Source organism: Chryseobacterium sp. 1B4, from assembly GCF_036631475.1.
Classification (GTDB): Bacteria; Bacteroidota; Bacteroidia; order Flavobacteriales; family Weeksellaceae; genus Chryseobacterium.
Map to the genome: position 1 here is coordinate 115,220 of NZ_JAPNUF010000009.1, position 115,343 is coordinate 230,562.

A 115,343-nucleotide genomic window follows, 5' to 3' on the forward strand; every position below is an offset into this window, starting at 1 on the left:
ACATAAAAGTTATTCGCCTGCCCCAGTTCATCCAACGCAATGTTTGTCAATGCAATATCTTCTTCTAAGTAAGGTCCTTCACCACACCATGCAGACAGGCGCTGTCCCATAATGAAACTGTCGTCTGCTAGTTTTAATAAATAATTATATAATGGGTTCATTGTTTAGTAGATTTCAGATTTCAGACACAAGATTTCAGATTGACAAAAAAGTCTAGCATCTGATCTCACATCTTACAATCTTTATTGATTACATATTTTTTACATCGTTAGGAATCTCGTAGAAAGTCGGATGACGATATAGTTTGTCATCAGCCGGATCAAAGAAAGCTTCTTTATCCACTCCTTCCGAAGTCACAATATATTTGCTTGGAACAACCCAAACAGAAGTTCCTTCTTTTCTTCTTGTATAAACGTCTCTTGCGTTCTGCAAAGCCATTTCTGCTGTTGGTGCCTGTACAATTCCAACGTGTTTGTGAGATAATCCCGGTTTAGTCTGAATAAACACTTCCCACATATCTAAATTTGCCATAGTCAAATTATTTAACAATGTATCAATGTACCAGTTTAACTATGAGATGCTTCGACGAGCTTAGCATGACAATGATTGTTACATTTCTACATTGGTATATTGTTACATTATTATATTACTTCTTTTTGTTGTTTCTCAGCAAAAGCTACTGCTGCTTCTTTTACCCAAGCATTCTCTCTCTGAGCTTTTCTCTTGGTCTCGATACGCTTCTTGTTACAAGGTCCGTTTCCTTTCAGAATTTCCATGAATTCATCCCAAGGGAGTTCCCCGAAATCGTAATGCTGTCTTTCCTCATTCCATTTCAGATCTTTATCAGGAATAGTTAATCCTAAAAATTCAGCCTGAGGAACGGTAACGTCAATAAATCTCTGACGAAGGCTGTCATTACTTTCTCTTTTCACTCTGTAATTCATAGAAATTTTAGAGTTTGGCGAGCTGTCATCATTAGGTCCGAACATCATTAAAGCCGGCCACCAGAAACGGTTTAGCGAAGCCTGAGCCATTTCTTTCTGCTGTTTGGTACCACGGCAAAGCGCCATCAGGATCTCATATCCCTGTCTTTGGTGGAAAGATTCCTCTTTACAGATTTTCACCATCGCTCTTGAATAAGGACCATAGGAATTTCCCATCAGCATTACCTGGTTCATAATGGCAGCTCCGTCTACCAGCCATCCGATTGCTCCGATATCTGCCCAGCTCAGGGTAGGATAATTGAAAATACTTGAGTATTTTGCTTTTCCTTGCAGCATATCATCGTAAGTAGCATCTCTGTCTGCTCTGATGCTTCCATCTCCTAAAGTTTCGGTAGCAGAGTAAAGGTATAAGCCATGACCTGCCTCATCCTGAACTTTCGCCAAAAGAGCCATTTTTCTTCTCAATGAAGGGGCTCTGGAGATCCAGTTGGCTTCCGGCAACATTCCAACAATTTCAGAATGCGCGTGCTGTGAAATCTGACGAACCAATAATTTCCTGTAATCATCAGGCATTACATCTTTTGGCTCTACTTTATTTTCTTCGTGAACGTATTGAACAAATTTTTCTAAGTCCATTTCTTTTGCTTTTTGTACTAAAGTAAAATGTAGGCTGTACAATGTATTTCCGATGTACTTTTTACATTATACACTTTACATTTTACAAAAAATTAAACATCATAATTAAGCATCACCACATTCGTTGTCGGGTGACATTGGCAGGTAAGAACATAGCCTCGGGCTACTTCTTCTTCGGTAAGTGCGTAGTTTTTCTCCATGAAAACTTCTCCTTCCAGAACTTCCGCTTTACACGTACAGCAAACTCCTCCTTTACATGCAAAAGGCACAGGAAGATTGTCTTTCAATGCTTTATCTAAGATACTCTCTTTTTTGGAGTTAAGGTGGAACGAATATTCATCATCATCAATGATTACCGTTACCATACTTTCAATATTGGCAATAGCCTTGAATTCATCACTCATTTCCTCCGTATTTTCCTCATCAGGAGGAGTGAAATATTCAAACAATACCTGGATAGCCGGAACTTTTTTATCTTTTTTCAGATAATCTGCAATTCCTTTGATCATTTCTGAAGGTCCGCAGATGAAATAAGTTGCTTCTCTTACATCAATATCTGCGTATCTTTCAAATAACTGCTCCAGTTTTTCAGCAGAAATTCTTCCTTCAAAAACAGGATCTTCGTGCTTTTCACGGCTTACCAGATAAACCACTTTAAGCCTTCCGTTGAACTGTTCTACCAGCTTATCAATTTCAGCTCTTCTTAAAACATGATTCATACTTCTGTTGCTGTAGAACAGATAAGCATTACTTTTAGGTTCCTGATAAAGACTTTCTTTAATATTGGATAAAACAGGAGTAATTCCGCTTCCTGCTGCCAATCCAACATAGGTTTTCACATTTGTCGGATGATAAGATGTGTTGAAACCACCCATCGGAGGCATTACTTCCAATACTTCATCCATATGAAGATGTTCATTGAAATAGCCTGATACTTTTCCACCTTCAAGCAATTTCACCAATACCTCCAGTGTATTGCTTTTTTCACTGGGAGCATTACAGATAGAGTAAGAACGTCTTTCCTCATTCCCGTTGATCATCATCCGGAAATTCAGATACTGTCCCTGTTTGAACCTGAACTTATCTTTAAGCTCTTCAGGAATTTCCACCGCTACATTTACTGCATCGGGAGTGTCTTTCTGAACCTTAACTGTTTTAAGTTTATAAAATGAATTCATTATTTTTTAAGTATTCTGTTAATTTTTCCACCTTCGCATTTTGGCAGGCTGTCCTGGGCATGAACCTTCACTTTTGTAGTGATGCCTACCCGTTTTTTATTTCGTTTTCTATGTTTTTTCCAAAGTTTCCGACAAAATTAAAATAATCATCGGTATTGGCTTCTATTTTCTGAGATTTCACGAGGTCATCATCTATTTCAACATCAATATCCAAAGCGATGCACATGTGCTCTTTCTCAACAGGCGTCAGGTAATAGTTAGGAACCACTCCTTTTACATATGAGAAAGCATCTTCAATCTGGCTTGGATAAACATTTACTCCTCTTACAATCAGCATATCGTCTGCCCTTCCAACAATGGGTTTCATTTTCACCATCGTCCTTTTGGCATTTTCATCGTAGTAAAGGCTTGTAATATCATTCGTCCAGTAACGTAAAAGCGGCATTGCTTTTTTCGTTAATGTTGTAATCACCAACACGCCTTCTTCCCCGAAAGGAACCGGCTGCTTTGTGATCGGGTCTAGAATTTCGGGATAGAAATGATCTTCCCAGATATATGCCCCTCCTTTTCCTCAAAATCCTCCATGGAAACTCCCGGTCCGATAATTTCACTTAATCCGTAGATATTGGTAGCATGAACTCCTAATCTTTCTTCAATGTGCTCCCTGATAATTTCAGTCCATGGCTCTGAACCTAAAACCGCATATTGAAGACTGATTTCATCTGCTGATATTCCTCTTTTTGCAAATTCATCCGCAATCGTTAAAGCATATGATGGGGAGCAGCAGATTACTTCCGGCTTAAAATCCACAATCAGATCCACCTGTCTTGCCGTCATTCCCCCGGAAATAGGAAGAACACTCATCCCAAGCATTTCTGCGCCATAATGAAGCCCTAATCCACCGGTAAAAATCCCGTAACCGTAAGCATTATGTAACTGCATTCCCGATCTGGCACCTGCAGCATATAAAGATCTTGCCACTACTTCACTGAAAAGGTCTACATCTTCCTTTGTATATCCTACCACAGTCGGTTTCCCTGTAGTACCGCTTGAGCAGTGAATACGCTGAAGCTCGCTTTTAGGGACTGTAAATAATCCGAACGGATAGTTATCTCTTAAATCCTGTTTGTAAGTAATGGGAAGTTTCGTGATATCCTCAATCGACCTTATATCCTGTGGAGATATTTGCAGTTCATCAAATTTCTTTTTATAAAATTCCGACTTCTCCTCCAAATAGCTGATCAGGGTGATCAACCGGCCGGATTGAAGCTGTCTCAACTGATCCAGCTCCAGATATTCAACTGAAAAATCCATAAAACTAACTAACATTTGTTAGGTGTAAATTTAAAAAGATTTTGCAAGCTGGCAAAATTATTATGACTTTTGTCATATTTTGAACGATTCTAAATAACAGAATAAAAGCTCAATGCTTTTCTTGTAAAAAGTATAATGTAAAATGTATTAATGATTCTCTTGCCAAAGGCTTATGAATGTTGGTTTCCTAACAAACCGAAAAGAATTTTCTCTCTGATTTCTTCAGTAATTTCATCTGTGGAATCACTGCTTCTTTTGAACCAGAAATAGGAATTATTTAAGGTATGAAGAATAAATCTCGTCGTAAACGAAGGTGATTTCAGTTCCCAGTTTTCAGCTTTGTAGATCTCAGAAATCAGTTCTTCCACTTCCTGCTGATAGTTTTTCTCAATGCAACAAATTCGGGAAGCCTTTCTTCTAGGTGTTTCCATTCATTGGAATAGATATGGGTAACATCACGGTTTTTAAGAACAACGGAAAGGTGCTTATCCAATAACAGATTCAGTTTTTCCTTCGGAGCAATATCTGTATTTTTTACCTCTTGAAGCTCATCGAAAAACTCCTGGGCAATACCAAAACAAATCCATTCCAAAATTTCTTCCTTTGAACGGATATGCGCATACAGTGATGCTGCTTTGATATTGAGTTTAGTAGCCAGATCTCTTACCGAGCTTCCCATATAACCTTTTTCTTTGAAAAGCTCTACTGCTACATCTAGTATTTTTCTCTGTTTTTCTTTTAGTTCCATCTGGTAAAATGCAAAAGTAATTATTCTGAATTAAACTGCTCGTTTTTTTGATCATAAAAGATAATCATCCGAACCAATTCAACCTGTGTATTGTATCCTCTGTTATTAAGCTGTTATAATCATGATATGACTATTTGTTCATAGATTTTAAATAAATAATTACGAAATCGGAAATTTTGTCAAGTTAAATTTCCGTTAAAAATGCAAAATCCGGAAATTTTGTCTATATTTTTTATAAATTTAATAATTGAACAGTTTTTGCGATACAGTCATCGATTAAATGATTAAATAATTGATTGGCATTAAGAAACTGAGCCTCAGAATTTGGTTTCTTGATGTTTTTTAAAACTAAACTTTGAACGAATCCTTACCAAAAATATATACAATATGAACTTAAACCAATATACTGTAAAATCACAGGAAGCCATCCAGGCAGCACAACAGGTTGCGATGGAATTTGGCAACCAAAGTATTGAACCCCAACATCTCCTTGAAGGGATTTTTCAGGTAGATGAAAATATTTCGCCTTTCTTATTAAAAAGTCTGAAGCAGATGCTGCATTAGTAAGAGAGCGCAACCGTGAAAATTTAGAAAAGCTTCCTAAAGTGCAGGGAGGAAATATTTATCTTTCACAATCAGCCAACAAAGTATTGCTGGACGCACCCAATATTGCCAAGAAAATGGGTGATGAATATGTAACGATTGAGCATTTATGGCTGTCACTTTTGGAAACCACTTCTGAAGTATCGAAGATGCTGAAAGATATGGGTGTAACCAAAAACCTGTTGGAAGGTGCTATCAAAGAATTAAGAAAAGGAAGTAAAGCAACTTCTGCAAGTTCAGAAGAAACCTATCAATCCTTAAACAAATATGCTAAAAACTTTAATGAATTAGCAGCAGAAGGTAAACTGGACCCTGTAATCGGGCGTGATGAAGAAATCAGAAGGGTCTTACAGATCCTTTCCAGAAGAACCAAAAACAACCCGATACTTATCGGGGAACCGGGTGTAGGTAAAACAGCGATTGCAGAAGGAATTGCCCATAGAATTATCAGCGGTGACGTTCCTGAAAACCTTATGGATAAAACATTATATTCACTGGATATGGGAGCTTTAATCGCCGGAGCTAAATACAAAGGTGAATTTGAAGAGCGTTTGAAATCAGTTGTCAACGAGGTAATCAAATCGGATGGTCAGATTATTCTTTTCATTGACGAGATCCACACATTGGTTGGTGCCGGAGGTGGTGAAGGAGCCATGGATGCAGCCAATATCTTAAAACCTGCTCTGGCAAGAGGAGAATTAAGAGCAATTGGTGCTACCACCCTGAATGAATACCAAAAGTATTTTGAAAAAGACAAAGCGTTGGAAAGACGTTTCCAGAAAGTAATGGTGGAAGAACCGGATACTGAATCTGCTATTTCTATCCTTCGTGGTATTAAAGACAAATATGAGGCTCACCACAAAGTAAGAATCAAAGACGAGGCAATTATCGCAGCCGTGGAAATGTCTCAAAGATATATTTCAGACCGTTTTTTACCGGATAAAGCCATTGACCTTATTGATGAAGCTTCTGCAAAACTGAGAATGGAGATCAATTCCAAACCGGAAGAACTGGACGTGCTGGACAGAAAACTCATGCAGATGGAAATTGAGCTGGCCGCTATTTCAAGAGAAGGCAACCAAACCAAGATTGATCACCTTAAAGAAGATATTGCAAAAATATCCGAGCAGAGAAATGAGATCAATGCGAAATGGCTGAAAGAAAAACAGAAAAGTGAAGATCTTACACAGATCAAAAAAGATATTGAGTCTCTGAAACTTGAAGCAGAAAGAGCTTCCAGAGCCGGAGATTATGCCAAAGTAGCAGAGATCCAGTACGGAAAACTTCGTGAGAAGGAAGAAGAGCTCAGCAAAGTTGAGCTTGAAATGCAGAACCATCAGAATGAACTGATCAAAGAAGAGGTCACCGCAGAAAATATTTCTGAAGTAATTGCTAAATGGACAGGTATTCCTGTAACCAAGTTACTTCAGTCTGAAAGGGATAAATTATTAAATCTGGAAACTGAACTGCACCACAGAGTTGTTGGACAGGATGAAGCGATTCAGGCAGTTGCAGATGCGATCAGAAGAAACAGAGCCGGATTAAGTGATGATAAAAACCTATCGGTTCTTTCCTTTTCCTTGGGACAACCGGGGTGGGTAAAACCGAGCTTGCGAAAGCACTGGCAGAATTTCTATTCGACGATGAAAACAACATGACCAGAATTGATATGAGTGAATATCAGGAACGTCACAGTGTTTCAAGATTGGTAGGAGCGCCTCCGGGATATGTAGGATATGATGAAGGCGGGCAATTGACTGAAGCGGTAAGAAGAAGGCCTTACTCAGTGGTATTGCTGGATGAGATTGAAAAAGCACACCCGGATGTTTTCAACACTTTGCTTCAGGTTCTTGATGACGGGCGTCTGACTGACAACAAAGGACGTGTAGTCAATTTCAAAAATTCAATCATTATTATGACCTCGAATTTAGGTTCACACCTGATTCAGGAGAATTTTGAAAATCTTACGGAGGAAAATCAGGATGAAATTGTGGATAAAACCAAAGAAGAAGTTTTTGACCTTTTAAAACAAACCCTTCGTCCGGAATTCCTGAACAGAATTGATGAAATTGTACTGTTCCAGCCTTTAAGAAAAAAGAAATCGGAAAAATCGTTCAGTATCAGTTGAGAGGATTTAATGAAATGCTGTCTAAAAGAAACATCATTATGACTTTCACTCAGGATGCAGTGGATTATCTGATGGACAAAGGCTACGATCCTGCTTTCGGGGCAAGACCATTGAAAAGAGTGATCCAGCAGGAAGTATTAAATAAACTTTCAAAAGAGATTCTTGCAGGAAATGTGAATGATGGAGACAGAATCACTCTAGATTATTTTGAAGAAACAGGTTTGGTTTTCAGACCTACCGAACAATAAAATAGTTTTTTTCATATACATTATTTTTGTGAATAAGTGCTGTAGATTACTCTGCAGCACTTATTTTATATATTTTTCCTTATTACGTGAAATATTATTATATTTATTAAGCCAATAACAAAACAGAATCAGTATGAAAAAGCTTAAAAGAAATGATCTAAAGAAAATTGATGGCGGACTTATTGCCCCAATCATTATGTGCGATGAAAACATGAACTGCCCGCCTAACCTTTGCTGCACATCAGGATATATCTGCAGAGACTGGAGAAAATACCCCTGCATTTAGACAAGAACGGAGAAAAAACATATTTCTCCGTTTTTTATAATATAAATTCACGATTAATATAAATATCAGTTACTTTCATTATTACAATCCGTAAAAACACGGTAAAAATAACAGTATAAATCCCTATTCGTAAGTGTATTTTCTACCATATTTTTTCCGAGATTTGCATTTTAATTAAGTTTATCTGCAAAACACTAAGCTATGAATACAGAATCCAACAATCCGCTGCAACCTGGAACAATGTCAAACAGTCTCATCCAGGCTCTGATCAACAATTACCGCCAAAATCACCTGAATGCTATTAATACTGCTTTAGGAATAGAAGATGCACATTCCATCTGGTTTGACCTTCCGAAATTGAAAAATTTCATTGCAAATATTGAAGCAGAGGCAGCCAAAGCCAATCCAGCTGCATCTACAGAAGATTTAGGGGTAAGATTTTATTATTCTGCTTATCCGAAGGAAGAAAACTGGTCTATTATGGAGTCTCACCCGGTTCCGATTGAATATGCAGGAAGACATACTATAGTAATGGTCCCAACATTAAAAAAAGCCAATGAAACAGGAGAGCTTATTGATTATGATTTTAATCCTTTCCAAAGTGCTGAAGGAAAATCTATAGCATTAAACAACCTGAAAACCAATGATTTTTCTAAAAACACGGGAGAAGATGATGATACAAGCCTTGGGGAAAATAATGGAATCCTTGTACCTCCAAAAGCTCCTTTAGGCCAGTCTTTTTAATTGTAAATATATTATACTTAACACTGTATGACAGAATTCCAGGAGTTTGCACAAAAAAGTCTGCTTTGGGCTGAAGGACTTGCTGCAGTTATAGCACTTTTCCATTATAACCGTTTAAAAGAACAATATTGGAAGCTTTTTGTGTTTTATCTGGTATTTATTTTTCTTGGGGAAGCTTATGGCAAATGGGGAAGCTTTGCTAATTTTACCAAAGCTCAATACTATAACTACCTTTTAATGCCAATCCAGTTCATATTTTTTTACTGGTTGTATGCTGCAAAGTCTTTAGGAAAACCAAAATTATTTTGGATAATATCCATTTTATACCTGCTTTCCTTTATTCCCAATGAATTGTATTTTTCTAAAAGTAAAATTGTATTTGCTTTCAACTACACATTTGGCTGCCTTATATTGATGCTTTTGGTAATATTAGAGTATTATAAACAAATTACTTCACAGGAGATTCTCAATTTCTATAAAAACAAAATGTTTTATATTAATCTTGGGATTACACTATCATATATAGGAACATTACCTTTCATGGCATTTTTATCACTCCTGGTAAAATACAAGGAAATTTGGGACATTTATTTTAGTTATTTTCTGATTTCAGTTTCAGTGATGTATATTTTATTTGCAAGTTCATTTATATGGGGAAAACAGAGCTCTTAATCGTTATCATTCTATTTAACATACTTTTTGTAATGTTTGTAACAGCAGTATTAGTCTATATACGAAGCTACAGGCAGCGTAAAAAAGAATACCTGAATGAGATCGAGATGAAAAATGAAATTCATCAGCGAGAGCTTCTGGCCACTCAACTAGAAATACAGCAGGCCACCATGCAGCAGATCGGAAGAGAATTGCATGATAACATCGGTCAGAAACTTACCCTGGTAAGTCTCTATGTTCAGCAGATGCTTTATGAAAACAAAGTTCCGGAGGCAAGTGAAAGAATAGATCAGGTTTCACAAATTATCAATCAATCTTTACAAGACCTGAGGAGCCTGTCAAAAACATTAACGGATGACAATATCAACCAAAAGGAAATTGTAACTTTGATCCAGGAGGAAGTAGACAATACCAATTCTTTTAAAAAGTGTAAAGTCAGTTTTGAGCATAATTTTAAACAGCTGGATTTGGGTTTTGTTCATAAAAATATGCTGTTAAGAATTACGCAGGAATTCATTCAGAACAGTATAAAACATTCCCGCTGTAAAAATATTTTTATCACTCTGAATACTTCTGAAGACATACTTTGGGAACTTGACATCCGTGATGACGGAATCGGGTTTGATACTTCACAGATCAAATCTAACGGGATTGGTCTTACCAATATGAAAAACAGAGCTGAAATCATAGGAGCCAGCTTTCGTATGGAAAGTAAGGAAAATGAGGGGACCCAACTTAATATCATCTTAAAAAAACAATCATGAAAAAAAGCATCGTAATCGTTGACGACCATATACTTATTGCAAAAGCCCTGGAAGGCATTATCGGTAATTTCAATGAATTTGAAGTCATCTATGTCTGTGAGAATGGCAAAGACCTCATTCAAAAATTTGAAGAAGGGAATGCTATTCCGGATATTATTCTTCTGGATATCAGCATGCCGATCATGGATGGTTTTGAAACAGCAGTATGGCTTACAAAAAACCATCCTAACATTAAAATCATGGCTCTGAGCATGCAGGGAGATGACAACAGCGTGATTAAGATGATTAAAAGCGGAGCAAAAGGCTATCTTTTAAAAAACACCCATCCAAGAGATCTGGAAACCGCTCTTACCCGGCTGAATACTGACGGCTTCTTTTATCCGGACTGGGCTTCCAAAATTATATTTACCAATCTTAACAAAGAAACGGAATCTGAAATCGCGGTAAAAATTTCCGACAGGGAAAAAGAATTCCTGAAATACACTGTGACCGAACTCAGTTATAAGGAAATTGCAGACAGAATGTGCTGCAGCCCAAGAACCGTAGAGAGCTACCGTGACCAGCTATGTGAAAAACTGGATCTGAAAACCCGTGTAGGACTGGCAGTTTTTGCTATTAAAAACGGTTTTGCAAATTAAGATCCACCGTGAAAATTTTATTTAATAAATTAAATTTAAGCGAAAAGAATTCACTTAAAATCATAAAAAAAACAAAAACATATAAACATAATCTCAAATTGATTAAAATTCAAAACTTATTAAATAAAATTAAAATTAATTCAACTAAATGATAAAATTTTTAACAAAATACTAAATATTTAAGAAAAATACTTGCATATCAATTTCAAATAATATAATTTCACAACCTCAACCTAAATGATTTTGATATGAAAAAACTATTATTTGGAGCTTTTATGCTCACTGTAATGGCTGCATGTAACAATGACAGCATTAACAATCAAAACGAAAATCCAACTGACGAACCGGTAACTTCTGCAGGATTAGTTCAAAGAGGCTGTGCTTCCGAGGAAATCAGACAGGAGGCATTGAAAAAAAACCCTGAACTTCAGCAAAGATTTGCGGCATTGGAAACCAATACAGAAAAATTTGCCAACGATCTTAAAGTGGGAAAAGTTCTTGCTGATGGTACTGTGGAAATTCCGGTGATAGTTAATGTTATTTACAAAACTACAGCTGAAAATGTTTCTGATGCAAGAATTGCTGAGCAGATTGCCGTATTGAATGCTGATTATTCAGGCACCAACAGTGATGTTAACAAAATTCCAACTGAATTCCAATCGGTAAGTTCCGGTGATACAAAAGTAAAATTCAGACTGGTAAATACCGTTAGAAAATCCACAACAAAAACAAGCTGGGCAACTAATGATGATATGAAAAAAGCATCTAAAGGAGGAATTGATGCAACTAATCCAACTAACTATTTAAATTTATGGGTTGTTGGTAAAATGACCAGCCAGGGACGCACAATTCTTGGATATGCAACTTTCCCTGAATCTGCAGGTTTATGGAATGACGGTGTTGTAATTGCTGCTCCGTTTTTCGGTAAAACAGGAGCTTCTTCGCCTTTCAACCTGGGAAGAACAGCTACGCATGAAGTAGGCCACTACTTAAACTTAAGACACATCTGGGGAGATGCCAATTGCGGAAATGACCTGGTAAGCGATACTCCTACACAAACTACTGCTAATTACGGAAAACCTTCCTATCCGTTATACAACACCTGCAGCGGTGTACAAAGATCTGTAATGTTCATGAACTATATGGACTATGTAGATGATGCGGCTATGTTTATGTTCTCTGCAGGACAGAAAACAAGAATGCAGTCTGTAGTAGCTTCTTCTGGTGCAAGATCCGGATTAAGAGTGTATTAAAAGATATTTTAAAGTATAATCTAAAAATCTATCCTAATCCTTAGGGTAGATTTTTTATACTCGTATTGTGTCATCAGCCACCTAAATCACCGTAAAAAATATTCTATAATTCTCAACAAAAACATAAAATTATTTACATTAAAATACACTTAAGCGTGAAATATAAAACAATTAAAGCAGTTTAACTAAAATTCAATCAAAATACGTTTAAATTACAATATAAGTAAATAAATTACTATTTAAATATAAATTATTTAAATATTTTTCAAAATAATTTGCATATCAATTTCAAATACTATAATTTCACGCCCACAACCAAATTGTATTATAACGATATGAAAAAATTCTTAATCGGAGCCCTGATCCTGGGCTTTATGTCAGCATGTAACACTGACAGCCTAACCAATCAAAACGAAACACTTCCGGATCAGGAGACTTCAGCTCCCAGCGCTCTTAAAAGAAGCTGTCCATCAGAAGAAATCAGACAGGCAATGCTCATGAAAAACCCTGCACTTAAACAGAAAATAGCCGATATTGAATTCGGGACTGAAAAATTTGCTGAAAATCTTAAACTGGGAAAAGTTCTTGCAGATGGAACGGTTGAAATTCCGGTAGTTTTTAATGTAATTTATAATACTTCCACTCAAAATATCTCTGATGCAAGAATTGCAGAACAGATTGCAGTACTTAATGCTGATTATGGCGGCACCAATTCTGATATTACTAAAATCCCGGCCGCATTTCAACCTGTAGCAGCAGGTGATGTAAAAATCCGTTTCAAGCTGGTAGCTACCAACCGCAAACAAAGTACAAAAACAGGATGGAGATCTGATCTTGAAGAGATGAAAAAGCCAGTACCGGTGGTATTGATGCTACTGACGTGACTAAAAATATGAACATCTGGGTCGTGAACTCAATTCTTGATGAGAATGGCCAGCCCGGAACTTTAGGCTACGCTTATTACCCGGAACATGCAGGACAATGGTATGACGGTCTTGTCATCGGTTATCAGTATATAGGGAAAACCGGTGCTTCAGCGCCTTTCAATTTAGGAAGAACTGTAACGCATGAGGTAGGACACTATTTAAACCTGCCACACCTTTGGGGGTCATCTGATGCCGGATGCCAGACAGATTATTCTAATGACACTCCTACATCTCCCGGCCCTAACTATGGAAATGCTTTTTTTGTTCAGTTTCCGGTCTATCTGAAGGCTTACAGAATTATTGATGGATCTTGAGCGATGATCATTAATTGTAGTATAGCTGGATTCTACAATATCCTGTTCATTATAAATCAAAGTTGGAACATTGTAGATCCCGAAGGATTTTGGAGAAAAATACCCTGAGTAGTTGAGGCTTATATTGGTCAGGCTGTCCAATTCATATTCCGCATTAAAATTCAGGGTATTCTGATTATTGTTTTTATCCTTCCTGTTCATTGTACTGATCCATCGGGTTTGGCTTTCCGGATACCTCACATAGTCTGTTCCTTCCCGGTAGTAAGTCCCTAATCCTTTATAATAGTTTCCCATAAGGGAGAGTTTATCCTTTTTATAATATTGGGAAAGCCCAAAAACACCTTTCGCATATTGTGTCTGCACATATTTGGAGGAGAGAATTCCCCGGTAGCCTTCAATTTTATTTTTCTTCAGAACAATATTCAGAACAGCACTTCCTGAAGCTTCATATTTTGCAGGCGGATTGGTAATCACTTCTATTGACTTCACCTCATCTCCCTGTGTATTTTCCAGAAGATTTTTGAGTTCATCCCCTGCCAGCATTACTTTTTTGTCATTAATCGTCACGAGAATTCCCGTGCTTCCCTTTACACTCAATACACTATTGTTGATGGTAACACTGGGGGTATTTTTTAGGATTTCCCAGGCATTGAGTGATGAAATATTACTGTTTTCCACATTAAATTCCAGCCGGTCAACTTTTCTTTTTACCAGGGGTTTACGCCCGGTCATTACAACTCCTTCAATTTCCCGGGCCTCCTTTTGGAGAATAACATTCAGCGGTTCAGGTTCATTCAGATCGAGCTTTCTCTCAAATAAAGAATAACCCGGATTTTTAATCACCAGTTTTACATTCCGTTCTGTAATACCTTCCAAAACAAATTCTCCGTTTTCATTTGTTTTTACTTCTTTGATTAATTTATTCTGAACATCATACACTTCCAGCTTTACTGATGGCAGCTTTTCGTTTTCAGTGTTTACAACTGTTCCTCCAGGCAATTGTTTCTGGGCAAGAATCAAAACCGGAAAACACAAAAGAAAAAGAATTTTATACATAGTTATTTTTTATCCTCCAACAAAGACTGTTATTGCGTTCTATGGGTACAAAATTCTGCATTGAACAGGAGATTTTCAGTTAACGATGGGTTAATGATAGGTTAATCTCTTTTCTTCAAAAATAATAAACCTGAATCCGGAAATTCAGGTTTTAAAATCAATGGAATATGTTTTTATGGATAAGGGATTATCTTATCCGGTACTATAGGATTATAAATATCTTTTTATAAGAATGAATACTTTTTTCATTACATCCAGATTTAATTTTCTAAAATCATCAAAAAAAACACTAATCATCAGGTTAATAAAAGGTTAATGATAAAAATACGATTTCATTAAAATGTTAAAGCTTTATCTTTGTTTCGATGATAGCCAAGAGTAAAATTCTGATTCCGGTTTTTGCCGCCCTGTTCCTTCTTTTGCTGGGAATACAGGTTTACTTTATGTATAAAACCTATCAGGTAAAAGAGAGAGAAATCTACAGGGCAATACAGTCTCCTCTCAGAGATTACACTGATGAAGTGGAAGATAACGGCGGTGCAAAAAAACTGACGATGATTCTTTACAATCTTTTTTCATCCGCTACAACAATAAGGAAATCAGTAAAAAGATTTTCTGAATTTTTTCGAAGAAAACAGAAAGCAGACGATGGAAATATTCAGTAATCATGTTGACAGTATGTTTAGAAAAGAAGGATACAGAATTGCTGTAAAAATAGAATACCTGTCTATTTCTTTCATGCCGGATAATATCAATCTTCTGGACAAACCCATTGTACTGTATGAAACGAAAAACAAAATAATAAATCCCGAAATTTTAAGCCGGGGAAAATGGGAAACAACTTCAACTTCAAAAATCAATCGTAAGACCAGAAAAAATAATGTTTTCCTGGTAAGAAGCAGAACCAGTATTGAAATATTAAATATTAAAAGTATTGTTTTCAAAGAACAGGCATTGCTCTTTCTGTCTTGTATTGCGATTTTATCCTTTGTTCTGATGCTGTATATTTTTACAGTTAAAAATCTGGCTGCCCAGCAAAAACAGGTGGAAGTTCTCCACAACATTGTGGATAATATTTCACATGAGTTTAAAACTCCGATTGCTACTTTAAAAATAGCATCAAAAGCGTTAAAAAAAGAATGGAATCCGGAAACGCTTCCTCTTATTGACCGCCAGGTTTCCCGTCTTGAAAGCCTGATGTTTCAGCTTCATAAGGACGAAATACCTGACGAAATAGTCGAAATCCAACCTAAAGACTGGGATTTTTCATTCAGGATCTTGCGGTTACCTATCCTGCTGCAGATTTTAAATTTGAAAACACCATCTTACAAAAGCTACCTTTTGATAAAAACCTGATGGAAACTGTTATTAAAAATCTTTGTGAAAACAGCGTAAAATATGGAGCATCTGTTATTACAATAAATCTAACCTCCCGTTCTCAGCATCTGGAAATTGAAATTTCTGACAACGGACAAGGTATGGAAACGAAGGAGCTGAATACTATTTTTGAAAAATTTTACAGAATACAGAACAAAAATATTCACAATAGCAAAGGGCTTGGACTGGGGCTTTATTTTGTAAAAAAATCATTGACAAGTATGGTGGAAAAATAGAGGTTTCGAGCCAGCTTCATACAGGCAGCACTTTTAAAATATCAATTCCTTATGAAAACTAAAATCCTTCTTACAGAGGATGATCCGGATTTCGGAATGATCCTGAAGCAGTATCTTGAATTGGAAGATTTTGAAGTCGGCTGGTTTCAGAATCCCGAAGAAGTTTTACCCTTACTTTCTGCTGATTTTCCTTATCAGATAGGAATTCTGGATGTGATGATGCCTAATATAGACGGATTCTCACTGGCAAAAATGATTTTGAAAGAAAAAAGTAATTTCCCATTATTGTTTTTAACAGCCAAAAACCAGAAAATCGACCGTCTGACCGGGTTGAAAATAGGTGCTGATGATTATATTGCCAAACCCTGCGATCCTGAAGAGCTTGTGTTACGAATCAAAAATATTCTGAAGAGAAGTCTTCCTGCTGTTATGGCTTCCCAAATAAAAATAGGAGAATTCTCACTGGACACCAACAAGCTTCTGTTGTCACATCCTAACGGAAATAACCGGCTGACCATACGGGAACAGGAATTACTGCTGTATCTTCTGAAACACAACCGATCTATTATTACAAGGGATAATATCCTGGACAATCTTTGGGAAACCAATGATTATTTTACAGGAAGAAGTCTTGATGTGTTCATCAGCAGGCTCCGCAAATATTTCAACAGTGATCCTCAAATAAAAATCCAATCCCTTAGAGGAATTGGATTTGAAGTTGATTTTCCAACCAATGATTTTTTATAGTGACAGATGTACAATCACAGGAAAATGGTCTGACGGGTACAAAAGATTTTCTCTTCTGTCATTGATGTGCCGGTGAGATCTTATTTTAAAGCCTTGTGTAAAAATATAATCGATTCTGTCTTTCGGAACTGTATTGACATCAAAAGCTGTGAAAGTTCCTACCGGGCCATAATGTTTGGTTTCAGAATGGTAGAAAGTATCTTTCATATTCTGGGAAAGAATCTTAATAGGTTCCGAATCATCTGTCAGGTTAAAATCTCCGCTCAGCGTTACCGGAAGGTTCTTGGGATTGAGTTCTTTGATCTTTTTAAGAATCAGTTCAGAAGATTTCACTCTTGCCACATTTCCAATATGATCGAAATGAAGATTCATTGCGAGGAATTCTCTCTTCGATTTTTTATCTTTAAATACCGCATAGGTACAGATTCTGTTCAGTGCAGCATCCCAGCCTTTTGAAGGTTTTTCCGGAGTTTCAGATAACCAGAATGTACCTGATTTTACAACATCAAGCCTGTTGGTATCATAAAAGATGGCTGAAAATTCCCCTTTTTCTTTGCCGTCATCTCTTCCTACTCCTATGTAGTCATAATTCTTTAATCCTGTCTTAATATCTTTCATCTGCTCAGGAAGTGCTTCCTGTACTCCGAAATAATCAGGATGGTAATAGGTAAGTAAATCTGCAACGTCCTGCTTTCTCTTCGGCCAGGCATTGTCTTTATCTGACTCTACGTTCAGTCTGATATTAAAACTCATTACGGTAAGGTCCTGTGAAAATCCCAATGCAAAAAGCATCAGAAACACCATTGAAAATCTGAAATTCATATGCTATGTTATCAATAAGAAAACAAAAATAAAACTTCTCTTTGACAGAGAAGCCTGATTTATATGATTATATTGTTAAATTATCTTTTTCTTCTTCTACGGATAAAAAATATTCCTGAAATTCAGTTTCAGAAACCGGCAATGTACTTTCGAGTTTCACAACGCCAATGGTTTTATAATAGGCCGCAAGCTTAATCTCTTTACTTTTAAGAAGCGTTTCAAGCTTTTTAAAATTGATATCTTTTTTTAAAACTGCCAGATAAGTTTTCATAAGTATACCTGTATTAAACCATTTCCTATATCTCTGTATTTTATGCCTTCAACCGGCCTTGCTTTATGTTCAATAAGCTCCCAGATTTCTTTGGCTGATTGATCAGGAAACTGCTCCATATATAAGGCGGCAAGCCCTGAAACATGCGGTGCTGCCATACTGGTCCCGCTCATTGTATAATAAAAGTTATTTTTATTCTTTGCATTTTTAGGGTAGGCGCTTACAATATCCACTCCGGGAGCACAGACATTGATACTTCCTCCGGTAGACGGATTAAGGCCCGCATTTGAAAATCTTGCGATCTTCATCTGGCTGTCAATAGCTCCTACAGCCATAATCGATTTTGAATTCGCAGGCATAGAAACAGGCTGTGGAATCTGTGGTCTGTTGCTGTCATTTCCCGCTGCCGCTATAATAAGGCAGTTATTTTCCAATGCCCTTTCTCCAATGGTTTCAAAAAGAACAGAAGGCTGGTCGTCAAGCTTCACCGGACATGCCAGCGATAGTGACAGTATCCTGAACTTCTTCGTAATCGCCCAGTCTATTGCATCAATCACACTGCTGGTAGTACCTCTCCCGTTATCAGCCAATACTTTTGCTATTTTCAGATTGGAATCCTTAGCTATTCCATAACGTTTTCCGGTATCACTTCTTACGTTTCCGGTGGCAATTCCCGCACAGTGTGTACCGTGGCCGTTGGGATCCCTGTTCCAGTCTTCACCATCTATGAAAGATTTACCTTCAATTTCTTCAGATGAAAAATCGGGATGGGAAGTCTCAAGGCCTGTATCAAGAATACAGATATCAACTCCTTTTCCTGTATAATGGGTATTTCCCAAACCAATTGCCTGTAATCCCCATTCCATCTCAGAGAATGATTTTTGGGGTAAAGGTTTGCTGGTAATGTACTTTTCAAGCTCTGAAATTTTTTCTGCGAGCCCTGCAGACTGTTTTTTAAGTTCGTTGATCAGCTGCAGCTCATCTGCCGGAAAAACTCACGTTCTTTTTCATAGTAAACTATAGAATTGGATTCATCTTTAACGGCGCTCTTCAGTTGTGCTTCATCCATATGATCCACCACAAGAACTCCAAGGTTTTTGTAAAGGACACCGTTATCCTGATCGATGACTTTATAGGAACGGTTTTCTTTGGAAAGAAATTCTGAAGAAGTAATGCTCACTTCCAGATCTTTCTCTATTTTTCTGAGCGATGTCTTCTGCTGATCTTTCAACAGGACAATATATCTTCCGGTTTCCATAACGTTCTTTTTTAAATTAACTTCAGAAATACTTTTTCCAGAATAAGAAAAATATCCTCTGGAATAATGGTCAGTCTGAGCTTCTTGTTAATTCCGGATATGGCTGTATTCTGCTCAGACAGAGAAGTCCAGAAACGTTCAATTGCAGGAACAGAATTCATTTCTTTTAATTTCTCATCATCAAGAATCCCGTTCTGATACAAGGATACAATGATTCCCGAAATAAGTTCTTCCGCTTCTTCAAGTTTTTTATTTTCCCTGCTATATATTTCCATCAGAATTCCATGAATACTTTCCATTCCGTTGAATGAAAATCCTCCGAGCATTTCACGTCTTCCAGTCAGTATTTTCTCCATTTTTATAGGATTAAAACCTCTTTTAACGGTTGCAATCATATTCATAATTTTCAGAACTTCAGATTCGTGGCTCGTGTTTCCTTTTGCACGGAAATACTCCAATACTTCGTTGAGAAAGACATCGAAACGGGCATCAAAGTCAAATGATTTCGTCAGATACAGCGTCTGAATTTCATTGAAATGCTCTAGAAGTTCTTTAATTTTCTGTACCGTAAAGTGAATAAGTTCCTGCATTACTCAAAAGTTATCTGTTCTATTTCATTACCGTCTTTATCTTTGTAGGAGACAATCCTGATTCCTTCTTCTTCCATTTCCACATGAAGATTGATAAACAGCTTATCTTTATCTTCTGCAGCGCTGGTATTGGGATCTATGTAAATATTATTCAGCTTCGCATTCACCAGTGTATATGTATTCAGGAGAACCTTTGAAAAATCTCTTTCAGCTCGTCGGTTTCTTCTGTAGTTCCTTCCTGAGACCTGAAGATTCCGGAATTAAGAAGCTGGACTTTTTTTCTGAGATCCAGCTTAAGGACTTCGACAGAAGGAAGCTTACCGAATTTCTGATCATTTTTTTCCAGTGTGCTGAACAGCATTTTGAACTCCTCGGTCTGGAGCTGTCTTTTGCTGATTTCAGGAATATTCAGGTTTTCTCTTTATTTACCAGACGGATTCTCTCATTTATTTCGGTAACGAACTGATCCTGGTTCAGCTTAAAATTGTATTTGGAATCTGAATCGATATCCGTAATTTTTATGGGAATATCCATCTTTACACTGGGCAGTGCGTATCTCGGCACCTTAAAATACTTAAGGTATTCATGGCGGGCATATTCTTTGGCAATAAGAACGGCATTCTCGTCAGCTTTTTTACGAGCCTGAATTATCTCGTTGTTGAGATAATCCAGGTAATCTGATAATTTTATCATTTTTCGTAAAATGTATTATTGTGAAAGAAGTCCGAGTACTTTTTCAAGTCCCGCAGGCATTTCATCATTGGTTGCACGTACCTTTACCCCAAGAGAATATTCTTTCTCCACTTTGATCCCTGTGCTGGAAGTTCTTTTATAGGAGACATCCACTTTGAATTTTACAGGGCCCCATCCACCGGATACTCCGGCATTGATACCGAACTCGTCACTTACATCTTTGGTGTATGTAGAATTAAGTTTCACATTAAAGTCTACTTCGCAGGTTTCAATTCTGAAACTTGGAACATTTAGCAATGCAATAAACGGTACTGAGATTTCTACATCATTAGGAATTGTTTTAGGATTGGTAGCACTGACAGGCTCGTCTTCTTTAAAATCCGGATTCGGAATATTTTTTGTATTTGAATTCTGCCATTCTCAGTTTTTTAGCACTGGCTGCATTGGCAGGATCTGTAAGCTCAAAACCGACTTCGTTGATGAAATTGACGGTGGCTATAGAAGCATTGGACTGTGCTTTTACACAGGCATCAAAGGTCCGCCAATAATGGTGGCAAAGTCAATGCTTCCCAATTCTGCCGCAAAATCTGCGCTGGCTGCATCTGAAGTTCTGAAGATCTCGTCATCGGCAGCCATTCTACCTGCAATCAGTTTCATAATCTCTGAAGAGGCACCGGAAAAAGATTTTTCCCACTTTTCATCATAATTCTTTTTGAATTCGTCTACAATCGCTAACAATTCCTTATTGGTTAATGAACTCAATTCTGAAGTTTCGATTCCTGATACTTTTTCATAGACCGCAGGGGTTAGTACTTTTTCTACTCCTGACAAGAGATCAATTAACTCATTTTTTGTTTTTTTGGCGTGGCTTGCTTCAAGCACTGATTTTAATGTTTCCATGTTTTTTGTTTTTGATTAATATTGTGGGACAAAATTATACCACCGGCCTTCAAAACATTTCAGGAGAACACCTCCACTTGTTCAGGAAAAACACCTAAAAAATATAAAGCCTGAACTTACGGTGGTAAGTTCAGGCTTTATAATAAAATATCTTGCGTTATTTATCTTTCATAAACGCAAAGATGATCTTCTTCTTATTTTAAAGTAAGCTAAGAAAACAGCAAAGTTGCTGATGAAACTGCATTAATATGCTTACGCTTAAAAATCAAACATCAGATATCAGATCTTTGCGTTAAATTAAAACAGATCCACTATTTCTATGCCGGCTTTTTACTGTTGTTTTCCAGATTCACATCAGGAACTACTGAGTCCGGATCAAGCTTTACCTCATCTATTTCCTTGGTAGAATCAACTTTGAAGGTCCATTCCGTATTTCTCTTCCAGACCTCAACAGGAATTTTTACCGTTTGTGCCGTTCCGTCTTTGAATCTGATCTGTACTGTTGACGGCATGGGCAACTGGCCAATATTTTCAACCGTAATCTGAACTCCATTCTTAAAGTCCCCGTTGACATACTGTACATTTTTAACCGCCTGGTCAATTTTCCATTTATTAAAGAACCATCCTCTCCAGAACCAGTTCAGCTCTTCTCCGGATACATTTTCCATTGTATGGAAGAAATCCCATGGTGTAGGATGCTTAAAAGCCCAACGATCTATATAGGTTCTGAATGCTTTGTCAAATTTTTCAGGTCCAAGAATGGCTTCTCTTAAAACCTCTAATCCTGTTCCCGGTTTGAAATAAGCTAAAGCACCGATGCTTCTTTCTTTCATATTATCAGGTCCTACCATTATAGGTTCCAGATTGTCATTCAGAAGGTAAACTCCCGATCTTGCCAGATTCGGTTTACGGTAATATTCCCCTTTATTGAAGGCTTCGGTGGAAAGTCCGTTAATAAAAGTATTAAACCCTTCATCCATCCAGGCAAACAGTCTTTCATTAGATCCGACAATCATAGGAAACCAGTTGTGCCCGAACTCATGATCCGTAACCCCCCAAAGATCTTCCCCTTTGGAATCCATATGGCAGAAAACGATCCCGGGATATTCCATTCCGCCTTCGTTTCCTGCAACATTGGTGGCTGCAGGATAAGTATATTCATACCATTTTTTGAATAATGTTCTATAGCTGCCTTTGTATATTCTGTAGATCTTCCCCAGGCTTTATCACCGGCACTTTCTACAGGGTAAGCTGAAATAGCCAAAGATTTTTTCCACTTGGTAAATTGATTTTTGCAGCATCTAAAATAAATCCGGCAGATGATGCCCATGCAAAATCTCTTGTCTGATTAATCTTAAATTTCCAGGTCTTTGTACCGGATGCTTTATTTTTACCGATTTCAGATTCAGGACGGATCATTACCGTTTTATCACTGTTTCTTGCCTCATTCCATCTGCTGATTTCTTCTTTGCTGTAAACCTCTTTCTCATTCAGAAGCTCTCCGGATGCCACTACATAATGATTGGCAGGAACGGTAATATTGGCTGTGATATTTCCGTATTCCAGATAAAACTCCGAAGCTCCAAGGTAAGGAAGTGTATTCCAGCCCATTACATCATCATACACGCACATTCTCGGATACCATTGTGCGATGGTAAAAATCTTACCATTTTTGGTCTCCTGAACACCCATCCTGTCTGAACCGTAATCCGGAGAAACAAAAGAGTATTCAATTTCTATTTTGCCAACTCCACCGTTGGCTTTCAGTTCTTTTGGAAGATCAATCTGCATTCTTGTATCAGTAATGGTATATTTTACTTCTTTACCATCAAGCCTGACTGATTTAATCGTATATCCACCGTTAAATTCTTCTCCATGCGCACCATTTCTGCTTCCTGAAAGCGGAACTACGCCATTTCCTCTTGAATCTTTTGCAAACAGATTCTGATCCAGTTGCAGCCAGAGAAAGCCTAATTTATCCGGACTGTTGTTGGTATAGGTAATCTGCGCTGTACCGGTAATCTCTTTTTGTCTTCATTCAGGCTTACATTCAAATGGTAATCTGCTGAATTCTGCCAGTAAGCATGTCCCGGCTGCCCGCTTGCAGAACGTGTGGCTGTACCTGTCTGCGGGTAGAAGAACGGCTTAAATGCTTCTACGTAATCGTATTTCGGAGTCTGCTGTGCATATACCGATCCTGAGAAGAGGACCACTGCAAGCGTCGAAACAAGGGTTGGAAGTTTAAAATTCATTTTGTAAAAGTATTATTTACTGTATAGGTAAAAAAACTCCCGGAATTGTTACACATCCGGGAGTTTTTTTAATATAAGTTTAATTTAATTAGATTTTTTAGCTTTAATCATGGCTTCCAAAGCATCCCACATTTCACGGGGAATTGCTTCAAGCATATTGAATTCTCCGGCGCCCTGAAGCCATTCTCCTCCATCAATGGTTACCACTTCACCATTCATATATGCTGAATAATCAGAAACCAGATAAGCAGCAAGGTTGGCCAGCTCCTGATGCTCTCCTACTCTTCTCAACGGAACTTTCTTTTTCATATCAAATTTTTCCTGAAGGTCTCCCGGAAGAAGTCTGTCCCAGGCTCCTTTTGTAGGGAAAGGTCCCGGAGCAATGGCATTGAAACGGATTCCGTATTTTGCCCATTCTACAGCGAGTGATCTGGTCATCGCCAGAACTCCCGCTTTTGCACAGGCTGACGGTACTACATAGGCAGAACCCGTCCATGCATATGTTGTTACAATATTCAGTACAGTTCCCGGAGTTTTGGAATCTATCCAGTGTTTTCCTACAGAAAGTGTACAGTTTTTCGTTCCTTTTAAAACAATATCAAGGATAGAGTCAAAAGCAGAATGAGTGAGTTTTTCCGTTGGAGAGATGAAGTTTCCGGCAGCATTATTCAATAAAATATCAATCTTTCCGAATTCTTTCAATGCAGCTTCTCTCATGGTTTCCACCTCATCCCAGTTCCTCACATCACAAGCCACACAAAGAACTTTACCTCCTGTTTCGTCTTCCAGTTCCTTAGCTGTAGCCTGCAGTTTTTCCAGGTTTCTGGAGGTAATTACTACTTTGGCACCCAGTTCAAGAAAGTATTTGGTCATCGCTTTTCCAAGACCGCTTCCGCCTCCTGTTACAATTGCTACTTTATCTTTCAGTGCACCTTCGCGCAGCATGGGTTGTGTATATAGACTCATAAAATATTTTTTCTTAAAAATAATAAATATTGAAATGCGATCCCTTAAAACAGGTTGATAAATAATGCTACAAATAGTTATTCTTTACATTATACATCAAATAAGTCACTTTGTTTAAAAAAATAGCCTGATAATTTCTACCAGGCTATTTTTATTTTCTAAAACAATATATTAAGATGCTGTAACCACTCCTTTGAACGAAAGTGTTTTAGGAGTTTTGCTGTCACTGGTCGTAACGTTTACAGTTTTCATAAACGGACCTGCCGCTGCTGCGTTGTAACTGGCTTCTACAAACCCTTTTTTCCTGGCTGGATAGGCGTTTTTGTGTAATCCGCCGTTGTACAACCGCATGAAGGAGCTACATTTTGTATAATGATCGGCTTTGAACTTGTGTTGGTGAATTCAAATCTGATCAGTTTTGGTTTTCCCTGAGGGATATTTCCCACATCAATAGATTCTGATTTCCACTTAATAGCATCAGCTACCATTTTTACAATGGAAGGTGCATCTGTAGTGAGAACATTCGCATAAAACGGAGAGAATGCCAACACTGCTAAAAGAGCTGTAATTTTTAATTTTTTCATGAGTATAAATTTTAATATTTGAAACTGATTGTTTTTTTTGGTATCACAAATGTAAAGCAGACCGTAATTACAACTTGTTAACCGCTGTCAAACATTTGTTAACAAGTTGTTAATGATAAAAGATAAATAGATAATTTTGGATAATATTGTTTCAGGAAATGAAAATAAAAAGACTCAATATTATCATAACGCTGGGATTTGTTGCTATTATCGGAATTTTAATAGCACAGCTGATGTGGACGATACAGGCTTATAATCTTGAAGATAAAAAATTTAATCAGAAGGTCAATATCGCTTTAATGGAAGTTGCAGAAAAGCTATCCGGCGGGAAGACCTCCTATACTGAAAACCCTGTACAAAACATAGCCAATGATTATTATGTAGTTAATATCAACAACGAGTTTCATCCCGTAGTTCTGGAATATTACCTGAAGACAGAATTCACCCGCTTCCAGATCAATACAGATTATGTGTATGCGTTATACAACTGTCACAGTGATAAGATGGTGTACGGAAAATATATGACATCCCATCAGGAAAACCCTGGCAACAAAGCGATCAATTTCCCGAAGCATAAAAACCTGATCTATTACTTTTCCATACGCTTTCCTGATAAAACGACTTATCTGATCAGCTCATTAAGATTCTGGTATCTTCTTACATTTGCCCTTATTATCATTCTTCTGGTGTATGTATATTCTATCTATACCATTATTCAGCAAAAGAAATTTTCTGAATTGCAGCGCGATTTTATCAACAATATGACTCATGAGTTTAAAACGCCTTTATCCTCGATACTTTTAGCGTCAGAAGCACTCAACAAGCAGGAACTGGTACAGGATAATTCCAAACTGCAGACTTATACTTCCATTATTATCAACCAAAGCCATAAACTTAATAATCACATTGAAAAAATATTGAATATTGCTAAGAACGATGCCGCCGGATTATCATTAAAGCCTCAGAAAATTCTGTTGCTTCCCTTTATTCAGGAAATTGCTGATAATATTCAGCACAAGAATAAAGGTCTCAGCATTGAGATTGATATTGAAAACAGCACTTCGGTAATGGCTGACGAATTTCACTTTACCAATATTATTTACAACCTTTTGGATAACTCTGTCAAGTATTGTGAAACAAAACCTGTTATTAAAATTTCAGCTTATAAAGATTCAAAAGGATTATATTTAAAGTTTAAAGACAACGGAATGGGAATTCCTGCTAAAAATATTCCTCATATTTTTGATAAATTTTATCGGGTACATACCAAAAGGAGTGAAGAGGTGACCGGTTTTGGATTAGGATTATTTTATGTGAAAAAGTTGTGCAGCAGCATCACTGGAAAATTTCTGTGGAGAATAATGAAGATAAAGGAATAACCATTACACTCTTCTTCCCGTTTTCAAATAATCATGTGTAAGTATGGAGAAATCTAAAATTTTATATGCAGAAGATGATAAAACAATAGCATTCCTGGTTGAGGACAGCCTGGAAAGTTATTATGACATCAGCTGTTACTCTGACGGTGAATCTGCCTTGGAAGCATTTAACAGCCAGAATTTCGATATCTGCCTGCTGGATATTATGATGCCCGGCATGAACGGATTTGAAGTGGCACAACAGATCCGCAGTAAGAATTCTGAAATACCCATTATTTTTATTTCTGCAAAAGCATTAAAAGAAGACAGAATCAAAGGACTGAAAATAGGTGCTGATGATTATCTGGTAAAACCATTCAGTATTGAGGAGCTGATGCTGAAAATTGAAGTCTTTCTCAAACGTACAAAAAAAACAGATGCAGCACCTGTAAAATATAAAGTCGGAAAATATGATTTTGATCCAAACAATTACACGTTGAAAGGTGTGGAAAACAACATTACTCTTACCCAAAGGGAGTCTGATCTTCTTTTATATTTTATCCGCCATAAAAACCTGGTCGTCAAAAGACAGGATATCCTGAAAGCAATATGGGGTGATGACGATTATTTTATGGGGAGAAGCCTTGACGTATTTATTTCCAGGTTGCGAAAAGTGCTCGCGGAAGAGCAGGATGTATTGATTGAAAATCTTCACGGAATAGGTTTCCGTTTTTCTGAGAAAAAGTAATATTAAGCGAATTCATAAAATAAAAACAGCAAATGATGATTTTAATTAATTTTAAACTTTGAAAATTTGTCATTAATGAAAAATCACACACCTACTGTTTTTCTATTCCTTTTATTTTTAAGTGTATCTTTTAAGGCTCAAAAATCTGAGAAATTAATTCAATATGTCAATCCATTAATCGGGACCGAAAAGATGGGACATACTTATCCCGGAGCTACTGTTCCTTTTGGTGCAGTACAGCTAAGCCCCGAGACGGACACCATTTCTTATGAGCTTAACGGGAAATACAATGGTGAGGTTTATAAATACTGTGCCGGCTACCGTTATGAAGACAAAACCATTGCAGGCTTCAGCTCTACACACTTCAGCGGAACAGGACATTCTGACCTCGGAGATTTTCTGATAATGCCTACGGTAGGAAAACTCCAACTGAATCCGGGAACTGCTTCCCGTCCTGAAAGCGGCTACAGAAGCAGATTTTCGCATCAGAACGAAACTGCAGAAGCCGGCTATTACAAAGTAAAACTGGATGACTACAATATTCTGGCAGAGCTGACAGCAACTCCAAGAGTGGGAATTCACCGCTATACCTTTCCAAAATCTGACCAGGCCCACATTATTCTGGATCTGATGGCTGGTATTTATAATTATGACGGAAAAAATGTATGGACCTACGTTCGTGTGGAAAATGGAAATACCATCACAGGTTACAGACAGACCAATGGCTGGGCAAGAACCAGAACGGTTTATTTTGCCATGAAATTTTCAAAACCTTTTAAATCTTATGGTCAGCAAAACTATGATGAAAAGCAGGTTTACAAAGGATTCTGGAGAAAATTCGATCAAAATAAGAACTTCCCTGAAATTGCAGGTAAGAACCTGAAAATGTATTTTGATTTTGACACCAATGAAAATGAAGCCATAGAAGTAAAACTTGCTATTTCTCCGGTAAGCCAGATCAATGCTTTAGAAAACCTGGAAAAGGAAGCGGGAAATATGACGTTCGATCAGGCTAAAGCTCAAGCGCAGAACAGCTGGAATAAGGAATTAAATAAAATTGTTATCAAAGGTTCTGATACAGAAAAGACAAATTTTTATACAGCCATGTATCATACCTTTATTAATCCTACGACTTATATGGATGTCAATGGAGAATATAAAGGACTGGATCAGAATATTCATAAAGCAGATGGTTTTACCAATTATACAACCTTCTCTCTGTGGGATACGTACCGTACGCTGCATCCTTTCTTTAATATCATCCAGCTCAAACGAAATGGAGACATGGTAAAATCCATGATGGCTCATTATAATCAATTCTCAATGAAAATGCTGCCTATCTGGTCACATTATGCAAACGACAACTGGTGTATGAGCGGCTACCACAGTGTAAGCGTTGTAGCTGATGCTATTATTAAAGGGAATTATGACGGTGATCCTGAAGAGGCATTAAAAGCCTGTATAGAAACAGCCAACAAAAGAAATTACGAAGGCATCGGACTGTATATTGATCTTGGATATATTCCGGCGGAGAAAAACGGAACTTCTGTTTCCAATACATTAGAATATGCCTACGATGACTGGGCAATTGCCCAACTGGCAAAGCATTTAAACAAAACAGAAATCTACAATCAGTTTATCAAACGATCTGAAAACTGGAAAAATAATTTTGACAAAACCATCGGCTTTATGCGCCCGCGTCTGGCAGACGGAAGTTTTAAGAAAGATTTTGATGTCTTAAGTACCCATGGGCAAGGCTTTATTGAAGGAAATTCTTGGAACTACAGTTTCTTTGTTCCGCAAAATCCGGATGAGCTGATCACGATGATGGGCGGAAAGAAGAAATTTGCATCCAAACTGGACGAACTATTCACGATGCATTTACCTGATGAATTCTTTGCCGACACTGAAGATATTACCCGTGAAGGAATTATTGGTGGATATGTACACGGAAATGAACCGGCCCATCATGTTGTCTATTTCTATAACTGGGCCGGACAGCCATGGAAAGCACAGGCACAGATCCGCCGTATTCTGGAAATGCAGTATAAGGCAACACCGGATGGCCTGGGCGGCAATGATGATGCCGGACAAATGAGCGCCTGGTATATTCTGAGTTCTTTGGGTTTCTATCCTGTGGCTCCGGGATCAGAAGATTATTCTATCGGAAGTCCTGCGATTGATCATGCTGTATTACATCTGGAAAACGGAAAAACTTTTGAAATTGAAGCCATCAATCAAAGCCCAAAAAATGTGTATGTTCAGAAAGTTCTTCTGAATGGAAAAGAAATAAAGAATTTTACACTGAAGCATTCTGAGATTATGAATGGTGGGAAACTTACGTTTTATATGGGAAGTAAGGCAAAAAAGTAAAAAGGCAAAATTGCGAAAAGGCGGAAAATGGGTGCTGTTGAAGTACTATGTTTTTGTCAGTTATAAAGCTTATTACCTCATACATCTACTGTCCATGAACCACAATCAGTAATTTACATACAACAACCATGGTTTTGCATACATCCGGATTTTAATTTCTGCTGAATTTTGTATCAATAAAATCAACAATATGAAATTGAATCAGGTAAAATTAGGAAGCCAGGGGTTAATAGTTCCGAATATTGGTCTGGGATGTATGGGAATGACGGGCTTTGGTGATGCAGATATGTACGGTAAAACCGATGAAAAAGAGGCTATTGCAACCATTCACCGTTCTCTGGAATTAGGTGGAAATTTTCTCGACACCGCAGATTTGTATGGCCCTTTCAAAAATGAACAATTGATTGCGAAAGCCATTGAGAATAATCGTGACCGGTATATTATTGCTACAAAATTCGGATGGGAAATTGATGATAACGACCAGGTAACCTGGAGAATCAACGGAACCAAAGAGTATGTAAAAAAGTCTGTGGAACGTTCTCTGAAAAATCTGAAAACAGATTACATTGACCTTTATTATATGCACCGTCTTGATAAAAATACACCTGTTGAAGAAACTGTTGGGGCAATGGGTGATTTGGTGAAGGAAGGGAAAATCGGTTATATAGGACTGTCCGAAGTATCTTCAGAAACGGTGAAAAGAGCGCATGCTGTTCACCCTGTTTCTGCCGTACAAAGTGAATATTCTCTTTTTGAAAGAACGGTTGAAGAAAAGGGTGTTATCAAAACTTTGAATGAACTGGGAATTGGCTTTGTAGCTTATTCTCCTTTGGGAAGAGGTTTCTTATCCGGACAGATCCGTACGATTGATGATTTGCCGGAAAATGATTTCAGAAGAGGAATTCCCCGTTTTCAGGAACAGCATTTCTATAAAAACATTGAATTGGTAGAAGCTATTGAAAACCTGGCTAAAGAAAAAGATATTACCTCATCACAATTGGCTCTGGCATGGATTATCAGCAAAGGAATCCTTCCTATTCCGGGAACGAAACGCAGAAAGTATCTTGAGCAAAATATAGAAGCTGCAGGCATCCGGCTAAGCGAATATGAACTTCAGAAACTGGAAAGCATTGTGCCACTGGGAACAGATACGGGTGCTACTTATGATGAATTCGGAATGGGACTTTTGGATTATTAATTTGTAACTTTAATTTCTGTTTAGAGAAGATCATTAATCGTTAAGTTCCTAAACATTCTGCTATTCTTAAAATACAGTATGCTCACAGCCCGACTTGAGCGGAAATCCTTTTGAGAGGAGGCACGACGAACAAAAGATTGGGAGCGGAAGGCGGAAAAGCTGCTCAATATTTAAAAAATTACAGTTATGAACACCATACAATCGATTTCAGCATTTCACAAATTGCTTTCTCTTCCTGAACCGAAGCACCCGATGGTGAGTGTGATTAATCTTTACGAGAGCGTTTTCATTGAAGATGAGGTCTGGAAAGGTTTTGTAAGCAGATATTACTGTGTTGCGCTGAAGCACAATGCGAAGGGGAAAATAAAATACGGGCAGCAGCATTATGATTATGATAAAGGTGTTCTGAGTTTTACCGCCCCGAACCAGGTTCAGTATCTGGACCTGAAAACGATGGATTGTGAGAATACCGGTTATCTTCTTATTTTTCATGAAGATTTCCTGCTGAAACATCCGCTGGCAAAGACTATTTCATCATATGGTTTTTCTCATATGCCGTAAATGAAGCCTTACATCTGTCCGAAGATGAAGAGAATGATTTGCTTGAAATTATGCTTAAAATTGATAAAGAATGCCAGCATATTGATCATCACACACAGGAAATTATTTTGTCACAGATTGAATTATTACTGAATTATTCGAAGCGGTTTTACGAGAGACAGTTTATCACCAGAAAAAGCGGGAGTCATCAGCTTTTGACAAAATTCGAATCTTATCTGAATGATTATTTTAATCAGGATTCTTCAGACAAAGGTCTTTTAACCGTTCAGCAGATTGCTGAAGCCATGAATCTTTCGCCCAATTATCTGAGTGATCTTTTGAAAATTCATACCGGGCAGAATACACAGCAGCATATTCATGAAAAGCTGATCAGTAAAGCAAAAGAAAAGCTCTCTACGACGGAACTGTCGATCAGTGAGATTGCTTATGAGCTGGGATTTGAACATTCGCAGTCTTTCAGTACGCTGTTTAAAAAGAAGACGAATATGTCACCATTGGAATTCAGGCAGTCTTTTAATTAATAAAGATTGAGAATAAATGAAATAAAAATAAATTCCGGCTAAAGCCAATGGAAGATTTAAAATAAAAGAGCGGGCTTTAGCCCGCTCCTATTGATTATTATAGTCTCTATTCATATAAAAGTAAAAGAGAATTTTGCGATTTACGATTTTGCCTTTTTACCTTATTAGTCCCTCGCTTCAAAAAGCAGCCTCTCTCCGAATTTATCCTCAGCAATTATACCATTGTCATACACCAGATGTCCGTTAACAAAAGTATGGGTAACTTTCGAATGGAAGTTTGTTCCTTCTAATGGGCTCCAGCCACATTTGTACAGTAAATTGTCTTTAGAAACCGTCCAGTCCTGATTTACATCTACCAAAACAAGATCTGCTTTATAACCTTCTCTTACAAAACCTCTTTTTTCGACTCTGAAAAGGATAGCAGGATTATGAGCCATCTTTTCAACGATTTTCTCAAGGGATATTTTACCGTTTTTATAGTTCTCAAGCATTACAACCAGTGAATGTTGTACCAGAGGTGCTCCTGATGGACATTTTGTGTATACATTATTCTTTTCCTCTGCCGTATGCGGAGCATGGTCTGTAGCGATAACATCGATTCTGTCATCTAATAATGCTTCCCAAAGGGCCTCTTTATCTTTCTGAGTTTTTACTGCCGGATTCCATTTGATAAGTCCTCCTTTTGTTTCGTAATCCTCGTTGGTAAAAGTCAGGTGGTGCACACAAACCTCAGCAGTGATCTTTTTATCTTTTAAAGGAATATCATTTCGGAAAAGCTCCATTTCTTTTGCTGTCGAAAGGTGGAAAACGTGAAGTCTCGCTCCTGTTTTTTTCGCAAGTTCAATGGCTTTGGATGAAGATTTATAGCATGCTTCTTCACTTCTGATCAGATGGTGGAATTTTACCGGAATATCATCCCCATATTCATCCCTATATTTCTGAGTATTGGCTCTGATGGTAGCTTCATCTTCACAGTGAACAGCAATCAGCATTTTGGTATTGCTGAAAATATTTTCCAGCGTTTCCGGATTATCGACAAGCATATTTCCTGTAGATGAACCTAAAAACAACTTGATTCCCGGAACATTTCTGGGGTTTGTTTTCAAAACTTCCTCCAGATTATCGTTAGTTCCTCCCATCATAAAACCATAGTTGGCATATGCTTTTTGGGAAGCAATTTCATATTTATCTGCTAATAATTCCTGAGTAACAGCATTTGGAACTGTATTCGGCTGATCGATAAAACTCGTTACCCCACCTGCAATGGCAGCTCGCGATTCACTTTCAATATCTCCTTTATGAGTAAGGCCGGGTTCACGGAAATGTACCTGGTCATCAATGACTCCGGGAAGAAGATATTTACCTGAACCGTCAATGATCTGATCTGCTTCTTCAGAAATACCAACTGCTATTTTAGAGATTAAATCATTTTCTATTAAGATATCACTTTCAAAAATTTTTCCCTCGTTTACGATATTTACATTTTTTATAAGAACTTTCATTTCAATTTATTTCCCTGTAAAATTAAGATTTTAAGTTTTAATTCACTCCAAAATCGCAAAACGAATGCTTAAAGTTTTACATTTGCAAAAAATTCGGCTTTGTATAAGAAACTATTAGGACAGACAATCATCTACGGAGTGGGAGCAATAGCGCCAAGGATTATTCTATTCATCCTTAATCCACTTTTGATCTATAAGATTCCCAATGAAGGTTTTGCGATTTTTACGCAGCTGTATGCATGGATCTCATTTGTTAACATTATCCTTTCTTTTGGTTTTGAAACAGCGTATTTCAGATTTTCAGCCGAAGAGGATAACGAAAAAAGACTTTCAATACTTCGTTCTGGTTTTTATTTTCGACTTCCACTATTTTTCTGGCATTGTGTTATTTATTCAACCAGCCCATTGCAGATTATGCAGGATATCACAACAATCCTGAATACATCAGATGGTTTGCGCTGATTGCCTTTTTTGACAATTTACTGGTCATCCCTTTTGCGTGGCTGCGTTTTCATAATAAACCTATCAAATACTCTGCAGTAAGAATTGTTCAGTCTATATTTCAGGCCGTTTTTACCGCCGCATTATTTTTCTGGATCCCGGAAAATATATCAAAAAGTATAGGACTGGATCAAAATGTAGACTATCCATTCTTCAGTAATCTCGCAGGAAGTGCACTTGGTTTTTTATTATTGTTCCCTATTATATTAAAGGTAAGGTTCCAGTTTGTGACTTCTCTATTCGGGCGAATGATCAAATACTCCTTCCCTCTTATGCTGGCAGGTCTTGCCTTTATGGTGAATGAAAATTTTGACAAATCTATTCAGAGGAATCATATTTCAGATGAAGAAGCAGGGGCTTACGGCGGCTGCTATAAGCTGGCTGTACTGATGACATTATTTGTTACCGCTTACCGAATGGGAATTGAGCCCTTCTTTTTTAAACAGATGGATAAAGGCGATGCTAAAAAGACTTATGCCAATGTAGCTGAATATTTTGCTTTTTTTGCATGTGCCGTTGCTTTAGGGATCATTGCCAATATATCCTGGCTGAAAGCCGTCTTTATTCCTAATAAATCCTACTGGATCGCTATAGATATCATCCCGATTATCGTCATTGCCAACCTTTGCTTCGGAATATATTATAACTTTTCAACCTGGTATAAAGTAACGGACAGAACCAGTATGGGAACTGTTATTTCATGGCTTGGGGCAGGAATTAATATTGCTCTCAACCTGATAGCGCTGAATTACTATCACAGCATGATCGGTTCTGCATGGGCTACTTTCGGAGCTTATGTTATTATGATGATTGTTTCTTATCTGCTGGGCCAGAAGTACTACCCTATTCCTTACAGAATGAAAAAAATGTCTTTCTTTCTGATACTGCTTGGAATTTTTAGCTTTATCATTGTAAAGTATCTCAACTATAATATTCTGACAAGTAATCTGCTGTTTCTGATCTTTACCGGAATTTTGATTTATTCTGAGAAAAACCTTATTTTATCAAGAATCAGGAAGAATTAAACTTTGGTCTTTATTTTGCTTGTAAACAAACCTATTGTTAATTTAAACAAATATTTAAAAAGATATAAATTATACCACATCAAATGTTTTAATGATTATCTTTAGCCTTAATATAAAACAACTAATAAAACATCTTTTATACATATAATTTATGAAAATTATTGTCCCTATGGCTGGACGTGGTTCCAGATTACGTCCACATACCCTGACAGTTCCAAAACCTCTTATTCCTATTGCAGGAAAACCTATCGTACAGAGATTGGTGGAAGATATTGCCAAAGTTGCAGGAGAAAACATTGAAGAGGTAGCTTTTATCATCGGAGATTTTGGCTCTGAGATCGAAAGATCCCTTATTCAGATTGCTGAAAAGCTGGGAGCAAAGGGTAGTATTTATTATCAGAATGATCCTCTTGGAACCGCTCACGCCATCAAATGTGCTGAGCAGTCTATGCAGGGAGATGTCGTTATTGCTTTTGCAGATACGCTTTTCCGTGCAGATTTCCAGCTGGACAAAAATTCTGACGGTGTAATCTGGGTGAAAAGTGTTGAAGATCCATCTGCTTTCGGAGTAGTAAAACTGGATAATTACGGTTTCATTACCGACTTTGTTGAAAAGCCCCAGACTTTTGTTTCAGATCTTGCCATCATCGGTATTTATTATTTCAACAGTGCTGAAAAACTGATGGATGAGATCAATTATATCATGGATAATGATATTAAAAACGGAGGCGAATATCAGTTAACAACCGCTCTTGAAAACCTCAGATCCAAAGGCGCTAAGTTTACCCTTGGAAAAGTAAACGACTGGATGGATTGCGGTAACAAAAATGCTACAGTAGAAACCAACAGCAAAATCCTTGAATATGAAAGAGAAGCAATGACTCATTATCCTGCTTCTGCTGTGATTGAAAATTCTTTGATCATTCAGCCTTGCTTTATTGGAGAAAATGTAAAAATCTCCAATTCAAAAGTGGGACCTGGTGTTTCTTTAGGAAACAACACTACCGTTGTCAATTCCAATATTGAAAACTCCCTGATTCAGGAAAACACAAGAATCAATCATGGAAACCTATCCAACTCTATGATCGGTAACTCTGCACAGTATTTCGGAGTTGCCAGAGAAATTTCATTAGGTGATTATTCCGTTTTAGATTTTTTATCTAAATAAGAATCAAAAATATTTAACTTAAACAGTTTATCATCAAGCCACACAAAAGATTTTGTGTGGTTTGGCGTTAATATTGCAACGTATTTTTTAATTAAAGATAAATACATGAAAAACTGGATCCCTTTTCTTTTATTGCTTCTTGCCTTATCATCCTGTAAGACCCGTACTGCTGCTCAAAATGATACAGATCGTACACGGGACAGCATTAATGCTGCAAAAGATAAAGATAGTGGAAATCCAAAAGATGCCAATGAACCGGTGAGAGATAAGCTCACTTTTTATGAGCATGTATTGATTCCGCCAAAATTTGAACAAATCAAAATAGACAGCAAAGTAAAGGTAGAAACGGGAAGCTATGTTCCGACGCTGGATGCAACCGTCTATATTGAAAAGGATAAAAAGGTATGGATGAATCTTAGAGCTTTGTTTATCAATGCTGCAAGAGGCATTGCCACTCCAGAAGGAATAAAAGGACAGGATAAAATCAATAAAACTTATATAGATTCCGATTTTGATTATCTCAATAATTTACTGAATGTCAATTTCATTGACTACAAATCATTGGAAAAAATCTTACTGGGAAGAACTTTTGTAAAGATCAACGACAGACAGTTTGACCTCACCCAAAATGCACAGGGTTTTAAAATGGTTTCCAATACCAATCAGAAAATTGTAACGGATGAAAAAAACAGAGAGTATAAAGTAGCTCTTCAGTATGATACCAATTACGATTTATTAAGTGTAAATTTAAAAGATATTCTGTCCTCTGACGAGCTGGAAATTTCTTATAGTGACTGGAATGAATATGAAGGAATCCGCCTTCCGAAAAATGTTAAAATAATTATAAAAGGCTCAAAATCTAGTCAGATTTTACTGGAAAATACGAAATTTGACTTTTCGAGGATGGAAACACCTTATTCTGTACCATCCAGTTATAAGAAAATTGAGATTAAATGATTAAAAAATTTAGCTTTTTAATAGGTGTTTTGATGTTCGGACTGCATCATGGACAGCAGACCAAAGAACAGCTGCAGAAGCAGAATGCCGAACTTAAAAAACAAATTGCACAAATAAATACCGATTTAGCCAAAACCAGAAGTGAATCTAAACTTTCCGTAGCTTACCTTTCCAGTGTCAACCAAAAATTGGTTTTAAGAGAAAAGGTGTATAATAACACGCAGAAAGAAAAAAGATTCATTGAGGATGATATCTATTTACGCCAGCTGGAAATCAACCGTCAGAATAAAGAACTGGCCGTTTTGAGAAAAAATTACGCTGAAGTTTTGGTAAATGCTTATAAAAATAAAGGAGTACAGAACAAAGTAACTTTTATTCTTTCTGCTAAAAATTTAGGAGAAGCGATACGAAGAGTTCAGTACCTGAAACAATACTCAGATTACCAGGATAAAAAAGCAGCTGAAATCACAGATGCGGCCAATCTCATCAAAAAGACCATCGCACAAAAACAAAATTCTGTAAAAGCGAAGGAATCCCTTTTGATCAACCAACAGAAAGATCTGGCGACCATCAATGCTGAAAGAGCCCAAAAAGAACAGTTAGTAGCCGAATTCAAGAAAAACGAATCCAAGCTGACTGCAGAACTTAAGCAAAAACAGGTTCAGTCTAAAGCATTGGAGGGACAGATCAGGGCTATTATTGCTGAAGAAATAAGAATCGCTAAAGCAGAAGAAGAAGCCAGAAAGAAAGCAGAAGCAGAAAAGATACGTCTGGCAAAGCTGGCTGCTGAAAGGGAGAAAGCAAGAATTGAAGCAGAGGCTAAAGCAAGAGCAGAAGCTCTGGAAAGAGAAAGAAGACTAGCAGAAGCAGAAGCCAAAAGAGCTGCAGATCTTGCCGCAAAAAGAGCAGAAGAAGAAAGAAAACGTAATGAAGAAGCTGCAAAAGCAGAAGCCAATGCAAGAGATGAAGCAAGAAGAGTAGCTGCTAAAAAGCTTCGGATGAAGCTAATGCAAGAGCTAAGGAAGCAGCAGATAAACTGGCAGCAGCAAGAGCAGCAGAAGCAGCACTTACCAAGAGAAAAGAAGACGAGAAAAAGGCAGCTGAAACAAAAGCTATGACAAGCTACGGAGTTTCTACTGCAACGGGAAGCAGTTTTGCAGACAACAGGGGAAGACTTGGTTATCCTGCAGACAGAGCCGGACAGATCACCCACCGTTTCGGAAGACAGCCGCACCCGGTTTTCAAAAATATTACAGAAGAAAATAACGGGATTAAAATTTCCGTCCCGTCAGGTACACGTGCAAAATCAGTGTTCCCGGGATCAGTATCTTCGGTATTGGCTAACAATGACGGAACAAAGACTGTTATTATCAAACACGGCAGCTATTTTACTATTTATTCCAACTTAGGAAATGTAAGTGTTTCAAAAGGACAGCAGGTTTCTTCAGGAACTCCTGTAGGGACAATAGCTCAGGATTTTGATGGCGCCTATACCCTTGATTTCCAAGTATGGAACGGAAGTACACCGGTTGATCCGTTAGGTTGGATTTCATATTAAAAAAAGTGTACCTTTGTAGAAATTTTAAGAGATGAATACATTAACAATACTTGCCTTATCTTGGCAGCATATCCTTATCGTTGCAATCATTTTAGTATTGCTTTTTGGAGGAAAGAAAATTCCGGAATTAATGAGAGGAGTAGGTTCAGGAATCAAGGAATTTAAAGATGCAGTAAAAGAAGAAGACAAACCAGGTTCTGAAAATAAATCGGCTTCCAACAATAACAATTCTTCAAGCAACTAAATTCCTTAGAATTAATGAAATTTACTGAGACTGCATGGAAAGTCTTCAATCAAGCCATTGAAGACTATCACGTGTCTGATGACGTTAACACTCTAATTAATAACCCGTTCGAAAAAGATAGTTTGGAACGGATTTTGTATGCAAAGAACTGGATTGATACCGTTCAATGGCATTTGGAAGATATAATTAGAGATGAAAATATTGATCCGGCTGAAGCTCTTCAACTCAAGAGAACGATAGACGCCTCCAATCAGAAAAGAACTGATCTGGTAGAATATATTGATGGCTGGTTCCTTAATAAGTTTGAAAATATAACTCCTAAACCGGAAGCAAAAATAAATACGGAAACTCCCGCTTGGGCAGTAGACAGGCTCTCCATTCTTGCATTAAAGGTTTATCATATGTCGTTAGAAGCTAACAGAGAATCCGCTTCTGAAGAACACAGAAACAGCTGCCAGGCTAAACTGGATGTTCTGCTTACTCAGAAAGAGGATTTATCAACTTCTATAGATCAGTTGCTTGCTGATATTGAAAACGGTAACGTTAAGATGAAAGTGTACAAACAAATGAAAATGTACAATGATGAAAGTCTTAACCCAATCCTTTATCAAAAAGGGCAACAAAAATGAAACGACTATTTTTCTTTGGAGTACTTATCATATTAACATCTTCCTGTGCAACGGAAAAACTTAATCTTTCTCCGTTGTCAAGTAATTTTTATAGCGATGCAAAAGGTTCTGATTCCGATAGAGGCTCAAAGAAGAATTTCAATATCAATATAAAACAGAATGTAAATGCTTCTGAAATTTCAAATATGATCTCCACTTTTCCCAAGTTTAAAAACAACGGATTAAATGATGAGATTACAAGCATGAAATACAGCCTTCAGAATTATTTATATGCTATTGATGCCAGCAATTCTGCAGGAAAGAGCAGAGCCTTGAAAAGCTTCGAAAAATCATACAAAAAAATACAGAAGCTAAGGCAGAATCTTGACAGAGATGAAGATGAAGTTCTTAACAGATATCTCGTTCGTTTAAAAACCAATGTTTCTGTTATTGAAGATACTTTGCCAGGAAGTTAAAAACTAATTGAACTATCAATGATTAAAATTCAGGCGGAAGCCAATGTTCCTACAGAGCACGGTACTTTCCGAATGATAGCTTTCTCCGAAAACGAAAATGACTGGATGCCTCATATGGCCATTGTTGCAGAAAACACAGATTTCTCAAAGCCTGTCAATGTTCGTTTCCACTCAGAATGTATTACCGGAGAAGTTTTCCATTCAAAAAAATGTGAATGCGGCCAGCAATTGGATGCTGCAATGAAATACATCCATGAAAACGGTGGAATTATCATCTACCTTCGTCAGGAAGGCAGAAACATCGGGATCATCAACAAACTGAAAGCTTACTCACTACAGGAAAAAGGATTGGATACCGTACAGGCCAATCTTCAGCTGGGTCTTCCTGCAGACGACAGAAACTTTGGCGTAGCCATTGAAATTCTTAATCTGCTGGATGTAAAAGACATCAATCTTTTGACCAATAACCCTGAAAAGGTAAAGTATGTGGTTGACAGCAATATTCACCTTAATTCAAGAGTACCGCTACAGATTCCTGCCAACGAAATAAGCAAAGGATATCTGCAGACAAAAAAGACTTCTTTGGACATCTTCTGGATGACAATGATAACTAATTTTATAAAGTAAATATTAAAAAGCCCCAAAAAATATATATTTTTTGGGGCTTTTTAATTATGGAAATTAATAAAAACATTTTAATTATTTGATAATTCACAAATTAGTGTTTTTTTTATAAAGTTAAATTATCTTTGCACAGAAAATTATTCAACTATGAAAAAAACATTATTCATTATTTCTTCACTATTTTTCATTGCTTGTGCAAATAGCAATGATTTAATTTATTCTCAGGATGAAAATTCAATTCCAAAAAACACTACTGAATTTTCATTGATGTCTAAAAATATGTTAGCTAAGAATGCTACCGAATCAGTTATAATGGATTTATCTTTTACTACTGGTGTCATAAACGAAAATGGGGGATGCTCTTTTACAGATTTAATAAGTCCACAAGGGAGTTATTTTACTTCAACAAAATGTTACGGACCAAACCCAATAGAACAAAATGGCTACCAAATAAGAGGGTATGGGAAGCCACGCCGAAGACCATCTTATAATACTAGTTATTATTGGCATGGTGTCATGCTTAAAGCTGAAAATCGAGGGAAGACAATAATTTCTAGAGGTGAATCAGTACTAGTAAATGACCCAATATCAAATGCAATTTCAATAGAGCAATATTTTGAGCCAAATAAAACTTATGAGATTATTGTAACTACTAATGTAGAGGATTATATATATACTACTAAAAACAACAATCGAGAAAACAGATTAGATGACGACCTATTTAATATTGATAAAAGTGAAGCAGCTCCAACTTTAGCATTGGAATTAGCAGATTCACCGCAAATACCAGGAGATGACCCTTGTGCCACAAGACCAAATGTTGGAAATGGATTCGCTTCTGCCAACTATTATAAAAAACAAAAAACTGAGAAAACTACTCAGTGGACTAATGAAGATAAAACTTATACTTTTTATTTCTCTACAACTGAGCCTAAGAATAGTCTTAAAATTTACTATTTACCAGAACAATCATCAATAGTTCCAGCTACCCATGTTCCACAAAGCGCATTTTGGCTAGACATAAGAAATGTAAAAATAATACAAAAACCATACGACGCTGCTTATTATATTAAAGCGGCGGTTTTAGAAACTAAAAATCAAAAGCCCCGGAAGATATTTCTCCCGGGACTTTTTTAATTATAAAAAACTGAAAAGATATTCTGAATTATTTAGCCTTGATTTTAGACTCGTCAATATTGTAATATTTGATTACACTCTTATAATCGTTATAATCTACAGGAGCGCCTTTAGCCATTTTTGCACCACCTGTTCCTGTACTGTTTGCAGGTAGAATCAGGACTCTAAATTTTTTGTTCTGATAATACGATGGATTAGCTGTCAAACTGAAAGTACTGGTAGAATTAATATTAATCGTAGCTGCATACTTACTGAATTCATAAATATAGTCTACGGCATCATTAGTTGCATTCCCTACATAATAAGTATATGGCAGAAGCTTCCAGACAGGAGCATCTCCGTCAGTTCCAATCTGCATATAAATAAGCACCATATCAGATTGTACTAATGGCTTGTTAAAGTCATCACTCCATCTATAAAGGTTGTCGTTAACTCTGGTAAAAGTTGGGCTAATATCAAATGACTGGCTTATTGTATCATAATCTGTTCCCTGTACTACAGTGTCATCACTATTATCACAGCTATAAGCTGTAAAACCTACAGCGCCCAGGAATAAGAAGAGAAGTATTTTTTTCATTTCTATTAAAGTTTAGTAAATTATTTATATTGCGTATTCAAATCATATACCAAAAATTTCGAAAACTTTGTTTTCATCATTTTTTTAATTGTATTTTTGTTCTTATTCAAAAAAGTCATGAAGAAATTAATATATACTTCACTCTTTATTGTTGCATTGATAAGTCCTAAAGTTAAGGCGCAGTATCAGCCTAAAAATGCATCCAAGGAAGATTTGAAAAAGGCTCAGCAATGGGTTGATAAAACTTACAAAAATCTTTCTCAGGATGAAAAACTTGGACAGCTTTTTATTGTTGCACTGTATACCAATAAAGGAGAAGACTATATCAGCCAGGTAAGAAATATTGTTACAAATGATAAAATAGGAGGCCTGATTTTAATGCAGGATGATGCCGCAAGGGAAATCGGTCTGGTGAATGAATTCCAGCAAAAATCTAAAGTTCCTCTGATGATTGGTATGGATGCGGAATGGGGATTGTATCAGAGAATTGCAACGGCTCACAAATTTCCATGGGCAATGACGTTAGGTGCCATCCAGGATAAAAATCTTGTCTATCAGATGGCTGCAAAAATTGCTGAAGATTGTCACAGGATGGGAATCAACTGGGATTTTGCTCCTGTAGTAGATGTCAATACCAACCCTGATAATCCGATTATCGGTAACAGGAGTTTCGGATCTGAAGTGAGCAATGTAATCAGCTCTGCTCTATCCTATTCCAACGGTCTTCAGGATAACAATATATTAGCTGCTATCAAACATTTCCCGGGCCATGGGGACACCAGCACAGATTCCCATCTTGATCTTCCTGTAGTTTCCCATAACATTGACAGACTTAATACAGTAGAGCTGGCACCATTCAAAGCTTTGATGGACAAAGGAATTGGCGGTGTAATGGTTGCTCATTTATACGTTCCGAATTTAGAATCAGGAAAAGGGATTCCGGCTTCTGTTTCCAAAAATATTATTACCGGTTTACTTAAAGATAAGCTGGGCTATAAAGGCTTAATCATTACAGATGCATTAAATATGGGCGCTGTAGCCAACAAATATAAACCAGGCGAACTGGATGCTATGGCCTTTAAAGCAGGAAATGACATCATGCTTTTCTCACAAGGGGTCTCCGAAGGCAAAAAATTAATTCAGAAAGCTATAGATAAAGGTGAGATACCTCAATCCAGAGTAGAGGAAAGTGTGAAAAAGATCTTACTGACCAAGTATTTCCTTGGTCTGACTCAATATACCCCTAAAAATCCGGAAAACATCAATGCAGATCTTAATAATAATTCTCATACCCAATTGGTACAGAACCTTTATTCCAATGCTTTGACTTTATTAAAGGATGAAAAGAAATTACTGCCTCTTACCGGGAAACAAATATATTACGTTCCTCTGGAAGAAGCTCCTTACCAGACTTTTGCCAACAGGTTAGGGAATAATGTGATTATCAAAAAAGCTGGAGAGATTAATACTATTCCAGCGGGTTCTACAGTAATCGTAGGTTTCCATAAAGATAATTCAACAGCTTATAAGCCTTATAAAATTTCATCAGAATCTAAGAAAGTACTTTCTGATCTTACTCAAAACCAAAATGTAATTCTGAATGTTTTCGGAAGCGCTTATGCATTGAAGGATATTGATATTTCAAAAGTTTCAACAGTTCTTGTCTCTTATGAAAACAATGATGATTCTATGAATGCAACTGCCGATGCTTTAAATGGGAAAACAAAAATATGGGGAAAACTTCCGGTACTGGTTAATGACCGGTTAAAACCGGGTATAGGCATAGAGCTTAATGCAGCAACTTCCGCAAACACCAAATAATACAATATCAAACAACAATAATCTAATGAAAATAGGCATACTTTGCTATCCGACATATGGAGGAAGCGGAATTGTAGCAACAGAATTAGGAATGTCCCTTGCCAATAAAGGATATGAAGTACATTTCATCAGTTCTGCACTTCCTGCAAGATTAGACATCACCAACCCGAATATTTTCTTTCACAGGGTAAATGTTCAGACCTATCCGCTTTTCCAGTATCAGCCTTATGATATTGCGCTGAGTTCGATGATCTACAGGGTTGTCAATCTTTATAAACTGGATCTTCTGCACGCACATTATGCTATTCCTTACGCATATGCCGCATTTACGGCAAAACAAATGCTTAAGGAAGACAATAATGACATTCCTTTGGTAACGACCTTGCACGGAACAGATATAACTCTTGTAGGCCAGCACCCAAGTTATAAGCATGCTGTAGAATTTTCGATCAATCAGTCTGATGCGATTACTTCAGTTTCTGAAAGCCTGAAAAAAGATACTCTTCAGTTTTTTAATATCAAAAAAGAAATTCAGGTGATTACCAATTTTATTGACAATTCTGAATTTGATGACTGTACTGAATGCCAGAGGACACAGTTTGCCAATCCTGATGAAAAAATTCTGATCCATGTATCTAACCTCCGTCCTGTAAAGCGTGTGGACGAAGTACTTCAGATCTTTAAAAATGTGGAGAAAAAGGTAAAATCCAAACTAATCATTATTGGTGAAGGGCCTGATATGGAAAAGGTCAATCAGTTCCTGGAGGAAAACCCGGAGCTTATTTCCAAAATCCGTCTTTTAGGAAAAGTAAATGATCTTTATAAAATCCTACAACTTTCAGATGTATTTTTACTTCCTTCCGAGCAGGAAAGCTTCGGTCTTGCAGCGTTGGAAGCCATGGCAGCTTATACTCCGGTAATCAGCTCTAACGCTGGAGGAATTCCTGAAGTGAACATTCAGGGAGAAACGGGATATCTGGCTGAAATCGGAAATGTGGAAGCCATGAGCAATTACACCATCAAGCTGTTGAGCAATGATGAGCTTTTAGCCAAAATGAAGCAAAATGCGAAAGATCAGGCGATAAAATTCGATTTGAAAAACATTCTTCCTATCTATGAGAAAATGTATAGAACAACCATCGAAAATTTTAATAAGGAGCTGACGAAAGTATAATATTTCTATTATATTTACGTCACACTTATGACGGAAAAACTACTTCAATATCTTTGGAACTATAAGGTTTTCAAAAATTTTGACTTCAAGGATATTGAAGGAAATTCCGTTGAGATTATCCATTCCGGAAAATGGAATAAAAATGCCGGCCCTGATTTTCTTGATGCCCAAATCAGGATCAACGGATTACTTCTCGCAGGAAATACAGAACTGCATGTCCGTTCCTCAGACTGGATTTTTCACAATCATTCACAGGACCCCAATTATCAGAATGTCATTCTTCATGTTGTTTTTCAGCACGACATGGAAATTCATGAACATACCGGAAAGCATATTCCCACTTTGGAACTTAAAAATTATATTGATGAAAATATCCTGTGGAAGTATGAAAAACTTATTAACGGAGATGAATTTATTCCCTGTGAAAAAATCTTTGATCCGAAAAAATCCCGGTCAACTTTCATGAAGAGAATATTCTGCAAAAGCTGGATGAGAAATCCTCTGAGCTTGAGCAAAGCTTAGAGCAATACAAAAATAATTTTGAGGCTGTTTTATTCCACAGCTTTGCCTATTCATTTGGCTTAAAAGTAAATGCTCATATTTTCCGGCAAATGGCAGAAAGTATCGATTACAGTATTATTAATAAAATCCGTCAGAACCCGCTTCAGCTTGAAGCCTTGTTATTCGGAATTTCCGGGTGGCTTGAGGATCCTCAGGATGGTCAGATGAAAATATGGAAAAGAGAATTTAATTTTATTAAAGCCAAGTTTTCTATCTCTGATTTAAAATTTCATCCGAAATTTTTAAGATTAAGACCTCCCAATTTCCCTACAATCCGTTTGTCACAATTAGCAGATCTGTATACACATCAGAATTTATTTTCAAAGATTATGGAAGCTAAGAATACAGATCAGCTATATGCTGTTTTCAAATCTGTAAAAGCTTCAGAATACTGGGATTTTCATTTCAATTTCGGAAGTATTGCCAAAGTGCAGTCTAAAACATTGAGTAAAGATTTTGTTGATCTTCTTATTCTGAACACTGTACTCCCTTTAAAGTATACTTATCATAAATATCATCATGAAGAAACTGCGGATGAAATCACTGAACTGTACAGAACTATTTCTGCTGAGAAAAATATTATTATTACAGGGTGGAAAAAGCTTGGATTAAATATAACCAATGCCTTGGAAAGTCAAAGTCTGATTTATCATCACAAAACCTATTGTGAATCCAAAAACTGTCTGGCCTGCAGTATCGGATTTAAACTTTTAAAAGAATAACCTTAGCTGGACAGTTTTTTCATCAAAATCTTTGTCAGAAAAATTTCTTACCTTGCAGTATTAGATTTAAACTTTTAAATAACAATCTGAAAATGCTGAGTAATATCCGTCATAAAATGGAAAGAGAATGGTTCGGTGTACTGACAAGAATGGGGGCCAAGCTGGGAATTCCTGTTTCTAAACTGAGGGTTTTCTTCATCTACTCTACTTTTGCTACCGCCGGTTTTTTCTTTCTGATTTATCTGGGATTGGCATTCACCCTTTGGATTAAAGATATTTTCATCACCAGAAGACCCAGTGTCTTTGATTTATAAATTATGGAATTTTTACCGATTACTTCTGCTGAAGATCCAAGAGTTCAGGAAATCTATGCTTCTTACACAGCCACTTTTCCTGTAGATGAACAAAGAGATAAGGAACAGTTTATGGGCTTGTTTTCAAATCCATATGTAAAATTCATGTCTGTGATTCATGAATCGGAAGCTGTTGGATACCTCATCCTTTGGGAATTGAGTTCTTTTGCTTTTGTGGAACATTTTGAAGTTTTTGAAGCATTCAGAAGTAAAAAGCTGGGTTCTCATATAATGAATCACTTATCAGAAAATTATCCAAGCATTATCCTGGAAATTGAACCTCCAGAGTTAAGTGAAGACGCCTCAAGACGATATTCTTTTTATCAGAGAAATAATTTCAGCCTGATAGATACCACTCATATACAGCCTAGTTATGGTGAAGGAAAAAAATCTTTGAACTTATGGCTGCTTGCTAGCTACACACCTGAAAATATAGAGGACGCTAAAAAAGAAATTCATAAAATTATTTATGCTTAAATATAACGCCGGAATTGTTTTTCCGGCGTTTTTCTTTATGTTTTTTAACCACAAAAGGCATAAAAAGTTTTAAACACTTAAGTTTTTTAGAGCAAAAATTTATGCATAATGAGTACCCCAAAGTTTTGTGAAAATCTTTGATTTTCATCTTATGGGGCCTATCATTTTAACCTTGTTTTAAAAGGAATGCTTTTGTGACTTTTGCGGTTGTATAAAATTCAATAGATAACTTTGCTGTTAATTTACTTCGTATTCCAGTTTTATTGTAATACTGGCTTCTTTTTCTTTGGATGAAGTATTGAAAGTTCCTCCGTAAGAATAATCTTCATTGGAGTTAGGTGCTGTAATCTGGATCACTCCCATGGTTGCTTTCTTCAGATTTCCCAGGCTGCTCCCGGAATTTTCTGCGATTTTTTCAGCACGTTCTTTTGCATCCTTAGTTGCACTGGCGATCATTTCCTGTTTTACAGTTGCCAGTTTGGTATAGAAATAAGCCGGAGAAGAAGATGTGAATTCAATCCCACGGTTGATGATTTCGGTAATATTTCTGGATAAGTTTTCTATTTTACCAACTTCTTTACTTTCGATAGAAACTTTTTGGGTAAGGTTATAGCCGGAGAATTCTCCCTGTACATAATTTCCGTTTGAATCATTATAGCTTCTGAACTGTTTTTGAATATCTACGGAAGAAAATACGATCTCTTTTTGCGGTATCCCTTTCGAAAGCAGATAATCATTGATAACCTTTCTGTCTGTTGCCAGTTCATCATAAGCAGATTTCAGATCTACATTATTCTTGGAAAAACTCCCTGACCAAGTAATGAGATCTGAAGTAAATTGTTTTGTTCCTAAACCTGTTACAGAAATTGTGTTTTCGGATTTATTTCTGTTCTTAATGGCATTTCCTAAAAAACCGAGGCCAATGACAAAACCAAGCGCTGCAATAGCTACGGCAAGAATATTTTTATTCATAAAATTTGTGAATTTAGTTGGTTACAGTATGACTGTATCAATTTCTATTCCAATATTTTAAGATTTTATTAACATCTCAATTACTTTTGATTCTGCTTCAGTCTCTCCAGAAAAAGAGGTACTGTTTCTTCCAGTCTCAGCATTACGCCGGAAAGATTTCTTGCTTTTACATAGGTCCGTACCTGAGGTTTAGCCAAAAATGAAAACTGAATAAACTCTGAAATCCTGTCACCGGGAACTCCTGCTTTGATAAAATAGTCATCGTCTATTCTGTCCCGTACCCAGGCAATATGCTCCTGAAGATCATCATATCTATACTGTCTTTTCTGCCTCCTTGCTTTACCACTGATCAGGTCATATACTCCCTGTACATTCAGGTTTCCTAAAAGTATCGGCAGAAGAACGCTTTTTACCTCAGCCGGTTTTTCCCTCATTTTCCCCACCGGCTGCGGAAGGCCGACAGCATCTCTTACCTGCTCTCCTTTGTCTGCTTTCGCCACAATGCGGGAATCTGCTTCCAGATCTCCGGTGAGTTTTTTAACAATCTTCACTTCTCCCACATCTTTCGGAATCTGATAAAGAGTAATAAACAATGGTAAATTGGTCCCGTTGGTAAGAACTCTTCTTGAAGTTCTGTTGAAATCTTCCTTTACAAATCTTAATTCATCATCAGGATTGGCATCAATAGAAAATATGCCTTCTGTATCAGAATATACTTTTTTATCAGTAGACATGTTGATAACAATTACTTTGCTAAGGTTTTCTCCGTTATCATCCACTATCCGTCCTGTGACGGTCTGTTGGGAAAAAATAAAAATACTGCACAGAAGCATCAGGAAAAGAGAAATTTTCCGTTTTCCAAATGCTTCCATATTTTCAGTACTATAACTCAATTTTTAATTTTAATAAGAATTATTCTTTACCTCCTTCTAATTTATTCATTTTACTGTATTCCCCGAAGGCTATTTTAAGCTCATATTCAATAACATCAATACTAAAATCCTTCCGGTATCTTTTTGCCAATGAGCGGTTTTTATCTGCATACAGAAGAAATGCATCAATCTGCTCTTCATCCATTCCATATTTCTTCAGGAAGCCTAGATTCACTTCATTCCTTACTCTTTTAAGAAAATCCTGAGTTTCATTATAATCCGCTTTGGTGACCTTAGGCTTTGCCAATTTCTTTACAGCATTAAAGACACCAAACAGATTGACCTGTCCTGCATTGAAATCATGTCCGGTAAAAGTTTTAGATATGGCATTGCTAGGTAAAGGCTGATTAAGCGGACTTTTCATATATTCTTCCATGTCTGATTTTAATGCCTGAAGTTTTCTGGATTCATTCAAATGCTGATTATCTTTTGCAAGATTTCCGGTAGGTCTGTACTGAATTTTCACTTCGGGGATCTGAATCTCTATTTTTTCAGAATGATATTGAACGGAGAGCTGATATCTTCTTTGGTAATCTTCTTATCAACCCGATAATATCCTTCTTTTACAAATCTTATTTCATCATTTTCCTTGGCTTCGATTTCAAATGTTCCGGACATATTGCTCAATATGCTTTTGCCGGCTGAAATATTAACAATGAGCACAGGAGTTAAATCCATTTCATCCCCTGTGATTACCTTTCCTGATACTTTCTGCTGTCCCCACAATCCAGAAGTGATACAAAAAAGCACAAGAAAAAAAGCTCTGCTGATATATTTTACGTCCATTTATCTTTGAGTTTGCGGAGCACGATAAGATGAAATTCTTGTCAGGACAAAACGCTGAAACCTGTTCAGATCCGCATCACTGCAAAATCCGTATTTCAGTATTTTTTTCTTTCAAAACCACCTGCAAAAACATAATAAATAAAATGATCTATCAGAGGCTTCTCTATTTTAAGATTGGTAAAATAATCATCTCCCAGACTTGTTCTTATGTATTTCATTAAATCTACATCGTCCCATTTATCTTTAACTTTTCCAATAGAAAATCCCTGCCCTTTCGGCTGTACAAATTCCCCAGGTTTTGCTGCCAGTATTCTGGGATCTGATTTCTGAGCAATATACCGATCCATATCTTTGAGCAGTTTTTCCACCTTTTTAGGTTTATTATAAAGTTTTGAATCAATCTTCAGGTTTCCGGTCAGTCCTTGCTTCACCGCAACTTCAGGAATCTGGATAGTCTGGCGAACCATACTTATATTCATTGGAGATTGTGTGTTTTCCTGGGAAATTATTTTGGTAATACGTTCATAACCCGCTTTTATAAAGCGCAATTCATCGCCCTGCTTTCCGGAAATCATAAAGTGCCCGTCCCGGTTTGAAACTACAATCTCATTTGTTCTGATATTAATTACATTCACATCCTGCATTTCTGTGCCGCTTTCTGAAGTGATCTTACCAAAGATATAGCTTTGGGCATGGGTATGAATAAAGAGAATAAAGGATAGAAAAAAGAATAGTTTGAGTTTCACGGGCTGTTTTTTATAAAGCAAAGCTAAAATTATTTTTAATTTATACCATAAGTTTAACCACAGTTAACGCGTTTTAATATTTCTTTTTGATTTTTACTCTGTAAACTGTTAAATAGGCTGATTAAATTGTTAAAGTTTCTTTTAAATTTTAGCTAACTTGCAGTCTCAATTCTCTTTCAACAATGCAAAATTCTTATACAGTCATCAATGCTTCTGCCGGATCAGGGAAAACATATGCTCTGGTACAAAGACTTCTGATGATCTGTCTCCGGTATCCTAATCAGCAGCAGTCGATCAGGAATATTCTCGCACTGACTTTTACCAATAAAGCAGCCAACGAAATGAAGGAGAGAATTTTATCGTGGCTGGGCAATTTTTCAGCCAAAGATTATGCAGAGAATGCAGACCTGAAAAATATCCAGAAAGCATTTGAAGAACAGGGTTTGAAAATTACCATTGATGATCTTCACCAGCGTTCCAAGAAATTACTGGATTACGTTCTCCACAATTATTCCACATTGAATATCGGAACGATTGACCGTTTTAATTCAAGACTGGTAAGAAGCTTTTCCTATGAGCTGGGACTGGCTAAGAATTTTAATCTTGAAATTGAAGCAGAACCGTTTCTGATAGAAGCAGTTGATAAAATGCTGGACCAGATCGGAGAGAATGAAACCATCTCCAATTCTTTCATGGATTATGTAGACTACAGTCTTGAAAATAATGAAAGAATTAATCTGAATAAAAACCTGTATGATTCTGCAAAGGAATTTGTAAAGGATATTCATTACGAACATCTGAAAAGCAATAAAAGTTTTGATGATGCCAATTATGAAAATATAAAGAATGCACTCCGTAAAGAGATCGTGCAGAATAAAAAGCAGTCTGCGGAACTGGCTGCTGCTTCTATTGAGCTATTCAAATCAAGAAATATAGATATTGAAGATTTTGCCCAGGGCAAAAACGGAATCGGAGGTTTCTTTACTAAAGTGATCGATTTTTATCAGCAGAAAAGACCCGGCTTCCCTTTTCCGACTACTTTGGAGGAATCTGTTATTAACAATTACAGGAAAGGAGCATCTTCAAAGTCAAAGCATAAGGAATCTGAAATTTTTGAAATCCTTGATCAGCTTCTGGAAAACAGGATGAAACTTATCCTTATGTATATTGAAACTCAAAAGAAAGAGAAAGTTTTATCAGCGCTTCTTCCTTTAAAAGTAAACAAGGATATCCAGGACGAACTTCAAAAAATTGAGGAAGAAAATGATCTTGTCCTTCTTTCCAAGTTTAATATCCTGATCAATGAAAATCTTAAAAATGAGCCTTCTGCTTTTATTTATGAAAAGGTAGGTTCACAGTTTCAACATTATTTTTTTGATGAGTTTCAGGATACTTCTGAGCTGCAGTGGCAGAATTTCGTTCCGCTGAGAGATCACAGTGTTTCTACAGAATATACTTCTTTCACACTGGTAGGTGATCCCAAGCAGAGTATTTATCGTTTCCGAGGCGGGGAAAGTAAACTGATGCTGGATATTATCAACAAAAGAATTCTCACCGAAAGAAGCAGACCTTCTTGTCTTAAAGGACAACTGGAGAAGTGCCAGAAACATTGTACAGTTCAACAATGAATTGTACCGTTTCCATTCTGAAGGACTTCTGGAAGAGCATAAAAACATCTTCGGTGCTGATGCTGAACAAAGCTCCAAATCAAAGATTGAAGGGCGGGTAAAGATCAACCTGATCGAAAATCTTACGAATGAAGACTTTTATACCGATACTTCCGCAAGGATGCAAAAAGATATCCAGGAATGTCTGGACAATGGTTTTAAGTTCTCCGATATTACGATCCTTTGCCGGGGAAATTTTGATATTTTCAGTTATTCTCAAAAGCTGGGAAGCTTAAAAGTTAATTATAAGGGTGAAGAAACCAATATTAAAACGATTTCTGATAAAGGCCTTACACTGGAGCTTTCCAATACTGTAAAAGCTGTCATTGAATTTCTGAGATGGGAACTTAACCCAAAGAATAAGCCTTGCCTGATCATGATGATGTATCATCTGAATACACTGGGAAAAATTCATATGCCGGATTTTACCTTAGGTATGAAAGAAATTCTGGATCTTGATGGCCATGAGGAAATATTGCAGTTCATTCAGGAGAAATATTCACTTCAGCTTAAACAGGATAATTTCCCAAGATTTAATCTTTATAATTTTATTGAATATTATATCAACGAATTTTCTGTTGAAAACAAGGAAACTGATTTCTTATTGAATTTCCTGGAAATGCTTTTCAATTTTACACAAAATGCCGGAGCAAGTACCAAAGAGTTTCTGAAATACTGGGATGAAGAAGCGTCGTCGTACACTATTCAAGCCTCGGAAAACATTGACGCTATCCAGATCATGACCATTCACAAATCTAAAGGGCTGGAATTTCCTATTGTTTTTATTCCTATGATGAACAAAAACCGCGACAGCGAATTTTCCAACTGGTTTGACACGAATGAAAATGAAACATTAAAATCTGTGAATATCAACCAGTTCAGCAAAAACCTGGAGGCTTATGATGATGAAATTCTTTTTTCAACACAAAAAATTCCTATAAAAATCTGATTGACAGGCTCTGTTTACAGTATGTTGCTACCACGAGACCTGTTGAACAGCTTTTTTTCTATCTACAGAAACCTAATAAAACGTCTAACAATCTTGAACTTCTGGATTTCCTTCAAACAAAAAATCCGGAGCAGGCTGACGAATTTGATGTATATCCTGTACATCCTGAAATGCTGAAAAAACATTCCAGGGATAAAACTTCTTCTTTTAAGACCCAGAATATCCGGCATCTGAAGAACATTAATGAAAAGAGTACATCTATCAAAATCGCTACTCCGTCTAAAAACTACCAGGTACGGAATGAAAAGGTAAGAATCGGACTTTTTGTACATGAGCTTTTATCAAAGATCAATACAGAAAAGGACATCAACAAGGTATTGGAAGGGTATGCCCTGGAGGGACAGATCACATTGGAGGAAAATGAGATACAATTTACGCTGCAGGAAATTGTCAGGACCTATGCAGAATTCTTCGATGAGAAGTGGGAAGTGATCAATGAAAAAGACATTATGATCACTGAAAGAGGAGAAAGCCACCTATTCAGGCCGGACCGTATCTTGAAAGGTGAAGAAGGTTACATTATTGTGGATTTCAAGACCGGTGAACCAAAGGCCAAGGATGAGGCGCAGGTAGAAGGTTATAAAAATATACTTGAACGCCTGGGCAAAAAAGTACTCAAAACTCAGATCATTTATCTATAATCTGAACATTTTCAAAACATTACTATAACATTTTTTTGTAAAACCCTTTCAAAATATAAAAGATTTTATTATTTTTATTCAAAGACGAATACAATTATATAGTCTTTGATTATATTTTGATTACAACTAACCAACCATGAGAATATACTTAAACTCCTTTTTAATAAGTCTGATCATCATGTTATTTTCTACAGTGGTCATTTACAATATTGTTGATTGTTTAGATCCTCCCGTTACATCAGATGGCCACTATTATATGGCCGCTGAAAACATTGCCAATTCTTTATTTCTAGGTTTTGTATTGGGAGCAGTAGTTTTTATTTCCGCTGTGAGAATCCAAAGGCAGCCGTATAGGAAATAACTATATCATCTTAAAAAAACCGCTATCCCAGAAGATAACGGTTTTATATTTTGAATGCTTTCCAATCTTAAGCTGTTGTATCAGGAGTAAACACTCTCTGAGACAATTCCTGGTCAAAAAGGTATAATGCTGACGGATTATCACACACCATTTTGATTTTCGTTACATATTGAGAGGCACTTGCTTCTTCTTCTACCTGCTCATTGATAAACCATTGAAGGAATGATGTCGTTGCAAAATCTCCTTCCTCATTTGCATTTTTTACAATATTGAAAATACTTTTAGTTACGATTTTCTCATGTGCCAGTGCTTTCTCAAAAATATCTGTTGCGTTTTCGAACTCATGCGGAGGTTTTGGAATTTCCCCGATGATAATTTCCCCACCTACATCATTCAAATAATCAAACATTTTATCTGCATGCATCAATTCTTCTTTGCTCTGTACTCTGAAATAGTTGGCAATTCCATCCAGATCTTTTCCTGAAAACCATGCAGACATTGAAAGATAATATTGAGCAGCGTATTGTTCGTGGGCAATTTGTTCGTTAATTAATTTCGCAATTTTTTCGCTAACCATAAGTATTAAATTTATAGTCAAAAATAGGGAATAAAAGCCCGAAATCAAAAGTTTTAGGGAAAATTAATATAAAAAGGATGGAAATATATCCATCCTTAACACATTAAAAAACTAAAATTACAAACTGTTATTTTACATCAGCAGTTCCCGTATTCATAGGCTTTTTCATCATTCTTCTTTCTTTCATTGCCATTTTCATTTTCTCTGCTTTTGCTTTTCTGTCAGCCTGCCATTTATCATATTGATCAGGAGTAAGGATTTTTTTCATGTCAGCATCCATTTGTGCTCTTTTGGCCTGCATTTCCTGCATTTTAGCTTGTCTGTCAATTTTATTTTTGTCAAACTCAGCTCTCATTTCAGCTTTTCTTTTATCCTGAAGTGCCTTTATCTGCGCGACCTGGGATGCATTAAGGTTAAGGTCTTTCTGCATCTTGTCTAAATGTTCCTGTTGTTTCTGCTCCATTCTCTGCTTCCTTTCAACAGCTCTTGCCTGTCTGTCCTGTGGGGTTGTAGTTTGTTGGGCCATTGCAAAACTTCCCATTCCGATAAATGCTATTGCTAAAACTAATTTTTTCATCTTTTAAAATTTAATTAATTGTTATATGTCTTTTTGATTATGAATTAAAACACAAGTTAAATTAACAAATTCATAAATAATGTTAATTTTTAACAAAAATAAACCAATAGAACAACAAAAAAAGGACAGATTATAAAAACCTGCCCTTCACACCACTTAAATATAATATATGAAAATTAATTCCTTACTAAACTGCCTCTAAAGCCGCCTCCGTTATTACCACGGTTTTCTTGTCTTGGAGCAGGATTTTCAGATCTCTGTCTGAATCCTCCACCGCTGTTTCCTCTGAAACCGCCATTATCTTCTCGTTTAGGAGCTTCTCTTCTTACTTCACTGTTTCCTCTGAAACCACCTCCATTATTCCTGAAGCCGCCATCTGCATTTCCTCTGTTTCCTCCATTATCAGAATTCCCTCTGAAACCGCCACCATTGCTGTTTCTGAAACCTCCGTTATGATCGTTTCTGAATCCTGAATTATTGTTACTTCCATTGTTACCACGGAAGCCTCCCGAGTTCTCACTTCTTGTGTTTCTGAAACCATTGTCCGGCCTGCTGTCTCTTCTGATAATATTAAAAGTAGGGTTATCCATTCTGCGGAATCTTGAACGGTCTACTCTGTAAATATTAACATTGATATTTCTGTATCTCGGCATTACAGTATATCTCGGCACATAATATGTTCTTCTGTAATTCTGGAAATATACAACCGGGCTGTAGCCTCTGTAGTAGTTATTCTGGAAAACTACAAATACTCTTGGTCCAAGGATTCTTTCCAGTGCATAGAACCTGTCATAGTACCATCTGTCCGGATTATATCTGTAGAAATTATTCCATGCTGAAAAACTTGCATACAGGTTATTCAATCTCATGATCTGATCTACCTGCCATCTGCTTAATCTGTTCTGTATAAAAAATCCGTTCCAGTCGATATTAATAATACTTCCTCTGTAGTCGTTATAATAGCTTTGATAATAATCATTTGGATAATAATCCTGAGGATAATTGTAGTAATAATCGTCAGGAAAATAATTTCTGTCATCTTCATCGCTGTAATAGCCTCCATCATTCTGATAATAACCGTCATCATTCCAACCATTATTCGGATATTGCTGAGCAGACGCCAAAACGCCTAACCCAAAAGCTAATCCTAAAAATATTTTTTTCATCTCTATAGTCGTTAATTGGTTAATATATAGCAGAATATCTTAATTCTATCTCTTTGATATAAATAAAAAAAGAAGTTAAATCCTAAGATCAAACTTCTTTTAAAATATTTTTAACTAGTTGATAATCAATTGTTAAATTTATACTCTTCCACTGTCTTTTATCCAATGGGCGATTTTTTTATTGAAAGATGTTCTTTCTTTCAGGTCTTCCAGTTTTATATGCATTCTGTAGCGCCAGTAATGGGGGAAAACTGCGGGATTATTAATTCTTTCATTATCAATTTCCTTATTGGCAAGTTCTGCATCAGTTGCCAGAAATTCCTGAATCGGGAAAATAGCAAGCATGGCCTCATTATACAGATGCTGCTTCATAATAATCTCTGCAAGATGAGGGTTCAGGTCTTCAGGTGCTTTGCCATACTGTATCAGCTGTTCGTTATAGTATCTCTGTGTAAGAACGGAATCTTCTTTCCACCACTGTCTTAATGTTGAGCTGTCATGGGAAGAAGCGGTTACCACATTCATATAATTGGCATATTTAGGATTATAGAACGGTATATTTTCAGAAGGCATTCTTTGCACCTTAAGAGCGATAATGGCCAATTCATCCATGACAACAGGAACACACGCAGGTACCATACCCAGATCTTCTCCACAGATCAGCATTTTGGTAGCATTCAGAATAACGGGAAGTTTCTCCATGGCTTTTTCATACCACAAATGATCCTGTCTTCTGAAGAAATAGTCATGGTACAAATCATAAATATTTTTCTGCTCAGATTCCGGAAGGTATTTATAAGATTCTGTATTGTATACATTGAATCTCGGATGGTAAACCGTTTTCCCATTTCTTTCCTCTGGGAGGAATAAAACGTTGGCACATAGAGAAATCAGTTTTTCTTCCAGCAGGCCATAGGATTTTTCTTAAAGAAATCAACCAGCTTCCTCTGGGTATCAAACTCTTCTTTAAAAGCATAGGTACCGTCTTCATTACGGTTCATCAATTCAAGAGCCTTTCCGCTTTCATCTCCAAAATAATCCCATAAGATCTTGTTGTTGATAAATGGCTTACAATACCTGTCAAAATTGAACGGAATCTGCCAGGCCTTAAATTCATCCGCTACAATAGGAACAGCCGGATAAAAGTACCCTAATATTCCTTGTACGGCTGAAACAGGCATTCTCCATATCCTGAAGAAACCTAAAATATGGTCGATTCTCATGGCATCAAAATATTGCTCCAATGCTTTGAACCTGTTTTTCCACCATCTGTAGTCATCTGCTTTCATAGCTTCCCAATTGTAGGTAGGGAATTCCCAGTTCTGTCCCAGTTCCGTAAACTGATCCGGTGGTGCACCTGCCTGAAAATCCATTCCGAATAACTCTGGTTCTGTCCATGCTTCCACAGAGTATCTGTAAATACCGATCGGGAGGTCTCCTTTCAACGAAATTCCCAGGTTATGGGTATAATCAACGGCATCCTTCAGCTGCAAGTGTAATTGATACTGTACCCAGGCATGGAGCATTGAGGTATCGTAATCTTTGCTTTTCGTGGTAAAGAACTGTGAGATCTTTCCGGCAATATATTTTTTGTGGGTTTTCCACTCATTAAAATTCGGTGTCTTATATTTATCCCTCAAAACACAGAATGCTGAATAGGGTACGAGCCAGTATTCATTATCCTTAATGAATTTTTTGAAGTTTCTGTCTTTATAAATTTTGTCTTTTTCCTTATTGAAAACAGCTGTAAGATATTTCCATTTCCCTTCAATCATCGTTTCATAGTCGATCAGATCTAAGGCGTTTAACTTTTCTTTTGAGACAAATACTCTTCAACTAATTCTTTCGGTATAAGGTAGTCAAGGTTTTCTAAAGAGATATATTGTGGGTGTAAAGCATAAACGGACACTGCAGCGTATGGATATGAATCTGTCCAGGAATAACTGGCTGTAGTATCATTAATCGGAAGAATCTGAATAATACCAAGATTAGTTTCTTTCGTCCAGTCTGCCAGTTTTTTTAAATCCGCAAATTCTCCTACCCCGAAGCCATCTTCACTTCTCAGAGAGAATACCGGAACTGCCACACCGGCATCATGGTACATCTGGTATCCTTTAAACCTGAAATAATGATTGGAAACAATCTGCAGTACATCGCTTAACAGATTGGCAGCCGTTGATCTGTTTCCGCCGGTTTCTACATCTATGACCCTGTTTTCCTTGATATCAAATATACAGTATTTAAACTCGACAAATTCATTTTCAGGAATTTCAACAGAGGCTTCCCACATTCCAAAATCGGTCTGGTGCAGGTGAATAACCTTGTCATAGTTCCAGTTTCCCAAAGATGCTGTACTTCCAAAAAGAACAATTCTCCAATCCGGATTATAAATAGGAGCTTCTATTCTGAAGAGATGGGTATGTTTTTTTAAAACCGTTATTCTTTCAGGAACAAAATCATGCAGCTTGTTATAGAGAATTTTATTGTTTAAATAATTTTCAGGAAAGTTTTTATTGTTCCATTCATCAAAGATGATAAACTCCTTATAATTATGAGGAAAACTTAAATGATGCGGAACGAATTCCTCTCTTAAAACATTTCCTTTTTCATTAACAACCCTATATCGATAAGTAATGGATTTTGAGAAATAGTCTACTTCGCATTTCCATAACCCATTTTCTGCATAAAACATAGTATGGACGTGTAAGGCATGTTCATCTTCACCAAATACCAGCTGCAAATTCTCTCCCGCCTTTACAATATATCCTACATTAAAGTATAGTTTCATCTATATTTTTTTATAAAAGTACATTTTAATATCGAAAAATAAAACTTATTGAATATCAAATAATCATTAAAAAACCTTCTCAAAACAGATTGAAAAGGTTTTTATATATTGATTTATAGCAATCTGCTATTTGGTTACAAGAATCTTTTTATTGAATATTACTTTTCCTGATTCATCAGTAATATTTACAATATAAGCACCGGTCACCAATCCTTTAAGGTATACTTTCTCATCTGATGAGCCTTCTTTTACTGAAACATTCTGAGTCATAACATTCTTACCTGCCATATCAAAGATATTCAGCTTAACAGTGCCTTTTATTTTGTTGCCAGCATGAACATTAATATAATGTTCATCAACTCTTGTTGGATAAATATCAAGATCTGCAAAAGTGTTTGCTGTTGAATGTTTATCATTCACAAAATATTTACTCGCCAGATCATAAATATGAAGTCCTTGCTCACCCGGTAGCTGTTTTGCCTGTAAAGTTGCAAGATCTACTTCATATAATGCTCCCCCTTTTGCACTGGCTATTACGACTTTGCCCTGAGCATTTACTGCCGATCCGTTTACAGAATAGTTATCCGGAATGCCTGCAATCTTACCTATAAATTTAGCTTTTAAATCATTCGTCAGGACTTTGAAAACATTTCCCGAAGCCGAAAAAATATAAAAATTGTTATCTGCATCTGCAACCATATCCCCTCCAAATCCAGTTTCCATAGCGGTAAATGAATTTCTGCCATTAGAAGCATCATCTTTGATAATTCCCAGGTCATTCACCACATATTGTCCATCCTTTCTACTGATTTCTAAAAATTGTGTTCCGGCATTATTTACAGCATAAATCTTACCGTTATACCCCGTTGCCATCCTGGTAATATGAGAATTAATATCACATGATGACACTCTTGCCTCATTATTTTCCACTAAAGTGATTTCTTTTGTCTTCGGATTCAAAACATAGATATTCGAAGAAAACATAGGCATGTATACCAGGTTATTATTCGAAGTATCATATGCAAGTGCAGCTAACGTTACTGCCTGAGAATTGCTGTAAGAATTTCTGTCTTCCGCTACAATACCTTTTTTAGTTTGTGAAAATACTCTTGCAGAAGAATCTGCCGTAAAAATTTCTCTCCTGACACTCCGTTTGTACCATCAATAGCACGAAAATCATTGAAAGTAATACTTTGAGTATCTTTTCCGGTAATCGCAAAGAAATCCTGCTGTGCTTGCGCATTTAAACCTAATAGCAGTAAAAATAAAGGGAATAAATGTTTTTTCATATTATATATTTTTAGATTCGTAATGAATTTGATGGTACTAAGTTACATAATTTTGGAATTCTAAAAACAAAAATCTCTTATAATTGAATAAAGTTGGATACAAATTCAGAAATTTCAGCTATCATCAGACTGTAGCTATTCATTCTGTTGGCCATCATATATATAATTGTACATCAGGAGCTTTCTCCCGCTATTCATTCTTACTCCTCGCGCCTGCGCTGTCACCCTGAGCGAAGCCGAAGGGTCTCAGCGCTTGCTGCGGGGTAACCATTGCTATCGGGGCTATGATGATGAATGGATGATGAATGATAAGTTATTAATGATGTTACAAGGTTCGGGATACGGGTTCCGGGGTATGTGCTTCTGAGATTTGGGATGGAACTAATAAAGAGTTATACACCGTGAGTTATAAATACCCTCTGTTTCAATGGCCTTAATCCTGTTCCAATTGTGTCATTCCGCAGGAATCCAGACTTAGTTATCAGAGCTTCAGGGTCCCAGAGTTGAGTGGTCATAAAGCTTTTGGATGCTTAAGGTTTATAATGAACTATAATTTCAAATGTAAATGCATTGTTTAGACTCCTGCGGAATGACAACGTGGAGGGAATGATAAACGGTAATAGTGACAGCAGTACATCATTTACTGATAAGAGATCAATGATGAATGATGTTACAAGACTCGGGATACGGGTTCCGGGTATGGATTTCTGGGGTTTGGGATGGAAGTAATAAAGATTTATACACCGTGAGTTATAAATACCCTCTGTTTCAATGGTCTTAATCCTGTTCCAATTATGTCATTCCGCAGGAATCCAGGCTTAGTTATCAGAGCTTCAGGGTCCCAGAGTTGAGTGGTTATAAAGGCTTTGGATGCTTAAGATTTATAATGAACTATAATTTCAAATGTAAATGCATTGTTTAGACTCCTGCGGAGTGACAAGGGGTATGTGATGAGTGGTAAATGATAAACGATGAATGATAAGTTATTAATGATGGGAACCGGGGTTCGGGATACGGGTTCTGTGGTATGTGCTTCTGAGTTTTAAGCCATACCATAAATTATAATGTTGTAAACCGTGGGTTATAATGCTTCTGTCTCAATGGTCTTAATCCTGTTCCACTTATGTCATTCCGCAGGAATCCAGACTTAGCTATCAGAGCTTCAGGGTCCCAGAGTTGAGTGGTCATAAAGGCTTTGGATGCTTAAGATTTATAATGAACTATAATTTCAAATGTAATGCATTGTTTAGACTCCTGCGGAGTGACAACGTGGAGGGAATGATAAACGGTAATAATAACAGCAGTACATCATTTATTGATAAGAGATCAATGATGAATGATGTTACAAGACTCGGGATACGGGTTCCGGGGTATGGATTTCTGGGGTTTGGGGTGGAAGTAATAAAGAGTTATACACCGTGAGTTATAAATAACCTCTGTCTCAATGGTCTTAATCCTGTTCCAATTGTGTCATTCCGCAGGAATCCAGACTTAGTTATCAGAGCTTCAGGGTCCCAGAGTTGAGTGGTCAAAGGCTCTGAATGCTTAAGATTTATAATGAACTATAATTTCAAATGTAAATGCATTGTTTAGACTCCTGCGGAGTGACAACGTGGGATAAACGATGAATGATGAACAATAAACGATGAATGATAAATGATGAATGATAAATGATGAATGATAAATAATGAGTGATTGGTGTATCGTTTATCATTCATCAATTATTACTCATTACTCATAGCTTAAGCCTGTCTTGGGTATAAAGCAAAAAAATCCTTTATCGTTATGATAAAGGATTTTTAAAAATAAAATAAAAACTGGCGGCGGCCTACTCTCCCGCGTTAGCAGTACCATCGGCGCTGGTGGGCTTAACTTCTGTGTTCGGAATGGGAACAGGTGAGCCCCACCGCTAAAACCACCCTAAAGAAGGTATATAAGATATCAGAGGGGAGATCTCAGATTTCAGATTGTATGGTCTGTTATCTGATGTCTTACATCTGACATCTGTTTTAAGCGATAAAAACTTTCACAAAGACAAAACCTTTTCTGCGCATAAAGAACTTGTCTTTTTATTTTCGATACAGTAACCATAGACTATAAATCTACGGGTAATTAGTACTACTCGGCTATGACATTACTGTCTTTACACCTGTAGCCTATCAACGTCGTCATCTACAACGACCCTTAAAAGATGTCTCATCTTGAGGCGAGTTTCGCACTTATATGCTTTCAGTGCTTATCTCTTCCAAACGTAGCTACTCAGCGGTGCACCTGGCGGTACAACTGATACACCAGAGGTTTGTTCAATTCGGTCCTCTCGTACTAGAATCAAGCCCTCTCAAACATCTAACGCCCGCAATAGATAGAGACCGAACTGTCTCACGACGTTCTGAACCCAGCTCGCGTGCCACTTTAATGGGCGAACAGCCCAACCCTTGGGACCTTCTCCAGCCCCAGGATGTGACGAGCCGACATCGAGGTGCCGAACCTCCCCGTCGATGTGAGCTCTTGGGGGAGACTAGCCTGTTATCCCCGGAGTACCTTTTATCCTATGAGCGATGGCCCTTCCATACGGAACCACCGGATCACTATGTCCTGCTTTCGCACCTGATCGACTTGTAGGTCTCACAGTCAAGCACCCTTATGCCATTACACTCTACGCACGGTTACCAAGCGTGCTGAGGGTACCTTTGAAAGCCTCCGTTACTCTTTTGGAGGCGACCACCCCAGTCAAACTACCCACCACGCAATGTCCTTCCATAGGAAGTTAGGCTCCAAGTAAGTAAAGGGTGGTATTTCAACGACGGCTCCACAAACACTAGCGTGCCTGCTTCAAAGCCTCCCACCTATCCTACACATTACTTACTCAAAGTCAATACGAAGTTATAGTAAAGGTTCACAGGGTCTTTTCGTCCCATTGCGGGTAATCGGCATCTTCACCGATACTACAATTTCACCGAGCTCGTGGCTGAGACAGTGCCCAGATCGTTACACCATTCGTGCAGGTCGGAACTTACCCGACAAGGAATTTCGCTACCTTAGGACCGTTATAGTTACGGCCGCCGTTTACTGGGGCTTCAGTCAATGCCTTCGCTTACGCTAAGCACCTTCCTTAACCTTCCAGCACCGGGCAGGTGTCAGACCCTATACAGCATCTTTCGATTTAGCAGAGTCCTGTGTTTTTGATAAACAGTCGCCTGGGCCTCTTCACTGCGGCCACCATTGCTGATGGCGTCTCTTCTTCCGAAGTTACGAGACTATTTTGCCTAGTTCCTTAGCCACGACTCACTCGAGCACCTTAGGATTCTCTCCTCGACCACCTGTGTCGGTTTTGGTACGGGTTGCTTCACTTCGGCTTTTCTTGGATCAGATTACTCTACAGCAGCTTCGCCCGAAGGCTAGGCCTTGACTATTCCGTCAGTCTCCAGCAGATACATCCAACCGTCCCCTTTTATTGTGAGCAAGTCAGGGAATATTAACCCTGTGTCCATCCACTACCCCTCTCGGGTTCGCGTTAGGTCCCGACTAACCCTCAGCTGATTAGCATGGCTGAGGAAGCCTTGGTCTTTCGGTGAGCAGGTTTCTCGCCTGCTTTATCGTTACTTATGCCTACATTTTCTTTTCTATCCGCTCCACAATACCTCACAGTACTGCTTCGGCGCAAATAGAATGCTCTCCTACCAGATATAATAATTATAAATCCATAGCTTCGGTAATATGTTTATGCCCGATTATTATCCATGCCGGACCGCTCGACTAGTGAGCTGTTACGCACTCTTTAAATGAATGGCTGCTTCCAAGCCAACATCCTAGCTGTCAATGCAGTCCAACCGCGTTGTTTCAACTTAACATATATTTGGGGACCTTAGCTGTTGGTCTGGGTTCTTTCCCTCTCGGACATGGACCTTAGCACCCATGCCCTCACTGCCGACGAACATTTATTAGCATTCGGAGTTTGTCAGGAATTGGTAGGCGGTGAAACCCCCGCATCCAATCAGTAGCTCTACCTCTAATAAACTTAACATCGACGCTGCACCTAAATGCATTTCGGAGAGTACGAGCTATCTCCCAGTTTGATTGGCCTTTCACCCCTACCCACAGGTCATCCGAAGACTTTTCAACGTCAACCGGTTCGGTCCTCCACTCTGTGTTACCAGAGCTTCAACCTGCCCATGGGTAGATCACAAGGTTTCGCGTCTAATCCTACTAACTCACCGCCCTATTCAGACTCGCTTTCGCTTCGGCTCCGGTACTTAATACCTTAACCTCGCTAGTAAAATTAACTCGTAGGCTCATTATGCAAAAGGCACGCCGTCACAGCTTAATGCTGCTCCGACCGCTTGTAGGCGTACGGTTTCAGGTTCTATTTCACCCTTCTATTCGAAGTGCTTTTCACCTTTCCTTCACAGTACTTGTTCACTATCGGTCTTTCAGGAGTATTTAGCCTTGGAGGATGGTCCCCCCATATTCAGACAGGATTTCACGTGTCCCGCCCTACTCATTTATCATCAATATATACCTTTCGAATACCGGGCTATCACCGTCTTTGGCTGTTCTTTCCAGAACATTCTTCTAAATATATAAAGACTTTTGGGCTAATCCGCTTTCGCTCGCCACTACTTACGGAATCTCTTCGATTTCTTTTCCTCCGGGTACTTAGATGTTTCAGTTCTCCGGGTTTGCTCCTCTTACGAGGTGACATATCTTCAATATGCCGGGTTGCCCCATTCGGATATCTGCGGATCAATTCGTGTGTGCCAATCCCCGCAGCTTTTCGCAGCTTACCACGTCCTTCGTCGCCTCTGAAAGCCTAGGCATCCGCCATACGCCCTTAACGATTTCTTTCCTATTGGTTACTCAAGCGCTTTATGCGCTCGGTTTTCTCTTTGTGATGTCTTTACCGTTAATGTCAATGATCTTTATTTCTTTCTTTCAGTCTGATCAACAGATGTTGTTGTTGGCTCCATCCGTAACTTTTAAATCAAACTTCCAAAACTGTGGAGAATAAGGGAGTCGAACCCTTGACCTCCTGCGTGCAAGGCAGGCGCTCTAGCCAGCTGAGCTAATTCCCCCTCTAGTAGACTAAGAGACCCCAGAGGCCAGATACAAGACTTTTTAATTGTGTCTTGACTCCTGACTCTTTCATCTTCCCGTCTTTTTAATTAGTAGTCTCGGGCAGGCTCGAACTGCCGACCTCTACATTATCAGTGTAGCGCTCTAACCAGCTGAGCTACGAGACTGTCTTTTTAGACTTTTAGATCCAAGATGCTAGATACAAGACTTTCTATCGTCTTGGGTCTGGGCTCTCGGCTCTTGTATCTCTTCCCTGTACTAATTTCTAGTGGGTTTTGTATTGTTATATAGCAACCAAACAAAAAACTAAAGCTTTACTTTGAAGCAAGTACTTTGTATCTTACGATACTGATTTTGTTTAACGTCTTTTGACGCTCTAAAATGAGATGTTCCAGCCGCACCTTCCGGTACGGCTACCTTGTTACGACTTAGCCCTAGTTACCTGTTTTACCCTAGGCAGCTCCTGTTACGGTCACCGACTTCAGGTACCCCAGACTTCCATGGCTTGACGGGCGGTGTGTACAAGGCCCGGGAACGTATTCACCGCGCCATGGCTGATGCGCGATTACTAGCGATTCCAGCTTCATAGAGTCGAGTTGCAGACTCCAATCCGAACTGAGACCGGCTTTCGAGATTTGCATCACTTCGCAGTGTAGCTGCCCTCTGTACCGGCCATTGTATTACGTGTGTGGCCCAAGGCGTAAGGGCCGTGATGATTTGACGTCATCCCCACCTTCCTCTCTACTTGCGTAGGCAGTCTCACTAGAGTCCCCAACTTAATGATGGCAACTAGTGACAGGGGTTGCGCTCGTTGCAGGACTTAACCTAACACCTCACGGCACGAGCTGACGACAACCATGCAGCACCTTGAAAAATGTCCGAAGAAAAGCCTATTTCTAAGCCTGTCATTTCCCATTTAAGCCTTGGTAAGGTTCCTCGCGTATCATCGAATTAAACCACATAATCCACCGCTTGTGCGGGCCCCCGTCAATTCCTTTGAGTTTCAAACTTGCGTTCGTACTCCCCAGGTGGCTAACTTATCACTTTCGCTTAGTCTCTGAACCCGAAAGCCCAAAAACGAGTTAGCATCGTTTACAGCGTGGACTACCAGGGTATCTAATCCTGTTCGCTCCCCACGCTTTCGTCCATCAGCGTCAGTTGTTGCTTAGTAACCTGCCTTCGCAATTGGTGTTCTAAGTAATATCTATGCATTTCACCGCTACACTACTTATTCCAGCTACTTCAACAACACTCAAGACTTGCAGTATCAATGGCAGTTTCACAGTTAAGCTGTGAGATTTCACCACTGACTTACAAATCCGCCTACGGACCCTTTAAACCCAATAAATCCGGATAACGCTTGCACCCTCCGTATTACCGCGGCTGCTGGCACGGAGTTAGCCGGTGCTTATTCGTATAGTACCTTCAGCTAGATACACGTATCTAGGTTTATCCCTATACAAAAGAAGTTTACAACCCATAGGGCCGTCGTCCTTCACGCGGGATGGCTGGATCAGGCTTGCACCCATTGTCCAATATTCCTCACTGCTGCCTCCCGTAGGAGTCTGGTCCGTGTCTCAGTACCAGTGTGGGGGATCACCCTCTCAGGCCCCCTAAAGATCGCAGACTTGGTGAGCCGTTACCTCACCAACTATCTAATCTTGCGCGTGCCCATCTCTATCCACCGGAGTTTTCAATATTAAGTGATGCCACTCAATATATTATGGGGTATTAATCTCCCTTTCGAAAGGCTATCCCCCAGATAAAGGCAGGTTGCACACGTGTTCCGCACCCGTACGCCGCTCTCAAGATCCCGAAAGATCTCTACCGCTCGGCTTGCATGTGTTAGGCCTCCCGCTAGCGTTCATCCTGAGCCAGGATCAAACTCTCCATTGTATGTTTGTCCGACTCACTCAAAGTTTTTAACGCTTTAGTTTTTCCTTACTTGGTTGTTATATTGTATGTCAATGATCTTTATATCTTCCGCTTTATAACGAAGCAATCTCTCTGTCAGTGTCGCTCCGTATTTGCGAGTGCAAAAGTAAAACTTTATTTTGTAATGACCAAATGTTTTTAAAGAAAATTTTAAAGTTTTTTAAGTAACCTTAATCCTTATCCAACATCTCAATCACCCTGCTCCTGCGCTCCGATTTATTCGGACTGCAAAGATACAAACTCTTTTTTATCCCGCAACTCTTTTTACAAAAAGTTTTGAAGTTTTTTTCGTCTGTTTCTTTTCGGAGTCATAATGTCTCTGCCTATCCAAAGGCTCTTCTGCGCTTACTGATCTACTCTCGTTTTCAGTGGGGCAAAGATAGCAACTTCTTACAACGCAAAACAAGTTTATTTAACTTAAATTTTACAATACTAAAACCATTGTGAGTAATTACATGATTTAATCTATTGATATATATAAAGTTATATACAAAATAATACTTATCCACAGTGAGTATTAATAAATTTATAAATCGAATAATTATTGTGCTAATGCTTAATAGAAGCATAATTTATTTATTAGCCCAATAAAAATAGTTTAAAGACTATGTGAAGATTAACTGTCTGATGCATCTCAAAAATTGTGAAATATGAAGTAGTAAATTAAAAAGGAAACTATGAATTAAATAAAACAGCTTATGCCAGGACTGGGCAAGTTAAATGATATGATCAGGGATTCGGATACGGGTTCTGTGGTATGTACGTGCTTCTGGGATTTAAGCCATACCATAAATTGTAAAGTTGTAAACCGGGGTTATAATGCTTCTGTCTCAATGGTCTTAATCCTGTTCCAATTATGTCATTCCGCAGGAATCCAGACTTAGTTATCAGAGCTTCAGGTCCCGAAGTTGAGTGGTCAAAGGCTCTGAATGCTTAAGATTTATAATGAACTATAATTTCAAATGTAAATCCATTGTTTAGACTCCTGCGGAGTGACAATGTGGAGGGAATGATAAACGGTAATAATGACAGCAGTACATCATTTACTGATAAGAGATCAATGATGAATGATGTTACAAGGTTCGGGATACGGGTTCCGGGGTATGGATTTCTGGGGTTTGGGATGGAACTAATAAAGAGTTATACACCGTGAGTTATAAATACCCTCTGTCTCAATGGTCTTAATCCTGTTCCAATTGTGTCATTCCGCAGGAATCCAGACTTAGTTATCAGAGCTTCAGGGTCCCAGAGTTGAGTGGTTATAAAGGCTTTGGATGCTTAAGATTTATAATGAACTATAATTTCAAATGTAAATGCATTGTTTAGACTCCTGCGGAGTGACAACGTGGGATAAACGATGAATGATGAACAATAAACGATGAATGATAAATAATGAGTGATTGGTGTATCGTTTATCATTCATCAATTATTACTGATTACTCATTACTCATAGCTTAAGCCTGTCTTGGGTATAAAGCAAAAAAATCCTTTATCGTTATGATAAAGGATTTTTAAAAATAAAATAAAAACTGGCGGCGGCCTACTCTCCCGCGTTAGCAGTACCATCGGCGCTGGTGGGCTTAACTTCTGTGTTCGGAATGGGAACAGGTGAGCCCCACCGCTAAAACCACCCTAAAGAAGGTATATAAGATATCAGAGGGGAGATCTCAGATTTCAGATTGTATGGTCTGTTATCTGATGTCTTACATCTGACATCTGTTTTAAGCGATAAAAACTTTCACAAAGACAAAACCTTTTCTGCGCATAAAGAACTTGTCTTTTTATTTTCGATACAGTAACCATAGACTATAAATCTACGGGTAATTAGTACTACTCGGCTATGACATTACTGTCTTTACACCTGTAGCCTATCAACGTCGTCATCTACAACGACCCTTAAAAGATGTCTCATCTTGAGGCGAGTTTCGCACTTATATGCTTTCAGTGCTTATCTCTTCCAAACGTAGCTACTCAGCGGTGCACCTGGCGGTACAACTGATACACCAGAGGTTTGTTCAATTCGGTCCTCTCGTACTAGAATCAAGCCCTCTCAAACATCTAACGCCCGCAATAGATAGAGACCGAACTGTCTCACGACGTTCTGAACCCAGCTCGCGTGCCACTTTAATGGGCGAACAGCCCAACCCTTGGGACCTTCTCCAGCCCCAGGATGTGACGAGCCGACATCGAGGTGCCGAACCTCCCCGTCGATGTGAGCTCTTGGGGGAGACTAGCCTGTTATCCCCGGAGTACCTTTTATCCTATGAGCGATGGCCCTTCCATACGGAACCACCGGATCACTATGTCCTGCTTTCGCACCTGATCGACTTGTAGGTCTCACAGTCAAGCACCCTTATGCCATTACACTCTACGCACGGTTACCAAGCGTGCTGAGGGTACCTTTGAAAGCCTCCGTTACTCTTTTGGAGGCGACCACCCCAGTCAAACTACCCACCACGCAATGTCCTTCCATAGGAAGTTAGGCTCCAAGTAAGTAAAGGGTGGTATTTCAACGACGGCTCCACAAACACTAGCGTGCCTGCTTCAAAGCCTCCCACCTATCCTACACATTACTTACTCAAAGTCAATACGAAGTTATAGTAAAGGTTCACAGGGTCTTTTCGTCCCATTGCGGGTAATCGGCATCTTCACCGATACTACAATTTCACCGAGCTCGTGGCTGAGACAGTGCCCAGATCGTTACACCATTCGTGCAGGTCGGAACTTACCCGACAAGGAATTTCGCTACCTTAGGACCGTTATAGTTACGGCCGCCGTTTACTGGGGCTTCAGTCAATGCCTTCGCTTACGCTAAGCACCTTCCTTAACCTTCCAGCACCGGGCAGGTGTCAGACCCTATACAGCATCTTTCGATTTAGCAGAGTCCTGTGTTTTTGATAAACAGTCGCCTGGGCCTCTTCACTGCGGCCACCATTGCTGATGGCGTCTCTTCTTCCGAAGTTACGAGACTATTTTGCCTAGTTCCTTAGCCACGACTCACTCGAGCACCTTAGGATTCTCTCCTCGACCACCTGTGTCGGTTTTGGTACGGGTTGCTTCACTTCGGCTTTTCTTGGATCAGATTACTCTACAGCAGCTTCGCCCGAAGGCTAGGCCTTGACTATTCCGTCAGTCTCCAGCAGATACATCCAACCGTCCCCTTTTATTGTGAGCAAGTCAGGGAATATTAACCCTGTGTCCATCCACTACCCCTCTCGGGTTCGCGTTAGGTCCCGACTAACCCTCAGCTGATTAGCATGGCTGAGGAAGCCTTGGTCTTTCGGTGAGCAGGTTTCTCGCCTGCTTTATCGTTACTTATGCCTACATTTTCTTTTCTATCCGCTCCACAATACCTCACAGTACTGCTTCGGCGCAAATAGAATGCTCTCCTACCAGATATAATAATTATAAATCCATAGCTTCGGTAATATGTTTATGCCCGATTATTATCCATGCCGGACCGCTCGACTAGTGAGCTGTTACGCACTCTTTAAATGAATGGCTGCTTCCAAGCCAACATCCTAGCTGTCAATGCAGTCCAACCGCGTTGTTTCAACTTAACATATATTTGGGGACCTTAGCTGTTGGTCTGGGTTCTTTCCCTCTCGGACATGGACCTTAGCACCCATGCCCTCACTGCCGACGAACATTTATTAGCATTCGGAGTTTGTCAGGAATTGGTAGGCGGTGAAACCCCCGCATCCAATCAGTAGCTCTACCTCTAATAAACTTAACATCGACGCTGCACCTAAATGCATTTCGGAGAGTACGAGCTATCTCCCAGTTTGATTGGCCTTTCACCCCTACCCACAGGTCATCCGAAGACTTTTCAACGTCAACCGGTTCGGTCCTCCACTCTGTGTTACCAGAGCTTCAACCTGCCCATGGGTAGATCACAAGGTTTCGCGTCTAATCCTACTAACTCACCGCCCTATTCAGACTCGCTTTCGCTTCGGCTCCGGTACTTAATACCTTAACCTCGCTAGTAAAATTAACTCGTAGGCTCATTATGCAAAAGGCACGCCGTCACAGCTTAATGCTGCTCCGACCGCTTGTAGGCGTACGGTTTCAGGTTCTATTTCACCCTTCTATTCGAAGTGCTTTTCACCTTTCCTTCACAGTACTTGTTCACTATCGGTCTTTCAGGAGTATTTAGCCTTGGAGGATGGTCCCCCCATATTCAGACAGGATTTCACGTGTCCCGCCCTACTCATTTATCATCAATATATACCTTTCGAATACCGGGCTATCACCGTCTTTGGCTGTTCTTTCCAGAACATTCTTCTAAATATATAAAGACTTTTGGGCTAATCCGCTTTCGCTCGCCACTACTTACGGAATCTCTTCGATTTCTTTTCCTCCGGGTACTTAGATGTTTCAGTTCTCCGGGTTTGCTCCTCTTACGAGGTGACATATCTTCAATATGCCGGGTTGCCCCATTCGGATATCTGCGGATCAATTCGTGTGTGCCAATCCCCGCAGCTTTTCGCAGCTTACCACGTCCTTCGTCGCCTCTGAAAGCCTAGGCATCCGCCATACGCCCTTAACGATTTCTTTCCTATTGGTTACTCAAGCGCTTTATGCGCTCGGTTTTCTCTTTGTGATGTCTTTACCGTTAATGTCAATGATCTTTATTTCTTTCTTTCAGCTTGATCAACAGATGTTGTTGTTGGCTCCATCCGTAACTTTTAAATCAAACTTCCAAAACTGTGGAGAATAAGGGAGTCGAACCCTTGACCTCCTGCGTGCAAGGCAGGCGCTCTAGCCAGCTGAGCTAATTCCCCCTCTAGTAGACTAAGAGACCCCAGAGGCCAGATACAAGACTTTTTAATTATGTCTTGACTCCTGACTCTTTCATCTTCCCGTCTTTTTAATTAGTAGTCTCGGGCAGGCTCGAACTGCCGACCTCTACATTATCAGTGTAGCGCTCTAACCAGCTGAGCTACGAGACTGTCTTTTTAGACTTTTAGATCCAAGATGCTAGATACAAGACTTTCTATCGTCTTGGGTCTGGGCTCTCGGCTCTTGTATCTCTTCCCTGTACTAATTTCTAGTGGGTTTTGTATTGTTATATAGCAACCAAACAAAAAACTAAAGCTTTACTTTGAAGCAAGTACTTTGTATCTTACGATACTGATTTTGTTTAACGTCTTTTGACGCTCTAAAATGAGATGTTCCAGCCGCACCTTCCGGTACGGCTACCTTGTTACGACTTAGCCCTAGTTACCTGTTTTACCCTAGGCAGCTCCTGTTACGGTCACCGACTTCAGGTACCCCAGACTTCCATGGCTTGACGGGCGGTGTGTACAAGGCCCGGGAACGTATTCACCGCGCCATGGCTGATGCGCGATTACTAGCGATTCCAGCTTCATAGAGTCGAGTTGCAGACTCCAATCCGAACTGAGACCGGCTTTCGAGATTTGCATCACTTCGCAGTGTAGCTGCCCTCTGTACCGGCCATTGTATTACGTGTGTGGCCCAAGGCGTAAGGGCCGTGATGATTTGACGTCATCCCCACCTTCCTCTCTACTTGCGTAGGCAGTCTCACTAGAGTCCCCAACTTAATGATGGCAACTAGTGACAGGGGTTGCGCTCGTTGCAGGACTTAACCTAACACCTCACGGCACGAGCTGACGACAACCATGCAGCACCTTGAAAAATGTCCGAAGAAAAGCCTATTTCTAAGCCTGTCATTTCCCATTTAAGCCTTGGTAAGGTTCCTCGCGTATCATCGAATTAAACCACATAATCCACCGCTTGTGCGGGCCCCCGTCAATTCCTTTGAGTTTCAAACTTGCGTTCGTACTCCCCAGGTGGCTAACTTATCACTTTCGCTTAGTCTCTGAACCCGAAAGCCCAAAAACGAGTTAGCATCGTTTACGGCGTGGACTACCAGGGTATCTAATCCTGTTCGCTCCCCACGCTTTCGTCCATCAGCGTCAGTTGTTGCTTAGTAACCTGCCTTCGCAATTGGTGTTCTAAGTAATATCTATGCATTTCACCGCTACACTACTTATTCCAGCTACTTCAACAACACTCAAGACTTGCAGTATCAATGGCAGTTTCACAGTTAAGCTGTGAGATTTCACCACTGACTTACAAATCCGCCTACGGACCCTTTAAACCCAATAAATCCGGATAACGCTTGCACCCTCCGTATTACCGCGGCTGCTGGCACGGAGTTAGCCGGTGCTTATTCGTATAGTACCTTCAGCTAGATACACGTATCTAGGTTTATCCCTATACAAAAGAAGTTTACAACCCATAGGGCCGTCGTCCTTCACGCGGGATGGCTGGATCAGGCTTGCACCCATTGTCCAATATTCCTCACTGCTGCCTCCCGTAGGAGTCTGGTCCGTGTCTCAGTACCAGTGTGGGGGATCACCCTCTCAGGCCCCCTAAAGATCGCAGACTTGGTGAGCCGTTACCTCACCAACTATCTAATCTTGCGCGTGCCCATCTCTATCCACCGGAGTTTTCAATATTAAGTGATGCCACTCAATATATTATGGGGTATTAATCTCCCTTTCGAAAGGCTATCCCCCAGATAAAGGCAGGTTGCACACGTGTTCCGCACCCGTACGCCGCTCTCAAGATCCCGAAAGATCTCTACCGCTCGGCTTGCATGTGTTAGGCCTCCCGCTAGCGTTCATCCTGAGCCAGGATCAAACTCTCCATTGTATGTTTGTCCGACTCACTCAAAGTTTTTAACGCTTTAGTTTTTCCTTACTTGGTTGTTATATTGTATGTCAATGATCTTTATATCTTCCGCTTTATAACGAAGCAATCTTTCTGTCAGTGTCGCTCCGTATTTGCGAGTGCAAAAGTAAAACTTTATTTTGTAATGACCAAATGTTTTAAAGAAAAATTTTAAAGTTTTTTAAGTAACCTTAATCCTTATCCAACATCTCAATCACCCTGCTCCTGCGCTCCGATTTATTCGGACTGCAAAGATACAAACTCTTTTTTATCCCGCAACTCTTTTTACAAAAAGTTTTGAAGTTTTTTTCGTCTGTCTCTTTTCGGAGTCATATTGTCTCTGCCTATCCAAAGGCTCTTCTGCGCTTACTGATCTACTCTCGTTTTCAGTGGGGCAAAGATAGCAACTTCTTACAACGCAAAACAAGTTTATTTAACTTAAATTTTACCGTTTCGTAATATTTCAGCTTAAAGCGCTGGCAGGCAGGTAGAAAAATTTTAAACATTTGTTTGGGGTCCTGGGTGGGAAGCGTGGGAGCGTCCGGGAGTTGGAGGGCGGGGAAAGGGATAATGGGGTGATTCGGGTTCGGAATTCGGGGTGCGGGGTTGACCTTGATCAAAATAGCATATATATTATATAGTAGAAACCAGACTATAGAAGAAAACAAGCTTTCTTCGACAAGTTCAGAATTATACCTGGTTCCTATTGTATTGATGATACACCATATTATATATCAAACACAGCATTGTCAATCCACAGGAGTCCGGACAAAACTTGTCCGTAGCATGACACGGATAATACCAACTGTAAAAAAGATTTTAGACATTATCCTGCTAACTTACATCCTTTACTCTGGTCAAGAGGTTTGGATTCCTACGGAATGACACAATGGAAATAAAGGCTTGGATTCACTAACCCGAAGCTCGCAACACAATAACCCGGACCACTATATCCTCCTACCATGAAATTCATCATTCATCATTCATCATTCATCATTCATCATTCATCATTAACAACTCCTTCCCTAGCCCTGATAGCAATAGTTACCCCGCAGCAGAAGCCGGAGCGAGAGGGCTTGAGATGGGAAGTCCCGGCGCGAGGAGTAGAAATGGATAGCAGGATGAAGCTCCTGAAAAAGTTGGAGAGTTGGAGGGCCGGAGAGTCAGAGAGGGAGAGTATAAGAGAATTGGAAAAAGTGAGGATAAAAAGAGGAATATGAAATTTTGATGGATTTTCTGCTGTATCTAAAAAAAACATTCCGTAAGAGCCTTATATAATGGACTCCTACGGAATGGGGATAAAACGAAGTTATATTTTAGTTCAGGACGTATGATGTTCCGTCTCTTCCATCTTTTAATTCGATGCCTTCTGCAAGCAGCTTGTCTCTGATCTGGTCTGAAAGCTCGAAGTTTTTGGATTTTCTTGCCTGATTTCTCAGTTCGATTAAAACTTTTAGGGTCTGATCAAGTTTTTCGTTATTATTTTCTTCTACGGTCTGTAACCCTAAAACATCAAAGATAAAGGCGTTGAGCGTAGTTTTTAAATCTTCAAGATCAGCAGTTGAGATCGTTTCTTTACCATCATTCAAAGCAAAGATGTATTTCACCGCTTCAAACAGGTGGGCAATCAGGATTGGTGAATTGAAATCATCTGTTAAAGCGTCATATGCTTTATTTTTCCATTCCTGCAGATTGAAACCGGATTGTTTTGTATCATCAGCAGTCATAGAGTTTAATACTTTTACAGCTTCCATTAATCTGATGAATCCTTTTTCGCTCGCTATCATGGCATCGTTTGAAATATCCAGAACACTTCTGTAGTGTGCCTGCAGGAAGCAGAAACGCACTATTGAAGGATGGAATGGCTTTTCAAAGAAGTCATTGTCTCCTGTAACCAGCTGCATCGGAAGGATATAGTTTCCTGTAGATTTGCTCATGCGCTGAGAATTCATGGTCAGCATATTGGCATGCATCCAGTAATTTACCGGTGCGGCATCGTTGCAAGCTTTACCTTGTGCAATTTCACATTCATGGTGAGGGAACTTAAGATCCATTCCTCCTCCATGGATATCGAATGTTTCGCCCAGATATTTTGTACTCATGGCAGTACATTCAAGGTGCCATCCCGGGAAACCTTCTCCCCAAGGGGAATTCCATCTCATAATGTGAGCGGGAGAGGCTTTTTTCCACAATGCAAAATCCTGTGGGTTTTTCTTTTCTCCTTGTCCGTCCAGATCTCTGGTATTGGCGAAAAGCTCTTCTATATTGCGTTTTGAAAGTTCACCATAGTTCAATCCTCTTTTGTTATATTCTAATACATCGAAGTATACCGAACCGTTGCTCTCGTAAGCAAAACCCCTTTCAATCAGCTTTTGAGTCAATTCTATCTGTTCTACAATATGTCCTGTAGCGGTAGGTTCGATGTTTGGAGGCAGCAGATTGAACATATCCAGTACTTTATGGAAATCTACTGTATATTTCTGTACAATTTCCATAGGCTCCAGCTTTTCAAGTCTGGTCTGCTTAACGAACCTGTCATTATCTACATTTCCATCATCGGTAAGGTGGCCAGCATCAGTAATATTTCTTACATATCTTACTTTATACCCCAAATGCATCAGGGTACGGTAGATAAAATCGAAGGAAAGGAAAGTTCTTACATTTCCTAAATGCACATTGCTGTACACTGTAGGTCCGCAGACATACATTCCGACATTTCCTTCCAAGATAGGTTTGAATATTTCTTTTTCCGCTGTAAGGGAGTTATATATTTTTAATTGCATTTATTTTAAGTTAAAGATTTAATGATTTTAAAGATTCAAAAATTAGTTAAAAAATACCTTTGTCACAACAAATAATTGTCGTGATAAAAATTTTATATGAAACTTTTTTAAATTTTATCATTATTAAATCGCTTTTAAATGATGCTGCAAATGATCTACATAATCCTTAATAATAAACTCCAGGGTAAACCTTTGAAGTTCTGTTTTGGTGGTATCGCAGGTTCTTTGCAATGCTTCATCCGGAATATTTTCTACAACATGAACAATCTGATAGTTCAAAGATTTCCACAGGCCAATAAGATCTGAAGTAGGAACATTCTGATAGTTCTGTGCTTTTACCCAAAAATTCTGATCATAAACGATATTCTCATTCTCTTTGTATTGGGTAACGACAAATCTACGGATATTTGTTAAAGCACTGTCACAAAGATGGCCAATAATTTCTTTTTGGACCATTTTTCCGGAGAACTTTTATACGACCATTCTTCTTCAGATATATTTTGAAATCTCTGAAGCTCAGTGTCAATAATATTTTTGAGGATCTGGTAGTTCATTTTATTAATCTAGTTTTGCGTGACTTCCTACGTAATGTAAGAATTCCTGTCTGGTAATAGGGTTTGTTCTGAAAATACCACTTAATTCTGCCGTAATTGTAGAACTCGCCGTATCTTTTATTCCTCTGCAGTTAACACAAAGATGTTTGGCATCAATGATACAGGCTACGTCTTTTGTTCCTAAAGCTTCTTTCAAAGCGTCTACAATCTGCATGGTAAGCCTTTCCTGAACCTGAGGCCTTTTTGCATAGTAATCAACAATCCTGTTAATTTTTGAAAGACCAATTACTTCTCCATTGGAAATATAAGCAACATGGGCTCTTCCTATAATGGGCAGAAAGTGGTGTTCACAAAAAGAATATACAGTGATATCTTTTTCCACCAACATCTGGCGGTATTTATATTTATTGGAGAAGGTGGAGATTCCCGGTTTATTTTCAGGAAGAAGACCTCCGAAAATCTCGTTTACATACATTTTGGCAACACGTCTTGGGGAGTCTTTCAGGGAATCATCCGTCATATCTAACCCCAGCGTTTCCATAATCTCGCCAAAAAGCTCAGTAATTTTTTCAATTTTTTCCTGTGGCGATTTATCAAAAGCATCTTCCCTTATAGGCGTATGTTCTTTTCCTGTGAAAATATCATCGTCGTTATCAGTAAAATCAACCATTTTTATTTAATTTGCAGCAAAAATACGGATAATATCTGTTCATCTCTATTCAATTAGGATGAAAAACCTTATCTTTTATAACCAGTTCTGATTAAAAGCATATGATTATTGCCGAAGAAGTACAAAACCATCTCCATAAAAGGGAATTTCTGGAATTCCCGGCCCGCCTTTACCGGGATGACAAAAATTATATCCGGCCTTTAGATAAGTATATTGAGGAAATTTTTGATCCTGAAAAGAATAAATTCTTTAAAAACGGGGAATGCAAGAGGTTTCTGTTTAAAAGGAATGATAAAACGGTTGGTAAAGTAGCTGTTTTCATCAATGGCTGTTATGAGCAAAAACAACGTACCGGAGGAATTGGTTTTTTCGACTGCATCAATGATCAGGTAACAGCAGATTTCATTTTTGACTACTGCAAAAGCTGGCTTCAGGAAAAAGGGATGGAAGCAATGGACGGCCCTATCAATTTTGGAGAAAGAGATAAGTTCTGGGGACTTTTAATTGAAGGATTTATTGAGCCTCTGTTTGGGATGAATTACAATTTCCCTTATTACAAAGATCTTTTTGAAAATTACGGATTTAAGATTTATTTTGAACAGCTTTGTTTTACCAGACCTGTTTTTGCAGAAGTTTCACGGATTTTTACGATTGCTCATGAAAAGAACAGAAGGAATCCTGCAATTTCTGCACAACCTATGAAAAAAATAATCTGCAGAAGTTTGCAAAGGATTTTACAGAGATTTATAATAAAGCATGGGCGTCTCATGGAGAGGAAAGCATCTGGAAGAAGCAAAAGTTCTGAAAATGTTTAACACGATGAAACCTATCATCAATGAACATATTTCCTGGTTTGTCTATGAAAACGAGAAACCTATCGCGATGTGGATCAATATTCCGGACCTCAACCAGTGGTTTAAGTATTTGAATGGAAGGTTTGGTATTTTGAAAAGCTAAAATTTCTGTTTTTAAAGAGGTTTAAGAAGAATGAGAAAATGGTGGGACTTGTTTTTGGCGTTGTTCCTGAATGGCAGAAGAAAGGGATTGACGGGTATATGATCTGGGAAGGAACCCAACATTTGAGAAAACATACGGATTTTACGACTACAGAATTACAGTGGATTGGTGATTTTAATCCTAAAATGATCAAGATTGCGGAAACTCTTGATACAACAGTTACCCGAAAGCTGGCAACTTACCGGTATTTGTTTGACAGGAATAAGGAGTTTGAAAGGCATCCTAATCTTTGAGTAAGGAAGCTGGAAGTTTTTTCCGGATGCTTTAGGATATTTACCGCAAAGTTTCAATTTGCTTCTATTACATTTCTGTGGAAGTTATAATTAAAATAAAACCCTGCTTTTTAAAGCAGGGTTCCTTCATTTTGGTACTTTTATTAGAATAGCTCACCGGCTACTTTTTTAATATTATCACTTTTCCCCATTGAGTAAAAGTGCAGAACAGGAACTCCAAAGTCCAGCAGCTCTTTGCATTGGGTAATGGCCCATTCTATTCCGATCTGTTTTACCGCTTCATTATTTTTTGCGTTTTCCACTTCATTAATCAGTTCTTCGGGCAGATCTATTTTGAAAACCTGTGGCAGGATTTTCAGGTGTTTCTTTGTTGCAATAGGTTTGATTCCCGGAATAATTGGAACAGTAATGCCCATTTCTCTTGCTTTCTGAACGAATTCGATGTACTTTTTATTGTCAAAGAACATCTGGGTTACAATATAATCTGCTCCGGCATCTACTTTTTGTTTCAGCCATTTAAGATCATAATTCATAGAAGGGGCTTCCATATGTTTTTCCGGATAACCGGCAACACCAATGCAGAATTTATTTAATTCATCACTGACCTGTTCTTCGTTATGAAGATATTTTCCTCTTCCGAGATCATTAATCTGATTGACAAGATCCATTGCACTGGCATGACCTCCCTGGGTAGGCTCAAAATACTGATGTCCTTTCATCGCATCTCCTCTTAAGGCCATTACATTGTCTATCCCAAGGTACATACAGTCTACCAGCAGATATTCTGTCTCTTCTTTTGTGAATCCTCCGCAAAGAAGGTGTGGAACTGTATCCACATTGTATTTATGCTGAATGGCCGCACAAATTCCTAAGGTTCCAGGACGCATTCTTGTAATACGGCGTTCCATAAGGCCATTTCCTTTGTCGATGTATATATATTCTTCTCTGGATGTTGTAACGTCAATGAAAGGGGGTTTGAATTCCATTAACGGATCTATATTTGTATACAGATCTTCAATCCCGATTCCTTTCTGTGGCGGAACAACTTCTAAAGAGAATAAAGTTTTTCCATTTGCATTTTTAATGTGTTCTGTTATCTTCATGTCAATGTTAATCTGCTAAATTTGGTGACAACCATTTTTTCGCTTCCTGAATGCTACAGCCTCTTCTTGCTGCATAATCTTCAAGCTGGTCTTCCGTCATTTTTCCTAATCCGAAATATTTGGCATGCGGGCTTCCAAAATAGTATCCGGAAACAGATGCCGTCGGGAACATCGCAAGGCTTTCTGTAAGGAAAACGCCTGTATTTTCTTCTACTTTTAAAAGTTCCCAGATTGTTTTCTTCTCCAGATGGTCCGGACAGGCCGGATATCCCGGCGCCGGGCGGATTCCTTTGTATTTTTCAGCAATAAGTTCTTCGTTGCTTAAATTTTCCTGATTGGCATATCCCCAGTATTCTGTTCTGACTTTTTTATGCAGGAATTCGGCATAGGCTTCCGCAAAACGGTCAGCCAATGCTTTTACCATGATGGAATTGTAATCATCATTGGCTTTTTCATATTCAGCGGACAGTTCATCGGTTCCAAAACCTGTTGTTACACAGAATGCTCCCATATAATCAGTTTTTCCCGAGCTTTGAGGAGCAATGAAATCACTTAATGCCAGATAATCTTTTCCTTTTGATCTCTGAGCCTGCTGCCTAAGAGTTAAAAATCTTGCTTTTTCATTATTATTTTCATCAAAAATCAGAATATCATCAGAGTCATTGGAATTGGCTTTAAATATTCCGAAAATAGCCTTTGCCGTCAACAGTTTTTCATCCAGAATCCTATTCAGAATAACCTGAGCATCTTTAAATAATTCTTTGGCCTGAACACCCACAACCTCATCTTTCAGAATATCCGGATATTTCCCATGGAGGTCCCAGCTTCTGAAAAACGGAGACCAGTCGATAAAAGGAACCAGTTCATTCAGGTCCTGGTTCTCGATTATTTGTATTCCCAAATTATTCGGAGTAAAAATTTCTTCGTTTTCCCAATCAATTTTAAAACGGTTCTCTCTTGCCTCTCCGATGGAGACATAATCTTTATCTACCTGTCTGTTCAGGAACTTCTCTCTGAATTCAGAGTAATCATTCTTTAAATCCGAAACATATTCTTTATTTCTGTCCCCTAGCAATGCACTTACCACATTTACAGCTCTTGAAGCATCATTAACATGAACAACGGCATTCTTATATTTTAAATCGATTTTCACTGCGGTATGTGCTTTTGAAGTGGTAGCACCACCGATCAATAAAGGGAAATCTAAATTTTGTCTTTCTAATTCTGATGCGATATACACCATTTCATCCAGACTTGGGGTAATCAGTCCGCTTAATCCTATAACATCTACTTTTTCTTCAATGGCAGTCTGAATAATCTTTTCGGCAGGCACCATTACTCCAAGGTCAACGATCTCATAGTTGTTGCAACCCAAAACAACGCTCACAATATTTTTACCGATATCATGAACGTCTCCTTTTACTGTTGCCATTAATATTTTTCCATTGGCGGGTTTTGTTCCGTCTTTTTCTGCTTCAATAAAAGGCTGTAAATAAGCCACCGCTTTTTCATTACCCTTGCTGACTTTACCACCTGTGGAAGAAACATTTTTCCGCTTCCGAATAAATCTCCTACCACTCCCATTCCTGTCATCAGATTCACTTCAATAACGTGGAGGGGTCTTTCAGCCAATAGCCTTGCTTCTTCAACATCTTCCTCAATAAAACGGTCGATTCCTTTTACCAAGGCATGGGTAATTCTTTCCTGCAATGGATTATTTCTCCATTCCAAGTCTTCAGTCTTTTCTTTTTTTACAGATTTATGCTTTTCGGAATAGTCCAGAAGCCTTTCTGTAGCGTCATCTCTTCTATCCAGGATTACATCTTCCACCAGCTCGAGTAATTCTTTATTGATTTCATCATAAACCTCCAGCATAGCCGGGTTTACAATACCAATATTCATTCCTGCCTGAATTGCATGGTAAAGGAATACAGAGTGCATTGCTTCTCTTACGGTATCATTTCCGCGGAAGGAGAAGGAAACATTGCTCACTCCCCCGCTTACAGAGGCATAAGGAAGATTTTGTCTTACCCAGCGTGTGGCCTCAATAAAGTCGATGGCATTTCTCCTGTGTTCTTCCATTCCTGTTGCCACTGGGAAGATATTTAAGTCGAAAATGATATCTTCAGCAGGAAAACCAATTTGATTTACCAGAATGTCATAGGATCTTTTTGAAATCTCAATTCTTCGTTCAAGGTTGTCCGCTTGTCCCACCTCATCAAATGCCATTACAATAACTGCCGCTCCGTATCTTTTAATGGCTTTGGCATGTTTGATAAATTCTTCCTCTCCTTCCTTTAAACTGATAGAATTTACTACGCACTTTCCCTGAGCTACCTGAAGTCCGGCTTCAAGGATTTCCCATTTGGAAGAGTCTACCATAATCGGGATTCTTGCAATATCCGGTTCAGAGGCAATTAAGTTAAGGAATTTGATCATGGAAGCTTTCCCATCGATCAACCCATCATCGAAGTTCACATCCAGAATCTGGGCGCCTCCTTCTACCTGATGGCGGGCAATATCTAATGCTTCGGAGAATTTCTCCTCTTTAATCAGTCTTAAAAATTTTTTGGAACCGGCAACGTTGGTCCTTTCACCAACATTGATGAAATTACTCTCCGGTGTTATGATAAGAGGCTCAAGGCCTGATAATCTTAAATACTTCATTTTATTCTTCTAAAATATAGTAGGCATTATTGGCATTCTGCCTCAATAAATCCCTATGCTTACTTAAAGCTGTAATCAACGGAAATCTTTTGTAAGCTAAATTGTGTTCTTTAGCAAATTCCTCAATTTCCTCAGTAATTTCGTTGTAATACATATAACTGTAGTTTGGAAACAAATGATGGGCTACATGAAAATTAAAGTTTCCCAATACATTTCTTACAAACCAGTTATTTTCTGTTAAATCATTGGTCACCTCCAATTGGTGGCGAAGCCAGCTGAACGGAAGGCCGTTCTCTTTATTTAACCTCGGAAAGGCATTATCAGGAAGCGGATGCAAAGGCAGCAGTACAAACAATGCAAAAATACTTGCTGAAATTACCTGTAAAAACCACGCTCCTAAGGCCAGCCCTATTGATACTTTAAAGAACACAACAGGCACTACAATCTGATAAAAGAAATAGAACAGCTTATAACTCACCATTTTCACTTTTTCAACAACCGGTATTCTTCCCTGGGTTTTTAAAATCACTCTTTCCTTATCAAAAAAGTCCCGGAAGTCTCTTATAAACATCCAGTTGAACAAATACAGCGGATATACTAAAAAAAGAACTTATGCTGATACTTCTGAATCCCTTTTGCCTTGATCCATGGAACGATCAGGAGCAATCCGCTCTGTTCGATATCCGTATCCCATCCATCTACATTTGGGTAAGCATGGTGGCTTGCAATATGTCTTTTTCCAGATATAGGAATTGGCTCCTATAAAATCAAAAATGTGAAGAACCAGCCCATTCAGTCGCTTACTTTTATAGATGTTATTATGGGCAGCTTCGTGGATTAAGTTTAAATAAATTAAAACCAGAGAAATTCCCATCAATACAAAGCTCAGAATATAGATCCAATGCTTTTCAGCATTTAAAACAGCCAGAAAATATAAGCCAATATAAACCAGTGGGAGTATTACCGCTTTGACCTGGATATAAATATCCCTGTTCTCAGAAATGGCTTCTACCCTTTTGTTCACTTTCTTTCTAAGCTCATTAAATAATCTGACATCCTCCGAATCTTTCAAATAAATTGGCTTTTCCATATATTTAACTTTGTGGTTTACTTAAAGTTAACATTTATAATCCAGCCTTCCTTCTTGATTTTAATTAAAAAAATCTATCAAATCACACAAATTCCTTCAATTCTCTCGGTGGATAATCTTTCACCAGCTCTGCAATTGCTTTGATATGTTCAGGTGTTGTTCCGCAGCATCCTCCGATAATATTGATCAGTCCTTTCTCAACATATTCTTTAATCTGTCTCGCCATATCTTCGGGGGTTTCATCATATTTTCCGAAAGCATTCGGTAAGCCGGCATTAGGATATGCTGAAACATAGAATTCTGAATTATGAGCCAGTGTTTCAAGATAAGGAGTCAGCTGATCTGCGCCCAATGCACAGTTGAACCCCACACTTAATAAATTCAGGTGTGAAACAGAAATCAGAAAAGCTTCCGCTGTCTGTCCGCTCAATGTTCTTCCCGAAGCATCGGTAATGGTTCCTGAAACCATAATTGGAATTTTAATTCCTCTTTCATCCTGCAGTTCATCAATAGCAAATAAGGCAGCTTTTGCATTCAAAGTATCAAATATGGTTTCTACCAGAAGAATATCCGAACCGCCATCCAACAACGCTTCACACTGCTGCTTGTATGCGACTCTCAATTCTTCAAAAGTAATAGCCCTGTATCCCGGATCATTAACATCCGGACTTAAACTTGCCGTTCTGTTGGTAGGTCCTATAGATCCCGCTACAAATCTCGGCTTGTCCGGATTTTTTGCAGTGTATTCATCACAGGCTTTTCTGGCAATCTTTGCTGACTCATAGTTCAGTTCATATACCAGATCCTCCATATGATAATCTGCCATGGCAATGGTAGTTCCCGAAAATGTATTGGTTTCAATGATGTCTGCCCCTGCTTCAAGATATTTCTTGTGAACCTCCTCAATAGCCTGAGGCTGTGTCAGAGAAAGCAGGTCATTATTTCCTTTTACCGGATGTTCCCAGTCTTTGAAACGCTCTCCACGGTAATCTTCTTCTTCAAACTTATACCTCTGAAGCATCGTTCCCATGGCACCGTCAAGAATTAAAATTCTTTCTGACAGAGCTTTATATAATTGTTCTGAATTTTTCATTTTTATCTATTTTGAGTAAGGCCGATAATTGTTTGAATTAATCTAAAGCCTGTTTCAGATCCGCAATGATATCCTCTACATTTTCCAATCCTACAGAGCAACGTACCAATCCTGCGGTAATCCCTACTTCATTCCTTTCTTCATCCGATAGCTTGGAGTGTGTTGTAGATGCCGGGTGTGTAACGATTGTTCTTGTATCACCTAAGTTGGCAGACAGCGAACACATCTGTATCTTATCCAAAAAGTTTCTTCCGCCTTCTATTCCGCCTTTTATTTCAAATGCCACGATATTTCCACCGAGTTTCATCTGTTTTTTGGCTACTTCATAACTCGGATGGGATTTCAGGAATGGGTATTTTACCAGTTCTACATTCGGATGGTTTTCTAAAAACGCTGCTACCTTCAAGGCATTCTCGCAATGCTTTTCTACACGGATTGCCAATGTTTCCAGGCTTTTTGATAATACCCAGGCATTAAAAGGAGACAATGCAGGCCCTGTATTTCTTGCGAAAAGATAAATTTCCCTGATCAGGTCTTCTTTTCCTACTGCTATTCCTCCTAATACTCTTCCCTGTCCGTCAATCAGTTTCGTTGCTGAATGTACAACAATATCTGCACCATATTTGATAGGCTGCTGAAGATAAGGTGTTGCAAAACAGTTATCTACAATAAAGATAAGATTATGTTTTTTGGCAATCTTTCCAAAGAACTCAAGATCCAGAATTTCAATAGCAGGATTGGTAGGAGTTTCAAGGTATAAGATCTTTGTATTGGGTTGGATATACTGTTCAACATTCTTTGCATCTTCTGCCTTGAAATAAGAAGTCTCAATATTCCATTTAGGGAAATATTTGGTAAACAAAGTGTGTGTAGACCCGAAAACCGACTGGCAGCTTACAATATGATCCCCCGCATTCAACAAAGCTGCAAATGTAGAATAGATGGCTGCCATTCCTGTTGCAAAGGCATATCCTGCTTCTGCCCCTTCCATTTTAGCAATCTTATCTGTAAACTCTGTTACATTCGGATTGGAAAAACGGCTGTATAAGTTTTTAGGTTTTTCTTCTGCAAAGCTTGCCCTCATATCTTCCGCATCCTGAAATATAAAGCTGGAGGTCAGATATAATGGCGTAGAATGTTCATCAAACTGGGTTCTTTCAGTCTGGGTTCTTATTGCTGATGTTTCAAAATTTTCCATATAGTTTTAATTAATTTAGCAGTGTATCAATGTAACAGTTTACCAACAAGGTTCTTCGCTATGTTCAGAATGGCAATTGCAGTAATTGTTACACTGCTAGATTGATAGATTGTTACATTAAATATTATTTAGTTTCACTTACTCTTAAGATATCCCCGAATACACCTCTTGCTGTTACCTGTGCTCCGGCTCCGGCTCCCATAATAACGATCGGATTTTCTCCGTAACTTTCTGTATAAATTTCAAAGATTGAATCGGAACCTTTCAGCTGCCCTAATGCAGAAGTTGCAGGAACAGAAACCAGTTTTACATCCAGCTCACCTTTATCTTTCTGCAAATCACCGTGCAAATCGCCTACATATCTCAAGACATGTCCAGGTTCCTGGTTCTCTTTTATTTTCTGGTATTCTTCGTCCAGCTCTTCAAGTCTGGAAAGGAATTCTGATTTTGAAACCTCAAGTAAGCTTTCCGGAACAAGATTTTGAATTCTGATATCTTCAAATTCATTGATCAGGTCTAATTCTCTGGCGAGGATCAGTAATTTTCTTGCAACATCATTTCCTGACAGATCTTCTCTTGGATCCGGTTCTGTATATCCTTTTTCCAAAGCTTCGTTAATAATGGTTGAAAATTTATCGTCTCTCAAAGAAAAATTGTTGAAAACATAGCTTAATGTTCCGGAGAATACACCTTTGATTCTGGTGATGTTTTCTCCTGAAAGGTGTAATAATTTGATGGTATCAATTAACGGTAATCCTGCACCAACATTAGTTTCATACAGATAACGTCTGTTATTTTTGTTCAACGTATATCTTAGTTTTCTGTATTCTTCTATCGGAAGGGTATTGAAAATTTTGTTGGAAGAAACCAGATCGAAACCGTTTTCTGCCAGGGCATGATAATTCTTGACAAAGTCTTTGCTTGCCGTGTTATCCACAACGATCAGGTTCTCGAGTTGATTTTCGTTGGAGAAATTGATTAACTCTTCTACATTCGATGGATGCTCAGCGGTTAAAACCTCATCACCCCAATTGGCATCAAATCCTTTTTGTTGAAGGCAATTTTCTTTGAATTGGCTACTGCAACTACTTTAAGGTCTATTTTTTTACGCTTTTTAATTTCTTCTGCAGATTCAAGTACCTGCTCTATCAGGGTCTTTCCTACGTTTCCGTGACCAATGATTGCCAGATGAACCGTCTTTGGCTTTTTGAAAATTTCAGATTCTATGATATTTCTTGTTTTTTCATCCTGGGAAGAAGTCACTACGATATTAATTCTGTTTTCTCCTGCCACCTGGTTTAAAAGCAACGGGAAAACATTGTTTCTTGCCAGCTCAGCAAAGACCTTATTGAAATCTTCCGCTACAAAACCGATCACGGAAACATTATTAATACTATAGATCTGGGAAACTTTTCCTGATTTTCTTTCCGCTTCGAATTCATCGATAAGACAAGCGACTGCTTTCTCTGCATCATTTTCATGAACCAGGATAGAAATTCCGTTTTCTACCGCTTGTTGAGAGATTACTCCTACACTGATACGCGCTAAGGTAAGTGCTTTAAAAATTCGTCCGTCAATCCCGATTTCTCCCAGAAAATCTTCTCCTTCAAACTTGACGATTGATCTGTTCTTCAAAAATTTTATTTCGTTAGCATTTTTCATTTCTCCTGTAAAATGTTTTTTATGATATTATTTAATTGTTGATATTCCATTAGGAAGGCATCATGCCCGTGTATAGATTGGATCTCGTGATAAGAAACATTCTTATTTTTCTCTTTCAAGTTTTCAAAACACATCCGGATCTCAGAAGCCGGAAAAAATAAGTCTGAATCTACGGAGATCATGTGCATTCGTGCCTGTATGGTTTCCAGAGATGGTTCATCAGCATTTATATTCATCAGGAGATGGTTCATCAGTTTGTAAGCTTGTAAACTAAACCTTTCGTTTAGAGCATTACCATGATAAACCAACCAGTCTTCTGATTCCAGGCGTTGTTTTTCCTGGTTATATTGGTTTTGAAATCTTTCATTGAGTGACTGCGGTGTTCTGTAACACAACATGGCATGAATTCTTGCTTTCTGTAATGGTTCTTCTTTATCATTTAATAGGAATTTCTGAACCAGACATTGCGCATGAAGCCAGTCGTGCGTTCTGTAATCGCAGGCAATGGGAATAAATATCTCTGCAAGATCCGGCTGCTGTGCAAGCATTTCCCAGGCGATTCCTCCCCCAGAGAGCCCCCGATAATGGCATATAGTTTTTTGATCTGTAAAGCTTCAAGCCCTTTCAGAAATATCGCAGCGATATCTGAAGGAGTAAAGTCTTCATAGTTTTTAATTAAAAAATTGTCATAACCGTTTCCGGGTATATTGAAACACAGAACTGTGTATTGATCGGTATCAACAATCTGATTTTCTCCTACCAGCTGCTTCCACCAGCCTTTCTCTCCGGATACATTTGAATTTCCGGTAAGGGCATGGTTGATTAAGATGACAGGGGCTGTAAACAGATCTTTCCCAAAAAGCTGATAGCTTAACGGGATATGGTATTCCTTTTGGGAATTTGTTTGATACGTAAGATTAATATAGTTTAGTTCTGTTTTCAATTCTATTATATTTAAATACAATTGAAAATGCCACAGGAAATGGCTGAAAAGAACTTCAGTAAGTTATCTGTCCAAAATTATTTTGGTAGAACGTAGCACCTTCTTTACTTGCGCAAAGGGTTGCTAAGGTTTCACAGGGTCTAATCCCTCAACCTTTCTTGATAACATTTTCAATATTTGAATGAACGAATGGTGCAAAGGTAGTTCTTTTCTTTTAATTTCAAAAAAAATTATTTTAATATTTAAAAAAGCCCTTAAATACAAGCATTTCAACGCCATATTAATAATTATTCAGATGAAAAAAATTGGAATTACTTCTCAAAAAAACTAACTTCGTATGGAAAAATGATGACATATGACCGCCGAAAAAGAAAGATTACAAGATACCAAATGGAAAAACTGGGGACCTTATGTAAGCAACCGGCAGTGGGGAAATGTACGCGAAGATTATAGCCCGAACGGGAATGCCTGGAATTTTACCAATCATAATAATGCAGAAAGCTATGCCTACCGCTGGGGTGAAGAAGGGATTGCCGGAATTTCTGATGTAAAGCAGCTTTTATGCTTTGCTTTTTCATTCTGGAACAAAAAGATAAAATGGTAAAAGAAAGGTTCTTCGGATTGAGCAACCCTCAGGGAAATCATGGAGAAGACATTAAAGAAATCTTTTATTATCTGGATAATACACCTACTCACAGCTATATGAAGATGGTGTATAAATATCCGATCAATGAGTTTCCGTATGATGATATTCTTATTGAGAATGGAAAGCGCAGTAAAAAAGAACCGGAATATGAGCTTTTCGATACCGGGATTTTTGATAATGATGAGTATTTCGATATTTTTATTGAATACTGTAAAGCTGATCACAATGATATTCTGACCAGAGTGACAGTCTGCAACCGAAGCCAGCATGAAGCTCCTATTGTGGTGGCACCAACTGCATGGTTCAGAAACAATTGGAAATGGGGATATAATACCTACAAGGCAGAGCTGAGTGCTTCTCAGGATGGAAGTATTACCATTGGCCACGACAGTATTTCAATTAAAAAACTGTATTCCAGAAATACAAATGCACAAAGTGTATTCTGTGAAAACGAAACAAATACTCCAAAACTTTACGGTACTCCTAAAACAGATAATTCTTATTTTAAAGACGGAATCAATGATTTTATAATTCACGGACGAGACACTGTAAATCCTGAAAAAAGAGGAACCAAAGCATCTTTTCTCATTGATGAAGTTGTGGCTGCAGGTGAATCAAAAGTTTTTGAATTCAGGTTATGTCCTGAAGAAAACGATGAACCTTTTGAAAAATTTGATGAAATTTTCAATACCCGAAAGGCTGAAGCTGAAGAGTTTTATCAGGAGATTCAGAGCGATACCGTGAATGAAGATGAAAGAAATGTGCAGCGACAGGCATTTGCCGGACTTCTCTGGAACAAACAGTTCTATCATTATAATATCGGGAAATGGCTGAAAGGTGATCCGAACTTTGAAGCGCCAAGAAACTTTAGTGAATATGTAAGAAATACGGAATGGAATCATCTTCATAATAAAGATATTATTTCCATGCCTGATAAATGGGAATATCCGTGGTATGCCACATGGGATCTGGCATTTCACTGCGTCCCTTTTTCCATCATTGATGCGGAGTTTGCCAAAGGGCAGCTGTTATTACTTACGAAAGAATGGTACATGCACCCTAACGGACAGCTTCCCGCTTATGAGTGGAATATGAGTGATGTGAATCCGCCTGTGCATGCATGGTCATGCTTCCGTGTTTTTAAGATTGATGAAAAGAACAACGGAAAACCGGATTTATTATTCTTAGAGAAAGTTTTCCAGAAGCTGCTCCTTAATTTTACATGGTGGGTGAACCGAAAGGATAAAAACGGGAAAAATATTTTCGGAGGCGGTTTCCTTGGTCTTGATAATATCGGGGCTTTTGACCGCAATATGGTTTTAAAAGACGGCCAGCATCTTGAACAGGCAGACGGAACCAGCTGGATGGCCATGTATGCATTGAATATGATGCGTATTGCGATGGAACTTGCCCAGTATTACCAGGTGTATGAGGATATGGCCATCAAGTTTTTTGAACATTATCTTTACATCGCTGAAGCGATGGAAAATCTGGGTGAAGGAACGAAAGGTCTGTGGAATGAGGAAGACGGATTTTTATGATGTATTGCAGCTTGGAAACGGAGACAGTGTTTCTTTAAGATTAAGAAGTATTGTTGGCTTAATCCCCATGTTTGCTGTTGAGATTGTAGACCACCGTCTACTGGAAAAGATGCCGAATTTCAGAAGCAGAATGGAATGGATCTTAAAAAATAAGCCGGAGCTTACCAAACTCGTTTCTCACTGGGATGAAGAAGGACATGGGAGAAAACACCTTATGAGTATTCTCCGCAAAAACAGACTTACCAAAGTTCTGACCAGAATGCTTGATGAAAAAGAATTTTTAAGTACCTACGGAATCCGGGCCATGTCTAAGGTATACGAAGAAAATCCGTTTGTATTTTCTGTGCATGGAACGGAAAATATGGTCTATTATACCCCGGCAGAAAGTGACAGCCGTATGTTTGGCGGAAACAGTAACTGGCGTGGCCCCATCTGGTTCCCTATCAACTTCCTGATTGTGGAAAGTCTGCAGCGATTCCATTATTATTATGGAAACAGTCTGAAAGTAGAGCTTCCAACAGGTAGCGGAGATAAGAGAAATCTTGATGAAGTAGCTCAAAACATCAGCAAAAGACTTTGTTCTATATTTTTAAAGGATGAAAATGGAAAAAGAGCGTTCAATGGAGATAATCCAAAATTCAATTATGATGAACATTTCAGAGATTATATTACATTCTTTGAATATTTCCACGGAGATAACGGCCGGGGCGTAGGAGCTTCCCACCAAACAGGATGGACTGCCACTGTTGCGAAACTGATAAAACCAAGACTTACCTTTTAATAAGCAATGAATAATAGGTAATGAGTAAATAAAAAGCCGGATGAATCATCCGGCTTTTTATTTTTAGGTAAAAAATTATATTTTTTCTCCGTTCACATAGACTTCGTATCCTATTTCTACATTCGGTTCTAGAGTTTTTGATACTGAACAGTATTTTTCAAAAGAAAGTTCTGCAGCTTTTAATGCTTTTTTAGGATCAATTTCTCCTTCTAAAAGGAATTTAACGTTAATTGATTTAAACGGTTTTGCATCTTCTACCTGTACTCTTTCTCCTTCTACTTCTGCCTGAAAACTTTTGATTTCCTGGCGCTGCTTCTTTAAAATAGAAACTACATCAATTCCGCTGCATCCTGCTACTGCCATCAGCACACTTTCCATTGGGGAAACACCTTTTGCTCCCGGCTGGGAAGTATTATCCAAAAGAATAGAATTTCCCTGAGCATTGGTACATTCAAATAAAAAATCGTCGTTTATTCTGTTAAGTGTAATTTTCATTTTGTATTGCTTATTGCTTCTGCAAAGTTATAAAATTCCTCTCGCTTTTATCTCCAGATATTTATTGATAACATCGATATTCAAATTTTCCGGAAGCGTATAGACGGTATAAATTCCATATTTGCGGAGTTCCTGGATGATCAGTTTCTTTTCAAACTCAAATTTTTCAGCAATGATTTCGTCATAGATTTCCTGCATATTTTCCGGATTTTTGTTGATCAGGGTCTGCAGTTCAGAATTTTTGAAGAAAACAACTACCAGCAAATGGTTTTTAGCAATTCCGCGGAGATATTTCAACTGGCGGTTCAATCCATCTAACGTCTCAAAATTGGTAAAAAGCAGAATTAAGCTTCTTTGGTTGATGGAATATTTTACATCCTGATACAAACGGTTGAAATCACTTTCAAAGAAATCCGTTTTAATATTATAAAGGGCTTCAGATATTTTTTTCAACTGGCCGGACTTATTATCGGCAGCAATTTTATTTTCAGCTTTTTTGGAAAATGTCATCATTCCGGCTCTGTCTCCTTTTCTCAAAATAATATGAGACAGGGCCATGGTTGCATTAATGGAATAATCCAGCAGGCTTAATCCGTTGAAAGGCATTTTCATCGTTCTTCCTTTATCAATCAGCATAAAGATACGCTGTGATTTTTCATCCTGAAACTGGTTGACCATTAAACGATTCGTTTTCGAAGTGGCTTTCCAGTTGATAGTCCTGATATCATCTCCGGGCACATATTCTTTGATCTGCTCAAATTCCATGGTATGTCCCAGCTTTCTCACCCTCTTGATTCCGCCTAATAAAAATTCACTCTGAATGGCCATCAGCTCATATTTTCTGAGATGGATAAAGGACGGATAAGAAGGCAGCATAGCATCCTTCTGGAAAATAAATCTTTTTGAGATGAAGCCCAATTGTGATGATGCATAGACATTCAGACCTCCGAAATGATACTCTCCCCTTTCCTTAGGTTCTAATGAATACTGAAAAAAAGTATTGGCTCCTGAAGCAATCTGTTTTTCAATCAGAAAATCTCTTTTCTGAAACTGGAACGGGATTTCATCAATTATTTTTGTACTTATAGTGAAACTATAATTATTTTTGATGTCAATTTTTACAAAATTCTCATCTCCGTTGGACAGTTTTTCCGGCAAAATCCTTTGCACCTGTAAGGCATTCTTTTGATTAAAAAGCAGCAGAAAATCTACCATCGCTGCCAGAAAGCACATCAAGAGTGTAATATGGGCTACCCACATCAGCACCGGAAAGAAAAATGCCAGAACATACAGTATTCCCACTCCAACGAGCGTAAAAAAGAAACGGGTATTGATGTATAAGTTTTTCATTGGTTAGGTGGCAGGTTGCAGATGATAGGTGGCAGGTTATGAGGATTAGGTGAATTCACAATAGATCTCACAGTTATATTATTGCAATGAGTTAATGAGTCCGTTCAACATTTTGGATATTTCTATAATCTTTTCATTTAATTTTAAATGCTCATTTTCCTTTAAAAATTTGAGATTTTTTGAAATAATTAATTGTGTTTCTACTTCTGCACAACTGCCTCTTGATATTTTTAAAAATTGCAGGTAATCAGGTTTGCTTCTCCTTGAGTTTCCCTCTGCAATATTGGAGGGTATAGAAACAGCAGCCTTTCTGATTTGTGATGTCAAGCCGTAAATCTCATCCTTAGGAAAAGCTTCTGTATTTCTGTAAATTTCAGTAACAAAATCAATAGATCTCTGCCAGACTAAAAGCTCTTTAAAATTTGCCATACATAATAATTTTGTAAATATTTAAAAATTCACTCACAATCAACTGCTACCAGCTACCTACCATCTACTACCTATTGGTCTATCTAGGTATTTCTATTCCTTCTAAAATCTGACGGATAATTTCATCTGCTGTAAGACCTTCCATTTCTCTTTCAGGAGATACAATTACTCTATGTCTCAGAACAGCGTAGCATGACTCTTTGATATCCTCAGGAGTCACAAAATCTCTTCCTCTAAGGGCTGCAAATGCTTTTGAAGCTGTAAGAAGCGCCAGGGAAGCTCTCGGAGAAGCTCCAAGATATAAAAACTGGTTTTCTCTGGTGTTAATGATAATTTTAGCAATATATTCCATCAGCTGGGCTTCCACAATAATTTCTTTTACCAGATGCTGGTAATTTTTTAATTGTTCAGCCGTGATAACACGGTGTATGCCTTCTGTTTTATCTTCTTTTTTACTTTCGTGCTGATTTTTAATGATGGCGATTTCCTGCTCGAGATTAGGGTAGCCTACATTAATTTTGAACAGAAAACGGTCCAGCTGAGCTTCCGGAAGACGGTATGTTCCTTCATGCTCAATTGGGTTTTGTGTTGCTATCACCAGAAAAGGTTCTTCCATTGTATAGCGCGTGCCATCCATTGTGATCTGTCTTTCTTCCATTACCTCAAATAATGCAGACTGGGTTTTTGCCGGCGATCTGTTGATTTCATCAATCAGGATAAAGTTGGAAAAGACAGGACCTTTTTTAAATTCAAACTCCGAGTTTTTTACATTAAATACAGATGTTCCCAGGATATCAGAAGGCATCAGGTCCGGCGTAAACTGGATTCTGCTGAAGCCTACATCGATGGTCTTAGCCAATAATTTTGCTGTAATCGTCTTGGCTACTCCCGGAACACCCTCAATCAAGACGTGCCCGTTTGAAAGTAAAGCAGCCAAAAGATGTTCAATCATCTTTTCCTGTCCTACGATTACTTTTCCGATCTCAGATTTTACTTTCTCTAAGCTTGCGCGAAGTTCAATCATATCGATTCTCGACTGAAACTGCTCTTCCTGTTTATTAAGGTCTATAGAACTTTGGTTTTCTATATTGGGGTTATCAAAGTTTTCCATAATAAGTTTTTATTTACCAATCTAGCAATGTATCAATATAACAATTATTGGGGAACTGCTATCTCGTCGTATTATTATTTTGTTATATTATCTAAATATTTCATCAAGAAGCTTATTAATTCTGGTAAGATCTTCCTTCATTACGCTGGCATAGGGATCCTGAGCTTTTTTAATAAGTATTATTGCCTCATTAATCATCTCCATGGTTTTTCCGGTTTTCAGCTGTAATTTTTTAGCAAATTCCTCATCCAGATGCTGAGTATCGATCAGCAGATCCATTCTTACTTTATTCAGAAAATACTGAGCTTTTTCGCCATCATATCATGGAAATCACCTTCCTGAAGATAAAGATTTCCAATACTTTTACAAAATCCAGGGAAGTATTTCTTAATGGCTCCGTTACAGGTACTATTCTCTGTTTTCTTTTGGCATTAAAGAAAATAAAAAGCACAAGCCCTCCTAAAAATACCCACCATGCATATTTTAAAGCCGGATTTGACAATACAAACCGCATAAAGAAACGTGATGTTGAGCTTTTATTTGAAACGAACCAAAGGGTTTCTCTATCCGGAAGATAGGAAAATACATCCTGTGCATATTTTGCATTTCCCGGTTTCAGCAGATAATAATTAGTCAGAAAAAGGGGTTCTGTATGAGCATAAATATATCCTTTTCCAAACTTAACCTTAATAAAGTTGGCCTGATCCGTATTCTTTTTTTCCACTGTTTTTCCAAGTACCTCTACTTTAGGTTTGATGAAGGAGAACCCTCTTCCTGATGGAAATTTATCTAATCTGATGAAATCATTCTGGAATTTTTTATCCGTAAGTTTCAGAACATTTTCCTCTTCGAAAGAGATTTCCGAATCATAATATCCGATACTATCCGAAACTTCTTTCGGCATTCGGGTTACCATCAGAAAGGCATCTGAACCTTCGGATACCTGGGTCAGGATTTTTTTCCACGATTCACCATCAAGGTTGTTTTCAATAACAATAATATTGTGAGCCTCTTTTTTATGCTGGCTGTAATATTCATAAGGAGCCTGTTCTACCTTTTTCAGATTATTCTTAAAAAGATGTTTGGCTTCATTATTAAAAACAAACAGTCCGAACGGTGACTTTTCATTGATATCAAAGTTTTTCCGCCAGTCTGTCGTTTCTTTTTTGTTAACTTCAAGCAATGCCAGAATAATCATCACAATGATGAAAATTGCAGCATATGTTTTGAAAGTTTTATTCATGGTTACTGTTGTTATGGTTTAAATGCCTGATACTGGTTTTTAAATTTCTGATAGCTCTCTTCTTCAATACTGAATTCGCCATACCAGACATAATCAAAGATATAAGAGAGGTTTGAAAAATCGTTTTTCAGATGGGGAGTTTTTAACTCTGCAGAATAATCCTTATTTGTTTTTTCAGGATTCCAGCTGATCAGTTTTTTGTCACTCAGCTTTTTAAGGATAAACAGGAAGTGATAACGTATTGCAGAACGGTAATCTCCTGACAGCTCAAATTGGGCAATACTTTCGGGAAATTGATCTCGTGGATATTCTCATGGAGTTCCTGCACATTGATATCCAGTTTTTTATTCTTTTTACCGAAAATAAAATTTCCGTCTTTTCCCATGATGTATTTAATGATGAAATACAACAGGAAACCTACCAGAATAATTGCAAAAAGGCGGATAAGAACAGTGGTGAATTCTGCAGACTTAGTCATAGCTGTTTCACCAAAAATCCCCCGTATAATCTGGTTGATTTTTCTCATCAGTTTTTGAAAGAAAGATTCTCTCGGTTTTGACACCGAATAATCGAACTCATTTCCTTTATATCTTGAGGATATATTTTCTTTAAATGTTTTCGGATAAACCTTATTCTCCGATACCGGATTTTTCATCAATACAGAGTCTGCACGCAGCATATTTCTGTAATGCCCTGTTGTATATAATGAATCTGCCAGATCATCAGAAGCGGGAGTATCGTCCTGTGCATGAACCAGCCCGGAAGAGAAGAAAAGCAGTAAGAAAAAAGAATTCTATTCATTGATTCCGATAGTGTCTATTTCCGCAAGTTCTACCTTTTGATGCAGATCTGTTCTGCTGTCATAATACATTAATCCCGCATTAACATACATCAGGTTTGAAAGGAAAAACGAAAGCAGCATTGAAATTCCGTATAATACAAAAAACAAGATGCCTGCAATTCCCGTAAAAGGATTCTGTTCAAAATTTCCATCCGGCGCAGTGGTAAGAAGGGATCCGTAGAAAAACATCATCGGAATGAATGTAAAAATTGACGTGATCATGTAAATAATAATGAACATGACAAATGCAGCTCCCCAATATTTCCAGTAGGGAGATTTTCACTGCCATTCGGGTAAGAAAACTGCGATCTTAAAGCATAGCTTAAGCTTCCCCAAAAACCCCTGTCCGAATTAAAGTAATCATACATCAGAAATGTAGTGAAATTAAATATCGTGGGATAAAGAAGCAGTATCAAAAAAAGCCGATTATAATAAAAATGAGGATATAAGAAAAGCCTAACACAAATAAAATCGCCGGTGTGACGATAAAGATCATCCCAAGGCATAATTTAGCTATTCTCCCTGCATTGTTTTTAAAATCACTCAGAATTTCATCTGCCTTGATCTTTTCCGCGCCCTGTGCAATTCTCTTTAAATAAAAAACCGGATACAGGTAGTTTACGATCATTAAAACCATGAAAAGCAGAAAAGTCAGTAATCCGACGGTAATCAGCATTCCGGAATTTTCTGAAAAATACTGTTCAAAATAATAGGTTTCACCGCCCAGATTGGATCCGAATATCTGGGAAAAAAGCTCTTTGTATCCGAAAACCACAACAGTGACCATTAAGATCAAAAGCAAACCATTGATCAGGATGTAGTTTTTAAAGTAATTCTTACCGTATAATTTGAAAAAATTGAAGCTATCACTTATAAAAGTTCCAAAATCCCTTTTTTTATAAAATTGTATCATTGATCAGTTTATTAGTTTTTTTGTAAACAACAGACGGATACACAAAATAGTAATATCCAATAATTGCCAGTGAGCCAAAAATAATGATAAGGTTCAGAATTAAAGGCATCTTCAATGCGTGTCTGGTGACATAACCTTCTATAATTCCTGCACAGATAGTGAAAGGAACCGTACTTAAAAATATTTTAAATGAATCTTTAAATCCTTTTTTAAAAGAATTAAACCTTGAAAAGGTTCTCGGAAATAAAATAGAGGCTCCCAGGATCAATCCGCACATGGCTTCCACCACCATAGCAAAAATTTCAAAAACCCCGTGAAGCCATATTCCTCTTGCACTGTCTTTCAATGCTCCATAATCATAGAAAAAATATTGAAAAGCTCCCAGCATGACACTATTTGACAGCAATGCATATAATGTTCCTACTCCACCGGCAATTCCGTAAATATATAATTTTGCACCCACCTGAATATTATTAAATATAATCCCGATGGTACTTCCCCAGGTACTTCCATTCTGATAGACTCCTACAGCATTATTACTCTTAATATTTTCAATGGTTTCATTCACATATCCTTCGCCCAGAATGATATTGACAAAGTCTTTATCATAAACTGCAGAAAGGACACCAATTAAAGTAAATAATATGAAAAAGAGAAAAGCATACATAAGATATCTCCGGTAATGGTATATCAGCAGCGGAACTTCAGTTTTGAAAAGTAAACCAGCCTGTTCTCCTCTACCCTTTTGGTTTTATAAATCTTCTGAAAAATCTGGGCAGACAGATGGTTCAGATACACTGTCGTGTTGCTTTTGGGATAATAGGTCTGGGCAAAGAAAGATCATTGATCAGATTTATGTACAGCGAAGACAGGTCATCAGGATTTTTTTTAATTTTCCCTTGAATAACCTGTTCTATTCCCAACCATTTTTCTTTATTTTGTTTAATGAAATAAACTTCTCTCATAATTGTTAAGGCTAAAATAATAAAAAATATGTCTCAAATCGCGATAAATACCTCACAAAATGTAAATATTAACTTTAATATTGCAGGTGTAGGAGAAAGGATGCTCGCCTTCATTATTGATCTTCTGATCAGAATTGCTTATGTAATGATCGTCCTGTATCTGTTCTTCAGCATTTTTGATCTGGGGTATTTATTAGATGGCCTTGATGAGTGGTCTGTAAGAGCCGTATATCTTATTCTTACATTTCCTATCTACATTTATCCTCTTGTCCTGGAAAGTCTTATGGAAGGCCAGACTCCCGGCAAAAAGCTCATGAAAATCAAAGTAGTGAAGATTGACGGTTATCAGGCAAGTTTTGCGGATTACATGATCCGCTGGATATTCAGAATTGTTGATGTTTCCTTTGCTGGAGTAATAGGACTTATTTCTATGATTGTTTCTAAAAACAACCAGCGTTTAGGGGACATTGCTTCCGGAACAGCTGTTATTTCTCTAAAAAACAACATTAATATCTCTCATACCATTTTAGAAAATATCCACCAAGATTACATTCCTTCCTTCCCACAGGTGATTGCCCTGAGTGATAATGATATGAGAATCATCAAAGATAATTACACCAAAGCCTTGAAAGCAGATGACCGCCAGATCATCAGTAAACTGTCTGATAAAATCAAAAGTATTCTGAAGCTGGAAATAGATCCTACAAAAATGACGGAAAGACAGTTTATTAACGTAATCATCAAAGATTACAACTACTATACAGGGAAAGACAGTTAGCAGGCCAATAGCCCATTTTGCTTCGCTAGTGAATGGCCAATTGAAAAATGTTGAAAATTCACAGCAGAGCTTATTGCTTATGCAAAGGTCGGTTCAATTTTTGTATATTTAATCAGAAAGTTCAGAATCATGAAATTTGTAAACAATAAATCCGGAAACGGCGGAGTTCTTACTTTAAATAATGAAATAAAAGAAGTCGGCAGACTTACCTATACTATTTTCCCTGAAGACCACAAACTGATTATCTCTTTTGTATTGGTACATCCGGAATTTGAAGGCAGGGGAATGGGGAAATTTTTAGTGGAAGAAGCTATAAGATTTGCCAGAGAAAACAATTGGAAAGTATACCCGCATTGTTCCTATGCAAGATCTGTGATGATGAGAATGAGTGATGTGGACGATATATTTTTAAAGAATTAAAACTTCATTGACCAGGATATCTTCAATATCATCAGGATAATCCACTTTAAGATGATGATCAGATGCTACCCATTCCATAATCTCGTGAAGATTTAAAACCTTGGAATTGGGGATTCCCATTTGGTCTAAGGCACATGCATTACATTCCTGTTCATATTGATTATGAATAGGAATTACAAACAATTTTTTATCCATAAACAATGCTTCTGCAGGTGTCTCGAAACCTGCATTACACAAAATTCCGTCGCAGCCTTCAAAATATTTCAGATACTGCATTTCATCAATTGGAAATACCTCCACATTTTTTACTTTAACCTGTACTGTGCTGTATTTTGAAAAGACTTTCCATTCTACAGGAATTTTTCTTAAAACCCTGATAATATTTTCATCTGCAAAGCTGGGAAGATAGACAAGATAATATCCCTGTTTATAAGGATTAAGATTTCTGATTTTTCTTCTGATCACAGGCTTTTGATCTGAGGATGGTAATTCTCAAAATGAAAGCCTATTTTCCTTTCACTGGGAACATAATATTTTAAAATCATTTCTCCCAGAAAGTCTTTTTTGGGGGTTTTGGTGTTTCCGGAAAACTCATGGAAGCCTGATGGCTGAGTTCTATCATAGGAAGTTTTTTCAGCTTGGAAGCCCACCCTGTTAAAGGTTCATAATCATTGATGATTAAATCATATTGTGAAAGTTCCAATTCTCTGATTGTTTTCGCAGCTTCAATAAATTTATTCTCTGTAAACGTTTTCCGGTAAGATAAGCCGCCTGTTTTATTATAGAGAAGGGAAATACCTCTGTATTGGAAGTTAATATCGAAATCAGCTTTTAACTGCGATTGGTGCCCACTGATCAAGGTATCAACCGATGCATATTTTTTGAGAAGAGGAATTATTTCCTGCGCTCTGGCTACATGCCCGTTTCCGGTACCCTGGAATGCATACAAGATCTTCATCTAAGAGAAATTCGTTACGATTTTTAAAAGTGCAGAATTATCCATTTCAGGAATTTCTTCCGCTTCATCATCTTTCAGCAAATGTTTATGCTCGTCATAATAAAAAATCTTCCATTCTTTATCATGGTATTCCAAAGCAGAGAGATTTTCAATCCAGTCACCTGAATTCAGATAAGTACATGAGCCTTTTTTAGTAACAACTTCACGGATCTGCGGCTGATGAATATGTCCGCATACAACATAGTCATAATGATTATCAATAGCCAGTTCGGAAGCTGTGAGTTCAAAATCGCCGATGTATTTTACTGCTTTTTTCACATTGTTCTTGATCTTTTTAGAAAATGAGTACTTCTCCTTCCCCATTTTCTCTAAGAACCAATTTACAACATTATTGATAATAATTAATAGATCATAGCCTTTACCGCCAAGTTTGGCGATCCACTTTGAATGCTGGACTGATGCATCGAAAACATCACCGTGAAAAATCCAGGTTTTTTCTGATCAATATTCAGACAGATTTTGTTACAGACTTTAAGCTTTCCCAGTTCAAAATCTGTGAACTTACGGAACATCTCATCATGATTGCCTGTAATGTAATAGACATCTGTGTTTTTGGTAGCTAATGAAAGTATCTTCCTGATTACTTTCAAATGAGGTTTAGGAAGTAAGACTTTTTAAACTGCCAGATATCAATAATATCACCGTTTAAAACTAAAGTTTTAGGCTGTATAGAATTGAGGTATCTCAACAGTTCTTTAGCCTTACATCCATAAGTTCCCAAATGAACATCCGATATAACAACTAATTCAACGTTTCTTTTCATAGTTTTATACAAAGAAACTAATTGAAAGTTAACTATATATGAATGCTATATTATTTTTTATAAAGAGTTCATCAGCTCTTCAGTGATTTCCATGTTGTGGTAAACGTTTTGCACGTCATCATCCTCTTCGAAACGCTCAAGCATTTTCATATTCGCTTTGAACTGTTCGGCATTCACTTCTTTGGTATTATTTGGAATTCTCTGTAATTCTGCGCTTTTTGCTTCAATGCCAAGCTCATCCAGTTTATGAGACAGAGAGCCGAAATCTTCAAAAGCTGTTGTAATCATTACTTCTTCTTCGTCTTTTTCTACATCTTCTGCACCTCCGTCAATCATTTCCATTTCAAAATCATCCCAATCCATTTTGATCTGTGCAAGATCGATTGTGAAAATTCCTTTTCTATCGAAGATAAATGCCAGCTCACCATTTTTTCCAAGGTTACCATCAAACTTATTGAAAACCGCTCTTACGTTCGCTACAGTTCTTGTTGTATTGTTTGTAGTACATTCTACAAAAAAGCGACACCACCCTGTCCGTAACCTTCATAAGTGATTTCTTCATAGTTTTCCGCATCTGCCCCACTTGCTTTCTTAATTGCTCTTTCTACGTTATCCTTAGGCATATTGGCACCTTTTGCATTCTGGATGCATCTTCTCAATGCCGGATTGGATTCAGGATCAGGTCCCCCAGCCTTTACAGCCAGTGCAATATCCTTTCCTATTTTAGAGAATGTTTTGGCCATTTTATCCCATCTGGCCATTTTAGAAGCTTTTCTATATTCAAATGCTCTTCCCATTTTAATTTTTTAATTTACAGCAAAATTACTTAAAAGTCAACAAAAAAATACCTCCAAAAATTGGAGGTATTCATTATTTAGAAAAATTAATTATTTTTTCTTTTTAGCAGCAGCTTTTTCTTAGCTGGAGCTTTTTAGCTTTTTCACTACAGTCTTCTTCTCTACAACATCTAGATCAGATTTCTTAAGTGCATCCCAAGCAGCGCCGTTTACAGCTTCAACAACTACTTTTCTGTCAACCATTCTTTCTGCATCAGAAGCTTTTTCAGAAACAGTAGCGTCTCTTTCTCCAACTCCTACAGATTTTAGTTGAGTTCCACTAACTCCTCTAGATTCTAGTGCACCTACTACTGCAGCAGCTCTTTGTCTAGAAAGTTTCAAGTTGTAAGCATCAGCACCTTTCTTATCTGTGTGACCAGTTACTAAGAAAGTACCATCGTTAGATTGCTTAATGATTGTAGCAGCTTGATCTAGTTTAGTGCTAGATTCAGGTCTGATTGTAGCCTTATTGAAATCAAATAAGATATCTTTAAGAGCACCTGTAGCTTCTTGAGCAATCACTTCTTTTGGTTTAGGACATCCGTTGTATTCTGGAAGACCTGGAACAGTAGGACAAGCATCATCTTTATCTAGGATACCGTCACCATCTGTATCTGGCCAAGGACAACCGTTGTTTTCAGCAGGACCTGCTACTGTAGGACAAGCGTCATCTTTGTCGATTACACCGTCACCGTCTGTATCTGGCCAAGGGCATCCGTTGTTTTCAACCGGACCAGCCACTTCTGGACATTGATCATCTTTATCTGGAACTCCGTCACCGTCAGTATCAGGACATCCTTGGAATTCTGGTAAACCTGGAGTATCTGGACAAAGGTCATCTTTATCTAGGATACCATCCTTATCTCTATCTCTGTTTCCGAATCTGAATAAGATGGAAGCAGAAGCTTGCCAGAAGTTAGCAACAGTAGATTTGTCACCTGGAGTTGATACATAATCTCCCTGAACACCAAGACCGAAGTTCTTAGTTACCCAGAAGTTAGCACCAGCACCTGTAGCTACAGTAAAGTGATTAGCTTTACCGTTTTCGTTACCATCCTTACCGTTAGTTACAGTTTCGATTGCGTTACCGTTAGCATCAACAGATGTTCTAGGGAAAGTAAGAGCTGTATAATCATGTCTTAAGTAGTTAGCACCAACTCTTAAATATGGATCAAACCAAGATTCTTCGTTCCATAAAAGACCTGCAGCGTGAGCCTGGAAACCAAGACCTGTCATTAGGAAAAATTCTTTCCCCATGTTGAATCTTTTGTTTTCAACATTTCCAACAGAAGTTTGCCAGTCAATTACTAAACCTTTACCAACGTTTCTAGCAACTGTTAACTTAGATAGTGGAGGTGTAATAGAGAAGTTGTTCACATTGAACATACTCTTTGTCAAATTGTTAGCAGAGAACGTATTACTGAAGCTTGTACGTGCTGCTACGTGGTTTTCAGCGTGAGCACCAACTCCGATTAACCACGGATTGTTGGTAGTCTGCGCGAAAACAGTAGAGGCAACAGTAAGCGCCAATGCTGAAATTCCTAATTTTAGATTTTTCATAGAATTAAATGATTAAATAATTGATAATGCAAAATAAATATAATTTTTCTTTATATACAAAGTTTTTCAAATGATTTTTAACTTTTCTTTAATATTCTGTCCAGGTTCCGTTTATTTTCTCTATCTTTTATCGCCTCTCTTTTATCGAAAAGCTTTTTCCCTCTACCCAGCGCTATCAGCACCTTTGCTTTACCTCGGTCAGTGATATATAATTTTAAAGGTATGATGGTGTTCCCGGCATCCTTTAACTTTTTTCAAGTTTTTGTAATTCTTTTTTGTGCAAGAGCAATTTCCGTTCCCTTTTTGTTTTATGGTTGTAAAAGTTCCTAATTTATACTCATCAATCATCATGTTGATGATGTACAACTCCCCATCAATAAACTGACAGAACGATTCTGTGATAGATGCTTTGGATGAGCGTAAAGATTTTATTTCTGTACCCGTTAAAACCATTCCGGCTTCGTATTCTTCCAGAATTTCATATTCAAAACGGGCTCTTCTGTTTAATATATTAACTGTTTTCTCAATCTTCATCATTTTAAAATTTCGTTAATGAAATGTATAAAAAATACCGTACATTTAAAAACTTGACTATTATATTATTACAAAATACCCAAATTCTTTTCGTATTTTTGCGCCAAATTTACAAAACTATATGTTAACAGTATCTAACTTATCTTTACAATTCGGGAAAAGAGTTCTTTTTGACGAGGTAAATATTATGTTTACCAAAGGAAACTGCTACGGGATCATCGGAGCAAACGGTGCGGGAAAGTCTACATTCCTGAAAATACTAACAGGAAAGCAGGATCCTACAACAGGGCACGTATCTCTGGAACCAGGGAAAAGAATGTCAGTTTTGGAACAGGATCACTTTGCTTATGACCAGTTTACTGTTCTTGAAGCAGTTTTAAGAGGTAATAAGAAATTATTTGAGATAAAAGAGGAAATGGATGCGCTGTACGCAAAAGAAGATTTCTCTGACGAAGACGGTATCAAAGCCGGCGAACTGGGTGTAATTTATGATGAAATGGGTGGATGGACTGCAGAATCTGATGCGCAAACCATGCTTTCTAACGTAGGAATCACTGAGGACATGCACTGGCAGCTAATGGGTGAACTTGAAAACAAAGACAAAGTAAAGGTTCTTTTGGCTCAGGCACTTTTCGGTAATCCTGATGTATTGATTCTGGATGAGCCTACCAACGACCTTGACATTGATACCATCTCATGGCTGGAAGACTTCCTTGCTGATTACGAAAACACCGTAATCGTTGTATCTCACGACCGTCACTTCCTGGACACTGTCTGTACACACATCGGTGACCTTGATTATTCTAAACTTAACCTTTATACAGGTAACTATTCTTTCTGGTATCAGGCATCCCAGCTGGCAACCAAACAGAGAGCCCAGGCAAACAAAAAGGCTGAAGAGAAGAAGAAAGAACTTCAGGACTTCATCGCAAGATTCAGTTCTAACGTAGCGAAAGCGAAACAGGCTACTGCAAGAAAGAAAATGATCGATAAATTAAATATCGATGATATCAAGCCAACATCAAGAAGATATCCTGCAATCATTTTTGAAATGGAGAGAGAAGCAGGAGATCAGATCCTTGACGTAAAAGGTCTTGAGAAAACAAAAGACGGGGAATTATTATTCTCTAACATTGATTTAAACCTTAAAAAAGGAGATAAAGTAGCTGTACTTTCTAAAAACTCCTTGGCAATCACAGAATTTTTCGAAATTCTTGCCGGAAATGTTGAAGCAGATAAAGGAACAGTTGCATGGGGAGTTACAACTACCCAATCTCATATGCCGCTAGACAATACGAACTTCTTCCAGGAAGACCTGAGTCTGGTTGACTGGCTGAGACAATTTACAAAGAACGATGAGGAACGTCATGAGGAATTCGTAAGAGGATTCTTAGGCAGAATGTTATTCTCCGGTGATGAAGCTTTGAAATCTTGTAAGGTACTTTCAGGGGTGAAAAAATGAGATGTATGTTCAGCAGAATGATGCTTCAGAAAGCGAACGTTCTTTTACTGGACGAACCTACCAACCACTTAGACCTTGAGAGTATTACAACCCTGAACAACTCTTTGTCTAATTTCAAAGGGAACATCCTGTTGTCGTCTCATGACCACGAAATGCTTTCAACAGTCTGTAACAGAATCATTGAACTGACTCCTAACGGAATCATTGACAGAGAAATGAATTATGACGAGTATCTTGCTGATAAAAAGGTAAAAAGAATTAAGAGAGAAAATGTATTCTTAATTTTTTAAAAACATCAGATAAAAATCAAAGGCTGTCCTGAAAGACAGCCTTTCTTTATATAATCATATCTGTTTTATAAGCAACGAATGGTACCGCCATCAACCCTAATGACAGAACCACTGATATAATCAGCAAAGGGGCTGCAAAGATAGGCCACAGCTCCTGCAATTTCTTCAGGCTCCCCGAATCTGCCCGTATCATTAGGAATAAGTTCCTGTACAGCCTTGTATCTGATTTCCTCCGGATCGGTACCCCAGTTAAACTTCGGGGCTGCATTCGTAAGCCACTCTTCAACCATTGGATTCATAATTGCTCCCGGCGAAACCACATTCGAGGTGATTCCCGTATCTTTAACTGATCTGGCAAGAGAAACTGACATATTGTGACGTGCCGCCAAAGTCGCATTATAATGTGGCTGCTCTTTTATGGGCTGTATACCAAGTCCTCCACCGATATGTATTACCCTTCCCCAGCCTAATTTTTTCATTTGGGGAACAATACGTTGAATCATCCGGACATAGGAAACTACATTAGTATTGTAAATATCCAGCCAATCGTCGGCTCCTGCTTCTCCCCATGATTTGTGAGAAGTTGCGCCTGCATTATTAACGAGAATATCAATCTGTCCGGACTTCAAAGCTACAGATGCAACCTGATCCGCACCTTCATCCGCTGAAAGATCACCTACGGCAACTTCTGCAATGCCTCCTTTCTCCAATATAGAATTCATAACTTTTTCTGCACGTTCTTTATCTCTGCCATGAATAATTACAGAAGCTCCTTCATCTGCCAGCATTTTTGCAATTGCTTCACCCAAACCTGAGCTTGAGCCGGTAACGAGAGCCTTTTTCCTTTTAATTGTAAATCCATTTTGAACTAGTTTTAATTACTTATTTAATTTTTACTGAAAGCTTACGCAAAAGCTATTTTTACTTTATTCAGTATTTTTGATAAAGCAAAATTACACAGCACATCATGATCTGGTTTTGTTGGAAAGCTCAAATCGTTTTGTTGAAAAGCCCATTCATGGTGGAAATTATTGAAAAGAGATCAGGAAAGTTGAGTTCATAATCCAACTTGATAGTATTGCAGAGCCTTTTTTTTAACATTTACAAAGTCAAAACTTCGTTCCGGTTCTGTTCGGAATGCTATTTTTTTCCTTATTTTTGTGAAATGAGTCAAAAATGGATTTACAAGCCTGAACCCGATGAGGAAGTTGTGGACAGACTAAGTTCGTCACTTGGTTTTGGTACTTTTGAATCTAAAATCCTCGTTCTAAGGGAATTGACAATTATCAAAAGGCCAGAGAATTCTTCAAACCGAACCTTAACGATATCCACAACCCGTTTTTAATGGCAGATATGCAAAAAGCTGTAGAGCGTATCGCCACCGCTATTGAAAATGGTGAAAAAATACTGGTATATGGTGACTATGATGTGGATGGAACCACAGCCGTTGCCCTGATGTACCTTTATCTCAGCAAAATTGTTGAGAAAAAATACCTGGACTACTACATTCCGGACAGGAATTCTGAAGGCTACGGAATTTCTACAGAAGGAATTGATTTTGCCAAAGAAAATGGCTTTTCATTAATCATTGCTCTTGACTGTGGAATCAAGGCACTCGATATGATCAATTATGCCACTAATCTTGGTATCGATTTTATTATCTGTGATCACCACCTTCCTGGCGAAGAGATTCCTAATGCTGCAGCTGTACTTGACCCTAAAAGAAGCGACTGCCGTTATCCTTTCAAGGAACTTTCAGGATGCGGGGTTGGTTTTAAGCTTTGCCAGGGACTTAACACCATTTATAAATTACCGGAAGCTGAGCTATTTGAGCTTACAGATCTTCTGGCGATCTCCATTGCAGCAGATATTGTTTCCATGACAGGAGAAAACAGAGTCCTGGCTAAAATGGGATTAAAAACCCTAAGGAAAACCAGAAATCTTGGTTTAAGATTATTAATTCCTGAGGACAAGCTTTCTCATTTTGAAATTTCCAATATCGTTTTTGAAATAGCCCCTAAAATTAATGCTGCCGGAAGAATTTCCCATGGTAAAGCAGCTGTGGAGCTTATGGTTTCTGACAATCTGAAACATGCCAACCAGATAGTCAATGACATCATGAACCTCAACGATGAAAGGCGCGAACTGGATATGAATTCCACCCTTTCTGCCCTGAATCAGATTATAGAATCCCAGCAGGAAACCAAGCATACGACTATCGTGTATCATCCTGAATGGAATAAAGGAGTAATCGGTATTGTAGCCTCAAGGCTTATTGAAACGTATTATAAACCGACACTTGTATTTACCGATGGTAATAATGGTGAAATGGTAGCTTCTGCAAGATCTGTTTCAGATTTTGATGTACATGAAGCTCTTGATATGTGTTCTGAATATTTCCTTAAATTCGGGGGCCATCATGCTGCTGCCGGACTTTCAATGGAGAAAGACAAGTTTGATGCTTTCAAGGAAAAATTTGAAAGAATTGTTTCTGAAAAAATCCAGGAACATCAGAAAGAACCTTCGATTACCATCGACACGGAAATTAAAATTGATGAGATCAACAGGGAGTTTATCAATTTCCACAGAAAGCTGGCTCCATTCGGGCCTCATAATATGAAGCCTATCTTTACATTAACCAATCAAAAACTTTCGGGATATGTAAAAACAATGGGAAAAGATAACAATCACCTTAAGTTTTATATCAGACAGGAATCTACGGGACGAAATATTGAATGTGTCGGATTTAAATTGGGGCAGTTCGTGGAAGATTTTAAAAATAAAAATTTCGATCTTGCTTTTACCCTGGAAGAAAACCACTGGAAAGGCAATGTAACCCACTATCTTAATATAAAGGATGTGAAATTCAGGGATTAACTAAGGGTTGCAGAATTTAGTTGCAGGTAAAAGCAGAACCATCATAAAATTCTGTCAGCCTAAAAAACTTGATTTTTGCTGCCTACACTAAAATACTGTCAACTGTTATCAGCTACCTACTAACAAAACATGAAAAAAATCGGTTTATTTTTCGGATCATTCAATCCAATTCATATCGGACATCTTATTCTGGCCAATTATATTCTGGAAAATTCTGATATGGATGAGCTCTGGTTTGTGGTGAGCCCGCAAAACCCGTTTAAAGACAAGAAATCTTTACTGAATGATCACAACAGACTGGATATGGTACAGCTGGCAGTAAAGAATTATCCGAATATGAGAGCTTCCAATGTGGAGTTTTCTCTTCCGAAACCAAGCTATACGATTGATACGCTCACCTATCTTCACGAAAAATACCCTGATTATTCTTTCAGCCTGATCATGGGAGAAGATAATCTTAAGGGCCTGCACAAATGGAAAAATTCTGATGTCCTGATCAAAAATCATCATATTATTGTTTATCCGAGGGTATTTGAAGGGGAGAAAAAAGATTCTGAATATTTACAGCATGAAAATATCTCCATGATCAAAGCACCGGTCATAGAACTTTCTGCCACTGAAATCCGCAATATGATTAGAGATGGTAAAAATGTAAGACCTATGCTTCCGCCCGAAGTTTTTGAATATTTGGATGGTAGCAATTTTTATAAGTAATTTTGCCAATCAGAAAGAGAAGCATCAAGGGAGAAATATTCTTCTTTATAGCTCTTAATTTATATTTAAAGAAATGAACTTCATCGAAAAATTTTTCTCAAAATATGCTCAGGAAAAAATCATCAGATGGTTTAAACAGATCTGTCTTGCTGAAGCTGTTTCCTGCCTTTTACTGTATTGTGTTGCGATGATCTGGATCCGGTATGATGAAAATTTATATTCTATCATTTTCATCAGCGTTATTGGCAGTTTACACGGATTATTTTTTACGCTTTACCTTTTGCTCTGCCTTCCCGCAAGAAAAATTTATAACTGGGATGATGAAGATTTTGTTTTGCCTTATTATCTGCATTTTCCCCTTTGCAACGGTTTGGGTAGATAAAAAGCTCGCCCGATTCGACAGAGAATAAATAAAATAAAAAAGGACCTTTTCGATCCTTTTATTTTTACATGATTAGAAATCTCTCTTTACATGTCCTGTTGCAGTGAAAGTGTGATTTCCTGAACTATCGGTGTACGTTCCATTAACTGTAAAATCAATATAATCTCCTACAGCTCCAAAAGAGGTTATGTTTACAGTCATATTTCCATTATTTGTTGTGATATAACCTCCTGAAAATTCAAACCCATACCCTGTGTTAAAACTTGCAGCAACTCCCAGCACATTGATTTGTTTCATATAGAAAAAAGGTCCCGCAGAATTCGTTGAGCTTATTATCAGTTGCTTGGCCGATACAACAGGCGACGTCGTCGTCAGCCCTCCCCACTTTACATCAAACAATCCCACTATATTAACGGTTGGCTGATTATCAATTTTATAACTGATCAATTCGTTCAAAGAATTACAAACCATGATATTCCCCAAATTGACTGTGGCAGACGGAGCCGTGAAAGTCACTTCATGAGTGCTTTGTAAATTAGCGGCATCAAACCCTTCGTAGATAAACTGTGGATTTGCAGTACATGCATATGTGTTGAATGTAAAGCCTCCGGTACTGTTTACTGGTACTGACATATATTGGAAACAGTACATACCCGCCACTGGTTTAAGTAGTACATAGCCATCGGTAACATTAGTATTTGTACATGTTTTAAGACTTCCCTGAATAGTATAATTGACAGACGTAGACGGGTTTATGGTAATTTCAGGAATTGTTGTTATGATTCCAACCGGGAGAGGACCTACATTAGAGGTATATAATACGTTATTACAAACATCATAAACTTTTAAAACGAGGACCTCACCTGCCGGAACAATTCCGGAGACCATTCCTGTATTATCTGTCATTCCGTAAGTTTCATATGCTTGAGAAGTTCTCTTTAAAGCGACTCTAATATTAGGCAAAACCTGTCCTGCCGCGTTTTTTACTGTTACTTTCAAGGTTGCCTGTGCAAACTGCGCATCATAATTCCACCAGGAAAAATGGCTTACTGTTCCTACATAGGTATTTCCAATCTTTGTTGCAGCACCTTCTTCCTTCCACATTCCGGTCTCTTCGTTATAAGACCATAATGGTATTGTAGCTGGTGAGCTGGAAGTTTGTGCTGCATCCACCGGAACTGTAATTTCTGCAGTATGACCGTTTGCAATCTGAAGATTTTGCCGGAACTTCCCGTTAATTGTACATGGAGCATTCCAAAAGTTTCCATTATTCTGGCATTCCCTCCTGAATTGTCTGCCAAAAAGGATCCCGGCATTAATTCATTGAGATACTGGTTGGACGGAGCCAGGTGAAAAACCCCGACACTTACACTTCCAGCGTATACATTTCCGTTGGCATCTTTGAAGCTTCCATCAAATTTTACTTTGGTTCCGTTGGGTAGTGAAACTGTAGATGCAGAGCCCGCCGTAATTGTAGAGGTAACTGTTGCAGGAATCATCATGATGTTCACTCTGTTTATTCCATTGGTAGGAACCAAAACCCTGGATGCATTTATATAACCGGTCTTTGTCACTTTTACATGGGCAAAATTTTCTTTTACCGAAGCATTTTTAAATGTGAAGAAACCTTTAAGATCGGTTTTAACGGTACTTGTTCCGATGGTAACTGTTGCTCCGGAAACCGGATTTCCACTTGTATCAAGAATTATTCCCTGGAAATTTCGCTGTGCAGTATTTCCGAAATTATAATTAGATGGAGAATTTATTGTTTCATCTCCTGTTTCTAATAAAGATTCATTTTTACATGAAAATAATAATGAAAGTAATAAAAATAATAGGTAAAATTTTCTCATATGGCATTAGTTTTTAATTTTCACTAAATTAATAATAAAAGACAACTGCAAACATATTTTATTTTATTTCTTCATTTTAAAAAAATTATTCATTATTTTTTTATTTGATGTAACATTTAACATCTTTCATTTGTCTTATTATTCAGAAAGGTCAAACAATCAATATTTTAAACAAAATTTTTATTAACTGATAATCAAACGATTACAATAATTTAAAAATATTTTTAAGTACTTTGTATTGCATAATACTAAATTTATTATATATCTTTGCAATGTTAAATAACAAACCATACAAGCTATTAATTAAAAAATAATATCATGAAAACTCAGATTCTTATTGCAGCTCTATTTTTCGGCGGACTTATAACTGCCCAGCAGAAAAAAGACAGTTTGAAAGTAAATGCCATTGATGCAGTGACTCTCAAGAAGCAGGTTTTCAAAAAGCAAGGTGACCGTTTGGTATATGATGTAGCTTCTTCATCTATCGCTAAAGGAACCAACACTTTTAATCTTTTGAAACAAACTCCGATGATTTCCAGCATTGACGGAAAAACACTGAAGATTCTGGGAAAAATGATGCAGTAATTTATATCAACAATAAGAAAACCAATATGGACTCTGAGGCATTGATTGAAATGCTGAAGTCTACTCCATCTGAAGATATCCAGAAAATCGAAGTGATTACGGTTCCCGGAAGCGAATTCCAGGTCGAATCTAAAGAAGGGGTCATCAATATTGTGATGAAAAAGCAAAAACAACGGCTATAACGGAACGCTGAAAATGCAGAACGAGCAGGCTTATTACAACAATCCCAATGCAGGAGCTTCTTTTAACTTCAGACAAGGCAAATGGTCGGGGAACTCCAATTTCAGAACAGGAAGCTGGACAGACAGACAAAGATATACGCTGTCCAACGGAGATTCTACTTTCAAAAATGAATCATTTGGATTTAATGATGATCCGAACAAAAATTTTGGAGGAGGCTTCAATATCGATTACGAGATTAATAAAAAACACAGCCTTGGATTCTCCTACAACATGAGATACAATAAAAGCTTCAATTCTGTACTGGATATTACCAACTTGCAAAACGGAGTATTAAATAACAGAACAGTGAATAACGAGGACGCCCAGACCAGAAACCACTCTTTCAATCTGAATTATGAGATGAAAACAGATTCCTTGGGGAGTAAACTTACCTCAAACGTTTCTTACCTATGGTTCAACAGGGATAAAGTAAGCTTCAACGAGAGTTTTCCGTTAACGAATGATACAATTAACAAATACTCGGCATTGCATCAGGCGGTACCACAGATCATCAACAACTATGCAGCCAATATCGATTATCTGAAAAAGACAGCTAAAGGAGCTACATGGTTAATGGGAATCAGTTACAATCACACCAATACAGATAACGATACCAGACAGGATAAGCTGAAAAACGGAGAGTTTGTAATAGATCCGAATCAGACCAACCACTTTATTTATAAGGAAAATATACTTGGAATTTATCTGAACTATGAAAGAAAACTGACTGAAAAAATATCCGGAAAGATTGGTGCCCGCTACGAAATGACCAGAAGCACCGGAGACATTGTTGATAAAACAGGCTTTGAAAGAAATTACAATAACCTCCTGCCTTATCTGAATTTAAATTACGCTATCAATCCTGATCATAATCTAAGCTATACTTTTTCCAGCAGAATCAGAAGACCGAGATTCTGGGAGCTGAATCCTTCGAGAACCTACTTTACTCCAACCAATTATACACAGAACAATCCATTTATACTGGCATCAAAGTATTATAATCAAGAGTTAAATTATATGTACAAAAATGCATTCTATGCCAACCTTAGTTTCAATATGGTGGAAGATGCAGCAGCTTCAGACCTGATTCCATTGCAGGGAACTGTAACGG

At 38.0% G+C, this 115,343-nt stretch carries 102 protein-coding genes, 4 tRNA genes, 6 rRNA genes, 19 pseudogenes and 1 riboswitch (2 of these 132 running past the window's edge); of the genes and pseudogenes, 53 read left to right on the forward strand and 78 right to left on the reverse strand.

Features of this window, described 5'->3' with window-relative positions:
* The 7 genes and pseudogenes from paaC to OWR28_RS19705 form a co-directional block, all read right to left on the reverse strand.
* A protein-coding gene (gene paaC, locus OWR28_RS19670; RefSeq protein ID WP_332388160.1) for a 1,2-phenylacetyl-CoA epoxidase subunit PaaC crosses the window boundary here: on the reverse strand, positions 1 to 161 show its beginning. Its footprint begins 589 nt before the window's first position; only the first 161 of its 750 coding nucleotides appear in the window; its start codon is at positions 159 to 161; the stop codon falls past the left edge of the window.
* A gap of 88 nt (positions 162 to 249) precedes the next feature.
* On the reverse strand, positions 250 to 531 hold the full coding sequence (paaB, locus tag OWR28_RS19675; protein ID WP_002981782.1) for a 1,2-phenylacetyl-CoA epoxidase subunit PaaB: 282 nt from the start codon (positions 529 to 531) through the stop codon (positions 250 to 252).
* Positions 532 to 641: 110 nt separating this feature from the next.
* Positions 642 to 1,580, reverse strand: coding sequence for a 1,2-phenylacetyl-CoA epoxidase subunit PaaA (paaA, locus tag OWR28_RS19680; protein ID WP_332388167.1), 939 nt, complete (start codon positions 1,578 to 1,580; stop codon positions 642 to 644).
* 92 nt (positions 1,581 to 1,672) lie between these two features.
* Positions 1,673 to 2,758, reverse strand: a complete 1,086-nt coding sequence (locus OWR28_RS19685) for a 2Fe-2S iron-sulfur cluster-binding protein (RefSeq protein ID WP_332388168.1) — start codon at positions 2,756 to 2,758, stop codon at positions 1,673 to 1,675.
* Between the two features lie 85 nt (positions 2,759 to 2,843).
* Positions 2,844 to 3,230 carry a hypothetical protein gene (locus OWR28_RS19690; RefSeq protein WP_332388170.1) on the reverse strand — a complete coding sequence of 129 codons (387 nt, stop codon included), beginning with the start codon at positions 3,228 to 3,230 and terminating at the stop codon, positions 2,844 to 2,846.
* 47 nt (positions 3,231 to 3,277) lie between these two features.
* Positions 3,278 to 4,072, reverse strand: a complete 795-nt coding sequence (locus OWR28_RS19695) for an AMP-binding protein (RefSeq protein WP_332388171.1) — start codon at positions 4,070 to 4,072, stop codon at positions 3,278 to 3,280.
* A gap of 170 nt (positions 4,073 to 4,242) precedes the next feature.
* Positions 4,243 to 4,820: pseudogene (locus tag OWR28_RS19705) on the reverse strand (TetR/AcrR family transcriptional regulator).
* A 387-nt stretch (positions 4,821 to 5,207) separates the two neighbouring features.
* Here OWR28_RS19705 and clpB point away from each other — a divergent pair.
* From clpB to OWR28_RS19750, 9 genes and pseudogenes are all read left to right on the forward strand, one after another.
* Positions 5,208 to 7,799: pseudogene (gene clpB / locus OWR28_RS19710) on the forward strand (ATP-dependent chaperone ClpB).
* Positions 7,800 to 7,932: 133 nt separating this feature from the next.
* Positions 7,933 to 8,085 carry a hypothetical protein gene (locus tag OWR28_RS19715; RefSeq protein ID WP_002981788.1) on the forward strand — a complete coding sequence of 51 codons (153 nt, stop codon included), beginning with the start codon at positions 7,933 to 7,935 and terminating at the stop codon, positions 8,083 to 8,085.
* Positions 8,086 to 8,286: 201 nt separating this feature from the next.
* Positions 8,287 to 8,829: a hypothetical protein gene (locus OWR28_RS19720; protein WP_332388175.1), complete on the forward strand. Its 543-nt coding sequence runs from the start codon at positions 8,287 to 8,289 to the stop codon at positions 8,827 to 8,829.
* A 27-nt stretch (positions 8,830 to 8,856) separates the two neighbouring features.
* Complete coding sequence (locus tag OWR28_RS19725) at positions 8,857 to 9,501, forward strand: hypothetical protein (RefSeq protein WP_332388176.1); 645 nt, start codon at positions 8,857 to 8,859, stop codon at positions 9,499 to 9,501.
* Positions 9,502 to 9,533: 32 nt separating this feature from the next.
* Positions 9,534 to 10,265 (forward strand): ATP-binding protein, encoded by a 732-nt coding sequence (locus OWR28_RS19730; RefSeq protein WP_332388177.1) that lies wholly within the window; start codon positions 9,534 to 9,536, stop codon positions 10,263 to 10,265.
* The gene (locus OWR28_RS19735) at positions 10,262 to 10,903 is read left to right on the forward strand and encodes a response regulator transcription factor (protein WP_332388178.1); all 642 of its coding nucleotides are present in this window, start codon (positions 10,262 to 10,264) and stop codon (positions 10,901 to 10,903) included. Before OWR28_RS19730 ends, OWR28_RS19735 begins: the two co-directional genes overlap by 4 nt.
* A 248-nt stretch (positions 10,904 to 11,151) precedes the next feature.
* Positions 11,152 to 12,156 carry a zinc metalloprotease gene (locus tag OWR28_RS19740; RefSeq protein ID WP_332388179.1) on the forward strand — a complete coding sequence of 335 codons (1,005 nt, stop codon included), beginning with the start codon at positions 11,152 to 11,154 and terminating at the stop codon, positions 12,154 to 12,156.
* A 335-nt stretch (positions 12,157 to 12,491) separates the two neighbouring features.
* On the forward strand, positions 12,492 to 13,040 hold the full coding sequence (locus tag OWR28_RS19745) for a hypothetical protein (RefSeq protein ID WP_332388180.1): 549 nt from the start codon (positions 12,492 to 12,494) through the stop codon (positions 13,038 to 13,040).
* 8 nt (positions 13,041 to 13,048) lie between these two features.
* Positions 13,049 to 13,396 carry a M43 family zinc metalloprotease gene (locus OWR28_RS19750; protein WP_332388181.1) on the forward strand — a complete coding sequence of 116 codons (348 nt, stop codon included), beginning with the start codon at positions 13,049 to 13,051 and terminating at the stop codon, positions 13,394 to 13,396.
* Positions 13,397 to 14,173: 777 nt separating this feature from the next.
* Here the strand turns inward: OWR28_RS19750 and OWR28_RS19755 are convergent.
* Positions 14,174 to 14,452 (reverse strand): annotated as a pseudogene (locus tag OWR28_RS19755) (carboxypeptidase-like regulatory domain-containing protein); the annotation flags it as partial.
* 365 nt (positions 14,453 to 14,817) lie between these two features.
* On the opposite strand from OWR28_RS19755, the gene OWR28_RS19760 reads away from it, so the two are divergent.
* Genes OWR28_RS19760 through OWR28_RS19775 form a run of 4 tightly spaced genes read left to right on the forward strand, consistent with a single transcriptional unit; the run spans position 14,818 to position 16,812 of the window.
* The gene (locus OWR28_RS19760; protein WP_332388182.1) at positions 14,818 to 15,117 is read left to right on the forward strand and encodes a hypothetical protein; all 300 of its coding nucleotides are present in this window, start codon (positions 14,818 to 14,820) and stop codon (positions 15,115 to 15,117) included.
* On the forward strand, positions 15,101 to 15,808 hold the full coding sequence (locus tag OWR28_RS19765; protein ID WP_332388183.1) for a histidine kinase dimerization/phospho-acceptor domain-containing protein: 708 nt from the start codon (positions 15,101 to 15,103) through the stop codon (positions 15,806 to 15,808). The genes OWR28_RS19760 and OWR28_RS19765 overlap by 17 nt, the downstream gene beginning before the upstream one ends.
* Positions 15,808 to 16,065 (forward strand): sensor histidine kinase, encoded by a 258-nt coding sequence (locus OWR28_RS19770; RefSeq protein ID WP_332388184.1) that lies wholly within the window; start codon positions 15,808 to 15,810, stop codon positions 16,063 to 16,065. Before OWR28_RS19765 ends, OWR28_RS19770 begins: the two co-directional genes overlap by 1 nt.
* A 51-nt stretch (positions 16,066 to 16,116) precedes the next feature.
* A complete protein-coding gene (locus OWR28_RS19775) occupies positions 16,117 to 16,812 on the forward strand; it encodes a response regulator transcription factor (protein ID WP_332388185.1) in 696 nt (231 codons plus the stop codon).
* On the opposite strand, the gene OWR28_RS19780 is transcribed toward OWR28_RS19775, so the two are convergent.
* The 13 genes and pseudogenes from OWR28_RS19780 to OWR28_RS19845 form a co-directional block, all read right to left on the reverse strand.
* Positions 16,807 to 17,634: an endonuclease/exonuclease/phosphatase family protein gene (locus OWR28_RS19780; protein WP_332388186.1), complete on the reverse strand. Its 828-nt coding sequence runs from the start codon at positions 17,632 to 17,634 to the stop codon at positions 16,807 to 16,809. The genes OWR28_RS19775 and OWR28_RS19780 overlap by 6 nt on opposite strands.
* A 67-nt stretch (positions 17,635 to 17,701) precedes the next feature.
* Entirely contained in the window at positions 17,702 to 17,905 is a 204-nt protein-coding gene (locus tag OWR28_RS19785; protein WP_332388187.1) for a hypothetical protein, read from the reverse strand.
* The gene (locus OWR28_RS19790) at positions 17,902 to 18,771 is read right to left on the reverse strand and encodes a S8 family serine peptidase (RefSeq protein ID WP_332388188.1); all 870 of its coding nucleotides are present in this window, start codon (positions 18,769 to 18,771) and stop codon (positions 17,902 to 17,904) included. Before OWR28_RS19790 ends, OWR28_RS19785 begins: the two co-directional genes overlap by 4 nt.
* A 101-nt stretch (positions 18,772 to 18,872) precedes the next feature.
* Positions 18,873 to 19,163, reverse strand: a complete 291-nt coding sequence (locus OWR28_RS19795) for a hypothetical protein (protein ID WP_332388189.1) — start codon at positions 19,161 to 19,163, stop codon at positions 18,873 to 18,875.
* Positions 19,164 to 19,174: 11 nt separating this feature from the next.
* Positions 19,175 to 19,753: a hypothetical protein gene (locus tag OWR28_RS19800; protein ID WP_332388190.1), complete on the reverse strand. Its 579-nt coding sequence runs from the start codon at positions 19,751 to 19,753 to the stop codon at positions 19,175 to 19,177.
* Positions 19,753 to 19,920: a hypothetical protein gene (locus OWR28_RS19805; protein ID WP_332388191.1), complete on the reverse strand. Its 168-nt coding sequence runs from the start codon at positions 19,918 to 19,920 to the stop codon at positions 19,753 to 19,755. The genes OWR28_RS19800 and OWR28_RS19805 overlap by 1 nt, the downstream gene beginning before the upstream one ends.
* A 14-nt stretch (positions 19,921 to 19,934) precedes the next feature.
* A complete protein-coding gene (locus tag OWR28_RS19810; protein WP_332388192.1) occupies positions 19,935 to 20,114 on the reverse strand; it encodes a hypothetical protein in 180 nt (59 codons plus the stop codon).
* A 47-nt stretch (positions 20,115 to 20,161) separates the two neighbouring features.
* A complete protein-coding gene (locus OWR28_RS19815) occupies positions 20,162 to 20,446 on the reverse strand; it encodes a hypothetical protein (RefSeq protein WP_332388193.1) in 285 nt (94 codons plus the stop codon).
* A 15-nt stretch (positions 20,447 to 20,461) separates the two neighbouring features.
* Positions 20,462 to 20,839, reverse strand: a complete 378-nt coding sequence (locus OWR28_RS19820; protein WP_332388454.1) for a DUF2589 domain-containing protein — start codon at positions 20,837 to 20,839, stop codon at positions 20,462 to 20,464.
* 126 nt (positions 20,840 to 20,965) lie between these two features.
* A complete protein-coding gene (locus OWR28_RS19825) occupies positions 20,966 to 21,346 on the reverse strand; it encodes a hypothetical protein (RefSeq protein ID WP_332388194.1) in 381 nt (126 codons plus the stop codon).
* Positions 21,347 to 21,663: 317 nt separating this feature from the next.
* A pseudogene (locus OWR28_RS19830) lies at positions 21,664 to 23,598 on the reverse strand (M1 family metallopeptidase).
* Between the two features lie 84 nt (positions 23,599 to 23,682).
* Positions 23,683 to 24,564 carry an SDR family oxidoreductase gene (locus OWR28_RS19835; protein WP_332388195.1) on the reverse strand — a complete coding sequence of 294 codons (882 nt, stop codon included), beginning with the start codon at positions 24,562 to 24,564 and terminating at the stop codon, positions 23,683 to 23,685.
* Between the two features lie 171 nt (positions 24,565 to 24,735).
* A pseudogene (locus OWR28_RS19845) lies at positions 24,736 to 25,148 on the reverse strand (DUF1573 domain-containing protein).
* 158 nt (positions 25,149 to 25,306) lie between these two features.
* On the opposite strand from OWR28_RS19845, the gene OWR28_RS19850 reads away from it, so the two are divergent.
* From OWR28_RS19850 to OWR28_RS19875, 6 genes are all read left to right on the forward strand, one after another.
* Positions 25,307 to 26,527 (forward strand): HAMP domain-containing sensor histidine kinase, encoded by a 1,221-nt coding sequence (locus tag OWR28_RS19850; protein WP_332388198.1) that lies wholly within the window; start codon positions 25,307 to 25,309, stop codon positions 26,525 to 26,527.
* A 43-nt stretch (positions 26,528 to 26,570) separates the two neighbouring features.
* Positions 26,571 to 27,254 carry a response regulator transcription factor gene (locus OWR28_RS19855; protein ID WP_332388199.1) on the forward strand — a complete coding sequence of 228 codons (684 nt, stop codon included), beginning with the start codon at positions 26,571 to 26,573 and terminating at the stop codon, positions 27,252 to 27,254.
* 75 nt (positions 27,255 to 27,329) lie between these two features.
* Positions 27,330 to 29,627, forward strand: coding sequence for a GH92 family glycosyl hydrolase (locus OWR28_RS19860; RefSeq protein WP_332388200.1), 2,298 nt, complete (start codon positions 27,330 to 27,332; stop codon positions 29,625 to 29,627).
* A 190-nt stretch (positions 29,628 to 29,817) separates the two neighbouring features.
* Positions 29,818 to 30,825: an aldo/keto reductase gene (locus tag OWR28_RS19865; protein ID WP_332388201.1), complete on the forward strand. Its 1,008-nt coding sequence runs from the start codon at positions 29,818 to 29,820 to the stop codon at positions 30,823 to 30,825.
* A gap of 186 nt (positions 30,826 to 31,011) precedes the next feature.
* Positions 31,012 to 31,386: a hypothetical protein gene (locus OWR28_RS19870; RefSeq protein ID WP_332388202.1), complete on the forward strand. Its 375-nt coding sequence runs from the start codon at positions 31,012 to 31,014 to the stop codon at positions 31,384 to 31,386.
* A 50-nt stretch (positions 31,387 to 31,436) separates the two neighbouring features.
* Positions 31,437 to 31,907 (forward strand): helix-turn-helix transcriptional regulator, encoded by a 471-nt coding sequence (locus OWR28_RS19875; protein ID WP_332388204.1) that lies wholly within the window; start codon positions 31,437 to 31,439, stop codon positions 31,905 to 31,907.
* Positions 31,908 to 32,071: 164 nt separating this feature from the next.
* Here OWR28_RS19875 and OWR28_RS19880 read toward each other — a convergent pair whose 3' ends face one another.
* Positions 32,072 to 33,409: a dihydroorotase gene (locus OWR28_RS19880; RefSeq protein ID WP_332388205.1), complete on the reverse strand. Its 1,338-nt coding sequence runs from the start codon at positions 33,407 to 33,409 to the stop codon at positions 32,072 to 32,074.
* A gap of 99 nt (positions 33,410 to 33,508) precedes the next feature.
* Between OWR28_RS19880 and OWR28_RS19885 the strand changes: the two are divergent.
* The 9 genes and pseudogenes from OWR28_RS19885 to OWR28_RS19925 all read left to right on the forward strand — a co-directional run bounded on the left by OWR28_RS19885 (position 33,509) and on the right by OWR28_RS19925 (position 41,707).
* Positions 33,509 to 34,935 (forward strand): annotated as a pseudogene (locus tag OWR28_RS19885) (oligosaccharide flippase family protein).
* A gap of 151 nt (positions 34,936 to 35,086) precedes the next feature.
* On the forward strand, positions 35,087 to 36,103 hold the full coding sequence (locus OWR28_RS19890) for a sugar phosphate nucleotidyltransferase (RefSeq protein ID WP_332388206.1): 1,017 nt from the start codon (positions 35,087 to 35,089) through the stop codon (positions 36,101 to 36,103).
* A 105-nt stretch (positions 36,104 to 36,208) separates the two neighbouring features.
* The gene (gene lolB1, locus OWR28_RS19895) at positions 36,209 to 37,060 is read left to right on the forward strand and encodes a lipoprotein insertase outer membrane protein LolB1 (protein WP_332388207.1); all 852 of its coding nucleotides are present in this window, start codon (positions 36,209 to 36,211) and stop codon (positions 37,058 to 37,060) included.
* Positions 37,057 to 38,618, forward strand: a pseudogene (locus tag OWR28_RS19900) (murein hydrolase activator EnvC family protein). Before lolB1 ends, OWR28_RS19900 begins: the two are co-directional and overlap by 4 nt.
* Positions 38,619 to 38,649: 31 nt before the next feature.
* Complete coding sequence (locus OWR28_RS19905) at positions 38,650 to 38,862, forward strand: Sec-independent protein translocase subunit TatA/TatB (protein ID WP_002981818.1); 213 nt, start codon at positions 38,650 to 38,652, stop codon at positions 38,860 to 38,862.
* 14 nt (positions 38,863 to 38,876) lie between these two features.
* Positions 38,877 to 39,491, forward strand: coding sequence for a DUF4254 domain-containing protein (locus tag OWR28_RS19910; protein ID WP_332388209.1), 615 nt, complete (start codon positions 38,877 to 38,879; stop codon positions 39,489 to 39,491).
* The gene (locus OWR28_RS19915) at positions 39,488 to 39,946 is read left to right on the forward strand and encodes a hypothetical protein (protein ID WP_002981820.1); all 459 of its coding nucleotides are present in this window, start codon (positions 39,488 to 39,490) and stop codon (positions 39,944 to 39,946) included. The genes OWR28_RS19910 and OWR28_RS19915 overlap by 4 nt, the downstream gene beginning before the upstream one ends.
* Positions 39,947 to 39,964: 18 nt before the next feature.
* Positions 39,965 to 40,560, forward strand: a pseudogene (gene ribA, locus OWR28_RS19920) (GTP cyclohydrolase II).
* A gap of 157 nt (positions 40,561 to 40,717) precedes the next feature.
* Complete coding sequence (locus OWR28_RS19925; RefSeq protein ID WP_332388210.1) at positions 40,718 to 41,707, forward strand: hypothetical protein; 990 nt, start codon at positions 40,718 to 40,720, stop codon at positions 41,705 to 41,707.
* Between the two features lie 28 nt (positions 41,708 to 41,735).
* On the opposite strand, the gene OWR28_RS19930 is transcribed toward OWR28_RS19925, so the two are convergent.
* Positions 41,736 to 42,284 carry a hypothetical protein gene (locus OWR28_RS19930; protein WP_332388212.1) on the reverse strand — a complete coding sequence of 183 codons (549 nt, stop codon included), beginning with the start codon at positions 42,282 to 42,284 and terminating at the stop codon, positions 41,736 to 41,738.
* 117 nt (positions 42,285 to 42,401) lie between these two features.
* Between OWR28_RS19930 and OWR28_RS19935 the strand changes: the two genes are divergently transcribed.
* The 5 genes and pseudogenes from OWR28_RS19935 to OWR28_RS19960 all read left to right on the forward strand — a co-directional run bounded on the left by OWR28_RS19935 (position 42,402) and on the right by OWR28_RS19960 (position 47,392).
* Positions 42,402 to 44,105: a glycoside hydrolase family 3 N-terminal domain-containing protein gene (locus OWR28_RS19935; RefSeq protein WP_332388213.1), complete on the forward strand. Its 1,704-nt coding sequence runs from the start codon at positions 42,402 to 42,404 to the stop codon at positions 44,103 to 44,105.
* Positions 44,106 to 44,130: 25 nt separating this feature from the next.
* Entirely contained in the window at positions 44,131 to 45,279 is a 1,149-nt protein-coding gene (gene bshA / locus OWR28_RS19940; protein ID WP_332388214.1) for an N-acetyl-alpha-D-glucosaminyl L-malate synthase BshA, read from the forward strand.
* A gap of 27 nt (positions 45,280 to 45,306) precedes the next feature.
* A pseudogene (locus OWR28_RS27190) lies at positions 45,307 to 46,562 on the forward strand (DUF2851 family protein).
* A gap of 92 nt (positions 46,563 to 46,654) precedes the next feature.
* A complete protein-coding gene (locus OWR28_RS19955) occupies positions 46,655 to 46,876 on the forward strand; it encodes a PspC family transcriptional regulator (protein WP_002981826.1) in 222 nt (73 codons plus the stop codon).
* A 3-nt stretch (positions 46,877 to 46,879) separates the two neighbouring features.
* Positions 46,880 to 47,392 carry a GNAT family N-acetyltransferase gene (locus OWR28_RS19960; protein WP_332388216.1) on the forward strand — a complete coding sequence of 171 codons (513 nt, stop codon included), beginning with the start codon at positions 46,880 to 46,882 and terminating at the stop codon, positions 47,390 to 47,392.
* Between the two features lie 237 nt (positions 47,393 to 47,629).
* On the opposite strand, the gene OWR28_RS19965 is transcribed toward OWR28_RS19960, so the two are convergent.
* From OWR28_RS19965 to OWR28_RS19985, 5 genes are all read right to left on the reverse strand, one after another.
* A complete protein-coding gene (locus OWR28_RS19965) occupies positions 47,630 to 48,364 on the reverse strand; it encodes an SIMPL domain-containing protein (protein WP_332388217.1) in 735 nt (244 codons plus the stop codon).
* Positions 48,365 to 48,444: 80 nt separating this feature from the next.
* Entirely contained in the window at positions 48,445 to 49,257 is an 813-nt protein-coding gene (locus tag OWR28_RS19970) for a carboxypeptidase-like regulatory domain-containing protein (RefSeq protein ID WP_332388218.1), read from the reverse strand.
* 19 nt (positions 49,258 to 49,276) lie between these two features.
* Positions 49,277 to 49,762 carry a hypothetical protein gene (locus tag OWR28_RS19975; protein WP_332388219.1) on the reverse strand — a complete coding sequence of 162 codons (486 nt, stop codon included), beginning with the start codon at positions 49,760 to 49,762 and terminating at the stop codon, positions 49,277 to 49,279.
* A gap of 17 nt (positions 49,763 to 49,779) precedes the next feature.
* Positions 49,780 to 50,082 (reverse strand): hypothetical protein, encoded by a 303-nt coding sequence (locus OWR28_RS19980; RefSeq protein ID WP_332388220.1) that lies wholly within the window; start codon positions 50,080 to 50,082, stop codon positions 49,780 to 49,782.
* Between the two features lie 95 nt (positions 50,083 to 50,177).
* Complete coding sequence (locus OWR28_RS19985) at positions 50,178 to 50,828, reverse strand: hypothetical protein (protein ID WP_332388221.1); 651 nt, start codon at positions 50,826 to 50,828, stop codon at positions 50,178 to 50,180.
* 182 nt (positions 50,829 to 51,010) lie between these two features.
* Here OWR28_RS19985 and OWR28_RS27195 point away from each other — a divergent pair, with 182 nt between their 5' ends.
* The 3 genes from OWR28_RS27195 to OWR28_RS27205 all read left to right on the forward strand — a co-directional run bounded on the left by OWR28_RS27195 (position 51,011) and on the right by OWR28_RS27205 (position 54,145).
* On the forward strand, positions 51,011 to 52,456 hold the full coding sequence (locus tag OWR28_RS27195) for a UvrD-helicase domain-containing protein (protein WP_494168495.1): 1,446 nt from the start codon (positions 51,011 to 51,013) through the stop codon (positions 52,454 to 52,456).
* A 1-nt stretch (position 52,457) separates the two neighbouring features.
* Positions 52,458 to 53,444, forward strand: a complete 987-nt coding sequence (locus OWR28_RS27200; protein WP_494168496.1) for a 3'-5' exonuclease — start codon at positions 52,458 to 52,460, stop codon at positions 53,442 to 53,444.
* Between the two features lie 170 nt (positions 53,445 to 53,614).
* A complete protein-coding gene (locus OWR28_RS27205) occupies positions 53,615 to 54,145 on the forward strand; it encodes a PD-(D/E)XK nuclease family protein (protein WP_494168497.1) in 531 nt (176 codons plus the stop codon).
* A 428-nt stretch (positions 54,146 to 54,573) separates the two neighbouring features.
* Here the strand turns inward: OWR28_RS27205 and OWR28_RS19995 are convergent, their stop codons facing one another.
* The 8 genes from OWR28_RS19995 to OWR28_RS20030 all read right to left on the reverse strand — a co-directional run bounded on the left by OWR28_RS19995 (position 54,574) and on the right by OWR28_RS20030 (position 60,903).
* On the reverse strand, positions 54,574 to 55,083 hold the full coding sequence (locus tag OWR28_RS19995; RefSeq protein ID WP_002981834.1) for a ferritin: 510 nt from the start codon (positions 55,081 to 55,083) through the stop codon (positions 54,574 to 54,576).
* Between the two features lie 127 nt (positions 55,084 to 55,210).
* Positions 55,211 to 55,660 carry a DUF4890 domain-containing protein gene (locus OWR28_RS20000; protein WP_332388222.1) on the reverse strand — a complete coding sequence of 150 codons (450 nt, stop codon included), beginning with the start codon at positions 55,658 to 55,660 and terminating at the stop codon, positions 55,211 to 55,213.
* Between the two features lie 176 nt (positions 55,661 to 55,836).
* Positions 55,837 to 56,826, reverse strand: coding sequence for a hypothetical protein (locus OWR28_RS20005; RefSeq protein WP_332388223.1), 990 nt, complete (start codon positions 56,824 to 56,826; stop codon positions 55,837 to 55,839).
* 138 nt (positions 56,827 to 56,964) lie between these two features.
* Positions 56,965 to 57,582: a 4-alpha-glucanotransferase gene (locus OWR28_RS20010; protein WP_332388224.1), complete on the reverse strand. Its 618-nt coding sequence runs from the start codon at positions 57,580 to 57,582 to the stop codon at positions 56,965 to 56,967.
* Positions 57,583 to 57,716: 134 nt separating this feature from the next.
* Positions 57,717 to 58,601: a 4-alpha-glucanotransferase gene (locus OWR28_RS20015; protein ID WP_332388226.1), complete on the reverse strand. Its 885-nt coding sequence runs from the start codon at positions 58,599 to 58,601 to the stop codon at positions 57,717 to 57,719.
* A gap of 29 nt (positions 58,602 to 58,630) precedes the next feature.
* Entirely contained in the window at positions 58,631 to 59,614 is a 984-nt protein-coding gene (locus OWR28_RS20020; RefSeq protein ID WP_332388227.1) for a 4-alpha-glucanotransferase, read from the reverse strand.
* A gap of 126 nt (positions 59,615 to 59,740) precedes the next feature.
* Positions 59,741 to 60,598, reverse strand: coding sequence for a T9SS type A sorting domain-containing protein (locus OWR28_RS20025; protein ID WP_332388228.1), 858 nt, complete (start codon positions 60,596 to 60,598; stop codon positions 59,741 to 59,743).
* 92 nt (positions 60,599 to 60,690) lie between these two features.
* Positions 60,691 to 60,903, reverse strand: a complete 213-nt coding sequence (locus OWR28_RS20030; protein ID WP_332388229.1) for a hypothetical protein — start codon at positions 60,901 to 60,903, stop codon at positions 60,691 to 60,693.
* Between the two features lie 606 nt (positions 60,904 to 61,509).
* On the opposite strand from OWR28_RS20030, the gene OWR28_RS20035 reads away from it, so the two are divergent.
* Entirely contained in the window at positions 61,510 to 61,632 is a 123-nt protein-coding gene (locus OWR28_RS20035) for a hypothetical protein (RefSeq protein ID WP_332388230.1), read from the forward strand.
* 549 nt (positions 61,633 to 62,181) lie between these two features.
* On the forward strand, positions 62,182 to 62,325 hold the full coding sequence (locus OWR28_RS20040) for a hypothetical protein (RefSeq protein WP_332388231.1): 144 nt from the start codon (positions 62,182 to 62,184) through the stop codon (positions 62,323 to 62,325).
* Positions 62,326 to 62,718: 393 nt separating this feature from the next.
* Here OWR28_RS20040 and rrf (OWR28_RS20045) read toward each other — a convergent pair.
* From rrf (OWR28_RS20045) to OWR28_RS20065, 5 genes are all read right to left on the reverse strand, one after another.
* Positions 62,719 to 62,826, reverse strand: a 5S ribosomal RNA gene (gene rrf, locus OWR28_RS20045).
* A gap of 169 nt (positions 62,827 to 62,995) precedes the next feature.
* Positions 62,996 to 65,748: ribosomal RNA gene (locus tag OWR28_RS20050) — 23S ribosomal RNA — on the reverse strand.
* A gap of 153 nt (positions 65,749 to 65,901) precedes the next feature.
* A tRNA-Ala gene (locus tag OWR28_RS20055) sits at positions 65,902 to 65,975 on the reverse strand.
* Positions 65,976 to 66,069: 94 nt separating this feature from the next.
* Positions 66,070 to 66,143: transfer RNA gene (locus tag OWR28_RS20060), tRNA-Ile, on the reverse strand.
* A 212-nt stretch (positions 66,144 to 66,355) separates the two neighbouring features.
* Positions 66,356 to 67,872: ribosomal RNA gene (locus OWR28_RS20065) — 16S ribosomal RNA — on the reverse strand.
* Between the two features lie 1,048 nt (positions 67,873 to 68,920).
* Here OWR28_RS20065 and OWR28_RS20070 point away from each other — a divergent pair.
* A complete protein-coding gene (locus tag OWR28_RS20070; protein WP_332388232.1) occupies positions 68,921 to 69,064 on the forward strand; it encodes a hypothetical protein in 144 nt (47 codons plus the stop codon).
* Positions 69,065 to 69,438: 374 nt separating this feature from the next.
* Here the strand turns inward: OWR28_RS20070 and rrf (OWR28_RS20075) are convergent.
* From rrf (OWR28_RS20075) to OWR28_RS20095, 5 genes are all read right to left on the reverse strand, one after another.
* Positions 69,439 to 69,546 (reverse strand): 5S ribosomal RNA (gene rrf, locus OWR28_RS20075).
* Between the two features lie 169 nt (positions 69,547 to 69,715).
* Positions 69,716 to 72,468, reverse strand: a 23S ribosomal RNA gene (locus tag OWR28_RS20080).
* Between the two features lie 153 nt (positions 72,469 to 72,621).
* Positions 72,622 to 72,695, reverse strand: a tRNA-Ala gene (locus OWR28_RS20085).
* Between the two features lie 94 nt (positions 72,696 to 72,789).
* A tRNA-Ile gene (locus tag OWR28_RS20090) sits at positions 72,790 to 72,863 on the reverse strand.
* A 212-nt stretch (positions 72,864 to 73,075) separates the two neighbouring features.
* Positions 73,076 to 74,592: ribosomal RNA gene (locus tag OWR28_RS20095) — 16S ribosomal RNA — on the reverse strand.
* The 16S, 23S and 5S rRNA genes sit together here with 4 tRNA genes alongside, the layout of an rRNA operon.
* 980 nt (positions 74,593 to 75,572) lie before the next feature.
* On the opposite strand from OWR28_RS20095, the gene OWR28_RS20100 reads away from it, so the two are divergent.
* Positions 75,573 to 75,830 (forward strand): hypothetical protein, encoded by a 258-nt coding sequence (locus OWR28_RS20100; RefSeq protein WP_332388233.1) that lies wholly within the window; start codon positions 75,573 to 75,575, stop codon positions 75,828 to 75,830.
* 96 nt (positions 75,831 to 75,926) lie between these two features.
* On the opposite strand, the gene cysS is transcribed toward OWR28_RS20100, so the two are convergent.
* The 3 genes from cysS to folE form a co-directional block, all read right to left on the reverse strand.
* Positions 75,927 to 77,393, reverse strand: coding sequence for a cysteine--tRNA ligase (gene cysS, locus OWR28_RS20105; RefSeq protein WP_332388234.1), 1,467 nt, complete (start codon positions 77,391 to 77,393; stop codon positions 75,927 to 75,929).
* Between the two features lie 123 nt (positions 77,394 to 77,516).
* Complete coding sequence (locus OWR28_RS20110; RefSeq protein ID WP_332388236.1) at positions 77,517 to 77,849, reverse strand: DinB family protein; 333 nt, start codon at positions 77,847 to 77,849, stop codon at positions 77,517 to 77,519.
* 102 nt (positions 77,850 to 77,951) lie between these two features.
* Positions 77,952 to 78,617, reverse strand: coding sequence for a GTP cyclohydrolase I FolE (gene folE, locus OWR28_RS20115; protein WP_002983392.1), 666 nt, complete (start codon positions 78,615 to 78,617; stop codon positions 77,952 to 77,954).
* A 101-nt stretch (positions 78,618 to 78,718) separates the two neighbouring features.
* On the opposite strand from folE, the gene OWR28_RS20120 reads away from it, so the two are divergent.
* From OWR28_RS20120 to OWR28_RS20130, 3 genes are read left to right on the forward strand one after another with little or no spacing between them, the layout of a single operon-like run.
* Positions 78,719 to 79,432 carry a hypothetical protein gene (locus OWR28_RS20120; RefSeq protein ID WP_332388237.1) on the forward strand — a complete coding sequence of 238 codons (714 nt, stop codon included), beginning with the start codon at positions 78,719 to 78,721 and terminating at the stop codon, positions 79,430 to 79,432.
* A complete protein-coding gene (locus tag OWR28_RS20125) occupies positions 79,425 to 79,574 on the forward strand; it encodes a hypothetical protein (protein ID WP_332388238.1) in 150 nt (49 codons plus the stop codon). Before OWR28_RS20120 ends, OWR28_RS20125 begins: the two co-directional genes overlap by 8 nt.
* Before the next feature lie 38 nt (positions 79,575 to 79,612).
* Positions 79,613 to 79,867, forward strand: coding sequence for a hypothetical protein (locus tag OWR28_RS20130; protein ID WP_332388239.1), 255 nt, complete (start codon positions 79,613 to 79,615; stop codon positions 79,865 to 79,867).
* 143 nt (positions 79,868 to 80,010) lie between these two features.
* On the opposite strand, the gene metF is transcribed toward OWR28_RS20130, so the two are convergent.
* The 9 genes and pseudogenes from metF to OWR28_RS27220 all read right to left on the reverse strand — a co-directional run bounded on the left by metF (position 80,011) and on the right by OWR28_RS27220 (position 89,623).
* Positions 80,011 to 80,970: a methylenetetrahydrofolate reductase [NAD(P)H] gene (metF, locus tag OWR28_RS20135; RefSeq protein WP_131437569.1), complete on the reverse strand. Its 960-nt coding sequence runs from the start codon at positions 80,968 to 80,970 to the stop codon at positions 80,011 to 80,013.
* Positions 80,971 to 80,977: 7 nt separating this feature from the next.
* Positions 80,978 to 83,637 (reverse strand): annotated as a pseudogene (gene metH, locus OWR28_RS20140) (methionine synthase).
* Position 83,638: 1 nt separating this feature from the next.
* Positions 83,639 to 84,208 (reverse strand): fatty acid desaturase family protein, encoded by a 570-nt coding sequence (locus tag OWR28_RS20145; RefSeq protein WP_494168498.1) that lies wholly within the window; start codon positions 84,206 to 84,208, stop codon positions 83,639 to 83,641.
* Between the two features lie 39 nt (positions 84,209 to 84,247).
* Positions 84,248 to 84,727: a hypothetical protein gene (locus tag OWR28_RS20150; RefSeq protein ID WP_332388240.1), complete on the reverse strand. Its 480-nt coding sequence runs from the start codon at positions 84,725 to 84,727 to the stop codon at positions 84,248 to 84,250.
* Positions 84,728 to 84,809: 82 nt separating this feature from the next.
* Positions 84,810 to 85,820, reverse strand: coding sequence for a homocysteine S-methyltransferase family protein (locus OWR28_RS20155; protein WP_332388242.1), 1,011 nt, complete (start codon positions 85,818 to 85,820; stop codon positions 84,810 to 84,812).
* 37 nt (positions 85,821 to 85,857) lie between these two features.
* A complete protein-coding gene (locus OWR28_RS20160; RefSeq protein WP_332388243.1) occupies positions 85,858 to 87,018 on the reverse strand; it encodes an O-succinylhomoserine sulfhydrylase in 1,161 nt (386 codons plus the stop codon).
* 124 nt (positions 87,019 to 87,142) lie between these two features.
* Positions 87,143 to 88,680, reverse strand: a pseudogene (locus tag OWR28_RS27210) (ACT domain-containing protein).
* Positions 88,677 to 89,228, reverse strand: coding sequence for a homoserine O-acetyltransferase family protein (locus tag OWR28_RS27215; protein WP_494168499.1), 552 nt, complete (start codon positions 89,226 to 89,228; stop codon positions 88,677 to 88,679). Before OWR28_RS27215 ends, OWR28_RS27210 begins: the two are co-directional and overlap by 4 nt.
* Entirely contained in the window at positions 89,120 to 89,623 is a 504-nt protein-coding gene (locus OWR28_RS27220) for an alpha/beta fold hydrolase (protein ID WP_494168500.1), read from the reverse strand. Before OWR28_RS27220 ends, OWR28_RS27215 begins: the two co-directional genes overlap by 109 nt.
* Before the next feature lie 60 nt (positions 89,624 to 89,683).
* A riboswitch (SAM riboswitch) is annotated at positions 89,684 to 89,791 on the reverse strand.
* 187 nt (positions 89,792 to 89,978) lie between these two features.
* On the opposite strand from OWR28_RS27220, the pseudogene OWR28_RS20170 reads away from it, so the two are divergent.
* Positions 89,979 to 92,591, forward strand: a pseudogene (locus OWR28_RS20170) (MGH1-like glycoside hydrolase domain-containing protein).
* Positions 92,592 to 92,666: 75 nt separating this feature from the next.
* Here the strand turns inward: OWR28_RS20170 and OWR28_RS20175 are convergent.
* The 11 genes and pseudogenes from OWR28_RS20175 to OWR28_RS20225 form a co-directional block, all read right to left on the reverse strand.
* Positions 92,667 to 93,086, reverse strand: a complete 420-nt coding sequence (locus OWR28_RS20175) for an OsmC family protein (protein WP_002983375.1) — start codon at positions 93,084 to 93,086, stop codon at positions 92,667 to 92,669.
* Between the two features lie 27 nt (positions 93,087 to 93,113).
* On the reverse strand, positions 93,114 to 94,436 hold the full coding sequence (locus tag OWR28_RS20180; protein WP_332388244.1) for a DUF58 domain-containing protein: 1,323 nt from the start codon (positions 94,434 to 94,436) through the stop codon (positions 93,114 to 93,116).
* 78 nt (positions 94,437 to 94,514) lie between these two features.
* Positions 94,515 to 94,865, reverse strand: coding sequence for a four helix bundle protein (locus OWR28_RS20185; protein WP_332388245.1), 351 nt, complete (start codon positions 94,863 to 94,865; stop codon positions 94,515 to 94,517).
* A gap of 79 nt (positions 94,866 to 94,944) precedes the next feature.
* Positions 94,945 to 95,976, reverse strand: a complete 1,032-nt coding sequence (locus OWR28_RS20190) for an AAA family ATPase (RefSeq protein ID WP_332388246.1) — start codon at positions 95,974 to 95,976, stop codon at positions 94,945 to 94,947.
* A gap of 87 nt (positions 95,977 to 96,063) precedes the next feature.
* Positions 96,064 to 96,255 (reverse strand): DUF4350 family protein, encoded by a 192-nt coding sequence (locus OWR28_RS20195; RefSeq protein WP_332388247.1) that lies wholly within the window; start codon positions 96,253 to 96,255, stop codon positions 96,064 to 96,066.
* A gap of 37 nt (positions 96,256 to 96,292) precedes the next feature.
* Positions 96,293 to 97,219, reverse strand: a complete 927-nt coding sequence (locus OWR28_RS20200) for a DUF4350 domain-containing protein (RefSeq protein WP_332388248.1) — start codon at positions 97,217 to 97,219, stop codon at positions 96,293 to 96,295.
* A gap of 11 nt (positions 97,220 to 97,230) precedes the next feature.
* Positions 97,231 to 97,500 (reverse strand): DUF4129 domain-containing protein, encoded by a 270-nt coding sequence (locus OWR28_RS20205; protein WP_332388457.1) that lies wholly within the window; start codon positions 97,498 to 97,500, stop codon positions 97,231 to 97,233.
* Positions 97,425 to 97,898, reverse strand: coding sequence for a hypothetical protein (locus OWR28_RS20210; RefSeq protein WP_332388249.1), 474 nt, complete (start codon positions 97,896 to 97,898; stop codon positions 97,425 to 97,427). Before OWR28_RS20210 ends, OWR28_RS20205 begins: the two co-directional genes overlap by 76 nt.
* Before the next feature lie 114 nt (positions 97,899 to 98,012).
* Positions 98,013 to 98,300, reverse strand: a complete 288-nt coding sequence (locus OWR28_RS20215) for a hypothetical protein (protein WP_332388250.1) — start codon at positions 98,298 to 98,300, stop codon at positions 98,013 to 98,015.
* Between the two features lie 172 nt (positions 98,301 to 98,472).
* On the reverse strand, positions 98,473 to 98,973 hold the full coding sequence (locus OWR28_RS20220; protein WP_332388251.1) for a hypothetical protein: 501 nt from the start codon (positions 98,971 to 98,973) through the stop codon (positions 98,473 to 98,475).
* Positions 98,957 to 99,938 (reverse strand): annotated as a pseudogene (locus OWR28_RS20225) (stage II sporulation protein M). Before OWR28_RS20225 ends, OWR28_RS20220 begins: the two are co-directional and overlap by 17 nt.
* Before the next feature lie 28 nt (positions 99,939 to 99,966).
* Between OWR28_RS20225 and OWR28_RS20230 the strand changes: the two are divergent.
* Both OWR28_RS20230 and OWR28_RS20235 read left to right on the forward strand, forming a co-directional pair.
* Positions 99,967 to 100,716, forward strand: a complete 750-nt coding sequence (locus OWR28_RS20230) for an RDD family protein (protein ID WP_332388252.1) — start codon at positions 99,967 to 99,969, stop codon at positions 100,714 to 100,716.
* Positions 100,717 to 100,845: 129 nt separating this feature from the next.
* On the forward strand, positions 100,846 to 101,136 hold the full coding sequence (locus tag OWR28_RS20235; protein ID WP_332388253.1) for a GNAT family N-acetyltransferase: 291 nt from the start codon (positions 100,846 to 100,848) through the stop codon (positions 101,134 to 101,136).
* Here OWR28_RS20235 and OWR28_RS20240 read toward each other — a convergent pair.
* From OWR28_RS20240 to smpB, 6 genes and pseudogenes are all read right to left on the reverse strand, one after another.
* Positions 101,125 to 101,601, reverse strand: a complete 477-nt coding sequence (locus OWR28_RS20240) for a glycosyltransferase family protein (protein ID WP_332388254.1) — start codon at positions 101,599 to 101,601, stop codon at positions 101,125 to 101,127. The genes OWR28_RS20235 and OWR28_RS20240 overlap by 12 nt on opposite strands.
* 76 nt (positions 101,602 to 101,677) lie before the next feature.
* A complete protein-coding gene (locus OWR28_RS20245; protein WP_332388255.1) occupies positions 101,678 to 102,094 on the reverse strand; it encodes a glycosyltransferase family protein in 417 nt (138 codons plus the stop codon).
* Positions 102,095 to 102,917 (reverse strand): annotated as a pseudogene (locus OWR28_RS20250) (UDP-2,3-diacylglucosamine diphosphatase).
* A 57-nt stretch (positions 102,918 to 102,974) separates the two neighbouring features.
* Positions 102,975 to 103,714: pseudogene (locus OWR28_RS20255) on the reverse strand (YebC/PmpR family DNA-binding transcriptional regulator).
* Between the two features lie 120 nt (positions 103,715 to 103,834).
* On the reverse strand, positions 103,835 to 105,313 hold the full coding sequence (locus tag OWR28_RS20260) for an OmpA family protein (protein ID WP_332388256.1): 1,479 nt from the start codon (positions 105,311 to 105,313) through the stop codon (positions 103,835 to 103,837).
* Positions 105,314 to 105,390: 77 nt separating this feature from the next.
* A pseudogene (gene smpB / locus OWR28_RS20265) lies at positions 105,391 to 105,847 on the reverse strand (SsrA-binding protein SmpB).
* Positions 105,848 to 105,968: 121 nt separating this feature from the next.
* Here smpB and OWR28_RS20270 point away from each other — a divergent pair.
* Positions 105,969 to 107,591: pseudogene (locus OWR28_RS20270) on the forward strand (ABC-F family ATP-binding cassette domain-containing protein).
* A 73-nt stretch (positions 107,592 to 107,664) separates the two neighbouring features.
* On the opposite strand, the gene OWR28_RS20275 reads toward OWR28_RS20270, so the two are convergent.
* Positions 107,665 to 108,387 carry an SDR family oxidoreductase gene (locus OWR28_RS20275; protein ID WP_332388257.1) on the reverse strand — a complete coding sequence of 241 codons (723 nt, stop codon included), beginning with the start codon at positions 108,385 to 108,387 and terminating at the stop codon, positions 107,665 to 107,667.
* A 377-nt stretch (positions 108,388 to 108,764) separates the two neighbouring features.
* Here OWR28_RS20275 and recJ point away from each other — a divergent pair.
* From recJ to OWR28_RS20290, 3 genes and pseudogenes are all read left to right on the forward strand, one after another.
* Positions 108,765 to 110,476, forward strand: a pseudogene (gene recJ, locus OWR28_RS20280) (single-stranded-DNA-specific exonuclease RecJ).
* A gap of 129 nt (positions 110,477 to 110,605) precedes the next feature.
* Positions 110,606 to 111,190 (forward strand): nicotinate (nicotinamide) nucleotide adenylyltransferase, encoded by a 585-nt coding sequence (gene nadD, locus OWR28_RS20285; RefSeq protein ID WP_332388258.1) that lies wholly within the window; start codon positions 110,606 to 110,608, stop codon positions 111,188 to 111,190.
* A gap of 73 nt (positions 111,191 to 111,263) precedes the next feature.
* A pseudogene (locus OWR28_RS20290) lies at positions 111,264 to 111,600 on the forward strand (DUF3817 domain-containing protein).
* 44 nt (positions 111,601 to 111,644) lie between these two features.
* On the opposite strand, the gene OWR28_RS20295 reads toward OWR28_RS20290, so the two are convergent.
* Both OWR28_RS20295 and OWR28_RS20300 read right to left on the reverse strand, forming a co-directional pair.
* A complete protein-coding gene (locus tag OWR28_RS20295) occupies positions 111,645 to 112,745 on the reverse strand; it encodes a hypothetical protein (RefSeq protein ID WP_332388260.1) in 1,101 nt (366 codons plus the stop codon).
* Positions 112,628 to 113,425, reverse strand: a complete 798-nt coding sequence (locus OWR28_RS20300) for a carboxypeptidase regulatory-like domain-containing protein (RefSeq protein ID WP_332388262.1) — start codon at positions 113,423 to 113,425, stop codon at positions 112,628 to 112,630. The genes OWR28_RS20295 and OWR28_RS20300 overlap by 118 nt, the downstream gene beginning before the upstream one ends.
* A 318-nt stretch (positions 113,426 to 113,743) precedes the next feature.
* On the opposite strand from OWR28_RS20300, the gene OWR28_RS20305 reads away from it, so the two are divergent.
* The 3 genes in view from OWR28_RS20305 to OWR28_RS20315 are tightly spaced (at most 26 nt apart) and all read left to right on the forward strand, a layout consistent with a single transcriptional unit that may run on beyond the window.
* Positions 113,744 to 114,010: a hypothetical protein gene (locus tag OWR28_RS20305; protein ID WP_332388263.1), complete on the forward strand. Its 267-nt coding sequence runs from the start codon at positions 113,744 to 113,746 to the stop codon at positions 114,008 to 114,010.
* A gap of 26 nt (positions 114,011 to 114,036) precedes the next feature.
* Positions 114,037 to 114,192 (forward strand): hypothetical protein, encoded by a 156-nt coding sequence (locus tag OWR28_RS20310; RefSeq protein ID WP_332388264.1) that lies wholly within the window; start codon positions 114,037 to 114,039, stop codon positions 114,190 to 114,192.
* A gap of 13 nt (positions 114,193 to 114,205) precedes the next feature.
* Positions 114,206 to 115,343 carry the 5' portion of an outer membrane beta-barrel family protein gene (locus OWR28_RS20315; protein WP_332388265.1) on the forward strand. The gene runs 659 nt beyond the window's last position, so the window shows 1,138 of its 1,797 coding nt (coding positions 1-1,138); its start codon is at positions 114,206 to 114,208; its stop codon lies off the right edge, out of view.

Coding starts and splice junctions, on each gene's coding strand:
- OWR28_RS19770 (WP_332388184.1), top strand. CDS start 15,808: ATGGAAACTGTTATTAAAAATCTTTGTGAAAACAGCGTAAAATATGGA.
- OWR28_RS19925 (WP_332388210.1), top strand. CDS start 40,718: ATGAAAAAAACATTATTCATTATTTCTTCACTATTTTTCATTGCTTGT.
- OWR28_RS19910 (WP_332388209.1), top strand. CDS start 38,877: ATGAAATTTACTGAGACTGCATGGAAAGTCTTCAATCAAGCCATTGAA.
- OWR28_RS20070 (WP_332388232.1), top strand. CDS start 68,921: ATGATAAACGGTAATAATGACAGCAGTACATCATTTACTGATAAGAGA.
- OWR28_RS19935 (WP_332388213.1), top strand. CDS start 42,402: ATGAAGAAATTAATATATACTTCACTCTTTATTGTTGCATTGATAAGT.
- OWR28_RS27195 (WP_494168495.1), top strand. CDS start 51,011: ATGCAAAATTCTTATACAGTCATCAATGCTTCTGCCGGATCAGGGAAA.
- OWR28_RS19750 (WP_332388181.1), top strand. CDS start 13,049: ATGAACATCTGGGTCGTGAACTCAATTCTTGATGAGAATGGCCAGCCC.
- OWR28_RS19785 (WP_332388187.1), bottom strand. CDS start 17,905: ATGAAAACTTATCTGGCAGTTTTAAAAAAAGATATCAATTTTAAAAAG.
- OWR28_RS19720 (WP_332388175.1), top strand. CDS start 8,287: ATGAATACAGAATCCAACAATCCGCTGCAACCTGGAACAATGTCAAAC.
- OWR28_RS19835 (WP_332388195.1), bottom strand. CDS start 24,564: ATGAGTCTATATACACAACCCATGCTGCGCGAAGGTGCACTGAAAGAT.
- OWR28_RS20130 (WP_332388239.1), top strand. CDS start 79,613: ATGGTGGGACTTGTTTTTGGCGTTGTTCCTGAATGGCAGAAGAAAGGG.
- OWR28_RS20245 (WP_332388255.1), bottom strand. CDS start 102,094: ATGAAGATCTTGTATGCATTCCAGGGTACCGGAAACGGGCATGTAGCC.
- OWR28_RS20015 (WP_332388226.1), bottom strand. CDS start 58,601: ATGATTGAAGGGAAATGGAAATATCTTACAGCTGTTTTCAATAAGGAA.
- OWR28_RS19890 (WP_332388206.1), top strand. CDS start 35,087: ATGAAAATTATTGTCCCTATGGCTGGACGTGGTTCCAGATTACGTCCA.
- paaA (WP_332388167.1), bottom strand. CDS start 1,580: ATGGACTTAGAAAAATTTGTTCAATACGTTCACGAAGAAAATAAAGTA.
- cysS (WP_332388234.1), bottom strand. CDS start 77,393: ATGCAATTAAAAATATATAACTCCCTTACAGCGGAAAAAGAAATATTC.
- OWR28_RS20185 (WP_332388245.1), bottom strand. CDS start 94,865: ATGGCAAATTTTAAAGAGCTTTTAGTCTGGCAGAGATCTATTGATTTT.
- paaB (WP_002981782.1), bottom strand. CDS start 531: ATGGCAAATTTAGATATGTGGGAAGTGTTTATTCAGACTAAACCGGGA.
- nadD (WP_332388258.1), top strand. CDS start 110,606: ATGAAAAAAATCGGTTTATTTTTCGGATCATTCAATCCAATTCATATC.
- OWR28_RS19905 (WP_002981818.1), top strand. CDS start 38,650: ATGAATACATTAACAATACTTGCCTTATCTTGGCAGCATATCCTTATC.
- OWR28_RS19955 (WP_002981826.1), top strand. CDS start 46,655: ATGCTGAGTAATATCCGTCATAAAATGGAAAGAGAATGGTTCGGTGTA.
- OWR28_RS20300 (WP_332388262.1), bottom strand. CDS start 113,425: ATGAGAAAATTTTACCTATTATTTTTATTACTTTCATTATTATTTTCA.
- OWR28_RS19715 (WP_002981788.1), top strand. CDS start 7,933: ATGAAAAAGCTTAAAAGAAATGATCTAAAGAAAATTGATGGCGGACTT.
- OWR28_RS19800 (WP_332388190.1), bottom strand. CDS start 19,753: ATGCAGGAACTTATTCACTTTACGGTACAGAAAATTAAAGAACTTCTA.
- OWR28_RS20120 (WP_332388237.1), top strand. CDS start 78,719: ATGATTATTGCCGAAGAAGTACAAAACCATCTCCATAAAAGGGAATTT.
- lolB1 (WP_332388207.1), top strand. CDS start 36,209: ATGAAAAACTGGATCCCTTTTCTTTTATTGCTTCTTGCCTTATCATCC.
- OWR28_RS20220 (WP_332388251.1), bottom strand. CDS start 98,973: ATGATACAATTTTATAAAAAAAGGGATTTTGGAACTTTTATAAGTGAT.
- OWR28_RS20210 (WP_332388249.1), bottom strand. CDS start 97,898: ATGCTGCGTGCAGACTCTGTATTGATGAAAAATCCGGTATCGGAGAAT.
- OWR28_RS20125 (WP_332388238.1), top strand. CDS start 79,425: ATGTTTAACACGATGAAACCTATCATCAATGAACATATTTCCTGGTTT.
- OWR28_RS20030 (WP_332388229.1), bottom strand. CDS start 60,903: ATGAAAAAACATTTATTCCCTTTATTTTTACTGCTATTAGGTTTAAAT.
- OWR28_RS19775 (WP_332388185.1), top strand. CDS start 16,117: ATGAAAACTAAAATCCTTCTTACAGAGGATGATCCGGATTTCGGAATG.
- OWR28_RS20110 (WP_332388236.1), bottom strand. CDS start 77,849: ATGGTCCAAAAAGAAATTATTGGCCATCTTTGTGACAGTGCTTTAACA.
- metF (WP_131437569.1), bottom strand. CDS start 80,970: ATGAAGATAACAGAACACATTAAAAATGCAAATGGAAAAACTTTATTC.
- OWR28_RS19850 (WP_332388198.1), top strand. CDS start 25,307: ATGAAAATAAAAAGACTCAATATTATCATAACGCTGGGATTTGTTGCT.
- OWR28_RS19780 (WP_332388186.1), bottom strand. CDS start 17,634: ATGAATTTCAGATTTTCAATGGTGTTTCTGATGCTTTTTGCATTGGGA.
- OWR28_RS19795 (WP_332388189.1), bottom strand. CDS start 19,163: ATGGAAACCGGAAGATATATTGTCCTGTTGAAAGATCAGCAGAAGACA.
- OWR28_RS19860 (WP_332388200.1), top strand. CDS start 27,330: ATGAAAAATCACACACCTACTGTTTTTCTATTCCTTTTATTTTTAAGT.
- OWR28_RS20025 (WP_332388228.1), bottom strand. CDS start 60,598: ATGTTTTCTTCGAATATCTATGTTTTGAATCCGAAGACAAAAGAAATC.
- OWR28_RS20160 (WP_332388243.1), bottom strand. CDS start 87,018: ATGGAAAATTTTGAAACATCAGCAATAAGAACCCAGACTGAAAGAACC.
- OWR28_RS19695 (WP_332388171.1), bottom strand. CDS start 4,072: ATGGATTTTTCAGTTGAATATCTGGAGCTGGATCAGTTGAGACAGCTT.
- OWR28_RS20035 (WP_332388230.1), top strand. CDS start 61,510: ATGATAAACGGTAATAGTGACAGCAGTACATCATTTACTGATAAGAGA.
- OWR28_RS20275 (WP_332388257.1), bottom strand. CDS start 108,387: ATGCTGGCAGATGAAGGAGCTTCTGTAATTATTCATGGCAGAGATAAA.
- OWR28_RS19815 (WP_332388193.1), bottom strand. CDS start 20,446: ATGATAAAATTATCAGATTACCTGGATTATCTCAACAACGAGATAATT.
- OWR28_RS19870 (WP_332388202.1), top strand. CDS start 31,012: ATGAACACCATACAATCGATTTCAGCATTTCACAAATTGCTTTCTCTT.
- OWR28_RS19915 (WP_002981820.1), top strand. CDS start 39,488: ATGAAACGACTATTTTTCTTTGGAGTACTTATCATATTAACATCTTCC.
- OWR28_RS20020 (WP_332388227.1), bottom strand. CDS start 59,614: ATGAAACTATACTTTAATGTAGGATATATTGTAAAGGCGGGAGAGAAT.
- OWR28_RS20230 (WP_332388252.1), top strand. CDS start 99,967: ATGTCTCAAATCGCGATAAATACCTCACAAAATGTAAATATTAACTTT.
- bshA (WP_332388214.1), top strand. CDS start 44,131: ATGAAAATAGGCATACTTTGCTATCCGACATATGGAGGAAGCGGAATT.
- OWR28_RS27215 (WP_494168499.1), bottom strand. CDS start 89,228: ATGCTTGCACAGCAGCCGGATCTTGCAGAGATATTTATTCCCATTGCC.
- OWR28_RS19740 (WP_332388179.1), top strand. CDS start 11,152: ATGAAAAAACTATTATTTGGAGCTTTTATGCTCACTGTAATGGCTGCA.
- OWR28_RS19790 (WP_332388188.1), bottom strand. CDS start 18,771: ATGGAATGGGGATTACAGGCAATTGGTTTGGGAAATACCCATTATACA.
- OWR28_RS19730 (WP_332388177.1), top strand. CDS start 9,534: ATGTTTGTAACAGCAGTATTAGTCTATATACGAAGCTACAGGCAGCGT.
- OWR28_RS20155 (WP_332388242.1), bottom strand. CDS start 85,820: ATGAAAAATTCAGAACAATTATATAAAGCTCTGTCAGAAAGAATTTTA.
- OWR28_RS19825 (WP_332388194.1), bottom strand. CDS start 21,346: ATGGAAACATTAAAATCAGTGCTTGAAGCAAGCCACGCCAAAAAAACA.
- OWR28_RS19965 (WP_332388217.1), bottom strand. CDS start 48,364: ATGAATAAAAATATTCTTGCCGTAGCTATTGCAGCGCTTGGTTTTGTC.
- OWR28_RS20305 (WP_332388263.1), top strand. CDS start 113,744: ATGAAAACTCAGATTCTTATTGCAGCTCTATTTTTCGGCGGACTTATA.
- OWR28_RS20145 (WP_494168498.1), bottom strand. CDS start 84,208: ATGTTTATAAGAGACTTCCGGGACTTTTTTGATAAGGAAAGAGTGATT.
- OWR28_RS20150 (WP_332388240.1), bottom strand. CDS start 84,727: ATGGAAAAGCCAATTTATTTGAAAGATTCGGAGGATGTCAGATTATTT.
- OWR28_RS20310 (WP_332388264.1), top strand. CDS start 114,037: ATGGACTCTGAGGCATTGATTGAAATGCTGAAGTCTACTCCATCTGAA.
- OWR28_RS19685 (WP_332388168.1), bottom strand. CDS start 2,758: ATGAATTCATTTTATAAACTTAAAACAGTTAAGGTTCAGAAAGACACT.
- OWR28_RS19875 (WP_332388204.1), top strand. CDS start 31,437: ATGCTTAAAATTGATAAAGAATGCCAGCATATTGATCATCACACACAG.
- OWR28_RS20195 (WP_332388247.1), bottom strand. CDS start 96,255: ATGGATCTGCTGATCGATACTCAGCATCTGGATGAGGAATTTGCTAAA.
- OWR28_RS20180 (WP_332388244.1), bottom strand. CDS start 94,436: ATGAAAAACTTATACATCAATACCCGTTTCTTTTTTACGCTCGTTGGA.
- OWR28_RS20215 (WP_332388250.1), bottom strand. CDS start 98,300: ATGTTCATTATTATTTACATGATCACGTCAATTTTTACATTCATTCCG.
- OWR28_RS19995 (WP_002981834.1), bottom strand. CDS start 55,083: ATGGTTAGCGAAAAAATTGCGAAATTAATTAACGAACAAATTGCCCAC.
- OWR28_RS20000 (WP_332388222.1), bottom strand. CDS start 55,660: ATGAAAAAATTAGTTTTAGCAATAGCATTTATCGGAATGGGAAGTTTT.
- OWR28_RS20175 (WP_002983375.1), bottom strand. CDS start 93,086: ATGAAAATTACACTTAACAGAATAAACGACGATTTTTTATTTGAATGT.
- OWR28_RS20200 (WP_332388248.1), bottom strand. CDS start 97,219: ATGAATAAAACTTTCAAAACATATGCTGCAATTTTCATCATTGTGATG.
- folE (WP_002983392.1), bottom strand. CDS start 78,617: ATGGTTGATTTTACTGATAACGACGATGATATTTTCACAGGAAAAGAA.
- OWR28_RS27205 (WP_494168497.1), top strand. CDS start 53,615: ATGCTGAAAAAACATTCCAGGGATAAAACTTCTTCTTTTAAGACCCAG.
- OWR28_RS19765 (WP_332388183.1), top strand. CDS start 15,101: ATGGAAATATTCAGTAATCATGTTGACAGTATGTTTAGAAAAGAAGGA.
- OWR28_RS19855 (WP_332388199.1), top strand. CDS start 26,571: ATGGAGAAATCTAAAATTTTATATGCAGAAGATGATAAAACAATAGCA.
- OWR28_RS19760 (WP_332388182.1), top strand. CDS start 14,818: ATGATAGCCAAGAGTAAAATTCTGATTCCGGTTTTTGCCGCCCTGTTC.
- OWR28_RS20235 (WP_332388253.1), top strand. CDS start 100,846: ATGAAATTTGTAAACAATAAATCCGGAAACGGCGGAGTTCTTACTTTA.
- OWR28_RS19980 (WP_332388220.1), bottom strand. CDS start 50,082: ATGGACGTAAAATATATCAGCAGAGCTTTTTTTCTTGTGCTTTTTTGT.
- OWR28_RS19865 (WP_332388201.1), top strand. CDS start 29,818: ATGAAATTGAATCAGGTAAAATTAGGAAGCCAGGGGTTAATAGTTCCG.
- OWR28_RS19880 (WP_332388205.1), bottom strand. CDS start 33,409: ATGAAAGTTCTTATAAAAAATGTAAATATCGTAAACGAGGGAAAAATT.
- OWR28_RS19745 (WP_332388180.1), top strand. CDS start 12,492: ATGAAAAAATTCTTAATCGGAGCCCTGATCCTGGGCTTTATGTCAGCA.
- OWR28_RS19735 (WP_332388178.1), top strand. CDS start 10,262: ATGAAAAAAAGCATCGTAATCGTTGACGACCATATACTTATTGCAAAA.
- OWR28_RS20100 (WP_332388233.1), top strand. CDS start 75,573: ATGAAATTCATCATTCATCATTCATCATTCATCATTCATCATTCATCA.
- OWR28_RS20260 (WP_332388256.1), bottom strand. CDS start 105,313: ATGAAAAATCTAAAATTAGGAATTTCAGCATTGGCGCTTACTGTTGCC.
- OWR28_RS20040 (WP_332388231.1), top strand. CDS start 62,182: ATGATAAACGGTAATAATAACAGCAGTACATCATTTATTGATAAGAGA.
- OWR28_RS19725 (WP_332388176.1), top strand. CDS start 8,857: ATGACAGAATTCCAGGAGTTTGCACAAAAAAGTCTGCTTTGGGCTGAA.
- OWR28_RS20005 (WP_332388223.1), bottom strand. CDS start 56,826: ATGAAAAAAATATTTTTAGGATTAGCTTTTGGGTTAGGCGTTTTGGCG.
- OWR28_RS19960 (WP_332388216.1), top strand. CDS start 46,880: ATGGAATTTTTACCGATTACTTCTGCTGAAGATCCAAGAGTTCAGGAA.
- OWR28_RS19930 (WP_332388212.1), bottom strand. CDS start 42,284: ATGAAAAAAATACTTCTCTTCTTATTCCTGGGCGCTGTAGGTTTTACA.
- OWR28_RS19810 (WP_332388192.1), bottom strand. CDS start 20,114: ATGCTGTTCAGCACACTGGAAAAAAATGATCAGAAATTCGGTAAGCTT.
- OWR28_RS20190 (WP_332388246.1), bottom strand. CDS start 95,976: ATGGAAAACTTTGATAACCCCAATATAGAAAACCAAAGTTCTATAGAC.